General features: G+C 70.9%; 112 protein-coding genes, 2 tRNA genes, 1 other RNA gene and 1 pseudogene (1 of these 116 only partly in view). 56 read left to right on the forward strand and 60 right to left on the reverse strand.

Annotated elements, in window-relative coordinates:
- The 3 genes in view from ABD331_RS41990 to ABD331_RS42000 are tightly spaced (each overlapping or abutting the next) and all read left to right on the forward strand, a layout consistent with a single transcriptional unit that may run on beyond the window.
- Positions 1-186, forward strand: the 3' portion of a protein-coding gene (locus ABD331_RS41990; protein ID WP_344488052.1) for an ABC transporter substrate-binding protein. 549 nt of this gene lie to the left of the window's left edge; only the last 186 of its 735 coding nucleotides appear in the window; the start codon falls outside the window, past its left edge; it ends in the stop codon at positions 184-186.
- The gene (locus tag ABD331_RS41995; RefSeq protein ID WP_344488054.1) at positions 183-1,022 is read left to right on the forward strand and encodes an amino acid ABC transporter permease; all 840 of its coding nucleotides are present in this window, start codon (positions 183-185) and stop codon (positions 1,020-1,022) included. The genes ABD331_RS41990 and ABD331_RS41995 overlap by 4 nt, the downstream gene beginning before the upstream one ends.
- Positions 1,019-1,762, forward strand: coding sequence for an amino acid ABC transporter ATP-binding protein (locus ABD331_RS42000; protein WP_344488055.1), 744 nt, complete (start codon positions 1,019-1,021; stop codon positions 1,760-1,762). The genes ABD331_RS41995 and ABD331_RS42000 overlap by 4 nt, the downstream gene beginning before the upstream one ends.
- Here ABD331_RS42000 and ABD331_RS42005 read toward each other — a convergent pair.
- Together ABD331_RS42005 and ABD331_RS42010 are read right to left on the reverse strand one after the other, a co-directional pair.
- The gene (locus tag ABD331_RS42005) at positions 1,759-3,231 is read right to left on the reverse strand and encodes an APC family permease (protein ID WP_344488057.1); all 1,473 of its coding nucleotides are present in this window, start codon (positions 3,229-3,231) and stop codon (positions 1,759-1,761) included. The two genes, ABD331_RS42000 and ABD331_RS42005, sit on opposite strands and share 4 nt — an antisense overlap.
- 67 nt (positions 3,232-3,298) lie before the next feature.
- Positions 3,299-4,600, reverse strand: a complete 1,302-nt coding sequence (locus tag ABD331_RS42010) for an MATE family efflux transporter (RefSeq protein WP_344488059.1) — start codon at positions 4,598-4,600, stop codon at positions 3,299-3,301.
- A gap of 296 nt (positions 4,601-4,896) precedes the next feature.
- On the opposite strand from ABD331_RS42010, the gene dnaB reads away from it, so the two are divergent.
- The gene (gene dnaB / locus ABD331_RS42015; protein ID WP_344488061.1) at positions 4,897-6,264 is read left to right on the forward strand and encodes a replicative DNA helicase; all 1,368 of its coding nucleotides are present in this window, start codon (positions 4,897-4,899) and stop codon (positions 6,262-6,264) included.
- Here dnaB and ABD331_RS42020 read toward each other — a convergent pair.
- Positions 6,261-6,737, reverse strand: coding sequence for a GtrA family protein (locus ABD331_RS42020; protein ID WP_344488063.1), 477 nt, complete (start codon positions 6,735-6,737; stop codon positions 6,261-6,263). The two genes, dnaB and ABD331_RS42020, sit on opposite strands and share 4 nt — an antisense overlap.
- Before the next feature lie 176 nt (positions 6,738-6,913).
- Between ABD331_RS42020 and ABD331_RS42025 the strand changes: the two genes are divergently transcribed.
- Entirely contained in the window at positions 6,914-7,369 is a 456-nt protein-coding gene (locus ABD331_RS42025) for a universal stress protein (RefSeq protein WP_344488065.1), read from the forward strand.
- Here the strand turns inward: ABD331_RS42025 and soxR are convergent.
- A complete protein-coding gene (gene soxR, locus ABD331_RS42030) occupies positions 7,366-7,863 on the reverse strand; it encodes a redox-sensitive transcriptional activator SoxR (protein WP_344488067.1) in 498 nt (165 codons plus the stop codon). The two genes, ABD331_RS42025 and soxR, sit on opposite strands and share 4 nt — an antisense overlap.
- A 9-nt stretch (positions 7,864-7,872) precedes the next feature.
- Entirely contained in the window at positions 7,873-8,304 is a 432-nt protein-coding gene (locus ABD331_RS42035) for an Lrp/AsnC family transcriptional regulator (protein WP_344488069.1), read from the reverse strand.
- Positions 8,305-8,360: 56 nt separating this feature from the next.
- Here ABD331_RS42035 and ABD331_RS42040 point away from each other — a divergent pair, with 56 nt between their 5' ends.
- Positions 8,361-9,275 (forward strand): SMP-30/gluconolactonase/LRE family protein, encoded by a 915-nt coding sequence (locus ABD331_RS42040; RefSeq protein ID WP_344488071.1) that lies wholly within the window; start codon positions 8,361-8,363, stop codon positions 9,273-9,275.
- Positions 9,276-9,310: 35 nt separating this feature from the next.
- Here the strand turns inward: ABD331_RS42040 and ABD331_RS42045 are convergent, their stop codons facing one another.
- Positions 9,311-10,039 (reverse strand): ABC transporter permease, encoded by a 729-nt coding sequence (locus ABD331_RS42045; protein ID WP_344488073.1) that lies wholly within the window; start codon positions 10,037-10,039, stop codon positions 9,311-9,313.
- Positions 10,036-10,941: an ABC transporter ATP-binding protein gene (locus tag ABD331_RS42050; protein ID WP_344488075.1), complete on the reverse strand. Its 906-nt coding sequence runs from the start codon at positions 10,939-10,941 to the stop codon at positions 10,036-10,038. Before ABD331_RS42050 ends, ABD331_RS42045 begins: the two co-directional genes overlap by 4 nt.
- 109 nt (positions 10,942-11,050) lie before the next feature.
- On the opposite strand from ABD331_RS42050, the gene ABD331_RS42055 reads away from it, so the two are divergent.
- From ABD331_RS42055 to dnaN, 3 genes are all read left to right on the forward strand, one after another.
- Positions 11,051-12,478, forward strand: coding sequence for a sensor histidine kinase (locus tag ABD331_RS42055; protein ID WP_344488077.1), 1,428 nt, complete (start codon positions 11,051-11,053; stop codon positions 12,476-12,478).
- Positions 12,478-13,128 (forward strand): response regulator transcription factor, encoded by a 651-nt coding sequence (locus ABD331_RS42060; protein ID WP_344488079.1) that lies wholly within the window; start codon positions 12,478-12,480, stop codon positions 13,126-13,128. Before ABD331_RS42055 ends, ABD331_RS42060 begins: the two co-directional genes overlap by 1 nt.
- 81 nt (positions 13,129-13,209) lie before the next feature.
- Positions 13,210-14,307 carry a DNA polymerase III subunit beta gene (gene dnaN / locus ABD331_RS42065; protein ID WP_344488081.1) on the forward strand — a complete coding sequence of 366 codons (1,098 nt, stop codon included), beginning with the start codon at positions 13,210-13,212 and terminating at the stop codon, positions 14,305-14,307.
- Between the two features lie 5 nt (positions 14,308-14,312).
- On the opposite strand, the gene ABD331_RS42070 is transcribed toward dnaN, so the two are convergent.
- Positions 14,313-14,762, reverse strand: coding sequence for a MarR family winged helix-turn-helix transcriptional regulator (locus tag ABD331_RS42070; protein WP_344488083.1), 450 nt, complete (start codon positions 14,760-14,762; stop codon positions 14,313-14,315).
- 63 nt (positions 14,763-14,825) lie between these two features.
- On the opposite strand from ABD331_RS42070, the gene ABD331_RS42075 reads away from it, so the two are divergent.
- Both ABD331_RS42075 and ABD331_RS42080 read left to right on the forward strand, forming a co-directional pair.
- Complete coding sequence (locus tag ABD331_RS42075; protein WP_344488085.1) at positions 14,826-15,110, forward strand: antibiotic biosynthesis monooxygenase; 285 nt, start codon at positions 14,826-14,828, stop codon at positions 15,108-15,110.
- Positions 15,107-15,952 carry an SDR family oxidoreductase gene (locus ABD331_RS42080; protein WP_344488087.1) on the forward strand — a complete coding sequence of 282 codons (846 nt, stop codon included), beginning with the start codon at positions 15,107-15,109 and terminating at the stop codon, positions 15,950-15,952. Before ABD331_RS42075 ends, ABD331_RS42080 begins: the two co-directional genes overlap by 4 nt.
- Here ABD331_RS42080 and ABD331_RS42085 read toward each other — a convergent pair.
- The 5 genes from ABD331_RS42085 to upp all read right to left on the reverse strand — a co-directional run bounded on the left by ABD331_RS42085 (position 15,939) and on the right by upp (position 19,925).
- Entirely contained in the window at positions 15,939-16,613 is a 675-nt protein-coding gene (locus ABD331_RS42085) for a FadR/GntR family transcriptional regulator (protein ID WP_080044209.1), read from the reverse strand. The two genes, ABD331_RS42080 and ABD331_RS42085, sit on opposite strands and share 14 nt — an antisense overlap.
- A gap of 100 nt (positions 16,614-16,713) precedes the next feature.
- On the reverse strand, positions 16,714-18,057 hold the full coding sequence (locus ABD331_RS42090; RefSeq protein ID WP_344488090.1) for a helix-turn-helix domain-containing protein: 1,344 nt from the start codon (positions 18,055-18,057) through the stop codon (positions 16,714-16,716).
- 96 nt (positions 18,058-18,153) lie between these two features.
- Entirely contained in the window at positions 18,154-18,687 is a 534-nt protein-coding gene (locus tag ABD331_RS42095) for a PH domain-containing protein (RefSeq protein WP_344488092.1), read from the reverse strand.
- Between the two features lie 252 nt (positions 18,688-18,939).
- A complete protein-coding gene (locus tag ABD331_RS42100; RefSeq protein ID WP_225270470.1) occupies positions 18,940-19,164 on the reverse strand; it encodes a hypothetical protein in 225 nt (74 codons plus the stop codon).
- 122 nt (positions 19,165-19,286) lie between these two features.
- Positions 19,287-19,925, reverse strand: a complete 639-nt coding sequence (upp, locus tag ABD331_RS42105) for a uracil phosphoribosyltransferase (RefSeq protein ID WP_344488095.1) — start codon at positions 19,923-19,925, stop codon at positions 19,287-19,289.
- Positions 19,926-20,118: 193 nt separating this feature from the next.
- Between upp and ABD331_RS42110 the strand changes: the two genes are divergently transcribed.
- From ABD331_RS42110 to ABD331_RS42125, 4 genes are all read left to right on the forward strand, one after another.
- Positions 20,119-20,634: a tRNA adenosine deaminase-associated protein gene (locus ABD331_RS42110; RefSeq protein ID WP_425566193.1), complete on the forward strand. Its 516-nt coding sequence runs from the start codon at positions 20,119-20,121 to the stop codon at positions 20,632-20,634.
- Positions 20,635-20,653: 19 nt separating this feature from the next.
- Entirely contained in the window at positions 20,654-21,130 is a 477-nt protein-coding gene (locus tag ABD331_RS42115; RefSeq protein ID WP_344488099.1) for a tRNA adenosine deaminase-associated protein, read from the forward strand.
- Between the two features lie 154 nt (positions 21,131-21,284).
- On the forward strand, positions 21,285-21,740 hold the full coding sequence (tadA, locus tag ABD331_RS42120) for a tRNA adenosine(34) deaminase TadA (protein WP_344488101.1): 456 nt from the start codon (positions 21,285-21,287) through the stop codon (positions 21,738-21,740).
- A gap of 10 nt (positions 21,741-21,750) precedes the next feature.
- Positions 21,751-21,840 (forward strand) — tRNA-Ser (locus tag ABD331_RS42125).
- 193 nt (positions 21,841-22,033) lie between these two features.
- Here the strand turns inward: ABD331_RS42125 and ABD331_RS42130 are convergent.
- The 3 genes from ABD331_RS42130 to ypfJ (ABD331_RS42140) form a co-directional block, all read right to left on the reverse strand.
- The gene (locus ABD331_RS42130; protein WP_043615040.1) at positions 22,034-22,330 is read right to left on the reverse strand and encodes a type II toxin-antitoxin system VapB family antitoxin; all 297 of its coding nucleotides are present in this window, start codon (positions 22,328-22,330) and stop codon (positions 22,034-22,036) included.
- Between the two features lie 10 nt (positions 22,331-22,340).
- Positions 22,341-23,222 (reverse strand): KPN_02809 family neutral zinc metallopeptidase, encoded by an 882-nt coding sequence (ypfJ, locus tag ABD331_RS42135; RefSeq protein ID WP_344488104.1) that lies wholly within the window; start codon positions 23,220-23,222, stop codon positions 22,341-22,343.
- 64 nt (positions 23,223-23,286) lie between these two features.
- Positions 23,287-24,261 (reverse strand): KPN_02809 family neutral zinc metallopeptidase, encoded by a 975-nt coding sequence (gene ypfJ / locus ABD331_RS42140; protein WP_344488106.1) that lies wholly within the window; start codon positions 24,259-24,261, stop codon positions 23,287-23,289.
- Positions 24,262-24,363: 102 nt separating this feature from the next.
- Between ypfJ (ABD331_RS42140) and ABD331_RS42145 the strand changes: the two genes are divergently transcribed.
- On the forward strand, positions 24,364-25,005 hold the full coding sequence (locus ABD331_RS42145; protein ID WP_344488108.1) for a LysE family translocator: 642 nt from the start codon (positions 24,364-24,366) through the stop codon (positions 25,003-25,005).
- Between the two features lie 154 nt (positions 25,006-25,159).
- Here ABD331_RS42145 and ABD331_RS42150 read toward each other — a convergent pair whose 3' ends face one another.
- Together ABD331_RS42150 and ABD331_RS42155 are read right to left on the reverse strand one after the other, a co-directional pair.
- Positions 25,160-25,729, reverse strand: coding sequence for a hypothetical protein (locus tag ABD331_RS42150; protein WP_344488110.1), 570 nt, complete (start codon positions 25,727-25,729; stop codon positions 25,160-25,162).
- A 28-nt stretch (positions 25,730-25,757) separates the two neighbouring features.
- On the reverse strand, positions 25,758-25,934 hold the full coding sequence (locus tag ABD331_RS42155; RefSeq protein WP_344488112.1) for a hypothetical protein: 177 nt from the start codon (positions 25,932-25,934) through the stop codon (positions 25,758-25,760).
- Positions 25,935-26,116: 182 nt separating this feature from the next.
- Here ABD331_RS42155 and ABD331_RS42160 point away from each other — a divergent pair, with 182 nt between their 5' ends.
- The gene (locus ABD331_RS42160; protein ID WP_344488114.1) at positions 26,117-29,002 is read left to right on the forward strand and encodes an AfsR/SARP family transcriptional regulator; all 2,886 of its coding nucleotides are present in this window, start codon (positions 26,117-26,119) and stop codon (positions 29,000-29,002) included.
- 15 nt (positions 29,003-29,017) lie between these two features.
- Complete coding sequence (locus ABD331_RS42165; protein WP_344488116.1) at positions 29,018-29,320, forward strand: hypothetical protein; 303 nt, start codon at positions 29,018-29,020, stop codon at positions 29,318-29,320.
- Here ABD331_RS42165 and ABD331_RS42170 read toward each other — a convergent pair.
- The 4 genes from ABD331_RS42170 to ABD331_RS42185 form a co-directional block, all read right to left on the reverse strand.
- The gene (locus ABD331_RS42170; RefSeq protein ID WP_344488118.1) at positions 29,268-29,873 is read right to left on the reverse strand and encodes a DUF6461 domain-containing protein; all 606 of its coding nucleotides are present in this window, start codon (positions 29,871-29,873) and stop codon (positions 29,268-29,270) included. The genes ABD331_RS42165 and ABD331_RS42170 overlap by 53 nt on opposite strands.
- 87 nt (positions 29,874-29,960) lie before the next feature.
- The gene (locus tag ABD331_RS42175; protein WP_344488120.1) at positions 29,961-30,428 is read right to left on the reverse strand and encodes a hypothetical protein; all 468 of its coding nucleotides are present in this window, start codon (positions 30,426-30,428) and stop codon (positions 29,961-29,963) included.
- A gap of 283 nt (positions 30,429-30,711) precedes the next feature.
- Entirely contained in the window at positions 30,712-30,915 is a 204-nt protein-coding gene (locus ABD331_RS42180; protein ID WP_344488121.1) for a hypothetical protein, read from the reverse strand.
- Between the two features lie 185 nt (positions 30,916-31,100).
- A tRNA-Ser gene (locus ABD331_RS42185) sits at positions 31,101-31,185 on the reverse strand.
- Positions 31,186-31,286: 101 nt separating this feature from the next.
- On the opposite strand from ABD331_RS42185, the gene ffs reads away from it, so the two are divergent.
- Together ffs and ABD331_RS42195 are read left to right on the forward strand one after the other, a co-directional pair.
- Positions 31,287-31,382: signal recognition particle sRNA small type (ffs, locus tag ABD331_RS42190), an RNA gene on the forward strand.
- A gap of 31 nt (positions 31,383-31,413) precedes the next feature.
- Complete coding sequence (locus ABD331_RS42195) at positions 31,414-33,909, forward strand: DNA polymerase III subunit gamma and tau (protein WP_344488122.1); 2,496 nt, start codon at positions 31,414-31,416, stop codon at positions 33,907-33,909.
- A gap of 190 nt (positions 33,910-34,099) precedes the next feature.
- Here ABD331_RS42195 and ABD331_RS42200 read toward each other — a convergent pair whose 3' ends face one another.
- Positions 34,100-35,563, reverse strand: a complete 1,464-nt coding sequence (locus tag ABD331_RS42200) for a GAF domain-containing protein (protein ID WP_344488123.1) — start codon at positions 35,561-35,563, stop codon at positions 34,100-34,102.
- Positions 35,564-36,015: 452 nt separating this feature from the next.
- Here ABD331_RS42200 and ABD331_RS42205 point away from each other — a divergent pair, with 452 nt between their 5' ends.
- The 5 genes from ABD331_RS42205 (at position 36,016) to ABD331_RS42225 (ending at position 39,908) form a co-directional block, all read left to right on the forward strand.
- Positions 36,016-36,366, forward strand: coding sequence for a YbaB/EbfC family nucleoid-associated protein (locus tag ABD331_RS42205; RefSeq protein WP_139629532.1), 351 nt, complete (start codon positions 36,016-36,018; stop codon positions 36,364-36,366).
- A gap of 2 nt (positions 36,367-36,368) precedes the next feature.
- Positions 36,369-36,968 carry a recombination mediator RecR gene (gene recR / locus ABD331_RS42210; RefSeq protein WP_344488129.1) on the forward strand — a complete coding sequence of 200 codons (600 nt, stop codon included), beginning with the start codon at positions 36,369-36,371 and terminating at the stop codon, positions 36,966-36,968.
- Positions 36,961-37,491 carry a DUF5063 domain-containing protein gene (locus ABD331_RS42215; RefSeq protein ID WP_225270453.1) on the forward strand — a complete coding sequence of 177 codons (531 nt, stop codon included), beginning with the start codon at positions 36,961-36,963 and terminating at the stop codon, positions 37,489-37,491. The genes recR and ABD331_RS42215 overlap by 8 nt, the downstream gene beginning before the upstream one ends.
- Positions 37,492-37,575: 84 nt before the next feature.
- A complete protein-coding gene (locus ABD331_RS42220; protein ID WP_148440715.1) occupies positions 37,576-38,850 on the forward strand; it encodes an aspartate kinase in 1,275 nt (424 codons plus the stop codon).
- Entirely contained in the window at positions 38,847-39,908 is a 1,062-nt protein-coding gene (locus tag ABD331_RS42225; RefSeq protein WP_344488133.1) for an aspartate-semialdehyde dehydrogenase, read from the forward strand. The genes ABD331_RS42220 and ABD331_RS42225 overlap by 4 nt, the downstream gene beginning before the upstream one ends.
- A gap of 72 nt (positions 39,909-39,980) precedes the next feature.
- Here the strand turns inward: ABD331_RS42225 and ABD331_RS42230 are convergent, their stop codons facing one another.
- Positions 39,981-40,949 carry a hypothetical protein gene (locus tag ABD331_RS42230; protein ID WP_344488135.1) on the reverse strand — a complete coding sequence of 323 codons (969 nt, stop codon included), beginning with the start codon at positions 40,947-40,949 and terminating at the stop codon, positions 39,981-39,983.
- Between the two features lie 174 nt (positions 40,950-41,123).
- Here ABD331_RS42230 and ABD331_RS42235 point away from each other — a divergent pair, with 174 nt between their 5' ends.
- From ABD331_RS42235 to ABD331_RS42250, 4 genes are all read left to right on the forward strand, one after another.
- Positions 41,124-41,792 carry a TetR/AcrR family transcriptional regulator gene (locus ABD331_RS42235; RefSeq protein ID WP_344488137.1) on the forward strand — a complete coding sequence of 223 codons (669 nt, stop codon included), beginning with the start codon at positions 41,124-41,126 and terminating at the stop codon, positions 41,790-41,792.
- 66 nt (positions 41,793-41,858) lie between these two features.
- A complete protein-coding gene (locus ABD331_RS42240; RefSeq protein ID WP_344488138.1) occupies positions 41,859-42,800 on the forward strand; it encodes an LLM class F420-dependent oxidoreductase in 942 nt (313 codons plus the stop codon).
- Positions 42,801-42,805: 5 nt separating this feature from the next.
- Positions 42,806-44,224, forward strand: coding sequence for an amidase (locus tag ABD331_RS42245; RefSeq protein ID WP_344488140.1), 1,419 nt, complete (start codon positions 42,806-42,808; stop codon positions 44,222-44,224).
- Positions 44,225-44,291: 67 nt separating this feature from the next.
- Positions 44,292-44,636, forward strand: coding sequence for a YkvA family protein (locus ABD331_RS42250; RefSeq protein ID WP_148440788.1), 345 nt, complete (start codon positions 44,292-44,294; stop codon positions 44,634-44,636).
- Here the strand turns inward: ABD331_RS42250 and ABD331_RS42255 are convergent.
- The 4 genes from ABD331_RS42255 to ABD331_RS42270 form a co-directional block, all read right to left on the reverse strand.
- Complete coding sequence (locus tag ABD331_RS42255; RefSeq protein ID WP_344488142.1) at positions 44,633-45,829, reverse strand: amidohydrolase family protein; 1,197 nt, start codon at positions 45,827-45,829, stop codon at positions 44,633-44,635. The genes ABD331_RS42250 and ABD331_RS42255 overlap by 4 nt on opposite strands.
- A 172-nt stretch (positions 45,830-46,001) precedes the next feature.
- Positions 46,002-46,730: a tyrosine-protein phosphatase gene (locus tag ABD331_RS42260; protein ID WP_344488144.1), complete on the reverse strand. Its 729-nt coding sequence runs from the start codon at positions 46,728-46,730 to the stop codon at positions 46,002-46,004.
- Positions 46,731-46,740: 10 nt separating this feature from the next.
- Positions 46,741-47,541, reverse strand: a complete 801-nt coding sequence (locus ABD331_RS42265) for an SURF1 family cytochrome oxidase biogenesis protein (RefSeq protein WP_344488146.1) — start codon at positions 47,539-47,541, stop codon at positions 46,741-46,743.
- 38 nt (positions 47,542-47,579) lie between these two features.
- The gene (locus ABD331_RS42270) at positions 47,580-48,047 is read right to left on the reverse strand and encodes a winged helix-turn-helix transcriptional regulator (RefSeq protein ID WP_344488148.1); all 468 of its coding nucleotides are present in this window, start codon (positions 48,045-48,047) and stop codon (positions 47,580-47,582) included.
- 59 nt (positions 48,048-48,106) lie between these two features.
- Here ABD331_RS42270 and ABD331_RS42275 point away from each other — a divergent pair, with 59 nt between their 5' ends.
- The 3 genes from ABD331_RS42275 to ABD331_RS42285 are packed head-to-tail and all read left to right on the forward strand — an operon-like array spanning position 48,107 to position 50,237.
- On the forward strand, positions 48,107-48,622 hold the full coding sequence (locus tag ABD331_RS42275; protein ID WP_344488150.1) for a GNAT family N-acetyltransferase: 516 nt from the start codon (positions 48,107-48,109) through the stop codon (positions 48,620-48,622).
- Complete coding sequence (locus tag ABD331_RS42280) at positions 48,619-49,215, forward strand: TetR/AcrR family transcriptional regulator (protein WP_344488152.1); 597 nt, start codon at positions 48,619-48,621, stop codon at positions 49,213-49,215. Before ABD331_RS42275 ends, ABD331_RS42280 begins: the two co-directional genes overlap by 4 nt.
- A gap of 53 nt (positions 49,216-49,268) precedes the next feature.
- Positions 49,269-50,237: an NAD(P)-dependent oxidoreductase gene (locus ABD331_RS42285; RefSeq protein ID WP_344488154.1), complete on the forward strand. Its 969-nt coding sequence runs from the start codon at positions 49,269-49,271 to the stop codon at positions 50,235-50,237.
- Between the two features lie 7 nt (positions 50,238-50,244).
- Here ABD331_RS42285 and ABD331_RS42290 read toward each other — a convergent pair whose 3' ends face one another.
- Positions 50,245-50,547, reverse strand: coding sequence for a hypothetical protein (locus tag ABD331_RS42290; RefSeq protein ID WP_344488156.1), 303 nt, complete (start codon positions 50,545-50,547; stop codon positions 50,245-50,247).
- A 152-nt stretch (positions 50,548-50,699) separates the two neighbouring features.
- Here ABD331_RS42290 and ABD331_RS42295 point away from each other — a divergent pair, with 152 nt between their 5' ends.
- Positions 50,700-52,103 (forward strand): DUF7059 domain-containing protein, encoded by a 1,404-nt coding sequence (locus tag ABD331_RS42295; protein WP_344488158.1) that lies wholly within the window; start codon positions 50,700-50,702, stop codon positions 52,101-52,103.
- 258 nt (positions 52,104-52,361) lie between these two features.
- Here the strand turns inward: ABD331_RS42295 and ABD331_RS42300 are convergent, their stop codons facing one another.
- The 3 genes from ABD331_RS42300 to ABD331_RS42310 form a co-directional block, all read right to left on the reverse strand.
- On the reverse strand, positions 52,362-55,370 hold the full coding sequence (locus ABD331_RS42300; RefSeq protein WP_344488160.1) for an AfsR/SARP family transcriptional regulator: 3,009 nt from the start codon (positions 55,368-55,370) through the stop codon (positions 52,362-52,364).
- Positions 55,371-55,630: 260 nt separating this feature from the next.
- A complete protein-coding gene (locus tag ABD331_RS42305) occupies positions 55,631-56,275 on the reverse strand; it encodes a GNAT family N-acetyltransferase (protein ID WP_344488162.1) in 645 nt (214 codons plus the stop codon).
- 153 nt (positions 56,276-56,428) lie between these two features.
- The gene (locus ABD331_RS42310) at positions 56,429-57,715 is read right to left on the reverse strand and encodes a pyridoxal phosphate-dependent aminotransferase (RefSeq protein ID WP_344488164.1); all 1,287 of its coding nucleotides are present in this window, start codon (positions 57,713-57,715) and stop codon (positions 56,429-56,431) included.
- 79 nt (positions 57,716-57,794) lie between these two features.
- Here ABD331_RS42310 and ABD331_RS42315 point away from each other — a divergent pair, with 79 nt between their 5' ends.
- From ABD331_RS42315 to ABD331_RS42325, 3 genes are read left to right on the forward strand one after another with little or no spacing between them, the layout of a single operon-like run.
- Positions 57,795-58,817, forward strand: coding sequence for a LysR family transcriptional regulator (locus tag ABD331_RS42315; protein WP_344488166.1), 1,023 nt, complete (start codon positions 57,795-57,797; stop codon positions 58,815-58,817).
- A gap of 23 nt (positions 58,818-58,840) precedes the next feature.
- Positions 58,841-59,512: a ribonuclease HII gene (locus ABD331_RS42320; RefSeq protein ID WP_344488169.1), complete on the forward strand. Its 672-nt coding sequence runs from the start codon at positions 58,841-58,843 to the stop codon at positions 59,510-59,512.
- 51 nt (positions 59,513-59,563) lie between these two features.
- Positions 59,564-60,535, forward strand: a complete 972-nt coding sequence (locus tag ABD331_RS42325; RefSeq protein WP_344488171.1) for an LLM class flavin-dependent oxidoreductase — start codon at positions 59,564-59,566, stop codon at positions 60,533-60,535.
- Positions 60,536-60,568: 33 nt separating this feature from the next.
- Here the strand turns inward: ABD331_RS42325 and ABD331_RS42330 are convergent, their stop codons facing one another.
- From ABD331_RS42330 to ABD331_RS42340, 3 genes are all read right to left on the reverse strand, one after another.
- Complete coding sequence (locus tag ABD331_RS42330; RefSeq protein ID WP_344488173.1) at positions 60,569-60,955, reverse strand: SCO5389 family protein; 387 nt, start codon at positions 60,953-60,955, stop codon at positions 60,569-60,571.
- Positions 60,956-61,055: 100 nt separating this feature from the next.
- Entirely contained in the window at positions 61,056-61,985 is a 930-nt protein-coding gene (locus ABD331_RS42335; RefSeq protein ID WP_344488175.1) for an ATP-binding protein, read from the reverse strand.
- A gap of 291 nt (positions 61,986-62,276) precedes the next feature.
- On the reverse strand, positions 62,277-63,650 hold the full coding sequence (locus ABD331_RS42340) for an LCP family protein (RefSeq protein ID WP_344488177.1): 1,374 nt from the start codon (positions 63,648-63,650) through the stop codon (positions 62,277-62,279).
- Between the two features lie 130 nt (positions 63,651-63,780).
- Here ABD331_RS42340 and ABD331_RS42345 point away from each other — a divergent pair, with 130 nt between their 5' ends.
- Positions 63,781-64,509 carry a class I SAM-dependent methyltransferase gene (locus tag ABD331_RS42345; RefSeq protein WP_344488179.1) on the forward strand — a complete coding sequence of 243 codons (729 nt, stop codon included), beginning with the start codon at positions 63,781-63,783 and terminating at the stop codon, positions 64,507-64,509.
- Positions 64,510-64,550: 41 nt separating this feature from the next.
- Positions 64,551-65,978: an MFS transporter gene (locus tag ABD331_RS42350; protein WP_344488181.1), complete on the forward strand. Its 1,428-nt coding sequence runs from the start codon at positions 64,551-64,553 to the stop codon at positions 65,976-65,978.
- Here ABD331_RS42350 and ABD331_RS42355 read toward each other — a convergent pair.
- The 4 genes from ABD331_RS42355 to ABD331_RS42370 form a co-directional block, all read right to left on the reverse strand.
- Positions 65,973-66,530: a thymidylate synthase family protein gene (locus tag ABD331_RS42355; RefSeq protein ID WP_344488183.1), complete on the reverse strand. Its 558-nt coding sequence runs from the start codon at positions 66,528-66,530 to the stop codon at positions 65,973-65,975. The two genes, ABD331_RS42350 and ABD331_RS42355, sit on opposite strands and share 6 nt — an antisense overlap.
- 51 nt (positions 66,531-66,581) lie before the next feature.
- Positions 66,582-67,259: a hypothetical protein gene (locus ABD331_RS42360; protein WP_344488185.1), complete on the reverse strand. Its 678-nt coding sequence runs from the start codon at positions 67,257-67,259 to the stop codon at positions 66,582-66,584.
- Positions 67,260-67,359: 100 nt separating this feature from the next.
- Entirely contained in the window at positions 67,360-67,644 is a 285-nt protein-coding gene (locus tag ABD331_RS42365) for a hypothetical protein (protein ID WP_344488187.1), read from the reverse strand.
- Positions 67,637-68,335 (reverse strand): RNA polymerase sigma factor, encoded by a 699-nt coding sequence (locus tag ABD331_RS42370; RefSeq protein WP_344488190.1) that lies wholly within the window; start codon positions 68,333-68,335, stop codon positions 67,637-67,639. Before ABD331_RS42370 ends, ABD331_RS42365 begins: the two co-directional genes overlap by 8 nt.
- A gap of 202 nt (positions 68,336-68,537) precedes the next feature.
- On the opposite strand from ABD331_RS42370, the gene ABD331_RS42375 reads away from it, so the two are divergent.
- Positions 68,538-69,041, forward strand: coding sequence for a flavoprotein (locus ABD331_RS42375; RefSeq protein WP_344488192.1), 504 nt, complete (start codon positions 68,538-68,540; stop codon positions 69,039-69,041).
- Between the two features lie 41 nt (positions 69,042-69,082).
- The gene (locus tag ABD331_RS42380) at positions 69,083-70,033 is read left to right on the forward strand and encodes a serine hydrolase domain-containing protein (protein ID WP_344488270.1); all 951 of its coding nucleotides are present in this window, start codon (positions 69,083-69,085) and stop codon (positions 70,031-70,033) included.
- A gap of 143 nt (positions 70,034-70,176) precedes the next feature.
- On the opposite strand, the gene ABD331_RS42385 is transcribed toward ABD331_RS42380, so the two are convergent.
- Positions 70,177-71,133 carry a quinone oxidoreductase family protein gene (locus tag ABD331_RS42385; RefSeq protein ID WP_344488194.1) on the reverse strand — a complete coding sequence of 319 codons (957 nt, stop codon included), beginning with the start codon at positions 71,131-71,133 and terminating at the stop codon, positions 70,177-70,179.
- An 82-nt stretch (positions 71,134-71,215) separates the two neighbouring features.
- Here ABD331_RS42385 and ABD331_RS42390 point away from each other — a divergent pair, with 82 nt between their 5' ends.
- Entirely contained in the window at positions 71,216-71,818 is a 603-nt protein-coding gene (locus ABD331_RS42390) for a TetR/AcrR family transcriptional regulator (protein ID WP_344488196.1), read from the forward strand.
- A gap of 31 nt (positions 71,819-71,849) precedes the next feature.
- Here the strand turns inward: ABD331_RS42390 and ABD331_RS42395 are convergent, their stop codons facing one another.
- Entirely contained in the window at positions 71,850-72,797 is a 948-nt protein-coding gene (locus tag ABD331_RS42395) for a LysR family transcriptional regulator (protein WP_344488198.1), read from the reverse strand.
- A gap of 71 nt (positions 72,798-72,868) precedes the next feature.
- Between ABD331_RS42395 and ABD331_RS42400 the strand changes: the two genes are divergently transcribed.
- Together ABD331_RS42400 and ABD331_RS42405 are read left to right on the forward strand one after the other, a co-directional pair.
- On the forward strand, positions 72,869-73,732 hold the full coding sequence (locus ABD331_RS42400; protein WP_344488200.1) for a 4-hydroxy-tetrahydrodipicolinate synthase family protein: 864 nt from the start codon (positions 72,869-72,871) through the stop codon (positions 73,730-73,732).
- A gap of 154 nt (positions 73,733-73,886) precedes the next feature.
- On the forward strand, positions 73,887-75,809 hold the full coding sequence (locus tag ABD331_RS42405; protein WP_344488202.1) for an ABC-F family ATP-binding cassette domain-containing protein: 1,923 nt from the start codon (positions 73,887-73,889) through the stop codon (positions 75,807-75,809).
- A gap of 40 nt (positions 75,810-75,849) precedes the next feature.
- Here ABD331_RS42405 and ABD331_RS42410 read toward each other — a convergent pair whose 3' ends face one another.
- The 3 genes from ABD331_RS42410 to ABD331_RS42420 are packed head-to-tail and all read right to left on the reverse strand — an operon-like array spanning position 75,850 to position 83,233.
- Complete coding sequence (locus tag ABD331_RS42410) at positions 75,850-80,655, reverse strand: DNA repair ATPase (protein ID WP_344488204.1); 4,806 nt, start codon at positions 80,653-80,655, stop codon at positions 75,850-75,852.
- Positions 80,652-82,745 (reverse strand): flotillin family protein, encoded by a 2,094-nt coding sequence (locus tag ABD331_RS42415; RefSeq protein ID WP_344488206.1) that lies wholly within the window; start codon positions 82,743-82,745, stop codon positions 80,652-80,654. The genes ABD331_RS42410 and ABD331_RS42415 overlap by 4 nt, the downstream gene beginning before the upstream one ends.
- On the reverse strand, positions 82,745-83,233 hold the full coding sequence (locus tag ABD331_RS42420; protein ID WP_344488208.1) for a hypothetical protein: 489 nt from the start codon (positions 83,231-83,233) through the stop codon (positions 82,745-82,747). Before ABD331_RS42420 ends, ABD331_RS42415 begins: the two co-directional genes overlap by 1 nt.
- 207 nt (positions 83,234-83,440) lie before the next feature.
- Here ABD331_RS42420 and ABD331_RS42425 point away from each other — a divergent pair, with 207 nt between their 5' ends.
- Positions 83,441-84,352: an NADP-dependent oxidoreductase gene (locus ABD331_RS42425; RefSeq protein WP_425566196.1), complete on the forward strand. Its 912-nt coding sequence runs from the start codon at positions 83,441-83,443 to the stop codon at positions 84,350-84,352.
- Here ABD331_RS42425 and ABD331_RS42430 read toward each other — a convergent pair.
- On the reverse strand, positions 84,342-85,256 hold the full coding sequence (locus ABD331_RS42430) for an aminoglycoside phosphotransferase family protein (RefSeq protein ID WP_344488212.1): 915 nt from the start codon (positions 85,254-85,256) through the stop codon (positions 84,342-84,344). The two genes, ABD331_RS42425 and ABD331_RS42430, sit on opposite strands and share 11 nt — an antisense overlap.
- A gap of 111 nt (positions 85,257-85,367) precedes the next feature.
- Here ABD331_RS42430 and ABD331_RS42435 point away from each other — a divergent pair, with 111 nt between their 5' ends.
- Positions 85,368-86,210: a hypothetical protein gene (locus ABD331_RS42435; RefSeq protein WP_344488214.1), complete on the forward strand. Its 843-nt coding sequence runs from the start codon at positions 85,368-85,370 to the stop codon at positions 86,208-86,210.
- A 19-nt stretch (positions 86,211-86,229) separates the two neighbouring features.
- Here the strand turns inward: ABD331_RS42435 and ABD331_RS42440 are convergent, their stop codons facing one another.
- Both ABD331_RS42440 and ABD331_RS42445 read right to left on the reverse strand, forming a co-directional pair.
- Complete coding sequence (locus ABD331_RS42440) at positions 86,230-87,108, reverse strand: 1,4-dihydroxy-2-naphthoyl-CoA synthase (RefSeq protein WP_344488216.1); 879 nt, start codon at positions 87,106-87,108, stop codon at positions 86,230-86,232.
- A 9-nt stretch (positions 87,109-87,117) separates the two neighbouring features.
- Complete coding sequence (locus ABD331_RS42445) at positions 87,118-87,630, reverse strand: PadR family transcriptional regulator (RefSeq protein ID WP_344488218.1); 513 nt, start codon at positions 87,628-87,630, stop codon at positions 87,118-87,120.
- A 74-nt stretch (positions 87,631-87,704) separates the two neighbouring features.
- Here ABD331_RS42445 and ABD331_RS42450 point away from each other — a divergent pair, with 74 nt between their 5' ends.
- Positions 87,705-88,103 carry a hypothetical protein gene (locus ABD331_RS42450; protein WP_344488220.1) on the forward strand — a complete coding sequence of 133 codons (399 nt, stop codon included), beginning with the start codon at positions 87,705-87,707 and terminating at the stop codon, positions 88,101-88,103.
- A 19-nt stretch (positions 88,104-88,122) separates the two neighbouring features.
- Here ABD331_RS42450 and ABD331_RS42455 read toward each other — a convergent pair whose 3' ends face one another.
- Positions 88,123-88,455, reverse strand: coding sequence for an ArsR/SmtB family transcription factor (locus ABD331_RS42455; protein WP_043615149.1), 333 nt, complete (start codon positions 88,453-88,455; stop codon positions 88,123-88,125).
- Positions 88,456-88,541: 86 nt separating this feature from the next.
- On the opposite strand from ABD331_RS42455, the gene ABD331_RS61130 reads away from it, so the two are divergent.
- Complete coding sequence (locus tag ABD331_RS61130; protein ID WP_148440757.1) at positions 88,542-88,712, forward strand: DUF3073 domain-containing protein; 171 nt, start codon at positions 88,542-88,544, stop codon at positions 88,710-88,712.
- Here ABD331_RS61130 and ABD331_RS42465 read toward each other — a convergent pair.
- Complete coding sequence (locus tag ABD331_RS42465) at positions 88,675-89,958, reverse strand: cytochrome P450 (RefSeq protein WP_344488225.1); 1,284 nt, start codon at positions 89,956-89,958, stop codon at positions 88,675-88,677. The genes ABD331_RS61130 and ABD331_RS42465 overlap by 38 nt on opposite strands.
- Before the next feature lie 64 nt (positions 89,959-90,022).
- Here ABD331_RS42465 and ABD331_RS42470 point away from each other — a divergent pair, with 64 nt between their 5' ends.
- Complete coding sequence (locus ABD331_RS42470) at positions 90,023-90,619, forward strand: TetR/AcrR family transcriptional regulator (RefSeq protein WP_344488227.1); 597 nt, start codon at positions 90,023-90,025, stop codon at positions 90,617-90,619.
- Between the two features lie 79 nt (positions 90,620-90,698).
- A complete protein-coding gene (locus ABD331_RS42475; RefSeq protein WP_344488229.1) occupies positions 90,699-91,265 on the forward strand; it encodes an NADPH-dependent F420 reductase in 567 nt (188 codons plus the stop codon).
- A gap of 10 nt (positions 91,266-91,275) precedes the next feature.
- Here ABD331_RS42475 and ABD331_RS42480 read toward each other — a convergent pair whose 3' ends face one another.
- The 5 genes from ABD331_RS42480 to ABD331_RS42500 all read right to left on the reverse strand — a co-directional run bounded on the left by ABD331_RS42480 (position 91,276) and on the right by ABD331_RS42500 (position 94,723).
- Positions 91,276-92,679 (reverse strand): LCP family protein, encoded by a 1,404-nt coding sequence (locus ABD331_RS42480; protein WP_344488231.1) that lies wholly within the window; start codon positions 92,677-92,679, stop codon positions 91,276-91,278.
- Positions 92,680-92,850: 171 nt separating this feature from the next.
- Positions 92,851-93,114, reverse strand: coding sequence for a DUF6510 family protein (locus tag ABD331_RS42485; protein ID WP_344488233.1), 264 nt, complete (start codon positions 93,112-93,114; stop codon positions 92,851-92,853).
- 1 nt (position 93,115) lies between these two features.
- Positions 93,116-93,841 (reverse strand): ferredoxin reductase, encoded by a 726-nt coding sequence (locus ABD331_RS42490; RefSeq protein ID WP_344488235.1) that lies wholly within the window; start codon positions 93,839-93,841, stop codon positions 93,116-93,118.
- A gap of 1 nt (position 93,842) precedes the next feature.
- Positions 93,843-94,442 (reverse strand): sulfite oxidase-like oxidoreductase, encoded by a 600-nt coding sequence (locus ABD331_RS42495; protein ID WP_344488237.1) that lies wholly within the window; start codon positions 94,440-94,442, stop codon positions 93,843-93,845.
- Positions 94,443-94,522: 80 nt separating this feature from the next.
- Positions 94,523-94,723, reverse strand: a complete 201-nt coding sequence (locus ABD331_RS42500; RefSeq protein WP_344488239.1) for a hypothetical protein — start codon at positions 94,721-94,723, stop codon at positions 94,523-94,525.
- Positions 94,724-94,750: 27 nt separating this feature from the next.
- Here ABD331_RS42500 and ABD331_RS42505 point away from each other — a divergent pair, with 27 nt between their 5' ends.
- Positions 94,751-95,149 (forward strand): hypothetical protein, encoded by a 399-nt coding sequence (locus ABD331_RS42505; RefSeq protein ID WP_344488241.1) that lies wholly within the window; start codon positions 94,751-94,753, stop codon positions 95,147-95,149.
- A gap of 46 nt (positions 95,150-95,195) precedes the next feature.
- Positions 95,196-96,680, forward strand: coding sequence for a multicopper oxidase family protein (locus ABD331_RS42510; RefSeq protein WP_344488243.1), 1,485 nt, complete (start codon positions 95,196-95,198; stop codon positions 96,678-96,680).
- Between the two features lie 10 nt (positions 96,681-96,690).
- On the opposite strand, the gene ABD331_RS42515 is transcribed toward ABD331_RS42510, so the two are convergent.
- Complete coding sequence (locus ABD331_RS42515; RefSeq protein ID WP_344488245.1) at positions 96,691-97,164, reverse strand: MSMEG_6728 family protein; 474 nt, start codon at positions 97,162-97,164, stop codon at positions 96,691-96,693.
- 75 nt (positions 97,165-97,239) lie between these two features.
- Between ABD331_RS42515 and ABD331_RS42520 the strand changes: the two genes are divergently transcribed.
- Complete coding sequence (locus ABD331_RS42520; protein WP_344488248.1) at positions 97,240-99,525, forward strand: xanthine dehydrogenase family protein molybdopterin-binding subunit; 2,286 nt, start codon at positions 97,240-97,242, stop codon at positions 99,523-99,525.
- A gap of 5 nt (positions 99,526-99,530) precedes the next feature.
- Here ABD331_RS42520 and ABD331_RS42525 read toward each other — a convergent pair whose 3' ends face one another.
- On the reverse strand, positions 99,531-99,836 hold the full coding sequence (locus ABD331_RS42525) for a DUF2795 domain-containing protein (RefSeq protein ID WP_344488250.1): 306 nt from the start codon (positions 99,834-99,836) through the stop codon (positions 99,531-99,533).
- 184 nt (positions 99,837-100,020) lie between these two features.
- Here ABD331_RS42525 and ABD331_RS42530 point away from each other — a divergent pair, with 184 nt between their 5' ends.
- Both ABD331_RS42530 and ABD331_RS42535 read left to right on the forward strand, forming a co-directional pair.
- Positions 100,021-100,488, forward strand: coding sequence for an ATP-binding protein (locus ABD331_RS42530; protein ID WP_344488252.1), 468 nt, complete (start codon positions 100,021-100,023; stop codon positions 100,486-100,488).
- Between the two features lie 68 nt (positions 100,489-100,556).
- Positions 100,557-101,969 carry a WGR domain-containing protein gene (locus ABD331_RS42535; protein WP_344488253.1) on the forward strand — a complete coding sequence of 471 codons (1,413 nt, stop codon included), beginning with the start codon at positions 100,557-100,559 and terminating at the stop codon, positions 101,967-101,969.
- A gap of 6 nt (positions 101,970-101,975) precedes the next feature.
- On the opposite strand, the gene ABD331_RS42540 is transcribed toward ABD331_RS42535, so the two are convergent.
- Positions 101,976-103,346, reverse strand: a complete 1,371-nt coding sequence (locus ABD331_RS42540) for a DHA2 family efflux MFS transporter permease subunit (RefSeq protein WP_344488254.1) — start codon at positions 103,344-103,346, stop codon at positions 101,976-101,978.
- Between the two features lie 82 nt (positions 103,347-103,428).
- On the opposite strand from ABD331_RS42540, the gene ABD331_RS42545 reads away from it, so the two are divergent.
- Both ABD331_RS42545 and ABD331_RS42550 read left to right on the forward strand, forming a co-directional pair.
- The gene (locus ABD331_RS42545) at positions 103,429-104,409 is read left to right on the forward strand and encodes an Lrp/AsnC family transcriptional regulator (protein WP_344488255.1); all 981 of its coding nucleotides are present in this window, start codon (positions 103,429-103,431) and stop codon (positions 104,407-104,409) included.
- 51 nt (positions 104,410-104,460) lie between these two features.
- Entirely contained in the window at positions 104,461-106,674 is a 2,214-nt protein-coding gene (locus ABD331_RS42550; RefSeq protein WP_344488257.1) for a polysaccharide lyase 8 family protein, read from the forward strand.
- A 3-nt stretch (positions 106,675-106,677) separates the two neighbouring features.
- Here ABD331_RS42550 and ABD331_RS42555 read toward each other — a convergent pair whose 3' ends face one another.
- The 3 genes and pseudogenes from ABD331_RS42555 to ABD331_RS42565 all read right to left on the reverse strand — a co-directional run.
- Positions 106,678-107,439 (reverse strand): ATP-binding cassette domain-containing protein, encoded by a 762-nt coding sequence (locus ABD331_RS42555; protein WP_344488259.1) that lies wholly within the window; start codon positions 107,437-107,439, stop codon positions 106,678-106,680.
- On the reverse strand, positions 107,436-108,404 hold the full coding sequence (locus tag ABD331_RS42560; protein WP_344488261.1) for an ABC transporter permease: 969 nt from the start codon (positions 108,402-108,404) through the stop codon (positions 107,436-107,438). The genes ABD331_RS42555 and ABD331_RS42560 overlap by 4 nt, the downstream gene beginning before the upstream one ends.
- Positions 108,397-108,728: pseudogene (locus tag ABD331_RS42565) on the reverse strand (hypothetical protein); the annotation flags it as partial. The pseudogene ABD331_RS42565 and the gene ABD331_RS42560, both read right to left, overlap by 8 nt.

Consider the following 108,728-nt stretch of genomic DNA (forward strand, 5'->3'; position numbering starts at 1 on the left):
AAGATCGTCGGCCAGTTCAGCTCGACGGGCGGCACGCCGGAGGAGTTCGGCCTGGTGATGGAGAAGGGCAGCGCGCTCAAGCCCTGCGTGGACAAGGCCGTGGACGCGCTGAGGACCAAGGGCGAGCTGACCAGGATCGAGGAGCAGTGGCTGGGCTCGGCGGCGGGCGCGCCCGAGCTGCGATGAGCGAGTGGGTCAAGTCCGAGCGCCAGCGCGAGCGTGAGCGGGTCCGCCGCTCACGCGCCCGCCGGTCGGCCTCGATCGCGACGGCCTCGACGGTGGTCTTCATCGTCCTGGTCGTCTGGGGAGTGACCGGTTCGCCGGGCTGGCCGCGGGTGCGGGAGACGTTCTTCAACGGCGAGCAGTTCGTCAAGGCGCTGCCCGACGTGCTGAGCGGCTTCGTGCTCAACATCAAGATCTTCCTCATCGCGGAGGTCCTGATCCTCGTCGTCGGCCTGCTGGTGGCGCTGGCCAGAGGCATCAAGACGCCCGCCTTCTTCCCGATCCGCGCCCTGGCGACGCTCTACACGGACGTCTTCCGCGGCGTGCCGACGATCCTGGTGATCTACCTCATCGGGTTCGGGCTGCCGGCGCTCAGGCTGCAGGGCATCCCCTCCGACCTGGCGACGCTGGGCATCATCGCCCTCACGCTCTCCTACGGCGCGTACGTGGCCGAGGTGTTCCGCTCGGGCATCGAGTCGGTGCACCCCAGCCAGGTCGCGGCGGCGCGCTCGCTGGGGCTCGGCCATGTCAAGACCATGCGTTTCGTGGTGCTGCCGCAGGCCACCCGCAGGGTCGTGCCGCCGCTGCTCAACGACTTCGTCTCGCTGCAGAAGGACACGGCGCTGGTGGCCACCATCGGGCCGCTGGAGGCGTTGAGACAGGCTCAGATCCACGCGGCGAGCACGTTCAACTACACGCCCTACCTGGCGGCGGCGCTGCTGTTCATCCTGCTCACCATCCCGATGGCCAGGCTCACCGACCACTTGGCGGACCGGACGCGCAGGAGGCGCGGCGCATGAACGTGCTGACCATCGAAGGGGTGTGGAAGCACTTCCACGGCCACAGCGTGCTGCGCGGCATCGATCTGGAGGTGCGTCCGCACGAGGTGGTGAGCCTCATCGGGGCCTCAGGCTCGGGCAAGTCCACGCTGCTGCGCTGCGTCAACCTGCTGGAGACGGTCGACGACGGCGCGATCCACCTCGACGGCGAGGAGCTCACCGATCCCCGGGTGAACGTCGACCAGGTGCGCAGGCGGCTCGGCATCGTCTTCCAGGCGTTCAACCTGTTCCCGCACATGACGGTGCTGGACAACATCACCCTGGCCCCCAGGCAGGTGCACGGCGTGGCCAGGGCGGAGGCGGAGGAGCAGGCCCATGGGCTGCTGGCCAGGTTCGGGCTGGCGGCCAAGTCGAAGGCCTACCCCGACCAGCTCTCCGGCGGCCAGCAGCAGCGGGTGGCGATCATCCGGGCGATGGCCACGCAGCCCCGGCTGATGCTGCTCGACGAGGTGACCTCGGCGCTCGACCCCGAGCTGGTGGTGGAGGTGCTGGGGATCATCAGGGAGCTCAAGGAGTCGGGCATGACGATGGTCCTGACGACGCACGAGATGGGCTTCTGCCGCGACATCTCGGACGTGGTGTGCTTCCTCGACGGCGGGGTGCTCCTGGAGAAGGGGCCGCCCGAGCAGCTCTTCTCCGCGCCCGAGCATCCGCGCACCAGGGAGTTCCTGCGCAGCGTGGTGGAGTCGGGGCGGTTCTAGCGACGGTGGCGGCCGTGGGGGTGCCTGGAGGGGGCGCTCGGGCGGGCCAGGAGGCTGTGGCGGCGGCCGTACACGAGGTAGACGAGCAGGCCGAAGGCCATCCACAGGGCGAACCAGGCCCAGGTGAGCACCCGAAGGTTCACCATCAGCCAGAGGGTGGCCAGCAGCGACAGCGCGGGCAGCAGCGGTGAGAGCGGCACGCTGAAGCCGCGTTCGAGGTGCGGCATGCGCCGCCGCATCACGATCACCCCGGCGGCCACGAACGCGAACGCGAACAGCGTCCCGATCACCACGAGCTGCTGCATCGTCAGCACCGGCACGAACTCGGCCAGCACGATCGCCACCAGCCCGATCACCAGCGTGACCCGCGTGGGAGTGTGGTAGCGGCGGCTCACCGTGGCCAGGCGGCGGGGGATGAGCCCGTCGCGGGCCATCGAGAACAGCACCCGCGTCTGCCCCACGATCAGCACCAGGATCACCGTGGTCAGCCCGAGCACCGCGCCCGCGTCGATGACGTGCACCATCCAGTCCACGCCGACCGCGCGGAAGGCGCTGGCCAGCGGTTTCTCGACGGAGATCTGCGTGTACGACACCATGCCGACCATGACCAGCGCCACGGCGAGGTAGAGGACGGTGGCGACCACCAGGCTGCGGATCATGCCCTTCGGCACGGCCCTGGGCGCGTTCGCGGTCTCCTCGGCCGAGGTGGCCACGATGTCGAACCCGATGTAGGCGAACGCGATCGCCGAGGCCGCCGAGAAGACGCCGAACCAGCCGAACGCCTGGCTCTCGCCGACGAAGATCTCCAGCACGGTCGCCGGAGCGGTGTCGAGGGTCTTCGGCGGCACGTAGAAGTCGCCGAAGTTGGCCACGTCGAGGTGGGTCAGGCCGACGACGATGACCGCGCCGATGGCCAGCAGCTTGGCCGACACCATGACCCACAGGGCGCGCAGCCCGACCCGCGCGCCGAGCGCCACGATGCCCGTGAGCAGCACCAGGATCACGAACACGAGGACGTCCTGGACCAGGCCGGCGGCGGGCACCTGGACGCCGAAGTTGGCGATCGCGCCGACCGTGATCGCGGCCCACGCCCTGGCCACCACCGCGGCGGCGAACTGCAGCTCCAGGATCAGCGCCCAGCCGATGATCCACGCCCAGACCTCGCCGAAGATGACGTAGGTGAAGGTGTACGCGCTGCCGGAGGTCGGCATCGTGGAGGACAGCTCGGCGTAGCACAGGCAGGCCAGCAGGCACGCGATGCCCGCGATCATGAACGACAGGATCACGCCTGGGCCGGCCGTGGTGGCGGCCTGCTCCCCGGCGATGCTGAAGATGCCCGCGCCGATCATCACGCCGAGCCCGAGCACGACCAGGTCGGCCGGCCGGTAGACCTCGGCCAGGCTGTGCCGGGCGCCGGTGCGCAGCCCGGTCGCCTCCGAAGGCGGCAGTCGTCGCAGAATTGTGGACAAGGAACACCCCGCTCAGGGAACTCGCCCACAATGTCTCACTACTTGGACAACAACAAGCACGAATCCATCACGTGCCGGTTACCAGCCAGGCGGTTCCGTTGGCGCGGCGGACCAGGGTGAGCAGGCGGGCCAGCATCCACACCCCCAGCGCGCACCACAGGGCCACCACGCCCAGCCCGGCGGCGACCAGGGCGGCGGGCAGGTAGGCGAGCGTCGTCCACACCCCGGCCCAGGCCAGGTAACGCTGGTCGCCTGCGCCGATGAGCACGCCGTCCAGCACGAACACCACCCCGCAGAGCGGCTGGAGCAGCGCCACCGGCCACAGCAGGTCCAGCAGCAGCCCGGCGACCCGCGGATCGGCGTCGAACAGGCCGGGCAGCAGCGGCCTGGCCGCCAGCACCAGCAGGCCGAGCACGACCCCCGACCAGACGCCCCACCACACCATCCGCTTCGTGGCGGCCTGGGTGGCCTCGACGTCGCCGGCGCCGAGCGAGCGCCCGGTGATGGCCTGCCCGGCGATGGCGATCGCGTCCAGGGCCAGGGCCAGCAGCGTCCACACCTGGGTGGCCAGCGCGTACGCGGCCAGCTCCGCCTCGCCCATCCTGGTGGCGATGACGGTGGCGGCCAGGATCACGACGCGCATGCACAACGTCCGGATGAACAGGGCGAACCCCACCGTCCCCGCCTGCTTGACCCCCGCCACGGACGGCGTCAGCGGCGCCCCCAGCCGCGCCGCCGCGCGGGCCACCACCACGAGGTAGACGGCCGCGCCGAGCGTCTGCGCCAGCACCGTCCCCCACGCCGACCCGGCGATGCCCCAGCCCAGCCCCAGCACGAACCAGGCGTTCAGCGCCGCGTTCAGCGCGAACGAGCCGACGGCCACCGCCAGCGGCGTCACCGTGTCCTGCAGCCCGCGCAGCACGCCGGTGCCCGCCAGCACGACCAGCATGGCGGGCGCGCCGATCAGGCTGATCCGCAGGTACGTCACGGCCTGCGCCGCCTGCGACCCCACCGCCCCGAACAGCTCCACGATCGCCGGAGCCAGCGGCCAGCACGCCACGATCACGGCCACGCCGAGTGCCAGCGCCAGCCAGATGCCGTCCACGCCGCTGCGCATGGCCCGCAGGTGATCGCCCGCCCCCGACTGGCGCGCCACGGACGCCGTCGTCCCGTACGCGAGGAACACGCACAGGTTCACCAGAGTCGTCAGAACCGTCCCCGCGACACCCAGAGCGCCGACCGCCGTGGTGCCGAGGCCGTGCCCCACGATGGCGTAGTCGGCGAGCAGGAAGAGCGGCTCGGCCACGAGCGCGCCGAAGGCGGGCACGGCCAGCCGGAGAATCTCCCGATCTCTGGATGTAATGGGCATTCGTCCATTATGAGCCTTACCCGGCGTGTCGGGCCAACTTTCTTTCCTCCACAGCCGGTGGACACTGTTCGCCCTGGTCAGAGTGGCTTCGGTGGATATCCGCAAGAGTTATCCCCAGGCTCCGTCCACAGGCCGTTCACACCTTGAGGGCGTTCATCCACAGGTCATCCACAGGTCGGCCACAGGGTTGTCCACAGGTCACGTTGCCGACGGCGCGTTACTCCGAGAAACTGTCACACCGGTCGACTACAAGTGGGGGTGGTGCGACCGCCTGCAAGTTGTTCGAGGGGGCGCGGGTGAGCATTGACGAAGAGGCCGGCGGAGGCTCCGGCGGAGGCCCGGGTTTCGAGCGCACACCGCCCAGCAACATCGAGGCGGAGCAGTCCGTCCTCGGCGGCATGCTGCTGTCCAAGGACGCCATCGCCGACGTCGTGGAGATCCTCCGCTCCGACGACTTCTACCGGCCCGCCCACCAGATGGTCTACGACGTCATCACCGACCTGTACGGCAGGGGCGAGCCCGCCGACGCCGTCACCGTCTTCGACGAACTGCAGAAGCGCGGCGAGATGGCCAGGGTGGGCGGCGCGGCCTACCTGCACACCCTGACGGCCGTCGTCCCCACGGCGGCCAACGCCGGCTACTACGCCAAGATCGTCCGCGAGCAGGCCATCCTGCGCCGCCTCATCGAGGCCGGCACCCGCATCGTCTCCTTCGGCTACGGCGGCCAGAACGAAGAGGTCGACGAGCTCGTCGACCGCGCCCAGGCCGAGATCTACCAGGTCACCGAGCGCCGCACCTCGGAAGACTACGCGCCGCTGGCCGACATCATGCCGGGCGCCCTCGACGAGCTGGAGGCCATCGGCAGCCGCGGCGGCCAGATGGTCGGCGTCCCCACCGGCTTCGCCGACCTCGACCAGCTCACCAACGGCCTGCACCCGGGCCAGATGATCGTCGTCGCGGCTCGTCCCGCCATCGGCAAGTCGACCTTGGGGCTCGACTTCGCCCGTTCGGCCGCGATCAAGAACGGCATGACCACGGTCATCTTCTCCCTGGAGATGTCCCGCAACGAGATCACCATGCGTCTGCTGTCCGCCGAGGCGCGCGTGGCGCTGCACCACATGCGCTCCGGCATGATGGGCGACGACGACTGGACCCGCCTGGCCCGCCGGATGAGCGAGGTCGCCGAGGCCCCGCTGTTCATCGACGACTCGCCCAACATGTCGATGATGGAGATCAGGGCCAAGTGCCGGCGGCTCAAGCAGCGCAACGACCTGCGGTTCGTGGTCATCGACTACCTCCAGCTGATGAGCTCGCCGAAGAAGACCGAGAGCCGCCAGAACGAGGTCTCCGAGATCTCCCGTGCCATCAAGCTGCTGGCCAAGGAGCTGGAGGTGCCGGTCATCGCGATCTCGCAGCTCAACCGTGGTCCCGAGCAGCGTACGGACAAGCGGCCCGCGGTCAGCGACCTCCGTGAGTCGGGCTCGATCGAGCAGGACGCGGACATGGTCATCCTGCTGCACCGGGAGGACGCGTACGAGCCGGAGTCGCCCAGAGCGGGCGAGGCCGACCTGATCGTGGCCAAGCACCGTAACGGCCCCACCGCCACCGTGACGGTGGCCTTCCAGGGTCACTACAGCCGATTCGTCGACATGGCCCAGCACTAACGGCGGCTCGCGGGGGCGGGGATCGGGCGGGTGCTGTCAGGCGTGGGCTTCTCGTCGGGGAAGACCCACTTGCGCAGCGCCCAGTAGCGGAAGACCATGGCGACGAGCGTGCCGATGACCTGGGCGCTGACGAAGTCGGCGATCTCCTGGGTCACCAGGCCCACCTCGGGGGTCTCCAGGCCGAACACGTAACGGGAGATCCACAGGGGCGCGGAGCTGAGCACCAGGCCGACGCCGCTGACCAGGAAGAACAGGGCGGCCTCGTGACGGCGTTCGCGGCCGCCCCTGGCCCGGAACGACCACTCGCGGTTGAGCACGTAGGACACGATCGTCGCCACGAGCACCGCGATGATCTTCGCGGTCACCGGCTTGGGTTCCAGGAAGGTCAGCTTCAGCCCGTAGAAGACCGCGTTGTCCACCAGGAACGTCGTTCCGCCCACCACCGCGAACTTCAGCAGCTCACGGTGCCGCATGACCAGTGCGTGCAGCGGTTGCGGCAATCGTGCGAGTACCGCCCTTGCTATTCGGAGCACCCCAGATCTTCTCACGCGTCTCACCCGCACATGTGACCGACCAGACAGTTGACCGAGGAATGGCAGGTGATCGTCCCGGTGCTCTAACGAATGACTGAAGCGAAGGGAAGTACGCCATGACCATCCTCGTCGCCTACGACGGCTCAGCCGACGCGCGCACCGCGATCGAGTTCGCCGCCAAGCACCTCACGGCCGAGCCCACGGTGATCGTCACGGTGTGGGAGCCGCTGCTCGTGCAGCTCAAGAAGTACCCGCTGGCCGCGGGCGCGATCGACCCCGGCACGGAGAGCGAGGCCAAGGCGCAGGCCGAGCAGCACGCTCAGGAGGGCGCGGAGCTGGCGGTGGCCGCCGGGCTGAGCGACGTGTCCTACCGGGCCGTGGCCGACAACGAGTCGATCTGGAAGACGATCGTGGACGTGGCCGACGAGATCGACGCCTCGGTGATCGTGACGGGCTCGCGCGGGCTGGCCGGGGTGCGGTCGGTGCTGCTGGGCAGCGTCTCCAACCACGTGCTGCACCACGCCCACCGGCCCACCTTGATCGTCCCGCCCCCGGCCAAGCCCGCCCGTTAAGAGGGTGCAGGGACGCAGCAGGCCTGCTGCGGCGGGCAGAGCCGGGTGTCGATGCGCCGCGCGCCCGGCCCCTCGTCGCCCAGCCGGTCGTGCGGGTTGGCGACCGGGCACCGGTCCAGCGACAGGCAGCCGCACCCGATGCACTCGGTCAGATCGTCACGCAGCCGCTGGAGCTGCTCGATCCGGTCGTCCAGCTCCCCGCGCCAGGCGGCCGACAGCCGGGCCCAGTCGTCGCGGGTGGGCGTGCGCTCGTCGGGCAGCTCGGCCAGCGCGTCCTTGATGACCTTCAGCGGGATGCCGATGCGCTGCGCGAGCCGGATGAAGGCGACCCTGCGCAGGCTGTCGCGGCTGTAGCGGCGCTGGTTGCCGGCGGTGCGGCGGCTGCTGATGAGGCCCTTGGCCTCGTAGAAGTGCAGGGCGGAGACCGCCACGCCGCTGCGCTCCGCGAGCTGGCCGACCGTCAGCTCCTTGGTGTTCCAGGCGACCTTCGTCATACCTGGAGATTACTTGAGGGTTCGCTCGAACAGCGTCTCCAGGACGACGACGGTCTGCGTCCCTGTCACGCCGTCCACCTGGAAGATGCGGCGCAGCACGTCCTGAAGCTCGCGGGTGCCGGTCGTGCGGACCTTCAGCAGCAGCGAGGCGGGGCCCGCGATGACGTGCGCCTCCTCGACCTCGGGCACGGCCGCCAGCGCCTGTCCGGCGCCGCCCATCCACGACCCGCCGTTCACCAGCACGTACGCCGTCACCGCCCGCCCGAGCGCCTCCTGATCCACCTCGACGGTGGTCCGCCTGATCACGCCGCGCTCGCGCAGCTTGCGCACCCGCTCGTGCGCGGCCCCGCTGGACAGCCCCACGGCTTTGCCGAGCACCGCGTACGACCGCGTCGCGTCCTCCTGAAGCAAGCCGACCAGCATCCTGTCGATGTCATCCACAACCGAATGCTATCCGGTCATACCGCCGCACTACTGAACCCCGTATGGTGTGCGGTATGACGGACACGATCCCCACAGAGTTCGAGGTGCTGGACGAGCGGTTCGGCGCGATCGGCGGCGACGACAAGGTCGAGATCCTGCACACCGGCACCCGGTGGGCGGAGGGCCCGGTGTACTTCCCCGCCGGGCGTTTCCTGGTCTGGAGCGACATCCCCAACGAGCGCATGCTGCGCTGGGACGAGATGACCGGCGCGGTGGGCCCGTTCAGGCAGCCGTCCGGCTACGTCAACGGCAACACGCTCGACCGCGAGGGCCGGCTCGTCTCGTGCGAGCAGGGCGAGCGCCGGGTGACCCGCACCGAGCACGACGGCTCGATCACCGTGATCGCCGACCGGTGGCAGGGCAGGCGCCTCAACAGCCCCAACGACGTGGTGGTGCGCTCCGACGGCTCCATCTGGTTCACCGACCCGCCGTACGGGATCCTCAGCAACTACGAGGGCGTGGCCGCCGAGCAGGAGATCGACGGTTGCCACGTCTACCGGGCCGACCCGGTGACGGGCGAGGTGCGGATCGTGGCCGACGACTTCGTCCGGCCCAACGGCCTGGCCTTCTCCCTCGACGAGCGGCGGCTGTACGTGGCCGACACGAGGGCCAGGCACCTGCGGGTCTTCGAGGCAGGCGACGACGGCACGCTCGGCGGCGGGAAGGTCTTCGCCGAGGGCGGGGAGCAGGACAACTACGACGGCATGCGGCTCGACGACACCGGCCGCGTGTGGGTCGCGGCCGGCAAGGCGGTGCTCTGCTACGACCCGGACGGGACGCTGATCGGCAGGCTCAGGCTGCCCGAGTTCACGGCCAACCTGGTGTTCGGCGGGCTCAAGCGCAACCGCCTGTTCATCACGGCCTCGTCCTCGCTGTACTCGCTGATGACCAACGTCACAGGAGCGCGCCCGGTGTGGGCCGGGCGCTGACGCCTCCCTCCGCGCCCCCGCGGCGGTGGGCGCGGCTACTCCCATCGGAACCAGCGCACGGCCAGCCCGCCGAAGACGGCCAGCCCCGCGGCCACCACGACCAGGTGCAGGAGCTGCGGCGGCTGTCCCGCCCAGGTGTCCTTGAGCGCCTGGGCGAACGGCCCGGCCACGGAGAAGTCGCTGATCACGCGCAGCGCGTCCGGCATGACCTCGCGCGGCACCCAGACGCCGCCGAGGAACATCAGCGGGAACATCACCATCGACCCGATGCCGGGCGCGGACTTGGCGCTCGGCGCGAGCGCGGCGATGACCAGCCCGATCGCCAGCAGCGCGGCGGTGCCGAGCAGGAACACCAGGACGAACCAGGCCCACTGCCGCGGCGGCGCGGCGCCGAACGCCAGCCGGCCGGCCACGATCAGCACGATCGTGGACACGGTGCCGACCGCCAGGTTGATCAGGAGCTGCGCCCCCAGCACCCGCGCGGGATGCACGGGCGTGGTGGACATCCGCCTGAGCACCCCCTGCTGCCGGTACGTGGCCAGCACCGCGGGCAGCACACTGCACGACAGCGTCAGCAGCGAGAGCAGCGCCATCGTGCTCGGCATGTGCGTGTCGACGATCCGCTGCCCGCCCTCCTGCTGCTCGGTGAAGCCGGGGATGCTGAACCCCAGCACGATCAGCAGCCCGACCGGCAGCCCGATCGTGAACAGCAGCGTCGGCCAGTCCCGCAGGTGCAGCTTGGTCTCCATCACGAGCAGCTTCATGACAGCTTCCTTCCGGTGAGCGCGAGGAACGCGTCGTCGAGGGTGGCCCGCTCGATGCGCAGGTTCCCGGGGACGACCTGGTGGTGTGCCAGGGCGAGGGTGACGGCGGGGGCCAGGTTCCCCGAGCCGCTCACCGTGACGTTCTGGCCGTTCCTGGTGACCTCCCGCACCTCGGGCAGGGCCAGGAGCACGGAGTCGTCGAACGCGGCCGACGGGCGGAAGCTCACCCGCTGCCCGCCGCCCGCCTGCTCGATGAACCCGGCGGGCGTGTCGGTGGCGACCACCTTGCCGGCGTCGATGAGCGCGAGCCGGTCGCAGAGCCGCTCGGCCTCCTCCATGAAGTGGGTGACCAGCACGATCGTCACGCCCGTGTCGCGCACCTGCTCGATCAGCTCCCAGGTGTCCCTGCGGGCCTGCGGGTCGAGGCCGGTGGTCAGCTCGTCGAGCACCGCCACGCGCGGCCGTCCCACCAGGGCGAGCGCGACGGACAGCCGCTGGCGCTGCCCGCCGGACAGGTCCTTGAACAGCGTGTCCCGCTTGGCGGACAGGCCCACCCGCTCCAGCAGCTCCGGCCAGTCGGCGGGGTCGGGGTAGAAGGAGGCGTACAGGTCCATCGCCTCCCAGACCTTGATCTTGTCGGGCAGCGCGGAGCTCTGGAGCTGCATGCCCAGCACGCGGCGCAGCTCCTCCCTGTCGTCGCGCGGGTCCAGCCCGGCCACGCGGACGTGCCCGCCGTCCCGCTCGCGCAGGCCGGCCACGCACTCGACCGTGGTGGTCTTGCCCGCCCCGTTCGGCCCGAGGATGCCGAAGATCTCGCTCTCGGCCACCTCGAACGAGACATCCTCGACCGCCAGGTGCTTCGGGTACTGCTTGCGCAGGTTCCTGACCTCGATGATTTTCATGGTCACGACGCTAGGAGCGCGCCGCCTGCCGGGTAATCCGGCTGGATGCCCTCCAAGGGTGTATCTAGGTGCAGTGTCAGCGGATGCCCGGTTGACGCAGACTGGGGGCATGCTGCGAAGGTACGGTCACGTCACGACGCTGCTCGCGCTCGTCGTCGTGCAGGTCCCCATGACGCTCCTGACAGGGGTCATGCTGCTGCTGTCCTTCGCGCTCGGCATGGTCTTCCTGTTCCCGCCGCAGACGATGATGGTCAGGGAGCTGGCCGAGCTCAACCGCCGGCTGGTCCGCAACTGGACGGGCATCAAGATCGAAGCTCCGTACCTGCCGCCGCCCCCGCCGCCGGTCCCGCAGGCCGACGGCATGTACCGCTCGGACCGCACCCTCTACAAGACGCCCCGCGTGCCCGCCTGGAACAACCGCTGGAAGTGGCTGGTCAGCGACCCGGCGACGTGGCGCGACGAGGTCTGGCTGCTGGTCGACCCGCTGGTGAAGGTGGGACTGGCGCCGCTGCTGCTCCTGCTCCCGGCTCGGGGCCTGCGCGTGTACGGGCTGTGGAGCAAGAAGCTGCTGGACGCGACCGCCGCCAGCCGCCTGGCCGGCCAGGTCAGCCACCTCACGCGCACCCGCGACCTGGCCGCCGGCTCCCAGGCGGCCGAGATGCGCAGGATCGAGCGCGACCTGCACGACGGCACGCAGGCCAGGCTCGTGGCGATCGGCATGACGCTCGGCGCCGTCGAGCAGCTCGTCGAGAGTGACCCCAAGGCGGCCAAGGCCCTGCTAGCCAAGGCGAGGGACGCCTCCTCTGAGACGCTCACGGAGCTGCGCAGGGTCATCCGCGGCATCCACCCGCCGGTCCTGGCCGAGCGCGGCCTGGCCGACGCCGTGCGCGCGCTGGCCATGGACAGCCCCCTCGACGTCACCGTGGACGTCAGCCTGCCGCACCGGCCGGAGCCGCCGGTGGAGGCGGCGGTCTACTTCGCGGTCAGCGAGCTGCTGTCGAACGCCGCCAGGCACGGCGACGCCCGCACCGCGACGGTGGACATCAGCGCCAGCGGGGCCGGCCTGCTCGTCAGCGTGAGCGACGACGGCATGGGCGGCGCCGACCCGGGCAAGGGCAGCGGCCTGGCCGGCATCGAGCGGCGCCTGGCCGCCTTCGACGGCGTGCTCGCCCTGCACAGCCCGCCGGGCGGCCCCACGACCGTCAGCATGGAGCTGCCCAAGGTGCTGCCCGTGCCGTGGGCGCAGGACCTGTCCAAGCTGCCGCGCTGGAAGTCGGTCACCGTCATGGTGCTGTGGGCCACGGCCTGGTGCCCGACGTTCCCGCAAGGGCTGGTGGCGGGCATCTTCAAGATCTTCGGGGTGGAGGAGAAGACCTGGTTCCTGGCCCTGCACCTGCCGGGCCCCTGGCAGTGGCCGGTGATCCTGGGCATGATCGCGCTGGGTGTCATCATGCATGTCATGGCCATCCGCATCCCCGCCTCGCACAACCGCGAGAAGTTCATGGCGGAGGCCACCCCGACGAAACCCTGGTGCTGATGAACCGCGTACTGATCGCCGAAGACCTCTACCTGCTCAGAGACGGCCTGGTGCACCTGCTCCAGGCCCACGGCTTCACGGTGGTCGCGGCCGTGGAGAGCGGCCCCGAGCTGCTGAAGGGCCTGCTGGAGCTGCGCCCCGACGTGTCCGTCGTGGACGTGCGGCTGCCGCCCACGCACACCGACGAGGGGCTGCAGGCCGCGCTGGCGGCCAGGAAGCAGCTTCCCGGGCTGCCCGTGCTCGTGCTGTCCCAGCACGTCGAGCAGCTCTACGCGCGCGAGCTGCTGGCCGACGGCTCGGGCGGGATCGGCTACCTGCTCAAGGACCGCGTCTTCAACGCCGAGCAGTTCGTGGACGCCGTGCGCAGGGTCGCCGAGGGCGGCACCGCCATGGACCCAGAGGTGATCGCCAAGCTGCTGGCCAGCAACGCCAGGAACGAGCCGCTGGCCGCGCTGACGCCGCGCGAGCGCGAGGTGCTGGAGGCGATGGCCGAGGGACGCTCGAACGCGGCCATCTCGCAGCGGCTCTACCTGAGCGAGAGCGCCGTGGCCAAGCACACCGCCTCCATCTTCGCCAAACTCGGCCTGGCCCCGTCGGACGACGACAACAGACGCGTGCTGGCCGTGCTCGCCTACCTCAACAGCCGCTGATCGGCTGCCGGAACCGCCCGGAGTTGTCAGTCGCAGCGGCTATTTTCATAGAGGCACGGTGCGACGAAGAGGTGGTTTCAGGTGAAAATCCGGGTTAACCGTGATGTTCTCGCGGAAGCGGTGGCGTGGGCTGCCCGAATCCTGCCCAGCCGTCCCGTGGTGCCTGTCCTTTCCGGGCTGCTGCTGGAGGCGGGTGAGGAGCTGACGCTGTCGGCGTTCGACTACGACGTGTCCGCGCGGGCCGCGATCGACGCCGACATCGCCGAGGAGGGGCGGGTGCTGATCCCCGGGCGGCTGCTGGCCGAGATCAGCCGCAGCCTGCCCGCCGACGACGTGGAGATCGTCACCGAGGGGCCGGAGGCGGTGCTGACCTGCGGGAGCGCCGAGTTCGGCCTGATCACGATGCCGGTCGAGGACTTCCCGACCCTGCCGTCCATGCCCGCGAGCATCGGCGCCATCGGCGGCGGCGTGTTCGCCTCGGCGGTCGGCCAGGTGGCGCCGGCCGCGAGCCGCGACGACACGCTGCCGATGCTCACCGGCATCAGGGTCGACATCGAGGGCGAGTCGGTGGCGATGGCGGCCACCGACCGTTACCGCATCGCCGCCCGCGACTTCGCCTGGCGTCCGGCCGGCCCCGACGTCGCCGTCTCGGCCATGGTCCCGGCGCGGGTGCTGGTCGAGGTGGCCAAGTCGCTGCGCGGCGGCGAGGTGTCCATCGCGATGGGCGACGGGGTGGCCGGGTTCGAGAGCGTCGGGCGCAGCACGACCGTGCGGCTGCTCGACGAGCAGTTCATCGACTACCGCGCCCGGCTGACCTCCGACTGGTCGATCAGGGCCGACGTGGCGGTCGCGCCGTTCGTCGGGGCGATCAAGCGGGTGGCCCTGGTGGCCGAGCGCAACACCGCGATCCGGCTGTCGTTCAGCCAGGGGCAGGTGCTGATCCAGGCGGGCGGGGGAGACATCGGGCGCGGCGCCGAGGTGGTCCCGTGCGAGCTGCGCGGCGACGACATCCAGATCGCCTTCCAGTCGCAGTTCCTGCTCGACGGGCTGACGGGCATCGAGAGCGACCTGGCCCGCATCAACATGGAGTCGCCCACCAGGCCCGCCCTCATCCAGGACGTGCCGGGCGACGCCGAGCCGTCCTTCCGCTACCTGGTCATGTCACTGCGCCAGACCTGATCGCCTCATGAGCCGGTCTGACGCCGCACGACCAGCGTGAAGACGCGCTTGAACGCCGCGTACGCCTCCTCGCCCACGGCCTTGGCGTGCGCGGCCTCCATCTCGGCGAGGACGGCGTCCGACTTGGCCATGTGATCGAGCCCCTTCGCGGTCGGCACGATCAGCTTGGCCCGCCGGTCGGCAGGGTCGGGCTGCCGCTCCACGTAGCCGAGCGCCACCAGCTCGTCCACCAGCGTGCCGATCACCTGCTTGTGCTGTCCCGACTGCGCGGCCAGGTCGGTGGCCCGGCTGCCCTCCTCGTCCAGGTAGGCCAGGACGGCTCCGTGCCGGGGCCGCACCTCGGGATGCCCCTGCTCGCTCAGCTTCGTGAACAGCTCCCGCTGAAGGCTGAAGAGCGTCCGGCTGGACAGGACGCCGAGGTCCGGCTCCTCCTGCTTGCGTTGGCTCCTGCGCACCACACACTCCCGATTTAGTCACTAATCTTGATAGTCACTGATTCTTACTATAGTCTCTGAGGCATGACGACGGTGGAACTCACCCGATTCCGGGTGTCTCCGGAGCGTGCCGGCGAGCTGCTCGCGGCACGACCCGAAATGATCGCTGATTTCCAGGCGGACCGGGACGGATTCCTGGGCGCCAAGCTCGTTCGCGTGTCCGCGGAGGAGTGGCTGGACATCGTGGAGTGGCGGTCGAGCGCCGACTACGCCGCATCGCGGGCGAAGGGCGCCAACCGGCCCGGCATCCAGGCCTTCTTCGCCCTGATCGACGAGCTCGTCTCCGCCGAGGAAGGGACCCTGTCATGACCATCCTGATCACCGGTGCGGGCGGCACCGTCTCGCGCGCCGTGCTGCGCTCCCTCGAAGGCACGGCCGACGTGCGGGTGCTGGTGCGCGACCCGGCCAAGGCGCCGTCAGGCGTGCAGGTCGCGGTCGGCGACCTCGACGAGCCCGCCACGCTGACGGAGGCGTTCCGCGGGGTGCGCGCGTTGTGGCTGCTGACCGCCATGGGGCCGCTCGCGCCGCACCGCAGCATGAACGCCGTCTGGGCGGCGCGGCAGGCGGGCGTGCAGCACGTGGTGCGCATGTCGGCCATCGGCGCCGCGCACGACGCGCCCACGCGCAACGGCCGCCTGCACGCCCTCTCGGACGTCGAACTCGCAGCCTCCGGCCTCGACTGGACCATCGTGCGCCCGGCCTTCTTCATGCAGAACCTTTTCGGCTCGGTCAACGGCGACACCCTGTACGGCGCGCTGGGCGAGGGCAGGATCGGCATGGTCGACGTGCGCGACATCGGCGACTTCGCGGCCGAGGTCCTGCGCGCACCCGCGCGGCACCGGGGCGCCACCTACACTCTCACGGGCCCGGCCAGCATCTCGCTGGGCACGGTGGCCGCTGACCTGTCGCAGGTGTACGGCACGCCGATCACCTACCAGCCGGTGCCCGTGGCGGCCGCCGTGGGTTCGATGCTGGACGCGGGCCTGCCCGAATGGGACGCCAAGGTCACAGGGGAGTACCTGACGGCGTACGCGAAGGGCTGGGGCGACTACACGACCCAGGACTTCGAGAAGGTGACGGGCCGCCCGGCGAGGTCGTTCGGCGCCTTCGCGCGCGACCACGCCGAGCAGGTGCGGCCTACGACTCGGTGAGCGCGATGAGGATGTGCTCCATGCACGCGTGCCCGGCCCGCTCCGCCGCCGCCGCGTCACCGGCGGCGATGGCCCTGGCGATCGCGTCGTGCGGGATGTAGCTCTTGTTCAGCGACGTCCCCGCGGCGGTGATGCTGGCCCGCAGCGCCGCGGAGAAGTCCTCGTACAGGTCGATGAGGACGAGGTTGTGCGTGGCGTGCGCGACGGCCATGTGGAAGGCCAGGTCGGCCTCGACGAAGAAGTCGGGGTCGTCGAGCTCCCAGGCCCGCTCGCGCTCGGCCAGCGCGGCCTCGATGCGCCTGATGTCCTCGTCGTTGCGCCGGGTGGCGGCCAGGCGGGCCGACTCCACCTCCAGCGCGCGGCGGACTTCGAGGATCTCGAGCTGCTCGGCCTGGCGCAGCCGCCGGAGCATCGCTCCGGACAGCTCGCTGGTGGCGCGGACGTAAGTGCCGTCCCCCTGACGGCACTCGAGCAGCCCGGCGTGCGTGAGCGCGCGTACGGCCTCACGAACGGTGTTGCGACCCACCCCGAGTTGCTCGGCGAGCACGGTCTCGGTCGGAATCTTGCCGTTCATCGGCCACGACCCTGATGTGATCTGCTCCTTGAGCTGATCGATCACCTGGTCGACGAGCGAAGCCCGCTGCGCCGTACGCAGACTCACAGTCCGCCTCCTCCGGGGAAACCAGTCATCCTATGAGTCAATGACTGGTAGACCCTAATTATTCCAGACTCAAAACACCAAATCTGGAGCTCCCGGAGGTTCAGCGGGACACTGTGGCGTCTACCGTCACCCCCGCCATCGCCGAGCGAACTCCGGCAGCTTCGAGGGCCTTACGATATGCGGCCGTCTGCGGTGCTCTGGCCTCCGCCCTGCCGTACAGGTCGCCCAGCTCGCGCCAGCAGCGCGCGGCCTGCCGGTCGGAGCCGAACACCGGACGGTCGAGCGTGACCAGCAGCTCGTGCGCGTGACGCAGGTGCGCCGAGGCGTCGTCGCCGGAGTCGAGCGCGATGGTCGCCAGCACGAGGTGGGCCTCGGCGGGCGTCGTGCCCGAGCGGTCGTGGGAGAGCCCCAGCGCCGTGGCCGCCAGCTCGCCCGCGCCGGTCGCGTCACCGGCCCGCAGCTTGACCCGCGCGTGCACGATCAGGCTCTCGCCGTGCTCGCGCAGGGTGCCGGGGAACACCGCGAACGCCCTGACCGCGCTCGCGACGAGCCGCTCCGCCTCCTCGATCGGCGCCGCGGGCATCCTGGACCAGTGCATGGCGGTCCTGGCGAGCTGCAGCGCGAGCCTGGCCTGGCGGCCGGCCCCGATCGCGTCGTCGGCCAGGCGCACGGCCAGCGCCGAGTCCTCGCCCGCCGCCGCCGCCGCGCTCGCGTGCCACAGCGCCTGGATCTCACCGGAACGGTCCACAACTTCAGGTACGCCTGACAGGTCCAATACCCGCCGGACGTAGCCGAGCTCGGGGGAGTCGCTCTCGCTCTCGCTGCGCGCCTCGATCAGCGCGGCGGCCAGGTCGGTGGCGAGCTCGCCCCGCGTGATGGACAGCCGCTCGGCCTGGGCCAGCGCACTGGCGGCCAGGTCGCGGGCCCGCAGGCGGTCGCCCGCCCGCTGGTAGCAGCGGCTCAGCGCGATCGTGAGCGGCAGGTCGGCCAGCCGCTCGGGGTGCGCGGCCGCCTCCCTCCTGAGGCGCTCGAACGCCTCCACGGCCTGACCCAGCCTGCCCTGGGCCTCCAGCGCACGCGCCCTGCCGAACCGCGCCTGCGCGGTCAGCATGGCGTTCTCCTCGTCGGCGGCCTTCACGATCTCCGTGAAGCGGTCGGCGGCGATGGACGGGTCTCCGTGCTGCAACTCCAGCTCGGCGTGACGCAGGCCCAGCTCGGTGTCGATGCGCTGCCGAGGCTCGATCCCGTGAAGGAGGAACTCGGTCGTGCACCCCAGCCGCTCGGCCAGGAGCCGGGCCACCACAGGAGTCGGCGTGCGCTTACCCGACTCAATGAGCGAGACATAACTGTCCGACAGGTCGGGTCCGGCCAGCTGGGCCTGAGACATCCGCCTGTTCAGCCGCAATCCTCGGACGCGGTCACCGATGGTTCCCTGACTCGGCATCTCATCTCTCAAGGCGGGGAAGGGTCAACAACACGCAATGATTGCATGAAGTAGCCGAATCTGGTATCCCCGCGTGAAGAATTTGCCACGCTGAGATTAATCGTCGCTGTCGTCCTTGCTGGGAAAAAGCATCTGACAGACCTCGAGGTAGAGCGTTTCCGGATACGGAATGTACTCGACCGTTGACAGAGCCTGATCCTGGCCGGCCGACTCGAGGATGAACTCACCGTAACCGAGCATGCGCCCAAGCAGAGATCTTTGGAAGCTCATGTCGGTGACCTTGCCCAGTGGCATCATCGCGACCTTGCGGGTGATGAGACCCGTGGTCAGCAACATCCGCTTCGATGTCACCACAAAGTAATCGACCGACCACTCCGCGACTTTCCATACGAAACGGATCAGCAGCAGGAGCCAGAGCCACCAGACGACGACGAGTGCCGTGCCGCCCGCCTCGCCGCCGCCGAAGAACTTGCTGAGAAGCGCGGCGACGATGAGGCCGCCGAGGACCTCGGCGACCGGGCGCAGCAGGATGGCAGGATGCCGCCGCACCATGATGACCTGTTGTTCGTGGGGGAGGAGGTAGCGGTTGACCGACGATGGAGCTGAGTCCCCGTGGGTCACAAGTCTCATGAGAGGCTGTTCACAAATTGTGCCAGCGAGTCGGCCGCGTTGAACACCGTGTCGAACGCTCCTCTCACCGCGTCCGCGGCGTCAGCTGGTCGCGCGAACAGGTAGTACGCAACAAATGCGATACCACCGTATGTGAGGACCTTTTTGACCTGCACCGTCGCCTCCGTGCCACTTACCCACTCCACCCGCCAACTACATTACCCACCCGAGTGCCCGGGTAAAGGTGACTTGGCGGGTTAGTTTGGATCTTGCTTAGCCACGCTCACTGGCCACCAGAGCCAGCACGTGAAGGTGCTTGCGCGCGATGCGCTCGACAAGGCTCGGGTGGGCATAGCCGGTGACCTCCAGCGCGCCGTAGTGCGCCGCCTCCACGCAGCGCGTTACGGTGGTCGCGGAGTGGATGCCGGCGAACTCGTCGCACAGCACCGTCTCCACGTCCGCGTACGGAGTCGGATCCGTGTCGGTGTGATCGGTCATCGTGCTCCCCCACGCGCATGCGGAAGTTGCCTTCCCGCCTCTTCGTACCCACCCAACCACAGTATGTAACGAAGCGATGACCGCGTGTGACGGAAAAAGGACTTCCCTGCGTGAACGGGCGCTCAGACCACGCCGTACAGGCGGTCCCCGGCGTCGCCGAGGCCGGGAACGATGTAGCCGTTCTCGTTCAGCCGCTCGTCGAGCGCCGCGGTGACCACGCGGATCGGCTTGCCGGAGTTGGCGAACACCTTGTCCATGTGCGCCAGCCCTTCCGGCGCCGCCAGCAGGCACAGCGCGGTGACGTCCACCGCGCCCCGGTCGAAGAGGAACTGCACGGCCGCCGCCAGCGTGCCGCCGGTGGCCAGCATCGGGTCGACCACGTAGCACTGCCGGCCGGACAGGTCGTCGGGCAGGCGCGTGGCGTACGTCTCCGCCTGCAGCGTCGACTCGTTGCGGATCATGCCCAGGAAGCCGACCTCGGCCGTGGGCAGCAGCCTCGTCATGCCGTCGAGCATGCCGAGACCGGCCCGCAGAATGGGCACCACCAGCGGGTACGGCTTGGCCAGGCGCACACCCCTGGCCGGCGAGACCGGCGTCTCCACGGTGACGTCGGTGACCCGCACGTCACGCGTGGCCTCGTACGCGAGCAGCGTCACCAGCTCGTCCGCGAGCCTGCGGAACGTCGGCGAGTCGGTGCGGACATCGCGCAGCGTGGTGAGCTTGTGCGCCACGAGCGGATGATCGACGACGAGGGTCTCCATGGGTCACCACGCTATCTCCTGACACACCGTGCTGAGGACCCCCTCACCTGCGGCCTTGGAGCGTTACACAGGGTTGCGGCCACCTCACATCTTTGGTTTTGATCACAATTTGGTCCGAGAGGCACACGCCTGGTGGTCAGGTCTGGAACGATTGGGTGCTGGTGATATCTGTCGTGTCAGAATTCGGGTGGGGATGGCGATGACAGACGAGGACGCTCTTGACTTCGCCATCGTGGTTTATCGCGAGGACGGGTGCTGGCAGGCCGAGCTGCTGCCGGTCACGCTCACGTCCGATCTTGAAGGGCTGATCCATGCCCTGAAGCAGCAGCCCAGCGAGAGCGGCACGATCGGCCTGATCGCCGTCGGCGACGAGTTCTTCGTTGCGCTGCGCGTCCTGGCCGACCGGGTCGACGTGTTCCTGTCCGACATCGCCGCCTCGTGGGACTTCCCGCTGGCGGAGCAGGTTCTGGAGTACCTCGACGTCCCCGTGCCGGACGAGGAGGAGCTCGACGAGATCCTCCAGGACGAGGAGACCGTGCTGCCCGCGGGAGATCTGTCGATCTTCGCCGATCTCGGGTTGGACGAGATGGAGCTGGGCATCCTCTCCGGCGACATCGATCTGCTGCCCGAAGATGTGCTGTCCAGCATCGCCGCGCGGCTCGGCTTCTCCGAGCCGTTCGAGCGTGCCATCGAATCGGTCTTCGGCTGACCCCCCCAGGAGCGCGGACATGGCGTCCAACACCTTTTCTGCGGCCTTCGTCAGAACCTCCGGCGGCTGGAGCGGGGCCGAGGTCGATCTCGGGGGCGCCGAGATCGTCGACGACTTCGGTGACGCGGTCACGGAGGCGCTGGGCCTCGCGGGCGACGAACTGGCCCTGCTGTGCGTCGAGGTCGAGGACGAGTGGTTCGCCATCGCCCGCTACCGGGGCGAGGACGAGCCGCGCGTGTTCCTCTCCGACGTGCACGCCATCGTCTCCGACACCCTGGGAGAGCTGTTCGCCGAGTTCGCCGGGGTCGCGCCCGACAAGGACGGCAACGGGCTCGGGGTGCGGCCTGCGGGGGACTTCGAGTTGCTGAGCGATCTGGGTGTGAGCTCGGAGGAGTTGCTGGAGCTGAGCATGGAAGAGGGCATGCTGCCCGCCGACATCCTGTCGGTGATCGCCGAGCGGCTGTCGTTCGCCGACGAGCTCGACCGCCTGCGGTGACCGGGCGTCCGGGCACGCGGCGTCCCACCTCCTCGCGTCCCACCTCCTCGCGCCCCACCACCTCGCGCCCCACCACCTCGCGCCCCACCACCTCGCGCCTCGCCTCGCCGTGCGCCACCTCAGCGCGACTGACCTCAGCGCGACTCGCCTCGCCGTGACGCACGAGGAGGCCATGCGATTGGCCCTGGCGCAGGCCGTCGCGGCCGGCGACCGGGGTGAGATCCCGGTGGGCGCCGTCGTGCTCGACCCGGCCGGCGAGGTGCTGTCCGCCGCGGGCAACGACCGCGAGTCCGCCGCCGACCCCACCGCCCACGCCGAGGTGCTCGCGCTGCGCAGCGCCGCCGCACTGCGCAGCGAATGGCGGCTGACCGGCTGCACGCTCGTCGTCACGCTGGAGCCCTGCACGATGTGCGCGGGCGCCGCCGTGCTGGCCAGGGTGGAACGCATCGTGTACGGGGCCACCGACGAGAAGGGCGGGGCCGTGGGGTCGCTCTGGGACGTCGTACGGGACCGCCGCCTCAACCATCGGCCGGAGGTCGTCATGGGCGTGATGGCCGAGGAGTGCGGTGCGACCCTTAAGCGGTTCTTCGCACCTCGCCGGATCCGGTAAGCTCGTGCGCGGTGGTGTCGCCTAGTGGCCGAGGGCGCACGCCTCGAAAGCGTGTGATGGGGCAACTCATCCGTGGGTTCAAATCCCACCACCACCGCCACCAGAAGGGGCTTCCGACCAGCACGTCGGAGGCCCTTTCCGCTGTCCGGCCCCCTCACGCCCAGCCTCCGCCCCTCGCGCCGGGCCCTCGCCCCCTCGCGCCGGGCCACGCGCGCCTCGCCCATTCGCGCCCGGTCCGTTCATCGTCGGGCACAAAAAAGGAGCCGCGATTAGCGGCTCCCTTTTCTTCTTTCTCAGTTGGGCAGTTCAAGAACCCTGGCATGCAGGATGGACCGCTGATGCAACGCCGCCCGCAGCGCCCGGTGCAGCCCGTCCTCCAGATAGAGCTCGCCCTGCCACTGCACCACGTGCGGGAAGAGATCCCCGTAGAACGTGGAGTCGGCGGCGAGCAGCGAGTGCAGGTCCAGCATGGCCTTCGTGGTGATCAGAGAGTCGAGCCGGACCTGCCGGGGAGGGATCTGAGCCCACTCGCGGTTCGTCAGACCGTGGTCGGGATAAGGGCGTCCGTCGCCGACTAGCTTGAAGATCACCCCCCTGATTTTAGGAGAGAATCCGATTCCTCGCGCTATCCGCCCGTGTCAGGGCAAGCCCGTTGAGATCGCAGTCGGCCGGGGCGCCCTTTTCGTAACCGCGCTGGAAGGCCTTGACACGTTGCTCGGAGCTGCCGTGGGTGAACGATTCAGGGTCGATTCTGCCCGTGGTGCGCTGCTGGATTCTGTCGTCGCCCACCGCCGCGGCGGCGTCGATCGCCTCGGAGATCTCCGCCTGGGTGAAGGGGCGTTCGTAGAAGCCGGTGTCGATCGCGTTGCGGGCCCACACGCCGGCGTAGCAGTCGGCCTGCAGCTCGACGGGGACGGAGCTGCCCTCGTTGAGCACGCCGAGGAGGTTCTGGACGTGGTGGCCGTACTCGTGGGCGATCACGTACGCCTGGGCGAAGGGGCCGCCCTTGGCGCCGAACTGGCTGTGGAGCTGGTCGAAGAAGCTGAGGTCGAGGTAGACGCGCTGGTCGCCGGGGCAGTAGAAGGGGCCCACGGCCGAGCTGGCCGAGCCGCATCCCGTGTTTAACCGGCCCGAGTACAGGACCGTCTTCGCCAGCCGATATTGGGAAATTTCCTGCTTCCAGTAGTCCTGGATGCTGTTGACGACGCCCACCACCTGGCACTTCTCCGACTGGTCGGCGTCCTTGCCCGTCTTGCACTGCTCCGACAGGTTGGCCGGAGGCTGCTGCTGCTGCGCAGGCTCGTCGCCCCCGCCGACGTTGTTCAGCACGAACACCAGCACGAGCACGATCAGGCTGACGATCCCGCCCCCGCCGATGACCATGCCCCCGGGGAACCCGGACAGGCCGCTGCCTCCGCCGCCGCTGCCTCCGCGGTCCTCCACCTGCGAGGAATCCAGGTCGACCTGGTCCCGGAAATCCATGGTGACGTCCTTTCCCGCCGTTGCGCCTGGCGGGACAACTGCCCCGAGGAAGGCCCGCCTATCGTCAGATGCCGCCGCTGAAGGTGTCGCACCGCTCGGGATCGCCGCTCTCGTACCCGGTGGTGAACCACTTCTCGCGCTGCTGGGAGGTGCCGTGCGTGAAGGCGTCCGGGGTCACCCGGCCCTGCGTGCGCCGCTGGATGCTGTCGTCGCCGACCGCCGCGGCGGCGCTGAGCGCCTGGTCGATGTCGCTCTGGGAGAACGGCTCCCGGTAGAAGCCCGTCTTGACGGCGTTCTGCGCCCAGACGCCGGCGTAGCAGTCGGCCTGGAGTTCGAGGCGCACGGACGGGCTGTCGGCGCCTGGACGGTTGCCGCGGCCGACCCTGTTCATGGTGCCGAGGAGGTTCTGGACGTGGTGGCCGTACTCGTGGGCGATCACGTACGCCTGCGCGAACGGCCCGCCCTCGGCCCCGAAGTCGCGCTGGAGCGTGTCGAAGAACGTCAGGTCCAGGTAGACCTTGCGGTCGGCCGGGCAGTAGAACGGTCCCACGGCGGAGTCGGCCGCGCCGCAGCCGGTGTCGACCGCCTGCGAGAACAGCACGGTCTTGGCGGGCGTGTACTGTTTGCGCCCGCGCTCCTGGAACGCCTGGCGCCAGTACGACTGGATGCTGTTCACCGTTCCGACGACGCGGCAGTCCTCCGACTGGTCGGCGTCGGCGCCGGTCTTGCAGCGCTCGGCCAGGTTGCCGCTGGGCGAGGCCACGGGAGGCGCGCTGGGCTGCTGCCCGCCGCCCTGCCCGCCCTGCTGGCCGCCCTCGTCGCCGGTGAAGGGCGAGGGCACGATCCCGAACAGGAACATCGCCCCCACCGCCAGGAGCAGCAGCAGGCAGCCGCCGCCGCCCCGGCCGCCGATGGGCAGCATGCAGCCGCCCGGCATCCCGCCGAACCCGCCGCCGCGACCGCCGCCGGGCCGCGGGCCTGAGGCGCGTACGTCCTCGACCTGGGACGGGTCGAGTGGCTTGTCATCGTCGAACTGCATCGCGCGCTCCCTCCGACGCAGTTCTCCCCCGTAGCCATCCGATTACGCACGGCGACGATAATCGGCATGATATTTCGTGATTGGCCCGATAATGTGGCGACCATGACGGCAGGTTTGATGGGGATTGCCCTGATCTCGCTGGGCATGGTGCTCACGCCAGGGCCCAACATGATCTATCTGATCTCGCGCTCGCTCACCCAGGGGCGCCGATCGGGGCTGATCTCGCTGGGGGGCGTCTTCCTCGGGTTCACCACGTACCTGACCGCCACCTGCCTCGGGCTGACGGCCGTCTTCGCGTACGTGCCGGCCGCGTACACCGCACTCAAGCTCGCGGGCGCCGCCTACCTGCTGTGGCTGGCCTGGAACGCGGTCAGGCCGGGCGGCGTGTCCGCCTTCGAGCCGCGCGAGCTGCCCGTGGAGCGGCCGGGCAAGCTCTTCTCGATGGGCCTGCTGACCTGCCTGCTCAACCCCAAGATCGCAATCCTCTACCTGTCGCTGCTCCCGCAGTTCATCGACCCGGCGATGGGCCACGTGCTGCTGCAGAGCCTGGCGCTCGGCTCGGTCCAGGTGTTCGTCGGCACCCTGGTCAACGGCCTCATCGTGATCTCGGCGGGCTCGCTGGCCGCGTTCCTGGCCCGCCGTCCCGTGTGGCTGCGCGTCCAGCGCTACCTCACCGGCACGGTCCTCGGCGCCTTCGCCGTCACCATGGCGACCGACCGCTCCAAGGTCGTGGTGAGCGCCTGACGGTCGAACCAGGTGGCGAACGGCGCCCTGTACAACTGCGCGGCCCAGCGGTACGCCGAGCACGTGCCCGAAACTGACGGCGCACCGGCCCAGCACGACGAGCAGCAGCTCCACGACGATGCCGGCCACGCGCCCGCGATTGACGCGGCCGAGCCTAGGGCGGCCCCACCTGGTCATGGGGCAGCCCCCAGGCCCGCCGGGCGTCCGCCTCGATCGCCCGGTGCAGGTACGCCCCCTCGGCCTGCAGATCCAACGCCCGAGGGGCGCCGCCGGGGGAGAACATCGCCCGTACCGTCGGCCAGTTCATGTCCCCGTCCAGAGGCTCCTCCACCTCCCGCACCGCGAAGCCCGCTCCGACCGGCTCCACGGTGAGCAGGAGCGGGGAGCGGAAGCCGCTGCCCGTGACGAGCACGCCGCCGCGACGGGCGTACTCCTGGCACGCGGCCACGATCCCCAGCAACAGCAGCCGCGGGTCCTTCCTGCGCACCTCGATGAACTCCTCGCGGCAGAACGTCCGCGGGCCCAGCTCCGGCATCTCCTTGGCCAGCACGTTGTACGCGTTCCGCCGCGGATCCGTCTCGAGGAAGCGATCGGCCGCCGCCATCAACGCCGCCCGCTTCGCGGAGCCGACCTCCAGGACCTCCTCCGTCGCCTTGCCGGTCGCGTCGGGCCCGTGGTGGGACAGGGCGACGGCCGCGACCGCGACCGTCAGGGCGATGCCCACCCAGACGGCTCGCCGCCGCGCCGCGGGATCACTGCTGAGGCTTGTCCGAGATCTCACCGGAGGGCTTGGGGTAGAGGATGACCGGCCCGTTGAAGATCGGCTGGGTGGAGCCGTCGGCGGAGGCGGAGGAGGCGGTCACGACGCCGAGGCCGAGCGCGAAGAGACCGGCCGTGGCCACCAGGGCGAGCTTCTTGACGTGACTCATGAGACCTCCGTGCGATAGTGAGAATGGAGGGGGATGATAGGGGACGCGGAGATCGTGACACAATCCGAATCCCCGCGTCCGAGCCCGAGCACGCGCCGCCCACTCGCACCGCGCGGCGCCGATCCGCAGGCTGGTGATCGATCACCCATGCCGACTCCCTTATGAGGAGGGCAGCGCTCCTAGTGACGCTGGAGATCAGATATCTCGGCCCGTGGCAGGTCCTGGCCGGTGACGAGCCGGTCCGGCTCGCCGGCCGCCGCCGTATCGGCCTGCTGGCCAGGCTCGCCCTGGACGCGGGGAGGGTGGTGCACGCCGAGCGGCTCCTCACCGACATCTGGGGTGACAACTCCGCGGCGACCGCGACGAAACAGCTCCACATCGTGGTCTCCAAACTCCGCCAGACCTTCGCACCCCACATCACCGAAGAGATCATCCAGACCACGTCGAACGGCTACCGGCTGGCGCTCGACCCCGACCGCATCGACGCCCACCTGTTCGCCCGCCTCGCCAGAAGCGCCCGCACCAGCCAGACCCCGGCAACAGCGGACGCCCTGTACCGCGAGGCGCTGGGGCTGTGGCGGGGTGAGCCGCTGGCCGAGCTGACCGAGCCGTGGGCGCGCATCGAGGCCGCCCGCCTGGAGGAAGAGCACCGCACCGTCTGGGAGGACCACGCCGACCTCCGCCTCGCCGCCGGCGACCATCACGCGCTGGCCGCCGACCTGGCCGCGCACGTGCGCGCCCACCCGCTGCGGGAACGCCCGGCCGCCCAGCTCATGCTGGCCCTGCACCGCGCCGGCCGTCCCTCCGAGGCGCTCGCCGTCTACCAGGACACCCGGCGGATCACGATCACCGAGCTGGGTCTCGAACCGGGCGCCGAGCTGCGCCGCCTGCACCAGGCCGTACTGGCCAAGGACCCCGCCCTCGACCTGCCCACCCCGGCCCAGCAGACCGCCCTCGGCCTGCCTGCCTCAGCCCAGCAGACCGCCCTCGGCCTACGCGCCCCGGCTCGGCAGACCACCCCCGCCCGGCAGACCGTTCTGGGTGAGCAGCGCCCGATGGCCGACCTGCCCGCCGACACGCACGCCTTCACCGCCCGCACCACCGAGATCGACGCCCTTCGCACCGCCCTCGGCCCCGCCGACGGCCCCGCCATCACGGTGATCGACGGGCCGGGCGGCATCGGCAAGTCCGCCCTCACCATCCACGTCGCCCACGCCATGGCCGGCCGCTTCACCGACGGCGTCCTCTACCTCAACCTGCACGGCTCCACCCCCGGCCTGGACCCGCTGACCCCCGCCCAGGCACTGCGCCACCTGCTGCGCTCGCTCGGCCTGGACGGCGCCGCCGTGCCCGCCGACGCCGGCGAGGCCGCCGCCCGCTACCGCTCCCTGACCGCCTCCGGCGACCTGCTGGTCATCCTGGACAACGCCCGCGACGTCCGCCAGATCCGCCCGCTCATCCCGGCCGGCCCCCGCTGCCGCGTCCTGATCACCTCCCGCGACCCGCTGGTCACCCTGGACAACGCCCACCACCTGCACCTGGGCACCCTCACCCCCACCGAGGCCGTCGCCCTGCTGTCCCGCCTGGCCGGCCCCGACCGGGTCCGCGCCGCCCCGCAGGCCGCCGCCCGCGTCGCCCACCTGTGCGGCGGCTTCCCCCTCGCGCTGCGCATCGTCGGCGCCCGGCTGGCCGCCCGCCCCGACTGGACGCTGCCCGACCTGGAGACCCGGCTGGCCGACGCCACCCGCCGCCTGGACGTCCTGCAATACGCCGACCAGGCGGTCCGCGCCAGCATCGCGGTCAGCCACCACCACCTGCGCGAAGAACCCGCCGGCCGGGACGCCGCCCACCTGCTGCCGCTGCTCGGCCTGCTCGGCCTGCCCACCCACACCCCGGCCGCCACCGCCGCCCTGACCGGCTGGCCCGCCCACCGCGCCGAAGCCGCCCTGGAACGCCTCCAGGACGCCCGCCTCCTCGAACCCGCCGGCCCCGACCGCTACCGCTTCCACGACCTGGTCGGCCTCTACGCCCGCGAACGCGCCCACGACTTGTCGTCACCAGAACGGACGGCCGCCGTCCGCCAGGCCCTCCACCACTACCTGACCACCCTCTGGCTGGCCGGCACCAAACTCAACGACGACCCCGTCCTGCGCTGCCCCGTCGAACTGCCCGCCAATCCCTTCGAGAGCACGGCGGAGGCGGAACGCTGGATCCACGACGAACGCGACAACCTGCTCGCCGTCGCACAACAGGCGCTGTCCGGCCCCGACCCGGCCACCGCCGTCGGCCTGGCCATCGGCCTCCACTGGCCCTTCTGCTTCCAGGGCTGGCACACCCAACTCGCCGACCTCTACGCGCACGCCATCGACCTGGCCGACCAGACCGCCGCCTGGGAGGACAAGGCCCAGCTCCGCAGCTTCCTCGGCTGGGTCCACCGCGACCAGGGCCACCACGACGCCGCGATCGCCGAACTCCAGACGGCCCTCGACGACTGGGACCGCGCCGGCCTGCCTCGCCGCAAGGTCGGCGTGCTCAACAACCTCGGCGTCATCAGCACGCTGGCCGGCCGTTTCGACGAGGCGATCGGCTACCTGGAGTCCGGGCTGGACCTCAACGACGATGTCGCCCGACCAGGGGCCACGGCCACCATCCGCAACAACCGCGTCCACGTCTACTACCGTCAGGGCCGCTTCGACGAGGCGATCGAGGAGGCCCGCCGGCTCACGGAGCCGGGCCCTGCGGTGGGCCCGCTCGCCGACGCGGGCATCGCCCACGGCTCGCTGGGCGACGCCTACCGACACGCCGGCCGGCTCGCCGAGGCGGTGGACAGCTATACGACGGCCGTACGGCTGCTGCACGACTCGGGATACCGGCTGAAGGAGGCCATCTCACGCTGGTGGCTCGGCACCAGCCTGCACGACCTCGGACGGCACGCCGAAGCGCGGACGCAGTGGGAAGACTCCGTCCGCCTCCTGCGTGACGCGCGCCTTCTCACGCCGGGAGAGGCCAACGAGATCCTCTCCCAGGACGTGCCGGACACCCCCCAGCCCATCAAGCACATGCTCTGACATCAGACTTGCTCTGTGACCAGCATCAGCCCCGGCGAAATCTACGAAGACTGCTCTTTCCACCCGGTGCTCTGCACCTCCAACGACGGCGACGAGATCCAGGGGATCTCCCTGATCGACGCCTCCATGCCGCGCGCCTGCTCCATCGGCTTCTGCGCGGTGGTGAAACTGTCCATCGACGACGTCATCGCCGCGCGTACCGACTGGCCCGCCTACCTCGTACGGCGCAAGGCCGAATTCGAGCGGCACTGCTCGGAGCCGCCGCTCACTCCTCAAGAGGCTCCGCACCGAGAAACCGCAGACCCCGCAGGTCCGTAGACAGCGGGAGCCCGGTGATGCCGCTCGCCAAGGCGAACGAACCCTCCATCGGCTGGTCGATCCCCGGCCCGTCGATGTCGTGCTCGGGGTCCAGCCCGATCTCGCGCATCTTCACGACGAAACGGTCCGCGTCACTGCCCGATCGCTCCTCCGGGAACATCGGGTCGAACTGGACGACCGGCGTGCCGTCGGCGATGTAGGCGAAGGTGTTCTGGGCGTAGTCGTGGCGGCAGACCGACACGACCTCGGTTCCCCGCGACAACCGGGTGTAGATGTCCTCTACGACGGCGATCTCCCAGCCTCCCGGTTCGACGACCACGGTCCAGTCGCCGACTCGGGCGGCGCCGATGAAACCGGCCGCGTCGTCCCTCATGCTCTCCCCGGCGCGGAGGTCCAGTTCGTCGAACGCCACCTCTTCCATGGTGTCCTCGTCCACACCGAACCGGCGGAGGGCCTCCTCAGGGGAGAGATCGCGGACGAAGGACACGCAGTAGATCTCGCCCAAGGTCTCGTAACCCGGGAAACAGGGGAGTTCTTCGAAGGTCTCTGTCATGGTCGCTCCTCGGTCGTTTGAGCGGCATGATCGCAGCAATCGCCGACAAACGGCTAAGGGCCCCGTCGGACCAGAGTTCCTCTGAGCTCAGCGGACGTGCCACTCGTCGGCTGGCATGAGGTCGTACATGGTGCCGGCCCAGTCGTTGGGTTTGCCGAAGACCAGCCGGGTGAGCAGAACGTCGCCGGCTCGCTGCGCACGCGGGTACATTCCCAGCTCATCCGAACCGACGTCTCCCTCAGGGGTGAACCTGACCTCTCTGCCGGTCTTCTCCAGGTAGGTGATGAGCTCAGCGGAGAGTTCTGAAGGCGGCCGTCCTATCAGTCGGATCCCGTCCAGTGAAACCTGCGGCCCGGACAACGCGTCGATGGTGACGCAGATCAGCCCCATGGAGCCGACGTAGTAGGTCACAACGCTCACCCGGTAGGCCGGAGCGCCCATGGCGCGAAACTCCATGCGCGACTGCTCGAACGGGCCGAACTCGTCAACTTTCGGGACGTCGTCGAAGGTGTATCCCTGCGTCTCCATCGCGACGGTCGCTTCCTGCAGACGCATGCCGAAGCGCAGTGGGCCGACACTCTCAAGTGGCACATAATCCCACCGTGCTCGATCAGAGTCCTCGACAACCGCCCACGGGTCAGCACACATGATCAATGCCCTTGTTTGGTCCCATTCGGCCTACGGCAGGATCTCACTGATCATGAGGTATTCACTCCGATGCCTCAGATCCGTGAGATGGCCCGGCCTCTTGTCAACGGCCAGGTCCGAGCCGAGCAGGGTGGCCCGTCACGTCAGATGCCCATGGAACCTCTGCTTCCTTCGCGCTCCGGCCGGGAGGTCATCGGCTGTGGCGGATCGCCGCTCGTACGGCGGTGTAGATGATGACCCAGAGAGCCGCCAAGGGGAGGAGGAGCATAAAGATGATCTCGACTAAACCGACGTTGGGCATGCCCGCAACATAAGGCGCCGCGGTTGGAAAACGCTTGACGATCACTTGCCTGGAGTCGGCGCGACCTGCGTCGGCCAGCGGCTCCGCGCGCATGCTGGTGACGATGAGGTCCGCTCCCGCGTCTCCAAGCCGCTCGACCTTCCCAGGACGATTGGCGTACCCCACAGCGGCCACGGTGGGCTCGCCGATGCCGGCACGTGACGGACAGACTGGGACTGGACACGACGAAGGGGCCGACTGGGTATGGTCGGCCCCTTCGTCTCTGCCTCAACCAGGCGCGGAGGATAGGGGATTTGAACCCCTGATAGGTTGCCCTATACACGCTTTCCAAGCGTGCGCCCTCGGCCACTAGGCGAATCCTCCGCCGACGAGCTTACCGGACTTCTCAGGGTGCGCAGACCATGTTTTCCGCGCGGGCTTTTCGCGGGGTGGAGCGAGCACTGCGGCGTGCGGCTAGACTGTCCAGGGACCCCTCGCGCGGCGTCATCCTGTGAACCTCCCCAGGGCCGGAAGGCAGCAAGGATAAGCGGGCTCTGGCGGGTGTGCGGGGGGTCTCTTCGTTGAGAGCCCCCTCGCAGGCGGGATGGTCGTATGAGCCTTGCGCTTTACCGCAAGTACCGACCCGGGACCTTCGCCGAGGTCAAGGGTCAGGAACACGTCACCGATCCGCTGAGACAAGCGTTGCGAACGGGCCGTATCAACCACGCCTACCTGTTCAGCGGCCCCCGCGGATGTGGCAAGACCTCCAGTGCTCGCATCCTGGCGCGTTCTCTCAACTGTGAGCAGGGGCCCACGCCCGACCCGTGCGGTGAGTGCGAGTCGTGTGTCGCGCTGGCGCCCACCGGGCCCGGCCACCTCGATGTGATCGAGATCGACGCCGCGTCCCACGGTGGTGTGGACGACGCGCGTGACCTGCGTGAGCGGGCCTTCTTCGCGCCCGTGTCGGCGCGCTACAAGATCTACATCATCGACGAGGCGCACATGGTGACCCGCGAGGGTTTCAACGCGCTGCTCAAGCTCGTCGAGGAGCCCCCGCCGCACCTGAAGTTCATCTTCGCGACGACGGAGCCGGAAAAGGTCATCGGCACCATCAAGTCGCGTACGCACCACTACCCGTTCCGGCTGATGCCGCCCGCGACGCTCAAGGCGCTGCTGGAGGAGATCCTCACCTCCGAGAGCGTGCCTTTCGAGCCGGCCGCGCTGCCCCTGGTCGTACGCGCCGGGGCCGGGTCCGCGCGTGACTCGCTGTCGATCCTCGACCAGCTCCTCGCCGGGGCAGAAGAGGACGGCATCACCTACGCCAAGGCCGTCTCCCTGCTCGGCTACACCGACGGCGACCTGCTCGACGAGGTCGTAAACGCGTTCGCGGCCAAGGACGGCGCGCAGGTGTTCCACACGGTCAACCGGGTGATCGAGGGAGGTCACGACCCGCGCCGGTTCGCGTCCGACCTGCTCGAACGCTTCCGTGACCTGGTGATTCTGGCGAACGTGCCCGAGGCGGCGTCGAGCGGTCTGCTCGATCGGCCCGCCGATGAGCTGGAGCGGCTGGTTCAGCAGGCCGCCTCGATGGGGCCCGCCGAGCTGACGCGGGCCGCCGAGGTGTTCAACGCCGGGCTCACCGAGATGCGCGGTGCCACGTCGCCGCGGCTGTTGCTGGAGCTGATGTGTGCGCGCGTCCTGCTGCCTGGTGCGGCGCAGGGGGAGGCGGCGCTGCTGGCTCGGCTTGAACGTCTTGAGCGGGGTGGTGCTGTCGCGCAGATGGCCGCCCGTGCTTCTGTTCCGTCCGTGGGTTCCAGTGCGTCCGTTCCCTCCTCCGGTGGTGCGCCGGTGGGGCTTGGGACGGTGAGCGGGGTGGGAGCGCAGGTCGCCGCCGGTGGGCATGGTGCCTCGGCGGCGGCTTCAGTCGCCGGTCCTGCTGCCAGCCCTGCCGCTGGTTCCGTCGTTGCGGGGGCGGGGCAGGCGGGGGCGGTTGATGACGTCGCGGCTGCTGCCACGGGTGGAGGCAAGGACGACTGGCCGGAGCCTGTGCGGCCTGGTGCCGTGGCTGCTGCGCCGGCTCCGACTGCTGTGCCTGCTCCGGCTGCTCCGGCGCAGGCTGCCGCTCCCGTCGGTGGTGGCGGGGCTCCGGTGGCTGGGGGAGCGGGGGCCGTTCAGTCGCAGTGGGCCGCCGTGCTGGCCGCGCTCAAGCAGCGCAGCATCGTCGTGTGGGCGAACGTGAGCACCAACGCCCAGGTGGTGGGCGTCGAAGGCAACCTGGTCACGCTCGGGTTCAGCCAGGTCGGCGCGATGAAGAACTTCACCGGTGGCGGCAAGGACGTCGTGGTGGCCGGTGTGCTGGGTGAGGTGCTCGGCGGGAACTGGCGTGTCGAGGCGGTCGTCGGTGGCTCTCCGGCTCCTCGTGGTCCGGTCCGCTCACCGTCACAAGGTCCTCCCGCAGCATCGTCCCAGGGTGCGGCATCCTCCCATGGGGGTGCGCCGTCTCATGGGGGTGCGGGTGGCTCTCAGGGGCCCGGCGGTGCGCCGGGTTCTCAGGGGGTGCCGGGGCCGCAGGGCGTGTCCGGGCCGCAGGTGGCGGGTCAGGGTGTGCCGGGTCCTCAGGGCGGTCAGGCCGCGGGGGGCTCTCAGGGGCGTACGGCCTCGCACGGGGCTTCTCACGAGGACCAGGGCGGCCAGGAGGCCGACCACCCTCCGGCCGGCGCGCCGGGACGTCAGACCACCGACGAGTCCTGGCCCGACGCTCCCGACGACTTCGGGCCTGGCTCCCCGCCCAGCCCCGACCCCACCCGGACGGTGGCCGTGGCTCAGCAGGCGGGCGGCGCTCCGGTGGGTGGCGTGCAGACCGGGACGGGTCTGGCGGCAGCGCGGTCGGCGGCCAAGGCGGCGGCGCAGTCCGGGCCGCGGGTTCCTGCCGCTCGTAGCGGGGCGCCTGCCTGGCCGGACGCCATCCCCGGACGGGACAAGGGTCCTGAGACGGACGAGGTGGACCCGCTGAACGACGCCGACGCCGATGTGGACGCCGTCTCGGGCATGGCGCTGCTGGAACGGGAGCTCGGCGCCAAGGTGATCGGCGAGATCGACCACACCTGATCGGCGAGATCGACCACGCCCGATCGGTCGGGGCTCGAAAGAGTCGCGCAGATGGTGGCACCCGAAGAGCCGCACAGAGGCGGCGTGCAAAGGAACCGCGCAGAGGCAGGCGCCCGAAGAGCGCGCAGAGGCGGCGTCCGAAAAAGCCGGGCGGAGGGCGGCGTCCAGAAGGAGCCGCGCGGAGGCGGGGTCAGAGGAGCAGGCGGGAGCGGGCGGCGACCGAGCGGAGGTCGCCGGCCGGAAGGGCGGCCAGCCGCTCCAGCACCTCGTAGTCGTCCCGCCCGTTGCAGGTCTGCGCATACACCCACAACTCATCAGGCCCCCCGCGCCGCAGCAGGAACGCCCGCACCTGAGCCTCCAGTTCGTCCCGTTCCCGCCGGATCTCGGGCGACTCCGACCGGGACAGGAGCGGCCCCGGGTAAGCCCGGGCCAGCCCGGCGGGGTCGTCGGAGGTCAGGAGGCGGCGCACCGTCATGAAGTCCGCCTCCACGGGGCAGGCGAGCCGGTAGGGCTTGGCGGCGATGGCCTCCCCGAGCTGCCCGCGCAGGCGGTGGATCTCGGCGCGGATGGTGACGGGGTTGCCGGCGTCCCCGTACAGGTGGAAGGAGAGTTGTTCGGCGGTGAGGCCGTGCGGGTGGAGGGTGAGGAGGGCGAGTATCTCGGCGTGGCGCAGCGACAGGGGGCGTTCGTCGTCGCCGATGGCGGCGGTGGGGTTGCGTTCGCCGAGGAGCGACAGGGTGAGGGTGGGCGGGGCAGCCGATGGGGTGGGGCGCAGGAGGTAGCCGTCGGAGAAGGGTTCGAGGAGGGCGGCGGTGCCGTCCCTGAGTGACAGGCGCCGACCGGCGCGCTCGGTGACGGGCGGGAACGGGCCGCCGAGGTGGACGCGGTCGCCGAGGCCGCCCGCCGGGTCGCCGGAGATGACGCGGCCGGTGGACGACAGCAGGATGCCGGGCCTGCCGCGCAGGGACTCGAAGCGGCGGCGGAGCCGTTCGTCGCGCTCGTGCATGCGCAGGGCGAGCTGGGTCTCGGCGAGTTTGGCGGTGGCGGCGACCAGGGCGACGGTGGCGGGGTGCAGGGTGCGGGCGGTGCCGCTGACGTCGACGCAGCCGATGACGCGCCCGGAGTCGGGGTCGGTGATGGGGGCGGCGCTGCACGACCAGATGTGCAGCACCCGCATCAGGTGCTCCTCCGAGTAGACGTGTACGGGCCGGCCGGTGGCCAGGGCGGTGCCGATGCCGTTGGTGCCGACGTTCTGCTCGCCCCACTGGTGTCCGGCGGCCAGGCCGATGTGGTCGGCGCTGGACAGGACCGCGTGGTTGCCTTCGCGCCACAAGACCCGTCCGTCACCGTCTGTCACGATCATGATGTGGCCGGTCTCGTCGGCCAGTCCTGAGAGGGTCTGGGCGAGCAGGGGCAGCAGGGGCTGGAGGGGGTGGGCGGCGCGGATGTCCCTGATGGAGGCGGGGTCGCAGACGAGGGGGGCGCTCTTGCCCTCCGGGTCGATCCCGGCGTCCAGCGAACGCCGCCACGATGCCTTGATCAGGTGGCGGGGCGACTCCGGCCAGGCCCGACCTGTCGCTACGGCACTTGTCGCTACGGTTTCGTGTGCTCCGCGCAGAAGACGGGAGTACGCATCGAGGTGGGCGTAACTCATCGGTCACTCCAAGTAGTCAACTAGAGCATCCGTCGTGTACCCCGCTCAGCGCAACCCGTTCAGGGGGATTGCAGAGGGTGATTGAATGAACGCAACGTGTGTGCAACCCTCCTCCACGTACGTTCTTGACCAACGCGTCGGCGTGGTGCGGCCGCTCCGCCGGCGTGATGGCCGGGTCTCGGACACTGGAGGGGGGCCGAGACCCGGCCAAAACGCGCCGACACTCGATAAACCATGACAAAGGGATGTCGAGACGCGCGTTCGGTGTGAACACGTACACGAGGCCAGGTCAGGGTGGCGCTTCCCGGCCGGAAACGCCCGCCTGGAAGCGAGATGAATGTCGCGTACGAAGATCTGGGGAGAAACGGGGAAGCTCCCCCAGTACAGGACTTCCGCCAAACCCCGTAGGCTCGTGGCAGTCAAGAACGCGGAGCCACGAGGAGCGCACGACGGTGAACCCAGGGGATGTCAACCTGCAGCAGCTGCTGGAGCAGGCACAGCTCATGCAGCAGCAGCTTGTGAGCGCCCAGCAGGAGCTCAACGACGCGCAGATCGAGGGCTCATCCGGTGGCGGCCTGGTCACGGCCGTCGTCAACGGCTCGGGCGAGCTGCTCGAGCTCAAGATCGACCCGAGCGTGATCGACGCGGGCGACGCGCAGGACACCGCCGACACGATCGCCGACCTGGTGATCGCGGCCGTCCGCGACGCCGTGCGTGCGGCCGCCGACCTGCAGCAGGAGAAGCTCGGCCCGCTGGCCCAGGGTCTGGGTGGCGGCGGCCTCGGACAGTTGCCAGGGTTCTAGGCATGTACGAGGGGGTCGTCCAGAACCTGATCGACGAGCTGGGCCTGCTGCCCGGCGTCGGTCCCAAGAGCGCGCAGCGGATCGCGTTCCACCTGCTGGCGGCCGATCCAGCCGACGTCAAACGGCTGGCGCACGCGCTGCTGGAGGTCAAGGAGAAGGTCCGCTTCTGCCGGGTCTGCGGAAATGTGGCCGCGGAGGAAGAGTGCCGCATCTGCCGCGACACCCGCCGCGACACCCACGTCATCTGCGTGGTCGAGGAGTCGAAGGACGTCGTGGCGATCGAGAAGACGCGCGAGTTCCGCGGCACCTATCACGTGCTCGGCGGCGCGATCAGCCCGATCGACGGCGTCGGCCCCGACGACCTGCGCATCCGCGAGCTGATGACGCGGCTGGCCGACGGCCGCGTCACCGAGCTGATCCTCGCCACCGACCCCAATCTCGAGGGCGAGGCGACGGCTACCTACCTCGCCCGTCTGGTCAAGCCGATGGGCATCAAAGTGACACGACTGGCCAGCGGTCTGCCTGTGGGCGGTGATCTCGAGTACGCCGACGAGGTCACCTTGGGCCGCGCGTTCGAAGGACGGAGGCTGCTGGATGTCTGACCAGTGGAGCGCGCTGGCGGAAGAGATCTCCGGGCACGCACAGAACTACGTGGACGGCCTGACCAGGGTCGCGGGCGGCGAGGGCGGCGACGCCATCTGGTCGATCCTGCTGGTGGAGGTCGCCCAGATGAGCCTGGCGGGCGCCAAGCTGGGCGCCAACCGCGACGTCATCCTCGCCGGCAACTACGAGCCGCCGATGAGCGAGGACCCTGACATCGACGGGGTCCGCACGGCGCTGGCGGAGCGGCTGGAGGCGGTGGACGACTACGCCGAGGTGTTCGACCCGTACAAGGACACCAGCGTGACGCCGTACCGGCTGTCCGACGACCTGACCGCGGTCGCCGCCGACCTCATCCACGGGCTGCGCCACTACCACGCGGGGCGTCCGCACGAGGCCCTGTGGTGGTGGCAGTTCTCCTACTTCAACACCTGGGGCAACCACGCGGGCGCGGCGATGCGCGCGCTCCAGGCGCTGGCAGCGCACTCGAGGCTCGACGTGGCCGAGGAAGCCACCACGGTCTGATCATCCACATAGTGGTACGAACCAACAGGCGCATGAAAGGCCCCCAGTAGACTGGCAGCTCACAGTCCTAACCGGGAGACTCTCGTGGCGCTCGTTGTGCAAAAGTACGGTGGTTCGTCCGTCGCCGACGCGTCCTGCATCAAGCGGGTCGCGCAGCGGATCGTCGCGACGAAAAAAGCCGGCAACGACGTGGTCGTGATCGTCTCCGCCATGGGCGACACGACCGACGAGCTGCTCGACCTGGCCGAGCAGGTGTCGCCGCTGCCTCCGGGCCGCGAGCTCGACATGCTGCTGACGTCGGGCGAGCGCATCTCGATGGCCCTGCTGGCGATGGCGATCGCCAACCTGGGCCACGAGGCCCGCTCGTTCACCGGCTCGCAGGCAGGTGTGATCACCGACTCCACGCACGGCAAGGCGCGCATCATCGACGTGACGCCCGGCCGCATCCAGGAGGCGATCGACCAGGGCCACATCGCGATCGTGGCCGGGTTCCAGGGTGTCTCGCAGGACACCAAGGACATCACCACGCTTGGCCGGGGTGGCTCCGACACCACGGCCGTCGCGCTGGCGGCGGCGCTCAACGCCGACGTCTGCGAGATCTACACCGACGTCGACGGCATCTTCACCGCCGACCCGCGCATCGTGCCCGCGGCGCAGCAGATCCCCAGGATCTCGTATGACGAGATGATGGAGATGGCCGCCTGCGGCGCGAAGATCCTGCACCTGCGTTGTGTCGAATACGCTCGGCGGTTCAACCTGCCGATCCACGTACGCAGCTCGTTCAGCACCAAGGAAGGCACGTGGGTCGTCTCCGACCCTTACACCGAAGGAACCGAGATGGAGCAGCCGATCATCTCCGGCGTCGCGCACGACCGGAGCGAGGCCAAGATCACTGTTGTCGGGGTGCCCGACAAGGTCGGCGAGGCTGCCACGATCTTCAAAACGCTGGCCGAAGCCGAGATCAACATTGACATGATCGTGCAGAACGTCTCGGCCGCCGCCACGGGTCGCACGGACATCTCGTTCACGCTGCCCACGGCCGACAGCCAGACGGCGCTGACGTCGCTGAAGAAGATCCAGCCCCGGATCGGTTTCGAGTCGCTGCTGTTCGACGACCAGATCGGGAAGGTGTCGCTGATCGGCGCGGGCATGCGCTCGCACCCCGGCGTCACGGCGACGTTCTTCGCGGCCCTCGCCGACGCGGGGGTCAACATCGAGATGATCTCCACCTCGGAGATCCGCATCTCAGTGATCGTCGAGCAGGACGGTGTCGACGCGGCTGTGGCCGCCGCGCACCGTGCCTTCGATCTCGACGCCGACCAGGTCGAAGCCGTGGTGTACGGAGGTTCAGGACGATGAGCAAGAGGCCCAGTCTGGCACTGATCGGCGCGACCGGCGCCGTCGGCACCGTCATGCGCGACATCGTGTCGTCGCGTGCGGACATCTGGGGCGAGATCCGTCTCGTCGCCTCCCCGCGCTCGGCGGGCAAGGTGCTCCAGGTGCGCGGCGAGGACGTCGTCGTGCAGGCCCTGGCGCCCGAGGTGTTCGACGGCATCGACATCGCCATCTTCGACGTGCCCGACGAGGTGTCGGCCGAGTGGGTGCCGATCGCGGCCGGGCGCGGCGCGATCGTGGTCGACAAGTCCGGCACGTTCCGCATGGAGCCCGACGTCCCGCTGGTCGTGCCCGAGGTCAACCCGCTCGACGCGCGTAACAGGCCGCGGGGCATCATCTCGACCCCCAACTGCACGACGCTGTCGATGATGGCGGCCATGGGGGCGCTGCACGCCGAGTTCACGCTCACCGAGCTGGTCGTCGCCTCCTACCAGGCGGTGTCCGGCGCCGGGGTGGCGGGTTCCGCGCGGCTGTACGACGAGGTCGAGGCGCTGGCCGGTGACCGCGCGATCGGTCAGAGCGCCGGTGACGTGCGCAAGGTGCTGGCCAACAAGCTGCCTGAGGAGTCGCCGTTCCCCGCGCCCATCGCGTTCAACGTGGTGCCGTGGGCGGGCTCGGTGAAGGCCGACGGCTGGGCCTCGGAGGAGCTCAAGCTCCGCAACGAGTCCCGCAAGATCCTCGGCATCCCGGACCTGAAGGTCTCCGCGACCTGCGTCCGCGTCCCGGTGGTCACGACGCACTCGCTGGCCGTGCACGCGCGTTTCGCGCGTGAGATCACGGTCGCCGACGCGCACCGCATCCTGGAAGCGGCTCCGACGGTGGTCCTCATGGACGACCCGGAGAACGGGATCTGGCCGACGCCTCTGGACGTGGTGGGCAACGACCCGACGTACGTGGGTCGCATCCGCCAGGCGATCGACTTCCCGAACACGCTCGATCTGTTCGTGTGCGGTGACAACCTGCGCAAGGGTGCGGCGCTCAACGCGGCGGAGATCGCCGAGCTGGTCGCAGCCGAGTTCTAGCAGTTCCACGGGTGTGGCGTCGTGCGTTCCGTGCGGCGTCACACCTTTTTCACGGGTGCGCGCCTGGCTCTGTCACCGGAAGAGGATGTCCCAGTGGTCGCTCTCGTCGAAGAACGTCGTGCCTGATTTCGATTTGTAGATCGTCGCCCCGTCGCTGCGCACCCCGGCCTTGTCATGATTTTTGGTGATGTGCCGGTCGATGCAGGCGTTGTGGGAGATGTCCAGCTTGTAGCCGTTGCCGTGGCTGAACTGGCCGGGCGCGTGGCCCCGCTCGGTGCCGCCGGTCACCATGATCGGGCAGCCGCTCTTCTGCTTCAGCTCGATGGCCCTGGCGATGGTCCCGGTCCGTACCCGGTCCAGTGACGTGCAGTGGTGCATGTGCTTGCTGACGCAGTTGCCGGTGGACTTCGTGCGCAGGCCCGCGCTCTTCAGCCATCCGTTGGCGGTCGCGTGGGACATCCGCATGGCGGCCTTGCGCGGCAGGGCCCGGGTCAGATCGACCTGAGCGCGCTTGTAAGCGACTCGGGGCCGTGCTTGCGGCATCTGGGCCACCCCGGTACGTACGGGGCTCTTCACCGCCTTCGTGGCGGCTTCCCGCGCGAACCGCTCGTTCCGCTTGACGGCCCGGTCGATGGCGCGGGCGGCCCGCGCGTCCCGCACGGCCTGGTCCACGCCCCGCGCGTCCCGCACGGCCTGCTCGGCTCGTTCCACGGCCCGCTCGGCCTGCTCGACCTTCGACTTGGCGGCGTCGTCGGCCCTGCGCTCGCGGATCACCTCGGCCCGCTCGACGGCGGCCAGCGGCCACCGGGTGTCGAGCGCCGGCCAGTCACCCATCTCCAGCAGCATGAGCTCCTCGTACGCCCAGGGGTGCGGCCCCATGTCGAAGGCGCCCGTCAGCAGCTCGGCCGCCGACGGCCCCGGGCCGTGCACGGGCCAGGCCTGCGCCGGCGCCCCTTCGGGGTGGGTGGCGGCGGAGGCGGCCGAGGCCAGCGCGATTATGGTGATCTCAATGCCGAGGAGCGCGACGATGATCAGCCGCACTGTTCCACGTATCCACATGTCGATGCCTTTTCGCGGATTTAGCCCTTCCGCCTGAAACGACAATCCCACCTTTCGCAGGAGATAACTCTTGTCGCGGGGGCAACTTTGCCTTGTGGCGGTGATCACCGTGAGGCTCCATGACCTAACCTCGCTCGACGACGTAAAGTGACGAACGTGTCCGAAGCCCGAAACCGAGGATCGGAGAGCACGCGAGAGGTCATCGTCGAGACGGCTTTGCGACTGTTCAGGGAGCGCGGCTTCGACGCGACCACGATGCGTGCCATCGCCGCCGAGGCGGGGGTGTCCGTGGGTAACGCCTACTACTACTTCGACAGCAAAGAGGCGTTGATCCAGGCGTATTACGACCGCGCCCAGGCTGAGCACGAGGAGGCGTGCAGGGAGTTCCTGGCCACCGAGGAGTCGTTCGCGGGCCGGCTGAGCGGGGTGCTGCGCGAATGGGTGCGGGTCTCCGAGCCGTACCACGAGTTCGCCGTGAAGTTCTTCAAGCACGCGGCCGAGCCGACCAACCCGCTGAGCCCGTTCAGCCAGCAGTCGTCCCCGGCGCGTGAGGCGTCGATCGCGATCTACCGGGAGGTCGTGGAGGGGTCGCGTGACCGGATGAACGCCGAGTTGCGTGAGGAGCTGCCCGAGCTGCTGTGGTTGCTGTCGATGGGCATGGTGCTGTTCTGGGTGCACGACACCTCGCCGGGGTGCGCTCGTACGTACCGGCTGATCGAGGTGACGGTGCCGCTGGTGGACCGGCTGGTCGGGCTGTCGCACCTGCCGGGTTTGCGGGGGATCACGAAGGACTTCATTGCGGCGGTCCACGAACTGCGGGCCTAGGGGAACATACCGGTCGGTTGGTAAGGTCGTACCCCGACGATCTGGAGGCCGTGCATGAACTGGGGCATGACCATTCCCTTCTACGACCGCTCGCTGGCCAAGTCGCAGGACCTCATCGCGGAGTTGCCCGGCCTCGGCTACACCGACCTGTGGTCGGCCGAGGTGAACGGCGTCGACGGCTTCACCCCGCTGGCCCTGGCCTCGCAGTGGGCGCCGGGGGCCAGGCTGGGCAGCGCCATCGTGCCCGTCTCCACGCGCGGCCCAGGGCTGCTCGCCATGTCCGCCGCCACGCTGGCCGACCTGGCGCCGGGCCGGTTCGTGCTGGGCATCGGCGCCTCGTCGCCGGCGATCGTCGAGCGGTGGAACGCGGGCACGTTCGACAAGCCGTACGCGCGCACCCGTGACACGCTGCGCTTCCTGAAGAAGGCGCTGGCGGGGGAGAAGGTCTCGGAGAAGTACGAGACGTTCGAGGTCAAGGGCTTCAAGCTGGAGCGCGCCCCGAAGACGCCGCCGAAGATCGTGCTGGCGGCGCTGCGTCCCCGGATGCTGCGGCTGGCCGCAGAGGAGGCCGACGGGGCCATCACCAACTGGCTCTCGCCCGGCGACGTGCGCAAGGTGCGCGCCGAGATCGGCCCCGGCACCGAGCTGATCGCCCGCCTGTTCGTCTGCGTGGACACCGACGCCGACCGCGTCCGCGAGACCGCCAGGTGGATGCTGGCCAGCTACCTCACCGTCCCGGTGTACGCGGCCTTCCACGACTGGCTGGGCCGCGGCGAGGTGCTGCGCCCGATGCACGAGGCCTGGGCGGCAGGCGACCGGCAGGCCGCGCTCAAGGCCATCCCCGACGAGGTGGTGGACTCCCTGATCGTGCACGGCGACGCCGCCACCTGCCGCGCCCGGATCAAGGAGTACATGGCCAACGGCCTCGACACCCCGGTCCTCGCCCCCATCCCCGGCGGGGACATCCCCATCGACCAGGCGGTACGCGACCTCGCCCCGGAGAGGTGACGGCCATGCGCGAGATCCTCGGCCTCGACGCCGTCGGCCAGGCGCAGGCGATCAGGGCAGGCCAGGTGTCGGCGCGGGAGCTGACCGAGGCCGCGATCGCCCGCATCGAGGCCGCCGACGGCGAGCTGAACGCGGTCATCCACCGGCGCTTCGACCGAGCGCTGGCCGAGCTGGACACGATCCCGGCCGGCGCGCCCTTCCGCGGGGTGCCGATCCTGCTGAAGGACCTGGGCTGGCGGGAGGGGGCGGAGCCGTACAGCGCGGGCTCCGCCGTGCGCGACGGGCTGGTGAACGCCGCGGACGGCCACGGCGTCGTACGGCTGCGCGAGGCGGGCTTCGTGCTGCTCGGCCGGACGAACACGCCGGAGTTCGGCAGCACGATCACCACGGAGCCGGCGGCGTTCGGGCCGACCAGGAACCCCTACGACCCGGCGTACTCGGCGGGCGGCTCCAGCGGCGGCTCGGCGGCGGCGGTGGCGGCCGGGATGGTCGCGCTGGCCACGGCGAGCGACGGCGGCGGCTCCATCCGCATCCCGGCGTCGCTGTGCGGCCTGGTGGGGCTGAAGCCGACGCGCGGGCGCGTCAGCCTGGGTCCCGCGCTGGGCGAGGGGTGGAGCGGGTTCTCCTGCCCGGGTTTCGTCACCAGGAGCGTGCGTGACACGGCCGCGGCGCTGGACGTCGTGGCGGGCGTGCACCCCGGCGACCCGTACGGCGCGCAGCCCCTGCCCGGCAGGCTCGCCGACGAGGCAGGCCGCGATCCTGGCAGGTTGCGGATCGGGTTCCTGACCGCGCACCCCAGGGGCGACGTGCCGGAGGTGCCCGAGGTGGCCGAGGCCGTCACGACGGCCGCCGCGCTGCTGGAGTCGCTCGGCCACGACGTCGCCCCCGGCGGCCCCGGCGCGCTCGCCGACACCGACTTCCCGCTGCACTTCGGCGCGATCGTGGCCGACAACCTGGCCGCGCTCGTCGCCGCGCTGAGCGAGGCGCGCGGCAAGCCGGTGGACCCGGAGGAGCTGGAGCCGCGCAACGCCGCGATGGTGCGGGCGGCGCGCGGGCGCAGCGCCCCCGACCACATCAGATCCGTGCAGTGGGTGGACGCCTTCCGCCGCCGCATGGCCGCCTGGTGGGCCGAGGGCCACGACCTGCTGCTCATGCCGTCGCTCGGGGTGGCGCCGTTCCCGCTGGGCTGGATCCCGCCTGACGACCTCAGCGTCGCCTTCGGCCGCACGGCGCACGCCGTCGCGTTCACCTCGCCGATCAACGCGACGGGCCAGCCCGCCGTGTCGCTGCCGCTGCACAGGAACGCGGCGGGGCTGCCGGTGGGCGTGCAGCTCGTCGCGGCGGCCGGCCGCGAAGATCTTCTGGTACGGGTGGCGGCGCAGATCGAGCAGGTCAGGCCGTTCGAGCACGCGGCCATGCCGTGACGTAGGGAACTCCTGCCCCCGGCGACGCGTTATGTCGTGAAAGGCCGGGGGTAGGGGGATCCACATGATGGCGAAGCCAGCACGGGCAGCGGCGGCGTGGCGCACCTACCGCGAGGTGACCAAGCCGGGCTCGCCCAAACTGACGACCAGGCTCAGGGCGATCCCGCGGATGGTCGGCGCGGTGATGCGCGGCCAGTACGCCGGCATGGGCAAGGGCAAGCTCGCCATGCTCGGCCTCGGCGTGGTCTACCTCATCTCCCCGATCGACGTCGTGCCCGACTTCCTCATGCTGATCGGCGTGGCCGACGACTTCGGCGTGTTCCTGTGGCTGATGGCCTCGCTGCTCGGCGAGAGCGGCCGTTACGTGGAGCACGAGCGGCACGTGATCCAGGCCCGGCTGGAGGAAGGTTAGATCTCCTCCATCCGCAGCCAGGCCCGCGACGGCAGCGGGTGCCCGAACAGCCGGGCCGCGTTGCCGTAGGCCACCCTGGCGATGTCGGCGGGCGGCAGGGTGCCGAGGTTGCGGGCCACCGACTTCTGCGTGTCGGGCCAGGTCGAGTCGGAGTGCGGGTAGCCGCTCTCCTGGAGCACGTGGTCGAGGCCGACGGCGAGCCGCACCCCTGACAGGGCGTGGTCGTCGAGCGTGCCGAAGAAGAAGTTGCGGCGCAGCACCTCGCTCGGCTTGATGCCGCCCTCCCACGACGCCTCGCCGGCGACGGGGTGGTCGAGGGCGTAGTCGGCGCGCTCGGCCAGCATCGGCAGCCAGCCCACGCCGCCCTCCACGATGAGGATGCGCAGCGACGGGAAGCGCAGCGGCACCCCCGACCACAGCCAGTCGGCGCAGGCGAACATGGCGCTGGTCGGCATCAGCGTGGTGATGGCCTCGATGGGCGTGTCGGGCGAAGGCACGGGCGACCAGGAGGAGTCGCCGGTGTGCAGGCAGACGACGGTGCCGGTCTCCTCGCAGGCGGCGAAGAACGGGTCCCAGTGGCCGGTGTGGATGGACGGCAGCCGCAGCCGGGTGGGGAACTCGGGGAAGACGACGGCCTTGAAGCCCCTGGCGGCGTTGGCGCGGATCTCCTTGGCCGCCACGTCGGGGTCGGGCAGCCACGGGAGCTGCAGGCCGATGATCCGCTCGGGGTAGGTGCCGGCCCAGACGTCGATGTGCCAGTCGTTCCACGCCTTGACCAGGGCCAGGCCCAGCTCCTGGTCGCGGGTCCTGGCGAACGGCATGCCGGCCTGCCCGGCCAGCATGCCGGGGAAGCAGAGCGCGGCCCAGATGCCGGCGACGTCCATGTCCTGGATGCGGGCCTCGATGTCGTGGCAGCCGGGGCGCATGTGCTCGAACCGGATCGGGTCGAGCGTGCGCTGCTCGCGGGGCAGCCCGGCGCCCACGTCGATGCCGGCGCACGGGTACGTCGCACCGCCGTAGCGCCACACCTGGTGACCCGCGTCCGTCTCCACTACCTTCGGCGCGACCTCGGCGTATTTCTCCGGCAGGCGATCCTCGAACAGGTCGGGAGGCTCGATCAGGTGATCGTCGGCTGAGATGATCACATAGTCGCGCCGCCTGGGGTCGGGGTCGGGGAGCAGCGGCGTAGTCACGCAGGTAACCGTACGACGGCGGGATAACGTCGAACAAGCTGCGACGTATCCGTTGGGTATCCGAGAGGGTATTTGACCCGGGACCGCCGGGAGGGGGATGGCTGGCGATCCCGGGAGTGGCGAACCCGCCTCGCGCAGGGACGGGTCCGCACGCCCTCTACCCGGGCGGGGTCTAATCAGTCAGCAAATGCCGGCGAAGTTCGGCGATGGCGGCGGGGGAGAGCCGGAGCACTCCCTTGACGTAGGCCTCGGCGGAGCCGTGCCTGGCCGTGAGGTCGGTGAGGAAGAGCCGCATGGCCTCGGCGGGCGCGAGCCCGAACCCCGGCCACAGGGGCGCGTCGGGATGCCTTCTCGTCCAGTCGGCGACGAAGCGCTCGGTGGCCAGGCCGGTGAGCGCGTAGTCCGCCACGATGTCGTCGTCGCCCACGCCCGTCAGCGAGAGCACCAGCGCGGTGAGCACCCCCGTGCGGTCCTTGCCGGCCGCGCAGTGGACGACGACGGGCGCGTTGCCCGCCTCCGCGATCGTCTCCAGCGCGATCCTGAGGTTCTCGACGCCGTCCTCGGTGACCTCCAGGTAGCGGTCGGCGAGGTAGCGGGCGACGCCGAGCTCGTCGCTGTAGGCGGCGGTGTCCCACCGGCGCCCTTCGATGGGCAGGTTCTGGTAGTGCTGTCCCTCGGACTCGGGCACGCGCCCGGCCTTCTCCACCTCGTACGGGTGGCGCAGGTCGATGACGCTGCGCACCCGCAGCTCACGGAAGGTCGTCAGGTCGTCGCCGGCCAGCCAGCCCAGGGAGTCGGCCCGGTAGAGCCGCTGCCACCTGACGGTGCGCCCGTCCTTGGCGGCATATCCACCTACGTCGCGGAAGTTGCAGAGATTCGTGAACTCAATGTGGCGGATCACGCTCAACACCTTAATTGGCGGGTGTCGCCGCCCCTTCGACCCCGGTGGCCTCCTTGGCCTCCTGAGCCTTCCGCTCCGCCACCTCGCGCCTGATCAGCAACACCCAGCCGGCGATCGCGATGCCGATGAACAGCCACCACTGGACGCCGTACGCCAGGTTGAGCCCGCCCCCCGCGCCGACGTCGGGCTCGGGCACCGGCGCGGGCGCGGCAGCGGGCGTGGGCTGCTGCTCGGTCAGCTCGACGTAGCCGCCCACGAGACGGTAGGGCAGGCCCTGCCCGATCTTGCCCGGGTTGATCAGGAGCACCTGGCCGGGCGGCAGCCCGGCGCGGTCGGTGATCCCGCTGTTCTCCTCGGTCTCGCTGGGGCGTAGCCGCCCCGTTACAGTTACCTGCCCGGTGGGGGCGGCGGGCACCTCGGGGTGGGCGTCGGCGGTGGCTCCGGCGGGCACCCAGCCCCTGTTCACGATCACGGCGGCGCCGCCGCCTGTGACCAGAGGGGTCAGCACGTAGTAGCCGTTGTGGCCCTCCTGGGGGCGGCGGCGGACGACGAGCTCGTGAGCGGTGTCGTAGGTGCCGGCGACCGTCACGCGCCGGAACCGGTCGTCCTCCTTGACCTGCTGCCCGGCGCTCGCGAGCCGTTCCAGGGGCACGGGCGCGGCCTCGATGTTGGCGGTCACCCGCTCGCTGTTGGCCGACCGTTCCTCGAACCGCCCGAACTGCCAGCGCCCGAGGAAGACGAAGGCGGGGATGACCAGGAGCACCACGACGTGGAGCGCGAGCCATCTGGGCGTGAGCAGGAACCGGTACACGCCTTCCAGGTTAGGCACCCGCACCGGTGGTCCCGCACTCAGGCGCTCCGGATGTCGGCCCCTTCGCCGGGAATCGGCGTGACCTCGCGCGGCCCGTTCACCTCGTGGCCGTCGGCGCAGCGGAAGTGCTGCTCGATGGGGGCGCCGCAGTCGCGGTGGGTGAGCAGCACGGGCGGGCCCTCGTCGCCCGTCAGGTACTTGTCGCCCCAGTGCATGAGCGCGACCAGCAGGGGATACAGGTCGCGGCCCTTCTCGGTGAGCCGGTACTCGTCGCGCTGCCGCTGGCCCGGCTCGCGGTACGGCTCCTTGCGCAGCAGCCCTTCGTCGACCAGCCGGGCCAGGCGCGCGCTGAGCACCTGGCGGGGAGCGCCGGTGATCGCCTGCATGTCGGCGAACCTGCGCACGCCGGTGAACGCCTCGCGCAGCACGAGAAAGGTCCACTTCTCCCCGACGATGTCCAGGGTGCGCTCGATCGAGCAGTTGTTCACCCGGAAGGGAAGGTTCATTTTTGCATTATACCTGAGTTCAGTTGACAGACTCAGCCGTGGAGGAGCACGCTGAGTCTATGCAGGGAACCCAGATCCGCCCGGTGCGCCAGGACGACGAGGATCGGATCAGACGCTTCCTGGCCGGCCTGTCGCTGCACACGCAGACACTCCGGTTCTTCACCGGCGTCTCCACGCCCGCCGCCGCCCTCGTCCGGGCGCTGCTGCGGGTGGACGAGCGCCGCGACGCGCTGGTCGCGACCACCGACTGCGGCGAGATCGTCGCGCACGCCATGAGCTTCAAGGGCGACTGCGCCGACGTGGAGATCGCCGTGGTCGTGGCGGACGACTGGCAGGGGCGCGGGCTGGGCCCGGAACTGGTGGACACCCTGCTGCTGCGGGCCTCCGTGCGCGGCGCCAGGACCGTGGGCATGGACGTGCTGGGCGAGAACCGGCGCGTGCTCAGGCTCATCCGGCGGCTCTGGCCGGAGGCCACCATGAAGGTCAGTTCAGGGACGGTCGAGGTGACCGCTATGATCGATCAGGCTGGCCTATTTGCGGAACAAGGTTCTGTTGCCACACCATTGACAGTGTGAAGAGTGTCAAGAACGGACGCGACGGCCGCACCCGCATCATCGAGGGCGCCCTCCGCCGTTTCAGCCAGGACGGCGTATCCGCCACCACCCTGGCCAGTCTGCGTGAGGAAAGCGGCGTCAGCGTCGGCAGCTTCTACCACCACTTCGCCAGCAAGGAGCACGTCTTCGGCGTGCTGTACGGCGAGATCCTCGACGCCTACCAGGCGGCCTTCCTGGCCGAGCTGGTCCGCCACGACGACGCCCGCGACGGCATCGAGGCCATCGTCGCCTTCCACATGCGGTGGGCGGGCGAGCATCCCGAGCGGGCCAGACTGCTGATCAGCGAGCGTCCGCCGCGCAAGCACGAGCCGGGCGGCGCGGAGGTGGCGGAGGCACGGCGCACGTTCTTCCGCCAGGTCTCCGACTGGTGGCGGCCGCACATGAAGAACGGCCACCTCCAGCCCGTCCACGCGACCATGTGTTACGTGTTGTGGCTGGGGCCGGCGCAGGAGATGTGCCGGTTGTGGTTCGCGGGAGCGCACACGCCGACGGAGGAGGAGATCGCGGGGCTGGGTGAGGCGGCCTGGCAGAGCCTGCGTCAGCGGGGAGAATGAGCCTGCGCGGGGAGCGATGATCTGAGCACCGTCTGTGGTGTTATTGTCCAAATGTGAGACGACCTCGGGCACTCGTGCTGCCCGCCTTGCCGGAGAGCGCGCTCTCCCGCCTGGGAGAGATCGCCGACCTGACCGAGGCTTCCGCACGACCGAGCCTCGGCTTCACCGACGAGCAACTGGCGGACCTGGTCATCGAGACCGGCGCCACCGTGCTCATCACCGACGGCGACCAGGTGCGCTCGTCGGTGCTCGCCCTGCACCTGGACGTCGTGGCCAGCATGGGCCCGCCCGCCAGCGTGGACCTGGCGCTGGCCGCCGAGCGCGGCGTGACCGTCCTGCACGCCACCGCGCGCGACCCCGAGGCGGTGGCGGAGCTGACGCTCGCGCTGCTGTTCGCGGTGAGCAGGAACATCGTCAGCGCCGACCGCGAGGTGAGGAGGGGGCGCGTCTACCACGGCCCCGTCCACCAGAACAGGGTGCCGCCGGCGCAGCGGCACCGGGGCCGCAGGCTGACCGGGCGCACGGTCGGCATCGTCGGCCTGGGCCAGATCGGCAGGGCGCTGCACTGGCGCTGCGAGGGCCTGGGCATGAAGGTGATCGTCTGCGACCCGTTCGTGCCCGAGGCCACCCACACGCTGCCCGAGCTGCTCGCCGAGGCCGACGTGGTCTCCCTGCACGTGCCGCTCACCGAGGAGACGCGCGGCTTCTTCGGCTACACCGAGTTCGGCTCGATGCGGCAGGGGTCCATCTATCTCAACACCTCGCGCGGGGCGCTGCACGACCTGCGTGCGCTGGTCGACGCGCTGCGCGAGGGCCGGGTGGGCGGCGCGGGGCTCGACCACTTCGAGGGCGAGTGGCTCGACCGGGCCCACCCGCTGACCCGGCTGCGGAACGTGGTGCTCACGCCCCGCCTCGGCGAGGCCACGGGGGAGAGCAGGGAGGAGCTGGCGGAGACACTGGTGGAGGACATCGCCCGGCTGCTGCGCGGTGAGCGGCCCGCGCACGCGTACGTGCCGGCCTGACGATCACTCAGGCGATCTGGCGGACGCGCGTCGGGACACGCCAGCTCGCCCGGTCGAGCGAGATGTCCAGCCGGAGGTCACCACGCTGCCTGCGCAACCCCGGCACCCGCACCCGGTCGTGCACGTCGAACCTGCCCCGATGCGGATAACCGAACCCCAGCTCACCCGGCAACACCCGCAGGTCATCACGATTGCCGCAACGCGGGCACGTCCACGAGACCAGATCCAGGCCGCGGTTGTAGTCGGAGCAGGCGCTGAAGTATTCGTCGGGCCGGAAGCGGGACTCGCAGGCCAAGCAAGGGATCAGCATGAGGTCCGCTCCTCGGGACGACGTTTCGGTACGCATAGAGATACCGCGCGTGACTTGTCCGCCGCTTGCAGAATGCTTGGGTGCTTAAGTAACAGTATGAGCACTGTCGGTATCAGATCATGCTCGTGAGCCGGCGGTGAAAGGATGCTCCTGTGGAACGACTGCGCCATCACCTCCTCGAAACCGGATACACGATCGACGGCGTACGTGAACGCCTGGGCAGCATGGCGGCCTCGGCCCTGGCCCGCGAGGAGCTGACACCGGCTCTGCGCGCGACAGCCGACGGCGATCCCCTGGGCACGCTGATCAGGCTGTGGTGGCTCGGCGTCCCCGTCCCCGCCAAGGCCGTGGCGCCGGAGGCGCTCGCGTCGGGGCTGGCCGAGGCCGACGGCGACCAGGTCGTGGCCACCGTGCACCTCCAGCCGTGGGAGACCGGCGGCTACCTCGTCTCCGACAGGAAGGTGCGGCCGGGCGACCCCGCGCTGCGGCCCGACCACGTGGTGGGGGCCGGCGGCGCCTCGGCCAACCTGGCCCAGCTCGTCACCCGCCGCCCGGTCGGGCGCGCGCTCGACCTCGGCACCGGCTGCGGGGTGCAGGTGCTGCACCTGGCCGGGCGGGCGGAGCACATCGTGGCCACCGACCTCAACCCGCGCGCCCTGGAGCTGGCCAGGCTGAGCTGGGAGCTGTCCGGGGTAGGCGACGTGGACGCGCGGGCGGGCTCGATGTTCGAGCCGGTCGAGGGCGAGCTGTTCGACCTGGTCGTGAGCAACCCGCCGTTCGTCATCGCGCCGGCCCGCGAGGGCAAGCTGACCTACCGCGAGTCGGGCCGCGAAGGCGACGACTTCTGCCGCGACCTCGTCCGCGCCACGCCCCGCCACCTCAACCCCGGCGGCCAGGCGCACTTCCTGGCCAACTGGCTGCACGTCGAGGGCGAAGACTGGCACGACAGGGTGGGCGGCTGGCTGGGCGAGACCGGCTGCGACGCCTGGGTGGTGCAGCGCGACGTGCAGGACCCTGCCGAGTACGTCGAGCTGTGGCTCAAGGACGCCGCCGAGCAGGGCACCGCCGCCTACACCGAGCACTACGACCGCTGGCTGGGCTGGTTCGACGAGCGGCGGATCGAGGGCATCGGGTTCGGCTGGATCACGATGCGCAACTCCGGCACGCTCGACCCGGTCGTCCGCGTCGAGCACCTGGCCCACCAGGTCTCGCTGCCGGTCGGCGACTACGTCGACTCGGTGGTCGACGCCATCGCCGCCGCGCACCGGGCGCAGGGGCTCGACGCGGCGCTGCTGCGTACCGCCGAGGGGCTGCTCGACGAGCGCATCGGCCTGCCGGGCGCGGAGGACCCGATCCGCATCGTGCTGCGCCAGACGCAGGGGTTGCGGCGCAGCAGGGAGGTCGGCACCGTGGAGGCCGCGCTGGCGGGCGTCTGCGACGGCGAACTGGCGCTCGGGCCGCTGCTCAACGTGATCGCCGAGCTGGTCGGCGACGGTGAGATTCCCGACTCCGACGCGGTCAGGCCCTTGATCGCGGAGGGTTACTTCCTCCTTTAATCGGGCGTTGATTCGACGTCAACCCCGGCAGTGGATGCTGTGAGCCAGGACACGGACCTGGGGGGTTCGAGGGCCGTGTCAGGTCCGGCCGGTCGTCCGAGTGTGAGGCGGCTAGCCGTTGCGCGGAGCATCCGGATAACCGGGCCCCCTAGCGACGCGCGACGGTCAGGGTGACCGGCCGGGCTGAACACATCCGATTTCCTAGGGACAGCCTTGATCAACCATGTGTGGATGACACGTCTGGACGATGAGCTGTACTCAGGACTCGACGACGGGCCCATCGCCGGCGGGTTCGGGAGTGGAGAGACTGTCGAGCAGGACCTTGAGATCTCCGGCCTCGGGAGCGCCGAGCCGGGAGAAGATGTCGAAAGCCTGCCGTAGACAGTCGAGGCTTCTCGTCGTGCTGCCGAGACCGCGCAGCGCCTTGCCCAGGACGGTGAGCGAGAGCGCCTCCCCGTACGGGTGGCCGATCTCGCGGGCGACCACCAGCGCCTGCTCGGCGTGGCGCACCGCGTCGGGATACCGCTCGGCGGCGATGAACGTCTCGGCCAGCCGGGAGCACACCCGCTGCTCCCAGACGCGCTGCCTGCTGGCGCGGAAGAAGGCCAGGCACTCGGCGTGATGGTGCACGGCCTCGGTGAGGCGGCCCACCCTGCTCAGGACGATGCCGAGGTGGTAGCGGGCCCGCGCGGTGCCCGCGCCGCTGCCGATCTCGGTGAAGATGGCCAGGCCCTTCTCCGCCGCCGCGATCGCGTCCTCCGGACGGCCCAGGCCCAGGTGGTCGCGGGCCGAGTAGCTGAGGACCAGCGCCTCGCCGGCCGGCACGCCGTTCTCGCGGTACCAGCGCATGGCGGCGTCGAACAGCGACAGCGCCTCGGTGTGGCGGCGCTGGCGGCCGACGACGACGGCCAGGGCGTTCAGCACCTCGCCGGTGACGATCTTCTCCTGGCGCGCCCGCGACAGCTCGTGCACGACCCTGAAGTGCTGCTCGGCGTCCTTGAGCCGGTTGTCCGCGAACAGCACCCGGCCCAGCACGTAGCGGGCGCGCAGCTCGCCCGCCTGGTCGCCGTTGCTCTGCGCGGTGGCCAGCACGGCTCGGGTGCTGTGGTCGAACTCGCGCGTGTGGGTGCCCGCCTCCAGCAGCGGCTCCATGGCCACCAGCAGGTCGGCGGCGGGCAGCAGGTGCTCGCTGGTACGCGCGGTCGCGGCGGCCTGGTCGATGGCCGCGAACAGCGAGTCGCCCTCGGCGATCAGCCAGGCCACGGCCGCGTCCACGCTGGTGAAGGTGAGCCCGCTGCCGACGACCACCAGGTTGGCGGGGATCATGCTGCCCTCGTAGGCGAGCGTGTGCGCCGACTGGGCGGAGGCCAGGTAGAAGCCGAGCAGCCGGCGCAGCGCCATCGTCCTGGCCTGGGGACGCTCGCCCCGCTCCAGCTCGCGGCGGGCGAACAGCTTGAGCAGGTCGTGGAAGCGGTAGCGGCCGGGCGCGGGCGCCTCCAGGAGGCTGGCGTCCACCAGAGACTCCAGCACCTCCTCCGCCTCGAACGCGCTCGCCGACAGCACGGCGGAGGCGGCGCCGACGGAGATGTCGGGCCCGTTGGGCAGCGACAGCAGGCGGAAGGCGCGGGCCTGGGTGGCGGTGAGCTGCCCGTACCCGAGCGCGAACGTGGCCTCCACGGCCAGGTTGCCCACCCGCAGCTCGTCGAGGCGGCGCTGCTCGTCGGCCAGCCTGGGCACCAGCGAGGCGACCGTCCAGGAGGGGCGGGCGGCGAGCCGGGAGGCCACGATCCGCACCGCCAGCGGCAGGAAGCCGCACGCGGCCACCACGTCCATGGCCGCGCCGTGCTCGGCGGCGACCCGCTCGGCGCCGGCGACAGAGGAGAACAGCGACAGCGCCTCGTCGGGCTCCATCACGTCGAGGTCCACGAGCTTGGCCGACGGAAGGTCGGCCAGCTTGCCCCGGCTGGTGACGATGGCGGCGCAGCCGGGCGTGCCCGGCAGCAGCGGGCTGACCTGCGCGGCGTCGCGGGCGTTGTCCAGCAGCACCAGGATGCGGCGCTCGGCCAGGATGGAGCGGTAGAGCGCGGAGCGCTCGGCGGGGGCTTCCGGGATGACGTCCGGCGGCACGCCGAGCGCGCGCAGGAAGCCGCCCAGCGCCGACTCGGGCGCGAGGGCCTGGTCGGTGTAGCCGCGCAGGTCGGCGTAGAGCTGGCCGTCGGGGAAGACCTCGTCCACCAGGTGCGCCACGTGCACGGCCAGCGTGGTCTTGCCGACGCCGCCGATGCCGGAGATGGCCGCGATGGGCACGCCCTCGGCCGACGACTGGGCCGACAGCAGGGAGCGCAGGCGGACCGCGACCTCCTTGCGGCCGGTGAAGTCGCTGACGGCGGCCGGGAGCTGGGCGGGCCGGGGCAGTTCCAGCGCGGGCTGCTGCTGCTCCTCCTCGGCCGGCGGCTCCTCCTCCTCGGGGACCTCGGCCGCGGCGAGCGTCGGGTCGGCGGCGAGGATGCGCTGGTGCAGCGCGGACAGCTCGGGGCCAGGCTCGATGCCCAGCTCGTCGATGAGCGCCTCGCGCGTCTCGGTGAAGACGTTGAGCGCGTCGCCCTGCCGGCCGCAGCGGTACAGGGCCAGCATGAGCTGGGCGCGCAGCCGCTCGCGCAGCGGGTGGTCGGCGGTGAGCGCGATCAGCTCGGAGACGATCTTGGCGTGGTTGCCGAGCTCCAGGTCCACGTCCATGAGCGTCTCGATGACGCTGATGCGCCGCTCGACCAGGCGGTCGCGCTGGTGCTCGGAGTAGGGGCCGACGGTGCCGGCCAGCGGCTCGCCCTCGAACAGGCTCAGCGCGGCGCGCAGGCCGCGTGCGCCCTCGGCCGGCTTGCCCGCCTTGCGGGCGGCCTCGGCCTGCTGGATGCCGCGCTCGAAGCGGGTCAGGTCGAGGGAGTCCTCCGGCAGGCGCAGCGCGTAGCCTCGGCCGATCGAGGTGAGCAGCTCGGGCCGGGAGCGGGCGGGCCGGTCGGGCTCCAGCACGGTGCGCAGCCTGGAGACGTACGTGCGCAGCGCGCCCAGGGCCCGCGGCGGAGCGTCCTCGCCCCACACGGCGTCGATCATCTCGTTCGGGGTGACCGCGTGACCCTCCCGAAGGAGCAGCATGCCGAGGATGGAGCGCTGTAGCGGGGTGCCCAGGTCGAGTTCCCGGCCGTCACGCCACGCGCGGACAGGACCGAGCACGGCGAACCGCAGCCCGCTCTCAACGCGTTGACCAGCCATGCCGTCTGTCTCCAAGCCAATGGAACGATTTGTTACCAAATAATAGATCCATTACTGCTCGTCACCTAGATGCGGACAGATCGTTCATCTGTGCGTTGATCCGCCTTTAATCCGGTGTTGAGCCCGTCCCTGGATGCTGATGCTCGGAGCCGTACGTGACACGCATCGCGGGGGCGCGTGTCATGTAAGAGGGCTTATGGGGCGGAAAAAATACCGGCCCCGCCCTGCAGAATTCGGGCGGGGCCGTCGGTGAACAGGTTTCAGGCCGCCTCGACCAGACCGAGCCTCATGAGCAGCCGCTCGCGGACGAGCGGCCACTCGGAGTTCAGGATCGAGTAGAACGCGGTATCTCGGACCGTGTTGTCGGCGCCTCGGCTGTCCGCTCGCCGCACCCCGTCGAAGTGTGCGCCGAGTGCCTCGATGGCGGCCCGGGATCTGGTGTTGCGTACGTCTGCCTTCAACGTGATGCGATGGACGTTCCAGGTCTCGAAGGCGTGCGAGAGCAGGAGGAACTTGCTCTCCCGGTTGACCCCCGTGCCTTGGGCGGAGGCGCCCAGCCAGGTGTAACCGATGTCCGCCACGGACGGAATGTCGCCCACCGCACCTCGTGTACCCGGAGGCCAGGGCATGGGGCCCTGCCAATACTCCAGGTGCATGAGACGGGTGGCACCGACCACGCGGTCGGTGTTCAGCCACCGGATGGCGAAGGGCATCGTGCGGCCCTCCGCCTGCTCAGCCATGGCCGCCTCCACGTAGGAGACCACCTCGTCCCGGCCGTTCGGGACGCGAGTGAAGGTGTAGGTGGAGCGGTCTTCACTCGCCGCGGCGACCAGGTCATCGACCGCCGCGAGGCTGAGAGGCTCCAGACGCACGGAGCGTCCGGACAGGGTGACAAGAGCGGGCATGAGCACATGATGGGGGTTGCCTGACGTGCACGTAACCAGGCCGTGCGACCCAACTTTCCGCCGGTTTTCTCCCTGCGGCGTTTTCCCAGGTCAGAGGCCCCTTTTGGGGGACGGTAAACCCGCTCTTGGGCAAAGATTCGCCTAACCGTGACCCTAGCCGCCGCACGGCGCGGGGACGAGCGCGGAACGCGGCTTCGGCGCGGTGGCGTGGCGGCGCGCCGACAGCTCTCGCAGACCCGCCGAGAGGAAGTCGAGGTTGTCCGCGATCCACGGCAGCCGGAGCGGATCCGGGCTGGTCAGGGCGGTCATGCGCTCTTCCGCGGTGTCGCCGTAGAGCAGGCTCACCGCGACGCGCACCCGGGCGGCCGAGGGGTCGTCGCCGAACGCGTGCCCCGGCAGGACGCCGATGCCGTGCTCCTCCAGCAGCAGCTTGGTGATCTCGGCCGAGCCGCCGAGCCGCAGATGGCCGAGGTCGGGATAGAGATAGAAGCCGCCCTGCGGCATCGGCACGTCGGCTCCGGCCGCCACGAACCTCTCGTGCACCGCCCGCGCGACCAGACCGTGCAGCCGGCGGCTGCGGGCGATGCGCTCGGTCAGCTCGGGCGGGTCGCTGAAGGCGTAGGTGGCCGCCTCCTGGACGGGCGCCGCCGGCGCGGACCAGATCTCGCTGGCCACGGCGAGCAGTTGCCTGCGCAACAGCGGGTCGTTCTCCGGCAGCCGCGCCACGCCGATCCGCCAGCCGCCCAGGGCCAGGCTCTTGCTCAGCCCGGTGGTGATGATCGTGCGCTCGGGCGCCAGATCGGCCGGAGAGACGTACGGCAGGGACGGGTCGTGCACGAGGTCGCGGTAGATCTCGTCGGAGATGATCGTCAGATCGAGCTCGCGCGCCACCTCGACCAGGCGGGCGACGGTCTCCGGCGAGGCCAGCCGCCCCGTCGGGTTGTCGGGCAGGGTCACCAGCACCGAGCTGACGGTGCGGCCCTGCGCCCTGGCCCTGACGACCTGCGCGGTCACCAGCTCCGGGTCGGGTACTCCGCCCTCTCCTGATGGTGCGGGCACCAGGATGGGACGGGAGCCGACCAGATCGGCCTGCGCGGCGTAGCTGACCCAGCTGGGCATGGGCAAGACGATGTCTCCGCCGATCGCCAGCAGCAGGCCGTACAGCAGCGACTTGCTGCCCGGTCCGCTGACGACCAGCTCGGGGTCGGTGGCGAGCCCCCGTCGTGTCCAGTAGCCCGCCGCCGCGGCCCGAAGCCCGGACGCCCCCGCGACCGGCCCGTAGCCGTTGCGCTCTGATGCGGCGGCCAGCTTGTCGCGCAGCGCCGGGTGGACGGGCAGACCGGCCTCACCGAAGGCCAGGTGCAACACGCGTTCCCCGGCGCGTCGTCTTCGTTCGATGTCCTCGTTGGCCGCCAGAGTGGCGGACAAGGTTACGGTCATGTTTGTCACGTTCCCAGGGTGGTTGGATGAAGGCATCGGCACAAGCGAGGCTTTTTGTGGGTAGGCATAAGGAAATCTGATGCTCGAATTGCGGCGTTTGGTCCTGATCTGCGAGTTCGCCAGGAAGGGAAGTATCTCCGCCACGGCCGAGTCGCTCGGCTACAGCCCGTCGGCCGTCTCCCAGCAACTGGCCGCGCTCGAACGCGAGACCGGCACGGCCCTGATCGACCGCACGGCGCGCAGCGCCGAGCTGACCGACGCCGGCAGGCGGCTGGTCCTGCATGCGGAGCGCATCCTTTCGATGGTGGAGGAGGCCGAGTCCGACCTGTCCGCGCACGCGGGCAAACCCGCGGGACGCGTCGTGGTCACCGCCTTCCCGACCGCGGCCGTGGCGTTCGCGCCCGCGCTCGCCCGGTCGCTGCGCCGCCACACCGAGCTGACGCTCCGGCTCGGCCAGAGCAGATCGGGACGCGGCATGCGCGAGGTGCAGTCGGGCGAGGTGGACATCGCGCTGGTGGACGACTGGTACGGCGGCGTGCGCGACAGCGAGACCCTGCGCGTCTTCCCGCTGCTGCGCGACCCCATGGTGCTGGTGGTGCCGCGCAAGCACCGCCTGGCCGACCCCGAGGTGCCGCTCGACCTGCGCGAGCTGCGCGACGAGCCGTGGATGGCCACGCCCGACGGCGAGCCTTCGCGGCTGGCGGTGGACCGCCTGCTCGTGGACGTGGGCGGCACCCGGCCGACGCCGTGGGAGTTCGAGGGGCTCGGGACCATCCTGTCGCTGGTCGCCAAGGGCATCGGCATCGCCGCCGTGCCCGCCCTCGCCCTCGCCGCCGGCGTGCGGGGCCTGGCCGTGAGGCAGTTCCCCGGCAACCCCGTCGGGCGGGACGTGCACGCCGTGGCGCGCGGGTCCAGCGTGCACCGGCCGTCGGTGTCGGTGACGCTGCGGGCCATCCACGTGGCCGCGCGATACCTCGCCGCCGACCTGGACCCGGTGCGTCCCGCCGAACGGCCGCGCGACAGCGGGCCGGCCGACGAGGAGCTGCTGCGCGATCCGGTGCGCTCGGCGAGCGACGTGGTGGGCCGCTCCTTCGGCGAGTGAACGACGCGATAACGTCTGCGGCTATGGCGCCGACGTACGAGATCGAGCAGCTCCTGCTCGCCCAGCCCAGCATCCGCACGGTCGCGGGCGTGGACGAGGTCGGCCGCGGCGCGTGGGCCGGGCCCGTCACCGTGTGCGCGGTCGTCACCGACCTGACCGAGCCGCCCGCCGGCCTCACCGACTCCAAGCAGGTCTCCGAGGCCAAGCGCGGGCCGCTGGCCGTCGAGCTGGCCGGCTGGGCGACCGGGTTCGCCTATGGCGAGGCCACCCACGAGGAGATCGACAGGCTCGGCATGACCGAGGCGCTGCACAGGGCCGCGCGCAGGGCGCTGGAATCGCTCCCCGTGCGCCCGGACGCGGTGATCCTCGACGGCAAGCACGACTACATCGGCGCGCCGTGGCCGGTGCGGCTGGAGGTCAAGGGTGACGGCGCGAGCATCTCGGTGGCCGCCGCCTCCGTGCTGGCCAAGGTGCGGCGCGATGCGTACATGGCGACGATCGGCTGCGTGGAGTACGGCTTCGCCGAGAACGCCGGCTACCCGTCGCCCGTGCATCAGGAGGCCCTCGCCCGGCTGGGACCGACCCCTCATCATCGTCTTTCCTGGTCATATCTAGACGAACTGCCCCAATGGCGACATCTCAAGCGTCACCGTGATCCGCTGGCGGGCGAAGGGCAGGAGAGCCTCTTCGCCTAGGTTCGCCCATGACGGCCGCACGCCTCACGGCGATCGGCCATCATTCGGGGAATGCGGATCGGGATCTTTGTCGTCGCCGGGCTGTTCCCTGGGCAGCGGCCGGGGCGGGTGCTCGCGGACGCCGTCGAGTGGATCGTCGCGGCCGAGGAGGCCGGGTTCGACGACGCGTGGATCGCCGAGCACCACTTCATGCCGTACGGGTCGTGCCCGTCGCCTGCGACGCTGGCCGCCGTCGCGATCGGAAAAACGGCGCGCATCGGGCTCGGCACCGCCGTGAGCGTGCTGTCCACGCAGCACCCCGTGGCGCTCGCCGAGCAGGCCGCCATGCTGCACCACCTGTCCGGCGGGCGGTTCACGCTCGGCGTGGGCAGGGGCGGGCCGTGGGTGGACCTGGAGGTGTTCGGCACCGGGCTCGAACGCTACGAGCGCGGCTTCGCCGAGTCGCTCGACGTGCTGGTCGAGGCGCTGTCGGGCGGGCCGGTGGCGGCCGACGGGGAGTTCTTCCGGTTCAGGGAGGTGGCGGTGGTGCCGCCGGCCCGGCTGCGGCCGGTGGTCGCGTGCACGTCCGAGTCGAGCGTGGAGCTGGCCGCCGCGCGCGGGCTGCCCATGCTGCTGGGGCTGCACATCGGGGACGAGGACAAGGCCGCCCTGGTCAAACGGTACGGGAGTGTGGGGGCCGGGCATGTGGCGGCGGGGGTGGCGTACGTGGCCGACTCGACCGCGGAGGCGGTGCGCGACCTCAGGGCGGCGATGCCCGCCTGGCTGGGGCCGGGGCTGGCCGGGTACGTGCCGGTGGACGACCGGCCGCGCCCGGCGCGCGATGCCGGCGAGTACGTGGACCTGCTCACACGCATCCACCCCGTGGGCTCGCCCGCGCACTGCGCCGAGACGCTGCTGCGCACCGCCGAGCGCACCGGCATCGAGCACTTCATCCTGCTCGTGGAGGGGCTCGGCGAGCACCAGCGGACGCTGGCGAACATCAGGAGGTTCGGCGCCGAGGTGCTGCCGCTGCTGCGCGGATGAGCCGGGCTCGCGCCCGGCCCACCGGGACGGGGCTCAGCAGTCGACGAGCTCCGGCTTCTGGTTGAGGATCTGCGCGCGCGGGGTGACGAAATCGGCCAGGGCCTCGGTCGCCGCCGGGTCGAAGACGGCCACCCGGTGGCAGTTCTGGAAGGCCAGGCGCACTCCGTAGTGGCGCTCCAGCGCGCCACGCATCGAGTCGCTCGCCAGGCAGCGCAGGAGCTGGCCGCGAGCCTCCTCGGACGGCGGCGCCACCTGGTTGTCGGCGAACTCGGCCCCGCTGTGCTCACGCTGCTTGACCAGCTCGCTGATCAGCGACCACGCGTACGGCAGCGAGTCGCGGACGCAGGCGAGGAACGCCGCGTCGTCCACCTCACCGGCCCTGGCCTGGTCGAGCAGATCGTTCGGAACGGTCAGCGACATGCTGTCTCCTCTCGAAGGGGGGTCACATTGACGCTAGGTCACCGGAGGGAAGCGCTCCAGATTCCTTGCGGGGACAGTCGTGTGGTCTTGACAGCCCTCATCAGGGGCCGTACACGAAGCCGGGATCGACCTGTTCGGCCAGGTCGGCGCCGGTGCGCTCGTTGGCCCACGCGCGGGCGTTGCGCAGGTGGAACTCCACGGTCTGGCGGCCGAAGCGGGCCCAGTCCTTCTCCTGCTCGTCCAGGGTCTTGCGGAGCAGCGCCAGCGCGTCGGAGTTGGCGGGCTCCAGGTCGTCGAGCGTGAAGTGGCGGCCCTGCTCCATGGCGCGGACCGCCGTGGAGTGCTCCATCCAGGTGAGCAGGTCGTCGCCCGCGTGCTCGCGCAGGAAGTCGACGTCGGCCTGGTCGTGCACCTTGTTGCCGATCACGGCGATGGCCACGTCGTACTTGGCGGCGTACTCGCGGTACTGCTTGTAGACGCTGACGCCCTGCCGGGTGGGCTCGGCCACCAGGAACGTCAGGTCGAAGCGGGTGAACAGGCCGGAGGCGAAGGAGTCGGCGCCGGCGGTCATGTCCACCACGACGTACTCGCCCGGGCCGTCGATCAGGTGGTTGAGCAGCAGCTCCACCGCGCCGACCTTGGAGTGGTAGCAGGCGACGCCCAGGTCGTCCTCACTGAACGGGCCGGTCGCCAGGAGCCGGATGCCGTCGGGGGTCGTCAGGCCCCAAGGGTCGGTGGCCAGGTCAGGGAACCGCAGGAGTGTCGAGCCGCGGCCGGGCGGGGTCGTCTTGACCATCGTGGCGGCCGAGGGGATGCGTGGGTTGGTGCCGCGCAGGCGGTCCTTGATCTCGGTGAGGTGGGCGCCCAGGGGCTCCGGCTGCCTGTCTGAGCCCAGCACCAGGGCCAGGTGCTGGTTGATGTCGGCGTCCATGGCCACCACGGGGGCGCCTTGGGCTGCCACGTGCCTGGCGAACAGGGCCGACATCGTCGTCTTGCCGCTGCCGCCCTTTCCGACGAACGCCACTCTCACTGTGTGCTCCAGTTGAGGATGAAAATCGTTTCCGTTTGGGACGGTCACCATCATGCCACAGCGGGCGGGCGGGGGCGGGCGCATTCGCAGGATGTACGGAACGCGCGCGCCTCACGCCTGCGTGCGCCCGAGGGCGGATGCGCGGAAAGGCGCGGTGGCGCTTGTCCGGCGGGTGGGGGCGGAGGCGCGGTGGCGCCTGTCGGGCGGGGGGTTCTGATGCCGACTCTGGCGCAGTTTCCGGGGCGTGGGCAGGGCTTGAGCGTTGTGGGTGTGCGTGTGACCGGGGGTGGATCAGGCGCAGGTGGCGTCCAGGTTCACCGGGGAGTCGGCACCGGGCGTGGCCGAGGGGCTGTGGGCAGGGGCGGTCTTGGTGGAGGAGTGCTCCTCCAGCGCGTCGGCGACCTTGCGGCGCATCAGGTACCAGTCGGGATCGGCCGTGCTGATCAGCGGCGGCACGAAGTTGAGGCTGCGGATCTTGGCGTTCTTCACCTTCTGCGACAGGTCCACGACGGCGGGCAGCAGGTCCTGGGGCAGGTCGGTGGAGATGGCCCGCTTGGTGGCGGCGGCCAGCCGCTCGAAGCTGTTCAGCACGGTCATCGGGTCGGCCTGCTTGGCCACGGCGTTGAGCAGGCACTTCTGCCGCCCCATGCGCACGTAGTCGTCGCTGTCGGTGCGTGAGCGGCCGTACCAGAGCGCTTCCTCGCCGGACAGCTTGCGGGTGCCCGCCGGGAGGAGGCCTTCGCGGCGGCGGCCGTACACGATGGGCTCCTTGATGGTGACCTGCACGCCGCCCATGGCGTCGATGATCTCGGCGAAGCCCTTCATGTCGACCATGGCGTAGTAGTTCACGGGGATGCCGAGCATGTCGGCGACGGTCTGCTTGAGCAGGGCGGGGCCGCGCCGGCCCTTGGCCACGCCGGGCACCAGGTCGGGGTTGTCCTCGGCGTACTGGAAGACCTCGTTGAGCAGGCCGGGGGTGTCGGGGCCGCTGCCGGTGAAGCCGAACGGGAAGCGGTCCCTGGCCGGGCCGTCCGGGAGCTGGACCCGCTGGAGGTTGCGCGGCAGGCCGAACAGGACGGTGGCGCCCGTCTCCACGTCCACGCTGGCCACGGTCATGCTGTCGGTGCGCACGCCCGGCCGGCTGGGGGCGGAGTCGCCGCCGAGGAGCAGGAAGTTGACCCGCTCGGCGCCGTTCCACGGGTCCTGGGCCATCACGGGGGTGGCGCTGTTGCTGGGCAGGAACAGGGTGTTGACGACGTCGCGCGACAGGTACGCCAGCCGCGTGGCGTACGCGGTGGGGGCCAGGACGAGGGCGCACAGGGCGATGGCCAGGGTGGTGGTCAAGAAACGGCCGACGGTGTCGGAGCGGGCGGGCCGTACCAGCAGGAACGACCAGATGATCACGCCCGTCCAGAGGAGCGCGATCACCACCAGCGCGACGGTGAGCCAGATGAGCCAGCGGGGCTGCACGGCCAGCGACAGGAGGTTGGTGCTGAAGGCGGTGAAGACGGTCAGTACGGCGGCCAGCATCAGGACGTAGACGGCCATGAGTGCGAGGCCGGTCCTGCGGCGCTCGGCGGCCAGGTGCGCGACCCCCCACAGCAAGGTCGAGGCGAGCGTGAGTGCGATGCTCGCGCCCAGGCCGAAACGTCGATCTTCTCCCATCATCCCTGGTCAAACCCCCATTGTGTGCCCATCCAAGTGACCCTAGTCAGGCGAAGTGCGTGATAGGCGGTGCGTAAGGGAATGGTTCGGTCAAATGCCCGTCAAGACCACATTGAGATCAAACGTGAATGTGAGCAAGAGACACGGTAGCTACGGGTTCGACGCGCCCTGGGCGCTGACCGGTCTGGTACTCGGCGCGATCGCGCTGGCGGGCCTGGCGGCGGCCTCGTTCGCCCTGGACGTCTTCGCCGCCGGCCTCGCGTTCCTGTTCGGCGCGCTCTACACGCTGGCCAGCGCGGCGAGCTACCTCTACACGACGCGGCGCGGCAAGTTCGCGGTCTGGGCCGAGGAACTGCGGCGGCTGCGTGGCGACGAGCGGCTGCTCGACCTCGGCTGCGGGAGAGGCGCGGTGCTGCTGCTGGCCGCCGAGCGGCTGGACAAGGGCCGGGCGACCGGCGTCGACCTGTGGCGGGCCAAGGACCAGTCGGGCAACGCCGAGGCGGTCACCCGGGCGAACGCCGAGGCGGAAGGCGTCGCGGAGCGGGTGGAGCTGGTCACGGGCGACATGCGGGACCTGCCGTTCGGGGACGACGCCTTCGACGCGGTGGTGTCGAGCCTGGCCATCCACAACATCCCGGCCGCTGAGGGGCGCGAGCAGGCCGTGCGGGAGGCGTACCGGGTGCTGCGGCCAGGAGGGCTGATGCTGATCGCCGACTTCCAGCACACCGCCGACTACGAGGAGACCCTGCGCGGGCTCGGCGTGGTGGACGTGCGGCGGCGGGAGGCGGGCTGGCGGTTCTGGTACGGCGGCCCGTGGTTCGGCACCTGCTTCCTTGAGGCCAGGAAGCCTGCCGGGTAGCAAGCGTTTACCAGTCGCTCGCCGGGTATCCGGAGGAGTCTATGAGCGACGTGGAAACCGGCACCATCACCACCAAGGTGCCCGCGCGGCTGGACCGGCTGCCGTGGTCCCGCTGGCACTGGATGATCGTCATCGGCCTCGGCACCGTCTGGATCCTCGACGGTCTCGAAGTCACCATCGTCGGGAACCTCTCCGCGCAGCTCGCCAAGCCGGGCAGCGGCCTGGACATCACGCAGACGCAGGTCGCGGGCACGGCCGCGGCGCTCTACGTCGCCGGAGCCTGCCTCGGGGCGCTGTTCTTCGGCTGGCTGACCGACCGGTTCGGCAGGAAGAAGCTGTTCATCATCACGCTGGTCGTCTACCTGGTGGCGACGCTGCTGACGGCGTTCTCGTTCAGCGCGTGGTGGTTCTTCCTGTTCAGGTTCATGACCGGGTTCGGCATCGGCGGCGAGTACGCGGCGATCAACTCCGCCATCGACGAGCTGATCCCGAGCCGGCACCGGGGACGCATCGACATCATCATCAACGGCAGCTACTGGCTCGGCGCGGCGGGCGGCGCGCTGCTGACCGTGCCGCTGCTGAACGACCTGCCGGTCAACATCGGCTGGCGGGTCGCGTTCGGGCTGGGCGTGGTGCTGGGCCTGGCCATCCTGCTGGTACGGCGGCACGTGCCGGAGAGCCCGCGCTGGCTGTTCATCCACGGCAGGGACCGCGAGGCGGAACAGCTCGTGGACGACATCGAGCACCAGATCGGCAGGGACGACCTGCCGGAGCCCGAGCAGTCGATCACCATTCACCAGCGCAAGTCGATCGGGTTCGTCCGGATCGCGCACACGATGGTGGCGCTCTATCCCAAGCGCACGGTGCTGGGCCTCTCGCTGTTCATCGGGCAGGCGTTCCTCTACAACGCGATCACCTTCGGGTACGCGCAGATCCTGTCGACCTTCTTCAAGATCGACACGCACACGGGCTACTACTTCGCGGTCATCGCGATCGGCAACTTCCTCGGCCCCCTGCTGCTCGGCCCGCTCTTCGACACCGTGGGCCGGGTGCCGATGATCTCCTCCACCTACATCGGGTCGGGGGTGCTCCTGCTGGGCACGGCCTGGCTGTTCAACGAGGGCATGCTCAACGCGGTCACGCTGACGGCGTGCTGGTCGGTGGTGCTGTTCGTGGCCTCGGCGGGGGCCAGCTCGGCCTATCTCACCGTCAGCGAGATCTTCCCGATGGAGACCAGGGCGATGGCCATCGCGTTCTTCTTCGCGGTCGGCACGGCGGCCGGCGGCATCGCGGGGCCGCTGGTGTTCTCCTCGCTGGTGGAGAGCGGGGTGCCGGGGGACACGGCGCTCGCGTTCAGCATCGGCGGGATCATCATGATCGCCGCTGGGCTGGTCGAGGTGTTCCTCGGGGTCAAGGCGGAACGCAGAGGGCTGGAGGACATCGCGGCCCCGCTCTCCACCGCGTCATGAGAGAGGTCGCCACATGACGGGGAACACGCGGGGGCTGTCGGACAGGTACAGGTGCGGCACGTCCACGAACACCCGCATCGGCCCCCGCTCCACCTCCAGCTTCGCGGCCATCGCCGCGTGCACGTCGGCGAGCGGCAGGTAGTTGAGGTAGCTGGTGTAGGCGTTCTGCGAGCGGAAGGTCGCGGTCATCAGCAGCGCGCCCTCCCTGATCCGGAACGCCAGCCCGATCAGGCACGGCACCGCGTCGTACGCCTCGCCGGGCGCGGTCAGCGAGATCCACGCGCTCTTGCTGTACGGCTTGACCCGCAGCAGGTCGGCCGCCCAGCCGAGCTGTCCGCCGATCCGCGCCGCGTAGCTGTACTTGAACGGCGGCACCACCGTCTGCTCGCTGAACTTCTTGCGGTAGAGCGCGAGCCGGTCCGCGTCGCCGTACCGCGTGATGATCGGATCGTCCCCGCTGACCCTCGCGATCTCGAACAGCACGGACGGTGCCTCGATGACGGGGCCTCGATCGTCGTCGGCGAGTGTCCCCGCCGACCAGACATGGCGCATCAACCTGATCCACGCCTCCCCACATGACGCCCAAAGTGCTGGGCCGGGCATTTATCCCTCCATAGTCGGAATCTGGTACGGGTCGCGAGGAAGCCGCCGCCGCCTGGTGACGTTGCAGCGGATGTAGTAGACGGCGTAGTGGATCAGCGCGACCAGCAGGATGCCGATCATGAGCAGGAGCAGGTTGGGCTCCTGCCCGCTGAGGCCGGTCACGCCGACGGTCAGGTACGTCGAGTTCACCGTGGCCAGCACCATGACGTTGATGCCCGGCCAGGCGAGTGGCGCGTAGGTCTCGGGGAAACGGGGATCGACCGGCAGGTTGGGGCTCCAGTCCAGGCCGTGCCTGAGTTTCGTGGAGTACAGCAGCCGGAAGTTGTTGATCGCTCGGGCCGTGCGGGCGTGCGCGTTCACGGCCTCGATGAGGCGCAGGAACGGCAGCACGCTCAGCACGCCGAACACGATGACCAGGGCGAACAGGTACCAGGGCACGCTCTGCCAGTTCGTCAGGCTCTGCGGATCGACCACCTTGGCGCTGGCCAGCGCGATGGCGGCGAAGAACGGCCCCGACAGCAGACTCAGCGAGAGCCTGGTCATCTTCAGCCGCTCCTCCTTGGCGGCGAGGTGGACCGCGTAGACGCCGTTGAAATCCACCGCGGCGAGCTGGAGGAACTGACTCGGCGTCAGGTCGTCCTCCTGGACCATGCGATGGGGGATCTTCCGCATGAGCATGAGCGCGCTCCTGGTTGCTGTAACTCCAGTATGAGCGCATTTTTCGGGAATGGGGCCGAGATTCCTACCAATTGTTCCAACAAATCTCGACTGATCGAAGTCAGGTAGGCGTTCCGTCGGTTCGGACGGTTTCCCGGGTCAGCTCGCAGCGGCCGTCCACACACCGCCGCCGCAACCGGCCCAGCGAGATCGTCTGCGCCAGGCCGATCAGCCAGCACGCCGGGCAGCCGCGCAGTGCGAGCAGGCCGAGCGGTGCGAGGGCCAGGCTCACCAGGCCGAACACCGGGATCAGCGCCACCGAGCCGGCCAGCGCCCCGAACCCGGCCGCGCCCCGCAGCAGATGCCGGGGCAGCGACGCGCTCGCGAAGCTCCGGTCGTCAATCATTCCCCTCGCCTCTCTCCAACGAACGCTGCACCGCCGCGCGGGCGCGATGCAGCCGCGACTTCATCGCCGGGACGCTGAGCCCCAGCAGCCCGGCCGTCATCCGGCCGCTCAACCCCTGGATGTCGCGCATGACCAGGACGGTGCGCTGGTCGGCGGGGAGCGCGGCGACGGCCGCCGCCACCCTGTCGGCCTCCAGCCGCCGGATGACCTCCTCCTCTGCCGACACCGCCCGCGCCTCACGGGCCGACACCGCCCGCGCCTCACGGGCCGACACCGCCCGCGCCTCACGGGCCGACCCCGCCCACGCCTCACGAGCTGACCCCGCCCACGCCTCCCCGGCCGACCCTGCCCACGCCTCCCCTGTCGGCGCCGTCCGCGTCTCAGCGGCCGGCTGTGGTTGCCGCAGTGCCAGGCGGGCGCGGCGCAGGCACTCGTTGCGCACGATGCGGAACATCCACGACGCCAGCGCGCCGGTGGCGCGCAGCGTGCCGATCTTCCGGTACAGGATGATGAGCGCCTCCTGGGCGGCGTCCTCCGCGTCCTCGGGGGAGGCGCACAACGTACGGGCGAAGCGCCGTACGTGCGGATGCGAGCCGGACACCAGCGCGGAGATCGACTCGACGTCACCGCGTTGCGCCCCGGCGATCAGCCGCTCGCCCGGCCACCCGCCCCTTCCCGCGCCCTCAGCCACGCGAACGGCCCCTCCTGCGCAGCACCACGACGCACGTGCAGACGAGCACGGCCGCGACGGCGACGGCGGCGACGATGATGGGAACTGACACGACAACCTCCCGGTCTCACTATTCGACACCTATGAGAGGCACCGGCCGTCGCGAAGGATTCGGGTGGGGGAATCCTTGACGTGAGTGAATCACCCCTGAGGAGTGCATCGCGTGACCGAATCATCCGGCAAGGTCCTCTACGTCGTCGTCAGCGCCGCCGAAACGGCCGGAGAGGTCGGCAGGCTCGTCACCCTGGCCCAGGACGCGGGCTGGATCGTGCAGATCGTGGCCACCCCCTCCGCGCTGGACTTCATCGACGCGGCCGACCTGGAACGCCGGACCGGGCGGCCCGTGCGCAGCCGCTACCGCAAGCCGCACGAGCCGAAACCGCCCAGGGCCGACGCCATGATCGTGGCGCCCGCGACGTTCAACACGATCAACAAGTTCGCCCAGGGCATCACCGACACCTACGCCCTCGGCGTGCTGGCGGAGGCGCCCGGCCTGGGCATCCCCGTGGTCGTGCTGCCGTTCGTCAACGACGCGCTGGCCGCCCGCACGCCGTACCGGCGCAGCGTCGAGGACCTGCGGGCCGACGGGGTGCGCGTCGTGCTCGACCCCGGCGACGACCCCTGGCGCCGGGCGCTGGAAGAACTGCTTGCCTCTGACACCGTATGAGGGCCTATGGCGTCATCAGGAAGAGGAGGAACATCGTGGGAATGGTGGAACGGGTCGACGCGGTGCTGGACAGGGGCGAGGCGCCGCACCTGCACGGCCTCGTGGTGCTGCGCGGCGGGCAGGTCATGCTCGAACGGTACGGCGCGGGCGAGGACCACGCGCTGAACGTGCCGCTCGGGCACGTGACGTTCGACCGGGACACCCTGCACGACCTCAGGTCCGTGTCGAAGAGCGTGGTGGGCCTGGTGTACGGGATCGCGCTGGCCGAGGGGCTGGTGCCTGAGCCGGGGGAGCCGCTGGTGCGCCAGTTCCCCGAGTACGGCGTCACGGGGCGCGACCATCTCACTGTCGAGCACGCCCTCACCATGACCCTCGGCATCGAGTGGGACGAGCAACTGCCCTACACCGACCCGGCCAACAGCGAGGTCGCGATGGAGCTCGCTCCCGACCGGCACCGGTACGTGCTGGAGCGGCCCGTCGTGGAGGAGGCGGGCAAGCGGTGGCACTACTGCGGCGGCGCCGCGGCCCTGATCGGCGAGATCATCACCCGGGGAGCGGGGCGGTCGCTGGCCGAGTACGCGGCGGTCCGGCTCTTCGAGCCACTGGGCGTCACCGCCTACGACTGGTCGATGGGCGATGACGGGGTGACCAGGGCCGCGTCCGGGCTGCGGCTGCGGCCGGTGGACCTGGCCGCCGTCGGGCAACTCGTCCTGGACGGCGGCCGGGGCATCGTGCCCGGTGCCTGGATCGCTGACATGTTGCGGCCCCGGGTCGTGCTGGAGGGTGGCGGCTGGTACGGCTACCAGTGGTACCTCAGCGGGGACGGGCGGGCCGAGGGGATCGGGAACGGGGGGCAGCGGCTCGTCGTGGTGCCCTCTGAGGGGCTGGTGGTGGCGGTGACGGCGGGGGAGTACGACCGTGGGCTCGGCAGCTCGCAGGCCGTCCTGGACGCCGTCCTGTCCGAAGGCGGGGAGGGCGACGCGGCCCGCTAGCCTGAGCGCGGCCCGTCAGGGGGATGCGGCCCTCAGCCGGCGCGCGGCCCTTCTCGCGGGGCGCGGCCGTGTGGAGTGGCCGTGTGCCGTGTGGCGTGGCGCGGTGTGAGGCGTGGCGAGGGCCTTGGCTGGGGTGTGGCTTGTCAGGGCGTCAGGAGGATGCGGCCTGTCAGCTGGCGGCTCTCCAGGAGGCGGTGGGCGTCGGCGGCACGCGACAGCGGGAGCGTGCGCCCGAGGTACGCCTCACTCCGCCCCTCCGCCAGCCTGGCCAGCATCTGCGGGTAGTGCGTGCCGAACACCTGCCCGGCCCAGGCGGGCCCGCTGCACGCGGTCACCGTCACGCCGCGCGTCATCAGGTCGGCGGCGGTGACGGCGGCGGGCTCGCCGGTGAGCAGGCCGTAGTAGAGCATGCGGCCGGTGCCCGGGGTGAGGTGGCCGAGCACCTGCCCGGCCGACGCGCCGCCGATGGACTCGAAGATCACGTCCACGTCACCAGGCAGCCCGTCGGGCCAGCCCAGAGTGGCGTGGTCGAGCACGGTGTCGGCGCCGAGTGCGGCGGCCCGCTCGCGCTTGGCCGCCGACCCGGCCGTGGCGATCACGTGGCCGGCGCCGAACTCCTTGGCGTGCCGGACGAGGTAGCTGCCGACCGAGCTGGTGCCCGCCTCCACCAGGACGGTCTCCGCCCCGGTCAGGGCAGCCTTGTGCAGCAGGGCGAGTGCCAGCGCGCCGGGGGCGGCTCCGGCCAGGGCGTGTTCGGGGGCCAGGCCGTCCGGCACCGGGCAGGCCATGGCGGCGGGGAGCGCCACGTACTCGGCGTAGGCGCCGAGCCCGCCGGTCACGCCCACCATCGTGCCGCCGATCAGCTTCTCGTCCACGCCCTCGCCGACCTCGACGACCTCGCCCGCCACCTCCGCGCCGATCACGGCGGGCAGGGGCAGCGGGAACGGGAGCGTGCCCGCGCGGATCTGGGTCTCGGCGTAGCTGACGCCGATGGCCTGGGCGCGCAGGAGGAGCTGGCCCGCTTCGGGACGGGGGCGGGGCAGGTCGGTGAGCCGCAGCTCGTCCGGCTCGCCCGTGCTGGTCAGAACGATGGCACGCATGACTGCTCCCTCAGGAAGTTGACCGATGGTCCATTTAATATATGGACCAGTGGTCAACTTGTCTATGGGAAAGAATTGCCGGATGGAACGTCGAGAGCGGGCCGACGCCGCCCGTAACAGGCAGGCCATCCTGCGGGCGGCCGAGGAGCTGCTGCGGCGCCACCCGCCCGAGCAGGTCTCCGTCGAGCGGGTCGCGGCCGCCGCCGGCGTGGGCAAGGGGACGGTCTTCCACCGGTTCGGCAGCCGGGCGGGGCTCATGGTGGAGCTCATGTCCGAGCGGGCCCGCGAGCTGGAGCAGGCGGTCACCGACGGGCCGCCGCCGCTCGGGCCCGGCGCGGAGCCGGAGGAGCGGCTGGTCGCGTTCCTCGCGTGCGTCGCCGAGCTGGGGGCGCGGAACGGGAACCTGATGGCGGCGCACGAGCACGCCATGGTGACCAGGAAGGGCGCCGCCGAGCAGCCCAGGGAGAGGCATCCGATCTACACGTTCTGGCATCGGCACGTGTCCGGGCTGATCGCCGAGGCTCGGCCCGACGTGGACGCCGAGGAGATCGCGCACATGCTGCTCGGCACCCTGCACATGGAGCCGATCGCGAGCCAGCTCCGTGCGGGCGGGCACGAGCGGCTGGCGGCGAGCTTCGAGGTGCTGGTGCGGGGGCTGATCAGAGGGGCTGATCACAGGGGCTGATCTTGAGGGGGCTGGATGAGAGGCGGGCTGATCAGAGGGGGAGGTGGGTGACCGCCGCGCGGAAGGCCGTCACGGCGGCGACGATCGCCGGGTGGGCGCCGTTCCCCTTCCTGAAGGCCGCCAGCGTGCGGCGGCTCAACGGCAGGCGCGTGAGCCGCACCCCGTGCGCCGGGCCGGCCGCTTGCGGGTGTGGCCCGAGCGGGACGTCTGGGCCGGCCGCTGGCGGGTGTGGCCCGTGCGCGACACGCTGGCCGGCCGCTGCCAGGTGTGGGACGAGTGCGACGCCGTGACCGGCGGCGGCGAAGGCCAGTACGGTGTCGAAGTCGTCGATGTGGTGTCGCACGAGAGGCTCGAACCCGGCCGCCTGGCACGCCCTGATCGCCATCGTGTGGCAGAGCGTGCCGGGCTTGTTGGTGATCCACCCGTCGCCCCTGGCGGCCGCGATCGAGGGTCGGTCCGTGAGGTACATGGGTTCGCTGAACAACGCCTCCGTCTCGATCGACGCGTCGGTGACCGGCGGGACGAAGTCGTACTCGTGCACGAGCGCCACATCCAGCTCCCCGGCCCGCAGCGCCGCCGAGACGTCCGCCGGGTCGATCTCGGCCACCATCGGCTCCAGCCCGGGATGGGCGCCGGTCAGGGCGGCGAGGGCGGGCGGCAGCAGCACGCGGGCCGCCGTGGGGAACGCGCCGATCCGCAGCGGCCCCGACGGCCCGCCCCGCGCGGCGGCGAGCGCCGCCGAGGCGCGTTCGAGCTGCTCCAGGACGGCCTGCGCGTGCTCCACGAGCAGGTGTCCTGCGGGGGTCAGCGTGACGGTGCGGCCTGTGCGTTCGAGCAGTGGCACGCCCGCCTCCCGCTCCAGCGCGCTGAGTTGCTGGGAGACGGCCGACGGCGTGAACGTGACCGCCTCGGCGACCGCCGCGATCGTGCCGCGCCTGGCGAGTTCGCGCAGGAGGTGCAGCTTGCGTGGGTCGAGCATAAGTTCAGCTTAAGCTCGAACGTAGAAATCCGTGCTGGTGCTAACGGGTTGCGGTCGGTCAAGCTCGAAGCATGCTGAGAGGAATTCACGTACCGCTGGTCACGCCGTTCGACGCGTCGGGTGAGGTGGCCGTGGACGCCATCGAGAAGCTCGCCAGGCAGGTGCTCGACGAGGGCGCCGCCGGTCTGGTCGCGCTGGGCACCACCGGCGAGGTGGCCGCGCTCGACCCCGAGGAGCGGGCGCGGGTGATCGAGGTGTGCGCGCGGGTCTGCGCCGAGAGGCAGGCTCTGCTCACTGTGGGGGTGACGGGCGCCGACACGCGCGCCACGGGCCGGGCGCTGCGCGAGCTGCCGTCGGAGGTGGGGGCCGCGCTGGTGACGATCCCGTCCTTCCTGCGGCCGGGCGAGCGCGGGGTCGTCGCGCACTTCGAGGCGCTGGCCGAGGAGACGCCGGTGCCGCTGGTGATCTACCACATCCCCTACCGCACCGGGCAGGCCGTCAGCGCCGCCACGCTGCGCCGGCTCGGCGCGCATCCGATGATCGCGGGCGCCAAGTACGCGGCCGGCGGCATCGACGCGGAGGCGGTCGAGCTGCTCGCCGATCCGCCCGAGGGCTTCGAGGTGCTGTGCGGCGACGACGTCTTCGTCTCGCCGCTGCTCGCGCTGGGGGCCGTGGGCGGCATCCTGGCCTCCGCGCACCTGGAGACCGCCGCTTTCGTGGAGCTGGCCGACGCCTGGCACGCGGGCGACGTCGTACGGGCCAGGGCGCTCGGGCACCGGCTGGCGCGGCTGTCGGCGGCGCTGTTCACCGAGCCCAACCCGACGGTGCTCAAGGGCGTGCTGCACGCGCGCGGCCTGATCCCCACGCCCGACGTACGGCTGCCGCTCGTGCCCGCGAGCGCCGAGGCGGTGTCGCGGGCCCTCGCCGCGAAATAGGGCTGGACAGGAAGTCGGGTTATGGGCTAGCTTCTCCCGCGATGGGTTCCCTGTGATTCTCGCGCCAGAGGCGCACACGCGTTGAGCTGCCGGCTCCGCCTGTGCCGCCTCATACCGGTCATTTTCCGAGGCGAGAAGAGGGGGTGGGCCCTTTATGCGTACTGCTGCTGCCCAACTGGCACTCAACGAGATCACCAAGCGTTACGACACCCGTGTCGTCCTGGACCGGGTGTCCTTCACCGTCAGGCCCGGCGAGCGGGTCGGCGTGATCGGGGACAACGGGGCGGGCAAGTCCACGCTGCTCCGGCTCATGGCGGGGGTCGAGCGGGCGGACAACGGCGAGATCACCGTCGTCGCGCCCGGCGGGATCGGGTACCTGCCGCAATCCCTGGAACTGCCGCCGCACGCCACGGTGGGGGACGTCATCGATCTGGCGCTGGCCGAGTTGCGCGAGCTGGAGGCCCGGATCCGCGCGGCCGAACTCGCGCTGTCGGCGTCGCACGGGAGTGTGGACGCCGACCGGGCACAGGTCCGGGGCGAGCGCCAGGCTGACGGCGCCGGGCATGCCGATGGCGGCACCGGGCCGGCTGAATGCGGTGCCGGACTGGCTGAGGGCGGTGCCTGGCAGGGCGGTGCCTGGCAGGGCGGTGCCTGGCAGGGCGGTGCCTGGCAGGGCGGTGCCGGGCTGGCTGAGGATGGCGTCGGGCAGGTCGGGGGCGGTGTCGGGCTGGCGGAGGTTTATGACCGGCTGGTGGCGGAGTTCGAGGCGCGCGGTGGGTACCAGGCCGACGTGCGGGTGGACGCCGCGTTGCACGGGCTCGGGTTGCCGGGGCTTGATCGGGCGCGCCCGGTCGGCACGCTTTCCGGTGGTGAACGATCCCGCCTCGCCCTGGCCGCCACGCTGGCCGCCGACCCTGAGCTGCTGCTGCTCGACGAGCCGACGAACGACCTGGACGACCGGGCCGTGGCCTGGCTCGAACAGCGGCTGCGCGCCCACCGGGGCACCGTGGTGGCGATCACGCACGATCGGGTGTTCCTGGAGCAGGTGACGTCCACCGTTCTGGAGGTCGAGGAAGGGCGGGTGCGCCGCTACGGGGACGGGTACTCCGGATACCTGGTGGCCAAGGCGGCCGAGCGGGCGGCGCGGTTGCGGGCGTACGAGGAGTGGAAGCAGGAGCTGGCCCGGCACTCGGGGCTGGTCGCCGCCAATGCCGGGCGGATGGCGGCCATCCCTCGCAAGATGGACAAGGCGGGCATGGGCACCGGGACGTGGCGCGCCCGGTCGCGTACGCACGGGGCGGCGGGGCGGGTGCGGCAGTCGCAGCAGCGCCTGCGGTGGCTCACGGACAACCCGGCCTCCCGGCCGCCTGACCCGCTCCGCTTCACGCCCACCTTCGAGCCGGACCGGGCGATGAGCGGCACGGCGGATCGTGCCGCAGATCGCCCGGTGGGCTCCGCGCTGAGCGGCGCGGTGGAGCGCGCGGTAAAGCACGCAGTGGCTGACGGTGTGGTGGCCGGGCTCGACGGGGTGCGGGTGGCGGGGCGGCTGCGGGTGGACGGGCTGACCGTGCACCGTGGTGAGCGGCTGCTCGTCACCGGTCCGAACGGGGCGGGCAAGACCACGCTCATGCGGGTGCTGGCCGGAGAGCTGCAGCCGGACGCGGGCGTCGTACGGTGCTCGGGCCGGGTCGGTCATCTCAGGCAGGACGGGCAGGCCGGGACGCCGGAGCGCACCGTGCTGGGGGCCTACGCCGCCGGCCGGGCCGGATCGCTGGAGGAGCACGCGGACGCGTTGCTGGCTCTGGGGCTGTTCCGGCCGTCGGAGCTGCGGTTGCGGCTGGGGGAGCTGTCGTACGGGCAGCGCCGCCGGGTCGAGCTGGCCCGTCTGGTCAGCGAGCCCGTGGACCTGCTGCTGCTCGACGAGCCGACGAACCACCTGTCGCCGCAACTCGTCGAGCAGTTGGAGGAGGCGCTGACGACGTACCGGGGTGCGCTGGTGATCGTCACGCACGACCGCCGCATGCGCGCCTCCTTCACCGGCTCCCACCTGGAGCTGCGCGCCGGCGCGGCCGTGTGACCGCGCCGGAGCGCCGACCGGCCGGGTGAGGGTGCTGGGTTCAGCGGTCCGATTCTCTGATGGCGGTGCCGACCTCGCTCACCCGGTCCGCCAGCAGCCCGATCGCGCCCACCGCCCGCACCACCGGATCGTCCTCGGCCCCGCCCAGGGCCTTGGCCTTGAGGTAGGCCGCCTTGACTGCCGCCCACCGCTCCGCCTGGGCGGGGGTGAGGCGGCCGCGCAGCTCGGCGAGCTTGAGCAGGTTGGCTTCCGCGTCGGCGGTCAGGGTCTGCGCCTCGCCGAGGTAGTGGTCGTCGATCACCGTTTCCAGCTCGTCGTCGTTCATGGCGGGCACGATGCGTTCGGCCAGCTTGTTCATGTTGCGGTAGGAGCCCTGGAGCCGGTACGGCGGTTCGGTGCGGGCGGCGTCCGACTGGGCGGCGGAGGCGATGTAGGCCTGGTTGTTGGCCAGCACCACCTCCTGCACGCGTACGAGCTTGGCCAGCACGCTGAGTATCTGGTCCAGCTCGGGCTTGGTGTAGGGGTGCGTGAGCTGGTCGGGCCGGACGGCCGGGTCGCCCTTGGCGAGGCGGACGAGCAGCTCGACGTCCGAGCGGTCGCGGCCGGACAGGGGCGCGAGGACAGGGTTGGAGGTGAGGGCGTTATCCACGTAGCTGAGCGCGAACAGCTCCTCCTTGCCCGACAGCACGTCGCCCAGGTTCCACACGTCGGCGCGGTTGGCCAGCATGTCGGGGATGCGGAAGCGGCGGCCCGACTCGGTGTACGGGTTGCCCGCCATGCACACGGCGAAGCGTTTGCCGCGCAGGTCGTACGTCCTGGTGCGCCCGTTCCACACGCCCTCGATGCGGCGCTGGGCGTCGCACAGCGAGATGAACTTCTGCAGCAGCTCCGGCGAGGTGTGCTGGATGTCGTCCAGGTAGAGCAGGGTGTTGTTGCCCGTCTCCAGCGCGAACGAGATCTTCTCCACCTCCTGCCTGGCCGTCGCGTCGGGCGCGTCCGCCGGGTCCAGGGAGGTGACCTCGTGGCCCAGCGCCGGGCCGTTGACCTTGACGAAGACCAGGCCGAGGCGGCTGGCCACGTACTCCATCAGCGTGGTCTTGCCGTAGCCGGGCGGTGAGATGAGCAGGAGCAGGCCCATCTGGTCGGTGCGCTTGCCCGCGCCCGCCGCGCCGAGCTGCTTGGCCAGGTTGTCGCCGATCAGCGGCAGGTACACCTCGTCGAGCAGGCGGTTGCGGACGAAGGCGCTCATCACCTTCGGCTTGTACTCCTCCAGGCGCAGCCGGCGGCGCTCGGCCTCGACCAGCTCGTTCCTGCGGCGCTGGTAGGCGCGGTAGGCGGGCACCCGTTCCCGGGCGAAGCGCCTGGTTCTGGGCAGCAGCTCGTCGAGGCGGATCTCCAGCTTGCGGTCCTGGATGCGCGGGTGCGCGCCGAGGAGGCCGTCCACGGTCTCGGCGGTGGTGGCGCTGGAGTCGTAGCGGGGCAGGTGGCCGCAGAGCTGGACGGCGATCGCCTCCGTCACCTCGGGCCCCTGGCGGTAGGCGGTGAGCCAGGCGTGGGCGAGCTGGACGCGCTCGGTGAGCGGCAGGGCCTTGAGGTCGTCCTCGAACTCGCGCGTCTTGACCGGCCCGAGCGCGTGGCGGAACCCGTCGAGCAGGTCGAGGGCCGGCTTGGCTGTGACGAAGCCGGCGGCCGCGGTGCCCAGTTCCTCGACGAGGTACTCGCCGGCGAGGTCCGCCTCAGGCAGGCCGAGGCCGGTCAGGAACGCGGCGATGGTCCGGTCCAGCTCGTCGGCGAGTGAGCCCAGGGCGGGCGTGACGCCGAAGATCGTGCGGGCTCTGACCAGGGACACGGCGCGGGCGGCCAATGTTTTACGTGAAACCTCGTCCGTCCCGAAGGCCCAGAAGAGTTGCGCCGCCGCCCTCGTCGCGGCGGGGTAGCGCAGCAGCCCGGCGCCTTCGCGCAGGCGGGTCAGGGTGTCCAGGATGAGTGCGGCGTCGTGGTCGTGGACGCCGCGCTCGTAGCCCTCGTCGTAGCGCTCCTCCGCGGCACGCCGCACCAGCTCCTGGAGCGAGTCGCCCGCCGTGACGGAGTCGAGGAGCGAGGCGGCCAGGTGCTCGGCCCGGTAGACGTCCGGGGTCTCGGAGACCAGCGTCTGGTCCCAGAAGGGCCGGGTGTCGCCGAACGAGTCGGGCACGGGCGCGCGGTAGTCGGTGCCGGTGATCGCGAAGTGCATAGACCCGTCGTGCGGGACGAGCGTCAGGTCGATCGGCTGCGTGTTCACGGCGAAGCGGTGGTGGCCCAGCCGCAGGGTCTCGCCGCCGTCCGAGAAGAGGTCGAGGCGGTCGCGCAGCGCCCGCCCCGCCTCCTGCTGCGCCGACTTGACCCGCCCGTCCAGCTCCTCGGCCCGTACGGCGTCGCCCAGCTCCCGCAGGCCGGCCGCGGCAGAGCGGACCTTGGCCACCATGGGGTCGGTCGCGAAGTAGGTGTTGACCTCGTCCAGCGACGACAGCGCCCCGAGCCGCCTGGTGACGCTGCCGAGGATGCGCTCGGCGGAGGAGAACAGGCGGTCGGCGCGGCGGGCGAGGTCGTCGAGCTGGGTCTGCTTGCGGGCGGAGAACGCCTCGTAGACGTCGTCCCGCTTGGCGGCGAGCTGCGCGGCGAAGTCGTCGAACTCGCCGAAGCGCGACTCCAGGTTCTCCACCTGCAGCATCAGCCGTCCGAGCTGCTCGTCGCACTTCTGCGGCGTGTCGGCCACGGCCAGCGCACCCGTGACGGCCTGCCCGAACAGCGCGAACTCGGCGGCGAACGCGGCCCGCCCCTCCGAGCCGAGCAGCTCGCGCCGCCGCCCGTCGAGGACGGCCCTGGCCCGGTTCACGCCGCCGAGCACCTCGGCGATGCGGCCCAGGATCGAGGTGCGGACGGTGGCGTCGGCGATGTCCAGCGAGCCGACGACCTCCGTGACCACCTCCAGCCCCTCGGCCTGCTCGGCCAGCCGGTCGGCGACGGGCGCGGCCTCGGCCACGGTGCCGATCGCGGCGGCGTCGGCGGCCAGCGCCTCGACGGCCGCGTGGTAGGCGGTGAACGCGTCCTGGCCCGACAGGAAGGCCACGGCGCGTCTGCCCGCCGAGCCCAGCTCCTCCGCCACGGAGTCCGACAGCGCGGACAGGGCGGACAGGTCGAGGTAGCGCACCTCGCGCAGCGTGACCAGGTGGCCCTGGGCGCGGCGGAGCGTGGCCAGCAGCGTGACCCAGGCGTCGGCGGTGGCCGGGGTCTCGGCCCTGGCGTGGCGGACGAGCTCGGTGGTCTCCTCGGTGGCCGTGGCGAGGGTCTGGGCGGCCTGGCGGGTGAGCTGCTCGACGTTCTCGTACTCGTCGAGCACCTGCTCGGCGGTGGCGCGCACGTCGGTGAGCGGCTCGCGCAGGCCGTGCTCGCCGAGCCAGTGGTAGGAGTCGAACGCGCGCGTGCAGGCGGCGATCAGCCCCTCGAACGTGCCGGCCGACGGCGCCATCTCCTCGACCATGCGCGCCACGGACAGGCAGTCGGAGATGCCCCGGACCAGCTCGGCGTTGCCGATGCGCTCCAGCGGTCCTGTGCCGGTGGGCTGGGCGGCGGCGTAGGTGTCCGACACGTACGGCGTCTGCCACACCTGCATCGGGTGCACCCGGGTCGGCTCGTCGGAGGTGGCGCGGAAGACCACCATCGTGCCGTCGTCGAACAGCGAGTACCCGTGGCAGACGATGGGGTTGGCCACCTCCTTCCTGATCACGTTGTAGGGCAGCAGCAGCGACCGCCCGTCGCCCCTGGCGTGGAAGACGTACAGGACGTCCTCGCCGTTGGGGGAGCGGACGACCCGCTCGAACTCCAGGTCGCTCACGTCCGTGTCGAACGTCTTGCTGACGCCCGTGGCCAGGTAGTAGCCGCCGGGGAAGATCAGCCCCTGGTCCTCGGGCAGCCGCTGGCAGGCCTGCCCGATGCCGTCGAGCCGGACGACCGCCTTGGTGCGGGTGTTGAAGACCAGGTGGCGGCGGTCGCTCTCCTTGTACGGCCGGATCCGCATGAGGATCAGCGGCCCCACGCGGGCGTACTCGACGTCGGCGTCCGCCAGGCTCTGCAGCGGCTCGGCGACCGGCTCGGCGTAGATGCCGGCGCCGCTCTCCGTGTTGTCCTCGATCTTGATGGTGAGGTCGCCGCCGACGGTCTCGACGAACACCTCGCCGCCGATGGAGATGTGCGGGTGGCGGCCGAGCACGTGGTCGTCGCGGGTGGTGGGGGTCCACTCGAAGTCGTGGGACGGGGGGAAGGTGTGGTCCCGCTCCCCACGGTTGTCCTGATATTTCGGGACACCGCCGTTGCTGACCGCCCAGCGCAGCACCCGCGTGTCCGCCGGACCCGTCTGGAACACGGCCAGCAGCTTGCCCTCGACCCGCCTGAGCTGGTGAAGCCTGGTCTCCTTGTAGTACCGGTAGAGCTCGGCGAAGTCCTTCCTGAACGCCGGGTCGTCCAGCGCCTCCAGCTTGTCCGCGTCGAACCGGAAGGCGTCGCCGTCCCTGGAGAAGCGGTGCACCGCGAACACGTCCGCCACCGTCGTCTCCGGCTTGAGGCCGATGAAGACGTTGTAGCCGAAGAGCATCACGCCGCCCAGGGAGACGATGTCCCTGGGGACGCAGTTGTTCTCGGTCCTGATCCGCTCGGTGCCCAGCAGGCGCAGCTCCGCCCCGCCGAAGACCTTCAGCCGCTCGTCGTTGAGCGTGCCGGCCGCCGCCGCCAGGGCCTTGGCCTGGGCCTGGAGGCGGTTGCGCAGGACCTCGTACGTCCCCGCCTCCAGGCCCGCTTCGAGCGTGCTCACTTGGCGCCGGCCAGGGCCGCCACCGGCGAGTCGGCCACGCCCAGCCGGCGGGCCGTCTCCAGCAGCTCGCCGAGGGCCGTGGTCTGCGGGCCGCCGTCCTGGATGAGCCGCATGAGCAGGGCGGACACGGTCAGGTTCTTCAGGTCCTCGGTGCTCACGCCGCCGACCACGCTCGCCAGGTCCGCGGCCAGGCTGGCGGAGCCGTTCACGTACGGCGACACGATCGCCCCGGCGACCTGGGAGTGGTCGACGAAGCCGTCCACCACCTTGCCCGCGGTGATCGAGCCGACCACCTTGTCGAAGAACATGGTGTCGCCGCCGACGATGTCGATGTTGGCCTTGGCCAGCCCGGCCGCCAGCACGCTGGCCTGCGACTCGGCGACCTGCCGGGTGACGTCGATGTGCTTGAGCCTGATCTCCTTGTCGGCCTCCAGGCGCAGGCGGTACTCCTCGTGCGCCCTGCTGGCCTCGTCCAGCGCGGCCATCGCGGCGGCCTTCTGGGTCAGGCCCTCGGCCTCGGCCTTGAGCTTCTCGCCGACGGCGGCGGCGCCGGCCAGCGCCATCGCCTGCTCGCCCTCGGCCTGCGCCTTGAGCCGGTCGCCCTCGACCAGCGCCATCGCCCTGGCCCCGTCGGCCTCGGCGGCCAGCTTCTCCTTCAGCACCAGCGCCTCGGCACGGCCCACCTTCTCGATGGCCTCGGCGTCGCGCTCCCTGACCTGCACCTGCGCCAGCCCGGAGGCGGCGGACTCGGCCTGGACGCCTTCGGCCAGCCGCATCTTGGCCCTGGCCTCCAGCTCGGCGGCCTGCTGGCGCGCCTCGGCCAGCACCAGCTCCTCGCGGGCCTTGAACTTGGAGGCGGCCTCCGCGGCCTCGGCGGCCTTGATGTCCTTGACCAGGTTCTCCTGGGCCTCGGCCTCGGCGGCGATGATCACCTGCTGACGGGTGCGCTCGGCCTCCTCGACCACGCGCAGCCGCTTGATCGACTCCTCCTGCTCGGCCACGGTCTTGTCGACCGCGATGCGCTCGCGGATCACCTCGGCGATCGACCGCTTCTCGGTCTCGACCTCCTTGTCCTTGGCGATGCGCGACAGCTCGGTCTCCCGCTCGCGGGCGATGACCTCCAGCATCCTGTCCTTCTCGATGCGCTCGCTCTCGATGGCGATGACGCGCTCGCGGTTCTTCTCGGCGACGGCGATCTCGCGGGCCCGGTTCTCGTTCTGGATGCCGAGCTGCTCGTCGGTCTTCATGTGCGCGGCCTGGGCGCGCAGCCGCTCCTCGGCCTGCACGCGGGCGATCTCGGCCTCCTCGCGCGCCTTGACGGTCTCGATCTCGCGGCGCTGCTTCAGCTCGGCGTCGGCCTGGCGGCGCTCCAGCTCCAGGATCGCCTCGCGGGCGTCCACGTTCTGCCGGGTGATCTCCTTCTCCTCGTTGCGCTGGAACTCGTTCGTGCGCACGTGCTCGATCGCCGTCAGCTCGGTGATCTTGCGGATGCCCTGCGCGTCGAGGATGTTGCTCTTGTCGAGCTGGCCCAGCGCGGTCTGCTCCAGGTAGTCGATGGCGGCGTCCTCCAGGCTGTAGCCGTTGAGGTCGGTGCCGATCAGCCGGACGATCTCGTCGCGGAACTCGTCGCGCTTGGTGTAGAGGTCGACGAAGTCGAGGTGCTTGCCCGCGGTCTTGAGCGCCTCGGAGAACTTCGCGTTGAACAGCTCCTGCAGCGTGGTCTCGTCGCTGGCGCGGGCGGTGCCGATGGCCTGGGCGACCTTGATGACGTCCTCGGCGGTCTTGTTCACCCGGACGAAGAACGTGATCTTGATGTCGGCCCTGATGTTGTCCCGGCAGATGAGCCCCTCGCGGCCGGTCCGTTCGATCTCGATGGTCTTGACCGAGATGTCCATGATCTCGGCCTTGTGCACCACCGGCAGCACCACGGCGCCGGTGAACGTCACGTCGACCTTGTTGACCTTCGAAACGATCAGCGCCTTGCCCTGCTCGACCTTGCGGAAAAGACGGCCGACGACGAAGAGAAGGCCGATCACGATGACCAGGACGACGGCCAGGAAAATGCCGAAGCCGGTGGAGATGACGTCCATCAGTGCTCACTTTCGTACGGCATGACCCAGAAGAATTCGCCGTCTTTGTCGTATTCGAAGATGAGTGCGTCGTCGCCGCGGACGAGACGGTCCTGGCCGGTCGTGCGGACCTGCACGACCGCGGACGAGCCGTCGGCGGCGGTGACCTCGGCCTGGCCGAAGTCCGGAGTGGCCGTGCCGGTGCGGATCACGCACATCTGGCCGACGAAGTCGCCGCGCGAGCGCGTGTCCCCCTGGGGGAACAGCCTGCGCAGCGGCGTCAGCAGGCCGCGCACGGCCAGCCAGGCCAGGGCCACCGCGACGACGGGCACGGCGATGAGCGCGCCGGTCGGCGCCAGTACGCTGCCGATGAGGCAGAGCAGCCAGGCCAGCGCGATGAGCAGCGACAGTGTGACCCCCGCTGGGGCTCCCCCGAGGCCCAGCCACGTGGCGTCGTCATCGGCCTCGAACAGGCCGGTGATGACGGTCAGCCAATACCCGGCGACCACCACGAGCAGGAAAGTGAAAATGACAGTCGGAAAGCTCAGTGCGATGTGAAAGAAGTCGGACATCCCGCCTCGTACTACCTATCCCCCTGTGTGTCCTGTCGGACTATATACAGATAAAGCGCGACTAAAGAAGAAAGTTCCCGAAACGGTTGGTGTCTTGACCTCAAGCGCGGTTGAGGTAGCAGGCTGGCCGGCATGAGCGAACTGATGAGAGCCGCCGCCTTCACCGAGCCCGGCGGCCCAGAAGTGCTGAAGGTGATGGAGCTCCCGGCGCCCCAGGCGGGCCCAGGTCAGGTGCGGGTGCGGGTGCGGGCGGCCGGGGTGCAGCCGTTCGACGCGGCCGTGCGGGGTGGATGGCTGCCGCCGTACCTGGACGAGGTGGGCTACCCGCGCATCCCGGGCAACGAGTTCGCGGGCGTGGTGGACCAGGTGGGTGAGGACGTGACAGGGGTGGCCGTGGGAGCCGAGGTGCTCGGCTTCTCCCGGCTGTTCGCCTACGCCGAGTACATCGTGGTGCCCGCGACCGACGTGACCGCCAAACCCGGCGGGGTGCCGTGGGAGGTGGCCGGCGGGCTGACCTCAGGCGTGCAGACGGCCGAGCTGGCCATCGACGGCATCGGCCTGGCGTCGGGCGAGACGCTGCTCGTGCACGGCGCGGCAGGCTCGGTGGGCACGGCGGCCGTGCAGATCGCCAGGCGGCGCGGAGCCACCGTGATCGGCACCGCCCGCGAGGTCAACCACGACCACCTGCGCGCCCTGGGCGCCGTCCCCGTCGCCTACGGCGAGGGCCTGGCCGACCGGGTGCGCGCGCTCGCGCCCGGCGGCGTCGACGCGGTGCTCGACGGGGCAGGCGGGCACGCACTGGAGGTCTCACTGGAGCTGGTACGCGACCGCGCCCGCATCGTCACGCTCGTCGAGCACGGCAGGGCCGCCGAGCTCGGCGTCCGGCTGGTGCAGGGGGAGCGCTCGGCCGAGCGGCTCGGACGTTACGCCGCCCTGTACGCCGAGGGCGCCTTCGCCTTCCCGGTGCGCAGGGCGTACCGGCTGGAGGAGGCCGCGGACGCGCACCGCGAGATCGAGACGGGACACGGCAGGGGCAAGGTCGTCCTCACCATCTAGCGCGGACGGCCTCCGCCACCCGCACCAGGATCTCGGCGAGCACCCGGTCGCCGTCGGCCACGTCCCACAGGAAGTTCTGCAGCACCCGGCCCAGCGTCCAGCCGGCCGCGCGGCGCGGGTCCAGGCCGAGGGCGTCCACCATGAAGTCGAAGCGCCGCAGCACCGCGCGCGGCACGTCGCCGCTCGCGATCACCTCCTCCCACCGGTTCCACAACGCGGGCAGCAGCTCGAAGCCCGGATCGCCGGCCAGCGGCTTGGGGTCGATGGCCAGCCACGGCTCCCGCTCGCCCGCCAGCACGTTGTCGTAGTGCAGGTCCCAGTGCAGCAGCCGGTCGCCGGGCTCGGAGGCGAGCTCGGAGACCGCGCCCGCGCACCAGCGCAGCCAGTAGCGGTCGCGCTCGCCGTAGACCCGGTCCACGGCGTCGTCCACCCGCGCCAGCATGCCGCGCGTGAGGTCGCCGAGGTCGCGCAGCCCGGCCGGGGCGGGATGGGCCGACAGACGGCGCAGCAGGCCCGTCAGCACCTCCAGGGACTCCATCACGTCGGGCACGTCCGACAGCGACCGGTCCGGTTGCAGCCGTTCGAGCAGCATGCTGCCGGTCTCCGGGTCGGCGTCGAGCAGTGACACCGCGCCGTCGCCCGCCCAGGCGCGCAGGGCCGCCGCCTCGTCCACGGTCTCGCTGGTCACCGGCTGCAGCTTCAGCGCGGCGGGGGTGCCGTCGGCGCGCAGCACCGGCAGCACCAGCGCGACGATCCCGTGGCTCGGCTCGCCGTCGAGCCGCAGCTCCCACTCCTCCAGAAAGCGTTCGGCCAGCGCGGGCAGCCCGGCGTTCCAGCCCGGCCCCGCGTCCCTCTCGTACTTCATGTGCGACTCGGTCAGCGCCTCCGGCACCTTGATCCTCATGACCCCAGTCTGCCAAGGGCCGCAGGTCTAGGGCTTCCCCTAAGGCACACCCTGAGGCGTCACCCGCGCGGCCGTGCCTACGCTGACAGCCCCGATGGAGGGAGGGCGGCCATGGCGGCGACGATCGTGTTCATCCACGGGCGGGGCCAGGAGGGCAAGGACCCGCAGGTGCTGCTGCGGGAGTGGTGCACCGCGCTGGCCGCCGGGCTGCACGTCCCCCGGCTGACCGCTCAGTGCGTGCTGCCCTACTACGGCAACGTCCTGCACCGCGTCACCGCCCAGGCGGCGCGCGAGGCCGCCGTCCTGGAGATGCCCGCCGACGGCGCCGAAGAGGTGCCTTTCCACCCCTTCATGCCGGAGGACGTCGGCGAGCTCGAGCGCCTCATGCTCGCCGACCTGGCGGCCGGCACCGGCGTGCCCACCGAGATGCTCGGCATCTCCGACGTTCTGTCCTGGACGCTGGCCCGGCGCCTGCTCACCTGGGTCTCCAAGAACACCAGCGTCGACAAGGAGATCATCAAGGTCTTCCTCCAGGACGTCGCCGTCTACCTCAGCCACGGCCGCAAGCCCGTCCTCGACGAGGTGCGCCGCCTGCTGCCGCCCACCGGCGACATCGTGCTCGTCTCCCACAGCCTGGGGACCGTGGTGTCCAGGGACCTGCTCGTCGAGGACGCCGTGCGGCGGCGGGTCGTGCTCTGGGTGACGGCCGGGTCGCCGCTCGGGCTGCCCACCATCCAGCGCAACCTGCTCGCCCGGGGGACGCGGCATCCGGGGGTGCGGTGGCTGACCACGTACGACGTGAACGACATCGTGGCCATCGGGCATCCGCTGGAGCGGGGGTGGGGGACGCCGCTCAGCCAGGTCGAGGTCGAGAACAGGGACACGCCGCACGCCATCGACCGCTACCTGAGGCACGGCAACGTCGCCTCACCCATCGGCCGCGCCTGCGCCTGAACGGCTGGGGCCCCGGCGCTCAGTAGTGCCAGGGGAACGGCGACCAGTCGGGCTCGCGCTTCTCCAGGAACGAGTCGCGCCCCTCGGCGGCCTCGTCCGTCATGTACGCCAGCCGCGTGGCCTCACCGGCGAACACCTGCTGCCCCACCAGCCCGTCGTCCACGGCGTTGAACGCGAACTTGAGCATCCGCTGCGCCGTGGGCGATTTCCCGTTGATCTTGCGCGCCCACTCCAGCGCCGTCGTCTCCAGCTCCTCGTGCGGCACCACGGCGTTGACCATGCCCATCCGGTGAGCGTCGGCCGCCGTGTACGTGTCGCCGAGGAAGAAGATCTCGCGGGCGAACTTCTGCCCGACCTGCCGCGCCAGGTACGCCGACCCGAAGCCGCCGTCGAAGCTGGCCACGTCGGCGTCCGTCTGCTTGAACCGGGCGTGCTCGGCGCTCGCGATGGTGAGGTCGGCGACGACGTGCAGGCTGTGCCCGCCGCCGGCGGCCCAGCCCGGGACGACGCAGATGACGACCTTGGGCATGAAGCGGATGAGCCGCTGCACCTCCAGGATGTGCAGGCGGCCGGTGGCGGGCGTGCCGTCGGCGTACTGGTAGCCGTCCTTGCCCCTGATGCGCTGGTCGCCGCCGGAGCAGAAGGCCCAGCCGCCGTCCTTGGGCGAGGGGCCGTTGCCGGTCAGCAGGACGCAGCCGACGTCGGTGGTCTGCCGGGCGTGGTCGAGCGCGCGGTAGAGCTCGTCGACCGTCTGCGGGCGGAAGGCGTTGCGGACCTCCGGGCGGTTGAAGGCCACGCGCACGGTGCCCTGGTCGACTGCCCGGTGGTAGGTGATGTCGGTGAAGTCGAATCCCTCGACCGGCTGCCACGCCTTGGGATCGAACAGCTCGGAGACCATGGCGAGAGCCTAATGGATGCGTTCGACGGCCCAGTCGGCCCACTCCTTCTGGGCCGCGGCCAGGCGCAGGCCGTACTCCATGGCGAGGCGGCCGTAGACGGACAGGTTGTCGGTGCCGCTCTCGACGAACTCGCGGATGCTCTTCAGGTGCTCCAGGCTCTCGACGGCCTCGTCGGCCTTCCTTCGCAGGTACTCGCGGGCCTGTTCGGGGGAGACCTGGGCGAGGAAGAAGACGCGCAGCAGCATGTCGCTGCGCATCACCTTGGTGGGCTCGACGTCGGTGACCCAGCGCCGCAGCTCGGCCAGGCCCTCCTCGGTGATGGCGTACTCCTTGCGGCCGCGCGGGCCTTCCGCGACCACGCTGACGAGCCCCGCTTCGGCGAGCTTGCCGAGCTCGGAGTAGAGCTGGCTCTGGGTGGCCGGCCAGACGTTGGCGAGGGAGACGTCGAACGTCTTCATCAGGTCGTATCCACTCGCGGGACCCTCGGAGAGCAGTCCCAGCACGGCGTGTCGAAGGCTCATATTCCTATATTGACATATCCCTACAGGAGGTTCCCTGTTCGACATGTCATTCTAGGAATATCGGCGGAACCTCCATGCGCGGCCTGCTCGGTTTTCTGCCCTGGATCGTCTACGCGTTCGTCGCGGCGCCGCATTCGCCGCTCACTCCGTACGGGCCCGCGCTGGTCAACGTCTGGCCGGCCGGGACGGCGTGGGGCTCGCTGGCCATCTGCAAGCCGTTCACGCTCGGCATCGCGCGCACCATGGCGCCGCGCGAGGTCTGGGAGAGCCCGCGGTTCTGTCGCGTCAACGCGGTCATCACCACGGTCTGGGCGTCGGCCTTCACCGTCGCCGCGCTCTCCCTGACGCTCGTGCCGGCCGCGGCGCCGCATGCGACCGCGCTGGTCATCGCCATCAAGGCGCTCTCGTTCGCTCTTCCCGCCGTGTTCACCGCCTGGTATCCGAAGCGGGTGCGGCGGGCCCTGATCAAGTAGGGCTGATCAAGTAAGTGAGTTATGTCACCTCGGCTCGCAACTCCGCGAGCAATTCCCCCTGGTCGGCCAGCATGTCGGTGAGTATGCGCCGGGCGGCGCCCAGCAGATCGGCCAGCTCGGGCGTGGCCAGCGTGTAGACCACGGTGCTGCCCTCGCGGATCGCACTCACGATCCCCGCCCTGCGCAGGACGGCGAGCTGCTGGGAGAGGCTCGAGGCCTCGATGTCGATCTGGGCCAGAAGATCCCTGACGGGCAGTGGCCCTTCCTGGAGTAGCTCCAACACTCGGATGCGAGCGGGGTGGCCGAGGGTTCGGAAGAAGTCGGCCTTGGCCTGGTAGACCTCCACGTGCATATTGTCAGAGTAATCCAGTGCAGTTGCATAATTCTTCAAGTCGCTAGGTTGTCGGATAGCATGACAGCGGGGACTAGGGAGTTGCCATGGGCCGAGGAAGAGCCAAGGCGAAGCAGACGAAGGTCGCTCGCCAGCTGAAGTACACCAACCACAACATCGACTACGACCGGCTTCGCGAAGAGCTGGGCGCAGACGAGCGACACGAGGAGATGTACCCTCCTACGCCGTCCGAGCAGGAGTCCGAGCGCGGGCGATGACGCGGGTCAGCTTCGCGGGGGCGAGGGTGACGTTCTTCAGCCGCCTGGCCTCCGGCGCCTGATCGGGCGCCGTGAGCTCCAGGCGGTGCAGCACCTCGCGGATGATGACGCGCATCTCGAGGAGCGCCAGTTGCGCTCCCACGCAGAAGCGCCGCCCGCCGCCGAACGGCATCCAGGCCTTGCCCTGGTGCCCTTCCAGGAAGCGCTCGGGACGGAACTCCCCGGGCGCGGGGAAGGCGGCGGGATCACGGTGCACGAGCGGGATGTACGGCCCGGCGTACCATCCGGCAGGGATCTCGTACCCGCCCAGCCGTAGCGGGGCGTCGAGCAGCCTCGGCGCCTCGATGACGACGGGCCGCACTCGCAGCACCTCCTTGACCACCGCGTCGAGGTAGGGCTCGTCGTCGGGGAGCCGCTCCAGCACCCCGGGCATGCGCAGGATCCGCTCGAAGGCCCAGGCCAGCCCGGTGGCGGTGGTCTCGTGGCCGGCGAACAGCATGGCGAGCAGCTCGTCGCGCAACTCCTGGTCGCCCAGCTCCGTCTCCAGCAGCCTGCCGAGCACGTCGCCGCCGCCCGGCGCCGTGCGGCGACGGCGGATCTCGTCGAGCAGGATGGCGTCCACCTCGGCCCGCAGCCGCACGAACCGCCTGTACCGGCCGAACGGCGCCCGCCCGGCGGGGCCGCGCAGCCGCTCCGGCAGCATCACCACCGACATGGCGCCGCCCACCTCGATCAGCTCGGGCAGCAGCACGTGCAGCCGCTGGACACGCCCGGCGTCCGTGATGCCGAAGATCAGCCGGATGATGATCTCCAGCGTGATCTCCTGGAAGTGGTCGCGCAGCCCGAACGGCCGGTCCAGCGGCCACGTCGCGATCTTCTCCGCCGCGATCGCGGCGATGTCGTCCTCGTAGCCGGCGACCTGTCTGGCGCGCAGCGGCGGGTTGAGCGTCTTGCGGTGCCGCCACCACGCGTCGCCGTCCTGCGTGAGCACCGACTGCGAGCCGACCAGGTGCTGCAGGAAGACGCGCCGGGCCTCGCCGGCGCGCCCGTGACCGCTGTGGTCGGTGCGGTAGACCTGCTCGGCCAGCTCGGCGGTGGTCACGAAGACCTCGGGCGGGAAGCCGGCGTTGCGGACCGTGAAGATCGGTCCGTACCTGCGGTGATAGCTCTCGAACGCGCCCGGGGCGTCCGCCATGAACCAGGCGGTCTGCGCTATCGCGGGCATTTTCGGGCCGGGAGGGATCATTGTCGTGCCTCCTAGTAAATGTACGTACGTCATAGACGCTCGTATACGTCAGTAGCATAGACCCGTGGCACGAACGAACGCCGGTGGTTACCGCGAACGCCTCCTGGCGGGAGCGGTGAGCTGCCTTCAGGAGAAGGGGTACGCGCACACGACCGCGCGCGACCTGGTCGCCGCCTCCGGCACCAACCTGGCCTCCATCGGTTACCACTTCGGCGGCAAGGACGCCCTGCTCAACGAGGCCATCGCGGCGGTGTTCGACGAGTGGACCGAGCGGGTCGAGCGCGCGCTGTTCGGCGCCGACCCCGGCTCCCCCCGCGAGATGCTGCAACGGGCCATGGCCGAGCTGGTGGACGTCTTCGACGAGCTGCGGCCGGTGATCGTCCTGTGCGTCGAGGGGTATCCGGCGGCGCTGCGCGCGCCTCTCCTGCGGGAGAAGCTGGCCGACGCGTACGCCAGGACACGGGTGGCGGGCGCCGACATGCTGCGCCGGGCGAGCCGGGAGCTGGGGGTCGAGCTGCCACTGGAGCCCGAGGTGCTGGTCTCCGTGGTGGTGGCCATCACCGACGGGCTCATGCTGCAGTGGCTGCTCGACCCCGACGCCACGCCCGACGCGCGCCAGGTCGTCGAGGCCATCGCGGCCCTCGGTGCGCTCATCGCCTGATCAACTGGCAAAGGTAGGCGAACGCACGCATGTCGGCGGCGGGTGTGGGCACATCCCCGGATGACGAGGAGATCAAGACATGCGCGTAGGAATCGTGGGTTCCGGAAGGCTGGGCACGCCGCTCGGCCGACTGCTCGCGGTGGCGGGCCATGACGTGTTCTTCAGTGACGCCGACCCCGGCCGCGCGGCAGCCGCCGCCCGGGCCGCCGACGGCCAGGCACAGGACGGGAAGCCGGGGGAGGCGGCGCGGTTCGGCGAGGTCGTGATCATGGCGGTCGGCTGGGAGGCGTTCCCGGCGGTGGTGGCGGAGCTGGACGGCACGCTCACCGGCAGGATCGTCGTCGATCCGAGCAACCCGATCGGCGAGCGCGACGGCGCGGCCGTCGTGGTGGCCGTGCCCGGCGGGCTCACCAGCCCCCAGTACCAGCAGCACGTGCTGGGCGACGGCGTGCGGCTGGTGCGCACGTTCAACACCAAGTACCCCAACGAGCTGCTGGAGCTCGGCATCGCGGGGCAGCGCGGCGGGGCGCGCGCCGACATGCCCTACTGGGGCGACGACGACGAGGCCAAGAAGGCCGTGGTGCCGCTGATCGAGGACGCCGGGTTCACGGCCATCGACGGAGGCGGCCTGTCGGAGGCGCTCTGATCTGTGATGATCAGGTCGCGCAGGAGTCGTGGGTGGCGTCGAAGCCCTTCATCGCCTCCGTGTCGTCCGTACGCAGCGGCTTGAGCCCCTTCCAGTCGTTCCCCAGCACCAGGATCAGCCGGTTCGTCCTGGCGGCGGGCATGGCGCGGGTGGCGGAGCCCTGGAGGTCGTTGGTGAGCGTCGGCACCCGCGTCTCGCCGTTCGGCCCGTAGACGATCGTGGTCTTCGCCTGCGGCTTCGTCGCCGTGTCGCCGATCTTGGCGATGTGGTAGCCGCGCTGTTCGAGGAAGGCCGCGACCTCCGTGGCCAGGCCGCTGCGCCAGGTGCCGTTGCGCAGCTCGACCTGGATCTTCGAGCGGCCCACCTTGGCCTGGCCGCCCTTGACGCCGTCCACGCTCTGGTCCCTGGCCACGATCTGGAACAGCCGCTTGGACTGGTCGGGCACCCACTCCACCCGGCCGGGCTGGGTGAGCGAGTAGTGCCACGGCGTGGTGATGAAGCGGATCTTGCTGATGTCCAGGCCCTGGAGGCTGACCGCGAGGTCCTTCATGACGCCGGTCGTCAGGCCCTGGTCGGTGGTGATCGCCTGGGTGGCGGCGTCGAGCGTGCCGAGGAGCTTGGCCGGGTCGGTGAGCGTCTCGCCGCTCATCACCTTCTTGACCATCGAGGCGATGAACATCTGCTGCCGCTGGATGCGCCCGATGTCCGAGCCGTCGCCCAGGCTGTAGCGGGCCCGCACGTAGCCGAGCGCCTGCTCGCCGGTGAGCGTCTGCCGCCCGGCGGGCAGGTGCAGCAGTGCCTTCTTGTCGTCGATCGCCTCGGGCAGGCAGACCTCGACGCCGCCGACGGCGTTCACGATGCCCTTGAAGCCCGTGAAGTCCACCTTCACGAAGTGGTCGATGTGGATGCCGGTGAGCGACTCGATCGTCTTCCAGGTGCAGGCGATGCCGCCGGAGTTGAACGACTCGTTGATCATGCCGACGTGCGCCTGCTGGCCGGGCAGGCCCTTGGTGGCGCGGCAGGCGGGAAGCTGGACGACCGAGTCGCGCGGGAAGCTGATCACCATCGCGTTGTCGCGCTTGGACGACAGATGCGCCAGCATGATCGTGTCGGTGCGCTCGCCCGCGACCTTGCCGTACTTGGCGTTCTTGCCGTTGCGCTGGTCGGAGCCGACGATCAGGACGTTCATCGCGGTGCCCGCCACCTTGGGCGGCCTGGTCGCGCCGAGGTCCTCGGCGGTGACGTCCTCGTGCTCGATGTTGCCGGTCAGGCGCGCGTACACGCCGACGGCCACCCCCGTGACGAGGAGGACGACGGTCACCGCAACCGCGATCACCCAGCGCAGCCAGCGGCGTCGCCGCCGCGGCGGCGCGCCAGGCTCGGAGGGCGGTGCGTCGACAAGCCCGCTGCTCACGTGACTCCCACAGGACGGGGCCGCGGGCAGCCGCCCATGGCCAAGAGCCTCGCCGTACAGATCTCGGCCGTTGATCGAGCCTGAGTGTACTCAGTCAGGCTGGGAGTCGCGCCCAGAGTCGTACGCGGGACCTTGGTTGTCAGCCGGGCAGCGCCGGCGCACCCCCATCCGTCAGTCGGGCAGGTCGACCCGCAGCGACACCGTGCCGCGCAGGTCGAGCCAGGCCGCGCCGGGGCCGCGCACCAGGCGCAGCACCACCTCCTCGCAGCCAGGGCAGCGGGCGACCAGGCCAGGGTCGGGCCCGTACACGCGCAGCGAGGCGACGGGCCCGGCCAGCCCGCAGCTCGCGCAGCGGCCGGTCGCGGAGGTCACGTCCACGGCGAAGATCTCGCCCAGCGGGCCCGCCAGCGCGTTGCCGTCCAGGTGTTCGGTCATGTCAGCCTCCGGTCGGACCGAAACGTTCGGTTCTGATGCGTTCTGGCGCGTGGCCGAGCGCGAGCAGCAGGTCGGCCGCCGTCTCCACGAACCCGGTCGGCCCGCAGACGAAACAGTCGGGCTCGAACGAGGCCGGCCAGCCGCCCTCGGCCAGGTCGTCCAGCATGATGCGGCGCGCGGGCCTGGACAGGCCCTCGGGCACCGACCTGGTGTAGAGGTAGGAGACGTCCAGCCCAGGGTCGGGGCGGCGCAGCTCCTCGGCGTAGTAGCGGCGATCGGGGTCGCGCAGCGAGTACAGCAGGCGGAACGGCACGCGGCTGCCCGCCTGCCTGCGCGCCCTGACCATGGACATCAGCGGCACGATGCCCGAGCCGCCGCCCACCAGCAGCACCGGCGCCCGGCTCTCCGGCCGCCACACGAACCAGCCGCCCACCGGGCCGCGGATCTCCACCTGGTCGCCGACCCGCATCTCCTCCGTCAGGTACGGCGACACCTCGCCGTCCGGCACCGTCTCCACGGTCAGCTCGATCAGGTCGCCGTCGGCGGGCCCGGCCACCGAGTAGCTGCGCTGCGCCGTGTAGCCGTCCTCGGCCGTCAGCCGCACGTCCACGTGCTGGCCCGCCAGGTGCCCCGGCCAGCCCGGCACCCGGAACCGCAGCGTGCGCGCGGTCGCGGTCTCGGCGGAGCCGTGCACCAGCTCGGCCGGCCGCCACGTCGCGCGGCGCACCCTAGTCGCCCTCGTAGCGCTGCTCACGCCACGGGTCGCCGTAGTTGTGGTAGCCGGCGGTCTCCCAGAAGCCCGGCCAGTCCTCGTTCAGCAGCCTGATGCCGCGCACCCACTTGGCCGACTTCCAGAAGTACAGGTGCGGCACGATCAGCCGGGCCGGCCCGCCGTGGTACGGCGCCAGCTCCTCGCCGTCGAAGGTGTGCACGATCCACGCCTTGCCGTCGAGGAGGTCCTCCAGGGGCAGGTTCGTGGTGTAGCCGCCGTAGGAGTAGACCAGCGCGTACTCGGCGGCGGTCTCCACGTCCTCGAAGAGCACGTCGAGCGAGACGCCCTCCCACGTGGTGTCCAGCTTCGACCACTTGGTGACGCAGTGGATGTCGACCGTGGGGGTCTCGGCGGGCAGCGCCTTGAACTCCTCCCACGACCAGCGGTGCGTCTGCTCCGCCTCGGTGTCGATGGCGAACTCCCACCGGTCGAGCGGGACCCGCGGCGTCGGCCCGGCCGACAGCACGGGGAAGTCGTCCACCAGGTACTGGCCGGGCGGCACCCGGCCGCCGTCGTCTCTGCGCTTTCCCCGGAAACCGCGCGAAATGATGCTCATGTACCCCTCCCGAGCCCATTCCACCACGGGCCCCTTTCCCGCCCGCCAACGACCCGCCCGCCTACGCGCCTGCCCGCCCGTCAACGACCCGTACGCGGCCCGGCCAGGCCCGGCTCGTAGGCGAACACCCCGATCCGGGCGGTGGTCGCCGGCGCTGGGGCGGACGCCGGTACTACTCCCGTCGTAGTCGGGCCGCCGCTGCTGCATCCGGTGTCGTAGCGGCAGGATTCGCCCGCCGCACGACGACCGGCGGGGGGTGTGCGGACCACGATGGCGGCCATGGAGAGAACCTGTCCCAGGAGCCGATCATGACCGCTACCCCTGCCACGGCCGCCCGTCCGGCGGCCTGGCCCATCCAGACCCTCAAGGCCGTGGCCGTGCTGCACGTGGTCGCGCTGCTGGTCCAGGCGATCACGGCCGGCATGCTGCTGTCGTCGCCCGGCGGGCGGGCGCTGCACGGGGCGTCGGCCATGGCGCTGGCCGTCATCGGGCTGCTGCACCTGGTCGCGGCGATCCTGGTCTGGCGGCCGGGTGGCGGGTCCGCGCGGTTCGTCGGGCCGGCCGCGGGGCTGCTGGTGTTCACGATCGTGGCGGCGGTGCTCGGCGTCGCGCACGTGAAGATCGTGCACCTGCCGCTCGGGGTGCTGCTGTTCGGCGGCGGCGTGGCCCAGATCATCCGCGTCATGGCCCGGCCGGGACGGCCATGACCCCGATCCGGCGCGCTGCCCGGCGTCGTGCCGTGGAGGGACGGGCATGACCCGGGGCGCTCAACCCCGTCATGCCGTGGGCCGGCGCGACGTGCTGCGGCTGTTCGGGCTCGGGGCCGTCGCCGCCGCCGGGGCACAGGGGTGCTCGCTGCTGACCGGCACCCCGCAGCCGCAGCTCCTGACCAGCGCGGCCCCGCTGCCCAGGCCGTACGCGGTGCCGCTGCCGATCCCCGAGGTGGCCAGGCCGGTCCGCAGCGCCGGCGAGGTGGACTTCTACGAGCTGACCGGGCGGGCCGCGGAGGCGGAGCTGCTGCCCGGCCTGCGCACCACCGTCTGGGGGTACGGCGGCACGTTCCCCGGCCCCACGATCAGGGCGCGCAGCGGGCGGCGCACCGTCGTCAAGCTGACCAACCGGCTCGGCGAGCCGACCGTCCTGCACCTGCACGGCGGGCACACCCCGCCGGAGTCGGACGGCTTCCCGACGGACCTGGTGGCGCCGGGCGCGTCACGCGAGTACGTCTTCCCGCTGGAGCAGCGGGCCGCCACGCTCTGGTACCACGACCACCGCATGGACTACACGGGGCCGCAGGTCTGGCGCGGGCTGGCCGGGATGTTCCTGGTCGGGGACGCGGAGGAGGAGGCGCTGCCGCTGCCGTCGGGCGAGCGGGACGTGCCGCTGCTGATCTGCGACCGGTCGTTCGCGGCCGACGGCACCCTGCTGTACCCGGCGCTGGAGGGGCGGCCGGGGGTGCGGGAGGCGTACATGGGCGGGGTGCTCGGGGACGTGATCCTGGTCAACGGGGCGCCGTGGCCGGAGCTGCGGGTGGCCAGGGCTCGGTACCGGCTGCGGTTGTGCAACGCGTCGAACGCGCGGGCGTACGAACTGTCCACCGGGGGTGCGATGGTGCAGATCGGCAGCGATGGGGGGCTGCTGGCCTCGCCCAAGCCGGTGCGGCAGATCAGGCTGGCGCCGGGGGAGCGGGCCGACGTGGTCGTGGACTTCTCGGCGTACCGGGTGGGGCAGCACGTGGAGCTGCGGAACCTGGCGGGGGAGGGCGCGCAGGCGCGGGTGATGCGCTTCGCGGTCGACCGGGATGAGTCGGACGACTCCGCGGTGCCGGCGCGGCTGTCCACGGTGGAGGCGCTGGATCCGGCCAGGGCGACGGTGACGCGGGACTTCGAGTTCAGCAGCGGGAGCATGCACGGGGGCACGGGGTGGCTGATCAACGGCCGGCCGTTCGACGCCGCCCGGATGGAGGCCAGGCCGAAGCTGGGCGACATCGAGATCTGGCGGCTGACCAGCGACGTGGCGCATCCGGTGCATCTGCATCTGGACCAGTTCCAGGTGTTGTCGGTCAACGGCGAGCGGCGGCAGGGGGCGCCGGAGTGGAAGGACACCGTGGAGCTGCGCGACGCCCAGACCGTCGAGATCGTCACCCGGTTCACCGACTACCGCGGCCGGTACGTGCTGCACTGCCACAACCTGGAGCACGAGGACATGGCCATGATGGCCGCCTTCGAGGTCGTCTGACCCCCGGCTCTCAGGCGGGCAGGCGGTCGGATCTGGGCCAGACGTAGTCGAGGTCGTCCGGCTCCTCGTCCCCGAAGACGGGCCGGTAGAAGGCCGGGTCCTTGCGCAGCAGGGCCGAGCGGTGGCTGAGGTGCAGGCGCTCGTCGCCGAGCCAAGGCGGCAGCTCGCCGGCCGCCGCCAGCTCGTCCTGCACCCGGATATCCGGTGTGCCGCGGAGCTGGGTCAGCTCGGTCGTCATCGTGCCGGCGCAGGTGTCGGCCCGCCCCAGGGAGCACCAGTGGCGGCACATCTCCAGCCCGTACCGCACGAGCGCCTCCTCGTACCCGCTCCACATCTTGACGACCGGGTGGTGCCGCCAGCCGTAGTTGGGGACGGTGAGGGCGCGCAGGACCTGGAGGGTCTCGACGCGCTGCTTGCCCAGGCGCAGCGGGTCGAGGACCCCCGCTGTCGCCACGAAGTCGGGATATGGCAGGAACGTTTGCATCTGTACCCCCGCTGACGTGCTCCTTCTCGCCGGATCGTATAGACCGCCCGGCAACCGAAGCTCACAATCGGGGCCATGGGAGATCCTTATGTCGGCGCACGGACGCCGCGCAGGGAAGACGCCAGGCTGCTGACCGGCAAGGGCAGGTACGTGGGCAACGTCCGCCTGCCCGGCACACTGCACGCCCACGTCGTCCGCAGCCCCATCGCCCACGGCCGGCTGCTCGGCTGTGACGCCAAGGCCGTCTGGGCCGTCGAAGGGGTGGTCGACGTCATCACCCCCGCCGACGCCGCCGGCCTCCGCCTGCCCTGCGTGAACGTGCTGCCGGGCCAGCGCCTCACCTCCTATCGGGTCCTGGACGACGTCATCAGGTACGCCGGCCAGCCCCTCGCCCTCATCGTGGCCCGCACGCCGGAGGCCGCCAGGGACGCCGCCGACCTCCTCGACCTGGACCTGAACGAGCTGCCCGCCACGGTCGGCGCCGAGCGGGCGCTGGAGGCGGAGCCGCTCCACCCGGAGCTGGGCACCAACGTGATCACGGACTTCGCGATGGGCGACGAGGACTGCCTGGCCGCCGTCGAGGGGGCCGAGCACGTGGTCGAGATGGTGTTCAGGATGGGCAGGGTCTCGCCGTACCCGCTGGAGACGCGCGGCGTGGTGGCCGCGTACGCCGACGACGAGCTGACCGTGCACATCTCCTCGCAGGCGCCGCACCACGTGCGCGAGCACCTGGCGAACGCGTTCGGGCTGCCCCACGACCGGGTACGCGTGATCAGCCGCGACACCGGCGGCGGGTTCGGCGCCAAGGAGCACCTCTACCCCGACGAGGCGCTCGTCTGCTGGGCCGCGATGCGCGCGGGCCGCCCGGTGACCTGGTCGGAGGCGCCGGGCGACCGGCTGTTCGCCACCCTGTCGGCGCGGCAGGCGGTGCACAGGGCGCGGCTGGCGCTGGACGGCGACGGGCGGTTCGTGGCCATGTACGTGGACGTCCTCGGCGACCTGGGCGCGCACCCGGGCAACACCGGCGGCTCCACGTTCGCGGTGACGGCCACGCTGCTGCCGGGGCCGTACCGGTTCGACCGGTTCGGGGTGCGGGTGCGCGGCGTCGTGACCACGACCGCGCCGTTCGGCTCCTACCGCGGCTTCGGCCAGCCGGAGGCGGCGCTGACCAGGGAGCGGCTGATCGACGAGGCGGCGCGCCGGCTCGGCATCGACCGGATCGAGCTGCGGCTGCGCAACATGCTGGGGCCGGAGGAGCTGCCGTTCACGACGGCCGTGGGCCAGACGTACGACTCGGGCGACTATCCGCGCGCCCTGCGCACGCTGTGCGACCTGGTACGGCCTCCCGATCGCCCGGATGACGGGCGCAGGCGCGGCGTTGGGTACTCCTGCCACGTCGAGACCACCGGCCTGGGCCCGTCGATGGACCTCAAGGCCATGGGGGCGGAGTCGGGCGGCTACGAGACGGTCGTGCTGCGCATGGAGCAGGACGGCGCCGTGGTGGTGTCGGCGGGGGTGGTCTCGATCGGGCAGGGCATCGAGACGGCGCTGGCCCAGCTCGCGGCGGACCGGATCGGGGTGCCGATCGAGCGGGTGCGGGTGGTGCTGGGTGACACGGCGACGACGCCGTACTCGTCGATCGGGTCGATCGCGAGCCGCTCGCTGCCGGTCGGCGGCGGGGCGCTCACCAGGGCCGCGACCAAGCTGCGCGACAAGCTGCTGGCCATCGCCGCGCACCGGCTGGAGGCGGCGCCGGAGGACCTGGAGGTGGCCGACGGCGCGGTGCGGGTGAAGGGCGACCCGCAGACGGCGGTGCCGCTGCGGGAGCTGGCGACGTCGGCGTGGCGCGGCTGGGACCTGCCCGAGGGGGTCGCGCCGGGCCTGGAGGAGCGCGACAGCTACGACCCGCCCGGCTACACCTTCTCGTACGGGGCGCACGCGGCGGCCGTGGCCGTCGATCCGGAGACGGGAGGGGTCGAGCTGGAGGGCTACTGGGTGGTCAACGACGCCGGGGTACTGGTCAACCCGGCCGTCGTGGAGGGGCAGATCATGGGCGGCGTGGCGCAGGGCATCGGCCAGGCGCTGACGGAGGAGATCGTCTTCACCGACGACGGTCAGCCGATCGTCGAGTACCTGCCGCCGACCACCAGGGAGGTGCCGGACATCCAGGTCGTGATGTTGCAGACGCCCTCGCCGGTCACGCCCGGCGGCATGAAGGGCGTCGGCGAGGCGGGCACGATCGGCCCGCCGGCCGCGATCGCCAACGCGGTGGCCGCCGCCCTGCCGGAGATCGCCGGCCGGATCACGGACGTGCCCCTCACCCCGGCCGCCGTGTGGACCCTGCTACAGGCGGCCGAGTAGGTACCTCACTCCTCGTCGATCGGTTTGGGGCGGGACGGCCGCATGCTCTCGGCCAGTCCCGCCTTCCTGCCCTGGCGGCGGTGCTGCTGCATGCGCTCGTCCTCGGTGCGGCCGGGCGCGGGATCGACGGGCACCGACCGGAGCACCTCGGCCATGCTGGCGTACTCGCCGAGCGGCAGCGACCGCAGGGCGCGCTCGGCGTCCTCGCCGGCGCCGTGCGCGTGGGCGTGCGCGACGATGCTCTCCTTGTCGGCCGGGAAGTCGAGACTGTTGAGCGCCTCACGCACCGGGCGGGTGTCATGCAGTTTCATGCAGCCCCACTACCCGAGTTACGGACACTGGCCTAAAAGAATTGGTGATATTTCACCGAAAATTCGACCCAAACAGCGCTCTCGTACGTACACGTTTCGACTGCGTTGTACGTCAACCCATAGGCAGGTCCTCTTGTTAAGCGAAAGGCGCATCCGCTGCCCCTCAGTACAGGAAAGAGACGCCATGACCAGGCTGCGATCGACTCGCCGGAGCCGGAAGCAGGTTGCGTGGCCGCTGTACGAGGACGCGCGCACGGTCGGTCAAGTTCGGGCCCTCGTGCGTACGGAATTGTCAGAACTCTCCCTTTCCTCCGATCTCGTTGACGACGCCGTGCTCATGGTGAGCGAATTGATCACCAATGCGTTCATGTACGGCGAAGGCCCCTACGAACTCGTCCTCCACGCGGACGAGAGAGACATCATGTTCGTGGTCCTGGACAGCAGCCCCATCCTGCCCTCCCCGGCGCCGCACGACCTCGGCGCCGAGCACGGGCGCGGGCTGCGCATCGTGGCCAGGCTCTCCGACGGCTTCTACGGCTGTCACCCCCAGCGTTACGTCACGCAGCCCGATCTGGTCGGCAAGGCCACCTGGTTCGCGCTGCCGCGCGCCCGCACGACGGGCAACGTGGTACCGATAAGGGCGGGCGTCTGACTTTTGTCGCCGCTGTCCTCTACGCTCCCCAGCAATTGATCACGGCCCAATTCTGGAGATGCGCGGACATGACCTATCTGGAGCTGTCTGAGGACGGCGGCGGGGCGCACAAGTTCTACGAAGTGATCGTGGCGGGCACCGACGTCACGATCACGTACGGCCGCATCGGCGAGTCAGGACAGGCCAAGGTCACCTCGTTCCCCACGGAGGCCAGGGCCCAGGCCGCGGCGGCCAAGAAGCTCGCCGAGAAGACCCGCAAGGGCTACGCCCCCGCCGTGCGCGGCGTGCGCCAGCGCCGGGCCATCACCCGCAGGGCCATCACCAGCACCCGCTCGACCGCCCAGCAGGCGCCCGTGCTGTGGCGCTTCGACAGCGGGGCCTCCGCGTTCGGCATCTTCGTGGACGGCGAGCGCTGCTGGGTCGGCAACCAGCGCGGCGACGTCTACACCGTCAGCCACTCCGGCACCGTGACCGGCCGCTTCCGGCTGCCCGACGGCGTGAAGTGCATCGTGGCCGACGACTTCTGGATCTACGCCGGCTGCGACGACGGCCGCGTGTACGACCTGAGCGGCAAGGTCCCCAGGTCCGCCTACGAGATCGCCGCCGACGTGGACATCTACTGGCTAGACATCCACGACGGCGTGCTCGGCGTCTCCGACCGGGCCGGCCGGGTCACCGCGATCGACTACGAGGACGAGTTCCAGTGGGCGCGCAACGGCGGCGGCGACTCGGCCTGGATGGTCAGGTGCGACGCCGACTCCGTCTACTTCGGCCACTCGCGCGGCGTCGCCCGCTACGACGTCTCCGACGGCACCCCCGTCTGGGAGACCAAGGTCGCCGACCAGGTGCTGTTCGGCTGGCAGGAGGAGCACTCGGTCTACGCCGGCACCGGCCGCCGCACCGTGCACCGCCTGGCCAAGGGCGACGGCCGGGTGGAGGCCGTCTACCAGTGCGACGGCGCCGTCTACTCCTGCGCCACCTCGCCCGGCGGCCGGCACGTCTTCGCCGGTGACAACCACTCCTCGGTCTACTGCTTCGACGCCTCCGGCGAGCGGCTGTGGAAGCTCGCCACCGGCTGCGGCTCCGCCTTCTCCATGCAGTACCTGGACGAGCGGCTCTACATCGTCACCACCGACGGCACCCTGGCCTGCGTCGACGCCGGCGAGGCCGCCATCGCCGCGGCCCGCACCGGCAGCGTGCCGCAGCCGGTGGACGTCAAGGCGGCGGCCACGCTGGAGGCCGTCGAGCCGTCGATCGTGCTGGAGACGGCGAGTGACGCGGGCGACGGCGTGGTGGTGGAGTGCGTCAGCGAGGGCGAGCGGCTGCGGGTGCGCGTGGTCACCCCCGGCTACGAGACGTGGAACGTGCAGTTCCCCAAGGAGATCCGCGAGGCGGGCGCCCGCTACCTGGTGGACGGGGTGCGGTCGGCCGGGCGTGGCGGGTTCTACCGGGCGTACGGGGAGATCCGGCGGCTCGTCTGACCGGCCTCATCCGCGGCGCGGCCCCCTGACGGCCACCAGCACCAGCAGGGCCGCCACGACGCCGGTGACCGCGCTGGCCAGGTAGACGTCGTTGAGCGCGGCGTACCCTCCGCCGTCCCGGTAGAGGAGGCCGAGCAGGGCGACGCCGAGCGCGTACCCGAGCTGCCTGACCGTGTTGACCGTGCCCGCCGCCATGCCGGCGCGCTGCGGCGGCGCGTACGTCATGGCGGCGGAGCTGAGCGAGGGGACGGCCAGCCCCACGCCCAGGCCGGTGACGGTCAGGCCGGGCGCCAGCGCGGCCCAGCCGGAGTGCTCGCCGAGCAGGCCCTGCAGCAGCGCGCCCGCGCCGATCAGCAGCAGCCCGCCGCCCAGGGCGACCCGCGGCGACAGGCCGGGGAACAGCCGGGAGACGACCACCGACGACACCAGCGACGTGGCCGCCATCGGCGACAGCGCCAGCCCCGCCATCACCGGGCCGAGCCGCAGGTCCTGCTGCAGCCAGAGCGAGGTGAAGGCCAGGCAGGCGAACGCGGCCGGCATCAGCAGCCCCGCCCCCGCCATGATCCCGCTGAACGACCGCCCGGCGAACAGCCGCAGGTCCAGCAGGGGATGCGCGCCGCGCGACTCGGCCACGAGGAAGGCGGCGAAGGCCGCCGCGGCCACGGCCAGCGGCACCAGCGCGCGGGCCGCCGCCCAGCCGTGCTCGCCCGCCTCGATCAGCCCGTACGTCAGCGCCCCCGCCGCCAGCGTGAACGTGGCCATGCCCGCCCAGTCGAGCCGGGCCCCGCCGGGCAGCCGCGACTCCTCCACGCCCCGCAGCGTCAGCCAGGCGGCGACCAGGCTGATCGGCAGGTTCACCAGGAAGATGGCCCGCCAGTGCAGGTGCTCGGTGAGCAGCCCGCCGAGCACGGGCGCGACCGCCGCGGCGGCCCCGTTCACGCCGCCCCACACGCCGAACGCCAGGCCGCGCTGCCTGCCGTGGTAGGTGGCGCTGATGAGGGCGAGCGTGGTGGCCATCATGGCCGCGGCGGCGACGCCCTGCACCACGCGGGCGGCCAGCAGCAGCCCGCCGCCCGGCGCCAGCCCGCAGGCGAGCGAGGCCAGCGCGAACAGGGCCAGCGCCCCCAGGTAGACCTTGCGGCGTCCGGTGTGGTCGGCGTAGGAGCCGGCGGCCAGCAGCAGCGCGGCCAGGGCCAGCGCGTAGCCGTCGAGCAGCCACTGCGCGTCGGTGAATGACATGCCCAGGTCGGCCGTGATGCCGGGCAGCGCGACCATGACGATGGTCACGTCCACCAGGAGCATGAAGGCGCCCAGGCAGGCGGCCACCAAGGGGGCCCAGGAGACGGTGGCCGTCTCCGGTGCTTGTGTTCTCGTCATGGCGACCACGGTGCGGCTCCGATGGGGGCAATCCCTACTCTATGCGACCCTTCTGGCGGTTTTCCGTGTCGGCTAGCTTGTGATGGTGGAAATCATCGAGCTGGACGAGGTGGATCGCGGCCTGCTGCACGCGTTGCAGGTGGACGGCAGAGTCTCCTTCAGCCGCGTCGGCGAGGTGCTCGGGGTGTCGGACCAGCGGGTGGCGCGCCGCTACCGGCGGCTGCGCTCCACCGGCCTGCTGCGGGTGGTCGGCGTCGTGGACGGGCGGCGCCTCGGCTACGAGTCGTGGGCCATCAGGCTGCGCTGCACGCCCGACGCGGCGGTGGCGATCGCGGAGGCGCTCGGGCGGCGGCAGGACACGTTCTGGGTGCACCTGCTGTCCGGCGGCACGGAGATCTCCGCGGGCACGTTGCAGCGCACGGCGCGCGAACGCGAGTCGCTGCTGCTCGGCAAGCTCGCCAGGACCAACCGCGTGCTCTCGGTCACCGCGCACAGGACGCTGTACACGTTCGTGGGCGGGCGGGTCGGCTGGCAGGGGCTGGCCGTGCTCTCCCCGCAGCAGGTCGCCCACCTGGCGGAGGGCCGCCTCTACCGCAGGCGGGAGAACGAGCAGATCACGCTCGGCCCCGGCGACCAGGCGCTGCTGGACGAGCTGTCCCGCGACGGCCGCACCGGCTACGCCGACCTGGCGGCGGCCACGGGCTGGTCGGAGTCGACCGTCAGGCGGCGGATGGAGCAGCTCTGCTCGGCTGGCGCGCTCTTCTTCGACATGGACGTGCTGCCCGCGCTGCTGGGCTACCAGGTCGAGGCGCAGTTGTGGATGTCGGTGCCGCCCGCCGAGCTGGACGCGACCGGCCGGGCGCTGGCCGGCCATCACGAGGTGGCGTTCGCGGGCGCGACCACCGGGCCGACCAACCTGACGGCCAGCATCGTCTGCCGCGACGGCGATGCGCTCTACCGCTACCTCACCGACAGCCTGGGCGCGCTGCCCGCGATCCGGCACATCGAGACCGCGCCGATCATCAGGACCGTCAAGCGGGCGGGAGCCGTGCTGCCCCTCTGACGGGTGGGCAGGCCCTACCGCCGGTTCTGCGGCGGGCGTGATAATCGAGGCGTGTGGCTACCGACCAGGCGATTAGTCCTCCGGTTCGGCGGCGTGGCCGCGGCCGGCACCCTGGGGGCGCTGGCGCCGGCGCGGGCGGCGCACACGCCCGACGACACGTTCGTCCTGCTGCGCCGCCGCTGGCGGGAGGTGACGGCGGGCCCCGGGCACGACTCCGAGCGCTACCGGGCCCGGCTGGCCGCACTCGGCCGGGCCGCCGCCCGCCACCGCGCGACGATGGCGCCGAAGCCCGGCTCGCTCTGGCCCGACCAGGCGTTCCCCTCGTTCGTGGCCACGCCCAGACGGCTGCGGGTGATGGCGCAGGCGTACGCGCTCGGCCTCGCCGGCGCGGACCTCGCCGGAGCCGTCGCCGAAGGCGTGGAGCACTACCTCCGGCACGTGTACCCGGCGGGCGGAAAGGCCACAGGCAACTGGTGGCACTGGCAGATCGGCGTGCCGAAGGCGCTGATGGACGCCTCCGTGCTGGCCGGGACGTGGAGCCCGGCGCTGGCCGAGGCCGTCGACCACTACGTCCCGCCGAGCCGCCTGCGCCGCTACTCCGGCAACAGCACCGCCGCGAACCGGGTGGACCTGTGCGTGGTGACGCTGCTGCGGGCCATGCTCGACGACGACCACGCCAGGGCGGCGCTGGCGGTGTCGGCGCTGTCGCCGGTGTTCGCGACGGTCTCGGAAGGGGACGGGTTCTACCGGGACGGGTCGTTCATCCAGCACTCGTGGGTGCCGTACCAGGGCGCGTACGGGGTGACGCTGCTGTCGGGGCTGGCCACGCTCCACGCGGTGCTGCGCGGCTCGCCGTGGCAGCTCGCCGACCGGCGGATCTTCGACACGGTCGAGCGCTCGTTCGCGCCGTTCGTGCACGACGGCGCCTGCATGGACCTGGTACGCGGGCGCAGCGTCGGCAGGCGGCCGTTCGGCGACCACGAGCGAGGCCGGGAGATCGCCGCCGCCGTGCTGCTGCTCGGCGAGAGCGCCACGGGCGAGCAGCGGGCGCGCTGGCAGGCCATGGTCAAGGGGTGGGCGGTGCGCGCCACGTACCAGCCGATGCTGGAGCACGCCGCCGAGCCCGCCTTCCACGCCCGCCTGGCGACGGTCATGGCCGACGACGCGATCCCGGCGGCGGCCGAGCCGGTCGGGCACCGGCTGCTGCCGATGAGCGCCAGGGCTGTGCACCGGCGGCCCGGCTGGTGCGCGGCGCTCAGCATGGCCTCGCACCGCGTCGGCCACTACGAGCACGGCAACGGCGAGAACCTGCGCGGCTGGCACACCGGCTCGGGGATGCTCTACTGGTGGGCCGAGGGGCACGGCGACCAGTACTCCGACTCCTTCTGGCCGACCGTGGACCCGTACCGGCTGCCCGGCACCACCGTGTCCACGCTGCGGCTGCCCGACGGGGCCGGTGCGGGGTGGGGCGACACGCGCACGCCGTGGCGGTGGGTCGGCGGGGCGAGCGACGGCGCGTACGCGGCCGTGGGGCAGCACCTGAGCGGCCTGGAGAGCACGATGGAGGCGTTCAAGTCGTGGTTCTTCCTCGATGACGCGGTCGTCTGCCTGGGCGCGGGGATCACCGGGGCGGACGGGGTGGCGGTCGAGACGATCGTCGACAACCGCAGGACCTCCGGGCGGCTCACGGTGGGGCGGGGGTGGGCGCATCTCGACGGGCACGGGGGTTACCTGGTGCCGGGTCAGGAGCTGCGGACGCTGCGGGAGCGCCGGGAGGGCCGCGAGTACGCGACGCTCTGGCTGGACCACGGCGTCGATCCGCGTGCGGGCTCCTACGCCTACCTGCTCCTGCCGGGTGCGGGGGAGGAGGAGACCCGGGCCCGCGTCTTGGCGCTGCCCGGCATGCCCGCTGGGCCTGCGCCCGCCGCGGGCCTGGTGCGGGTGCTGGCCAACTCGGCCCGGCTCCAGGCCGTGCACGTGCCGGGCCTCGGGCTCACGGCCGCCTGCTTCTGGAACGCCGGGACGACCGGCGGCCTCACCGCCTCCGCCCCCTGCGCCGTCCTCACGCGCGACCTCCCGGACGGCGTCACGGCCGTGACCGTCGCCGACCCCCGCTGCGACCTGGAAGAGCTGACCCTGACCTGGACCAGGCCGGTGACGGCGCTGCTCGGCGGCGACGCCCTCCTGACCGGCGGCGGGCTCAGGTTCGAGCGGCTGTCCGGCCGGGAGGGCGCCTCGACGACGGTCACCGTGCGGCTCGGCTGAGCCTCATCCCGGGTCGCCGCTGATCCGCGCCCGCCGGTACTCCTCGACCACCAGGTCCGTCAGCTCGGTCAGCGAGGTCTCCGCCGTCGGCCTGTCGAACGTGATCGTCCCGTGTTGCAGCAGGTTGACCCGGTCGCACACCTCCAGGATCTGCGCGTGGTTGTGCGCGATGATCACGATGGACATCTCGCCGCGCGCCTTCAGGTCGCTGACGAGATCGAGGATCATGGCGCCCTCCTTGGCGCCCATCGCGGCCAGCGGCTCGTCGAGCAGCAGGATGCGCGAGCGCGAGTAGACCGAGCGGGCCACGGCGATGGCCTGCCGCTGCCCGCCGGACAGCTTGGCCACCTCGACGTCCACCGACGGGATGCGCACGCCCATGGCCTGGAGGTGCTCGGTGGCCAGCTTGCGCATCCGCCGGTTGTCGAGCAGCCGGGCGAAGCCGATGTGCTCGCGGCCCAGGAACATGTTGTGGTAGACGCTCAGCTCGTTGATCAGCGCCAGGTCCTGGTAGACGATGTCGATGCCGAGCTCACGGGCCTGCCGCACGGATTTGAGCGTCACCTCCGCGCCGTCCAGCAGGATGCGGCCCGCGTCTGGCTGGTGGAACCCGCACAGCAGCTTGACCAGCGTGGACTTGCCCGCGCCGTTGTCGCCGATGAGCCCGAGCACCTCGCCGCGCCGCAGGGTCAGGCTGACGTCCCGCAGCGCCGTGACCGCGCCGAAGCGCTTGGCCAGCGATTCCGTACGCAGCACCTCGGTCATGTCCGCCCGGCCCTTCGCAGCCTGGTGAGGGTGACGTTCGCGATCATGGAGAGCAGGATCGCGCTCCCCAGGATGAGGAAGTAGGGGTTGGCGGAGATGCCGATGAGGTTCATCCCGTTCTGCAGGATGGCCAGGACGAGCGCGCCGAGCGCGCCGCCGACGATCGTGCCCGAGCCGCCGGCGAGCGCGGTGCCGCCGATGACGGCGGCGGACACGGCGGTGAACATGAGCCCGGTGCCGCCGCCGATGTTCGGGTCGATGGTGTGGATCCGGAACGCCTCCATCACCCCGGCGAACGCCCCCAGAGTCCCGCCAATCATGAAATTTCCGATTTTGATGCGGCTGGTGCGTACCCCTGCCTCCGAGGCACCCAGGAGGTTGCCCCCGGCCGCGATCGTGTGCAAACCCCACCTCGTCCGCGTCAGCACCACGTGCAGCACGGTCACGACGCCCAGCGCCCACCACAGGTGCGCCCACGGCGCGGCCCCCAGCCACGAGCCGATGGCTCCGTCCACAGCCTGTGGAATCTCGGCCGGGTACGCGTGCGACGTCGTCAGCACGATCCCCGTCACCACGTAGAACGTGCCCAGCGTGGTCACGAACGACGGCACCCGCAGCACCACGGTCACGAACCCGTTCCCGAGCCCGATGACCGTCCCGGTCAGCAGCGCCAGCAGGATCGCCGGAACGGCCGGGACGCCCCAGAAGTCGATCGCGTAGTGCATCATGAACGGCGCCAGCGCCGCCACCACCCCGACCGACAGGTCGATCTCCCCGCTGACCAGCAGCAGCACCGTCCCGCACGCCACGATCGCGGTGGGCGCGGCGGCCTGGGTGATGTTGACCAGGTTGTCGCGGGTCAGGAACACCTCGGTCACCGACGTGAAGTACAGCCCCAGAGCGACCGCGACCATCAGCACCCCGGCCTCGCGGTGCCGGAGGAACTGCTCGCGCAGGCTACGCATGGGGGATGGCCCCGGACCGTTCGACGACCTTCTGCGCCGTGTCCGAGCCCTCGAAGCGGGTCTTCGTCGTCTGGTACGGGTCCACGTTCTCCTTGGTCACGAACAGCAGACCCGTATTCGTCTCCGACGGGTACAGCAACCCGCCGGACAGCTTGTACAGATACAGGTAGAGCACCGGCAGGAAGCCCTGAAGGTAAGGCTGCTGGTCGATGGTGTAGTCGAGATCGCCCGACTTCACCGCCGCCAGCGTCTCCGGCACCAGATCGAACCCGCCGGCCACCTTCAGCCCCTTGGCCCGCATCGAGTACTTCTTCACGGTCTGCC

This window comes from Nonomuraea monospora, from assembly GCF_039531895.1.
GTDB lineage: Bacteria > Actinomycetota > Actinomycetes > Streptosporangiales > Streptosporangiaceae > Nonomuraea > Nonomuraea monospora.

What these genes read in the sequence shown, in the direction of transcription:
- ABD331_RS41995 (WP_344488054.1), top strand. Translation starts at nt 183, where the DNA reads ATGAGCGAGTGGGTCAAGTCCGAGCGCCAGCGCGAGCGTGAGCGGGTC.
- ABD331_RS42000 (WP_344488055.1), top strand. Translation starts at nt 1,019, where the DNA reads ATGAACGTGCTGACCATCGAAGGGGTGTGGAAGCACTTCCACGGCCAC.
- ABD331_RS42010 (WP_344488059.1), bottom strand. Translation starts at nt 4,600, where the DNA reads ATGCCCATTACATCCAGAGATCGGGAGATTCTCCGGCTGGCCGTGCCC.
- ABD331_RS42020 (WP_344488063.1), bottom strand. Translation starts at nt 6,737, where the DNA reads ATGCGGCACCGTGAGCTGCTGAAGTTCGCGGTGGTGGGCGGAACGACG.
- ABD331_RS42025 (WP_344488065.1), top strand. Translation starts at nt 6,914, where the DNA reads ATGACCATCCTCGTCGCCTACGACGGCTCAGCCGACGCGCGCACCGCG.
- soxR (WP_344488067.1), bottom strand. Translation starts at nt 7,863, where the DNA reads ATGACGAAGGTCGCCTGGAACACCAAGGAGCTGACGGTCGGCCAGCTC.
- ABD331_RS42040 (WP_344488071.1), top strand. Translation starts at nt 8,361, where the DNA reads ATGACGGACACGATCCCCACAGAGTTCGAGGTGCTGGACGAGCGGTTC.
- ABD331_RS42045 (WP_344488073.1), bottom strand. Translation starts at nt 10,039, where the DNA reads ATGAAGCTGCTCGTGATGGAGACCAAGCTGCACCTGCGGGACTGGCCG.
- ABD331_RS42050 (WP_344488075.1), bottom strand. Translation starts at nt 10,941, where the DNA reads ATGAAAATCATCGAGGTCAGGAACCTGCGCAAGCAGTACCCGAAGCAC.
- ABD331_RS42055 (WP_344488077.1), top strand. Translation starts at nt 11,051, where the DNA reads ATGCTGCGAAGGTACGGTCACGTCACGACGCTGCTCGCGCTCGTCGTC.
- ABD331_RS42060 (WP_344488079.1), top strand. Translation starts at nt 12,478, where the DNA reads ATGAACCGCGTACTGATCGCCGAAGACCTCTACCTGCTCAGAGACGGC.
- ABD331_RS42075 (WP_344488085.1), top strand. Translation starts at nt 14,826, where the DNA reads ATGACGACGGTGGAACTCACCCGATTCCGGGTGTCTCCGGAGCGTGCC.
- ABD331_RS42080 (WP_344488087.1), top strand. Translation starts at nt 15,107, where the DNA reads ATGACCATCCTGATCACCGGTGCGGGCGGCACCGTCTCGCGCGCCGTG.
- ABD331_RS42090 (WP_344488090.1), bottom strand. Translation starts at nt 18,057, where the DNA reads ATGCCGAGTCAGGGAACCATCGGTGACCGCGTCCGAGGATTGCGGCTG.
- ABD331_RS42095 (WP_344488092.1), bottom strand. Translation starts at nt 18,687, where the DNA reads ATGAGACTTGTGACCCACGGGGACTCAGCTCCATCGTCGGTCAACCGC.
- ABD331_RS42100 (WP_225270470.1), bottom strand. Translation starts at nt 19,164, where the DNA reads ATGACCGATCACACCGACACGGATCCGACTCCGTACGCGGACGTGGAG.
- upp (WP_344488095.1), bottom strand. Translation starts at nt 19,925, where the DNA reads ATGGAGACCCTCGTCGTCGATCATCCGCTCGTGGCGCACAAGCTCACC.
- ABD331_RS42110 (WP_425566193.1), top strand. Translation starts at nt 20,119, where the DNA reads ATGGCGATGACAGACGAGGACGCTCTTGACTTCGCCATCGTGGTTTAT.
- ABD331_RS42115 (WP_344488099.1), top strand. Translation starts at nt 20,654, where the DNA reads ATGGCGTCCAACACCTTTTCTGCGGCCTTCGTCAGAACCTCCGGCGGC.
- ypfJ (WP_344488104.1), bottom strand. Translation starts at nt 23,222, where the DNA reads ATGGATTTCCGGGACCAGGTCGACCTGGATTCCTCGCAGGTGGAGGAC.
- ypfJ (WP_344488106.1), bottom strand. Translation starts at nt 24,261, where the DNA reads ATGCAGTTCGACGATGACAAGCCACTCGACCCGTCCCAGGTCGAGGAC.
- ABD331_RS42145 (WP_344488108.1), top strand. Translation starts at nt 24,364, where the DNA reads ATGACGGCAGGTTTGATGGGGATTGCCCTGATCTCGCTGGGCATGGTG.
- ABD331_RS42155 (WP_344488112.1), bottom strand. Translation starts at nt 25,934, where the DNA reads ATGAGTCACGTCAAGAAGCTCGCCCTGGTGGCCACGGCCGGTCTCTTC.
- ABD331_RS42170 (WP_344488118.1), bottom strand. Translation starts at nt 29,873, where the DNA reads ATGACAGAGACCTTCGAAGAACTCCCCTGTTTCCCGGGTTACGAGACC.
- ABD331_RS42175 (WP_344488120.1), bottom strand. Translation starts at nt 30,428, where the DNA reads ATGCGTCTGCAGGAAGCGACCGTCGCGATGGAGACGCAGGGATACACC.
- ABD331_RS42180 (WP_344488121.1), bottom strand. Translation starts at nt 30,915, where the DNA reads ATGCGCGCGGAGCCGCTGGCCGACGCAGGTCGCGCCGACTCCAGGCAA.
- ABD331_RS42195 (WP_344488122.1), top strand. Translation starts at nt 31,414, where the DNA reads ATGAGCCTTGCGCTTTACCGCAAGTACCGACCCGGGACCTTCGCCGAG.
- ABD331_RS42200 (WP_344488123.1), bottom strand. Translation starts at nt 35,563, where the DNA reads ATGAGTTACGCCCACCTCGATGCGTACTCCCGTCTTCTGCGCGGAGCA.
- recR (WP_344488129.1), top strand. Translation starts at nt 36,369, where the DNA reads ATGTACGAGGGGGTCGTCCAGAACCTGATCGACGAGCTGGGCCTGCTG.
- ABD331_RS42215 (WP_225270453.1), top strand. Translation starts at nt 36,961, where the DNA reads ATGTCTGACCAGTGGAGCGCGCTGGCGGAAGAGATCTCCGGGCACGCA.
- ABD331_RS42225 (WP_344488133.1), top strand. Translation starts at nt 38,847, where the DNA reads ATGAGCAAGAGGCCCAGTCTGGCACTGATCGGCGCGACCGGCGCCGTC.
- ABD331_RS42240 (WP_344488138.1), top strand. Translation starts at nt 41,859, where the DNA reads ATGACCATTCCCTTCTACGACCGCTCGCTGGCCAAGTCGCAGGACCTC.
- ABD331_RS42245 (WP_344488140.1), top strand. Translation starts at nt 42,806, where the DNA reads ATGCGCGAGATCCTCGGCCTCGACGCCGTCGGCCAGGCGCAGGCGATC.
- ABD331_RS42250 (WP_148440788.1), top strand. Translation starts at nt 44,292, where the DNA reads ATGGCGAAGCCAGCACGGGCAGCGGCGGCGTGGCGCACCTACCGCGAG.
- ABD331_RS42270 (WP_344488148.1), bottom strand. Translation starts at nt 48,047, where the DNA reads ATGAACCTTCCCTTCCGGGTGAACAACTGCTCGATCGAGCGCACCCTG.
- ABD331_RS42275 (WP_344488150.1), top strand. Translation starts at nt 48,107, where the DNA reads ATGCAGGGAACCCAGATCCGCCCGGTGCGCCAGGACGACGAGGATCGG.
- ABD331_RS42290 (WP_344488156.1), bottom strand. Translation starts at nt 50,547, where the DNA reads ATGCTGATCCCTTGCTTGGCCTGCGAGTCCCGCTTCCGGCCCGACGAA.
- ABD331_RS42300 (WP_344488160.1), bottom strand. Translation starts at nt 55,370, where the DNA reads ATGGCTGGTCAACGCGTTGAGAGCGGGCTGCGGTTCGCCGTGCTCGGT.
- ABD331_RS42305 (WP_344488162.1), bottom strand. Translation starts at nt 56,275, where the DNA reads ATGCCCGCTCTTGTCACCCTGTCCGGACGCTCCGTGCGTCTGGAGCCT.
- ABD331_RS42310 (WP_344488164.1), bottom strand. Translation starts at nt 57,715, where the DNA reads ATGACCGTAACCTTGTCCGCCACTCTGGCGGCCAACGAGGACATCGAA.
- ABD331_RS42315 (WP_344488166.1), top strand. Translation starts at nt 57,795, where the DNA reads ATGCTCGAATTGCGGCGTTTGGTCCTGATCTGCGAGTTCGCCAGGAAG.
- ABD331_RS42320 (WP_344488169.1), top strand. Translation starts at nt 58,841, where the DNA reads ATGGCGCCGACGTACGAGATCGAGCAGCTCCTGCTCGCCCAGCCCAGC.
- ABD331_RS42325 (WP_344488171.1), top strand. Translation starts at nt 59,564, where the DNA reads ATGCGGATCGGGATCTTTGTCGTCGCCGGGCTGTTCCCTGGGCAGCGG.
- ABD331_RS42330 (WP_344488173.1), bottom strand. Translation starts at nt 60,955, where the DNA reads ATGTCGCTGACCGTTCCGAACGATCTGCTCGACCAGGCCAGGGCCGGT.
- ABD331_RS42340 (WP_344488177.1), bottom strand. Translation starts at nt 63,650, where the DNA reads ATGGGAGAAGATCGACGTTTCGGCCTGGGCGCGAGCATCGCACTCACG.
- ABD331_RS42350 (WP_344488181.1), top strand. Translation starts at nt 64,551, where the DNA reads ATGAGCGACGTGGAAACCGGCACCATCACCACCAAGGTGCCCGCGCGG.
- ABD331_RS42355 (WP_344488183.1), bottom strand. Translation starts at nt 66,530, where the DNA reads ATGCGCCATGTCTGGTCGGCGGGGACACTCGCCGACGACGATCGAGGC.
- ABD331_RS42360 (WP_344488185.1), bottom strand. Translation starts at nt 67,259, where the DNA reads ATGCTCATGCGGAAGATCCCCCATCGCATGGTCCAGGAGGACGACCTG.
- ABD331_RS42365 (WP_344488187.1), bottom strand. Translation starts at nt 67,644, where the DNA reads ATGATTGACGACCGGAGCTTCGCGAGCGCGTCGCTGCCCCGGCATCTG.
- ABD331_RS42380 (WP_344488270.1), top strand. Translation starts at nt 69,083, where the DNA reads ATGGTGGAACGGGTCGACGCGGTGCTGGACAGGGGCGAGGCGCCGCAC.
- ABD331_RS42385 (WP_344488194.1), bottom strand. Translation starts at nt 71,133, where the DNA reads ATGCGTGCCATCGTTCTGACCAGCACGGGCGAGCCGGACGAGCTGCGG.
- ABD331_RS42390 (WP_344488196.1), top strand. Translation starts at nt 71,216, where the DNA reads ATGGAACGTCGAGAGCGGGCCGACGCCGCCCGTAACAGGCAGGCCATC.
- ABD331_RS42395 (WP_344488198.1), bottom strand. Translation starts at nt 72,797, where the DNA reads ATGCTCGACCCACGCAAGCTGCACCTCCTGCGCGAACTCGCCAGGCGC.
- ABD331_RS42400 (WP_344488200.1), top strand. Translation starts at nt 72,869, where the DNA reads ATGCTGAGAGGAATTCACGTACCGCTGGTCACGCCGTTCGACGCGTCG.
- ABD331_RS42405 (WP_344488202.1), top strand. Translation starts at nt 73,887, where the DNA reads ATGCGTACTGCTGCTGCCCAACTGGCACTCAACGAGATCACCAAGCGT.
- ABD331_RS42415 (WP_344488206.1), bottom strand. Translation starts at nt 82,745, where the DNA reads ATGGACGTCATCTCCACCGGCTTCGGCATTTTCCTGGCCGTCGTCCTG.
- ABD331_RS42425 (WP_425566196.1), top strand. Translation starts at nt 83,441, where the DNA reads ATGAGAGCCGCCGCCTTCACCGAGCCCGGCGGCCCAGAAGTGCTGAAG.
- ABD331_RS42430 (WP_344488212.1), bottom strand. Translation starts at nt 85,256, where the DNA reads ATGAGGATCAAGGTGCCGGAGGCGCTGACCGAGTCGCACATGAAGTAC.
- ABD331_RS42435 (WP_344488214.1), top strand. Translation starts at nt 85,368, where the DNA reads ATGGCGGCGACGATCGTGTTCATCCACGGGCGGGGCCAGGAGGGCAAG.
- ABD331_RS42440 (WP_344488216.1), bottom strand. Translation starts at nt 87,108, where the DNA reads ATGGTCTCCGAGCTGTTCGATCCCAAGGCGTGGCAGCCGGTCGAGGGA.
- ABD331_RS42445 (WP_344488218.1), bottom strand. Translation starts at nt 87,630, where the DNA reads ATGAGCCTTCGACACGCCGTGCTGGGACTGCTCTCCGAGGGTCCCGCG.
- ABD331_RS42450 (WP_344488220.1), top strand. Translation starts at nt 87,705, where the DNA reads ATGCGCGGCCTGCTCGGTTTTCTGCCCTGGATCGTCTACGCGTTCGTC.
- ABD331_RS42455 (WP_043615149.1), bottom strand. Translation starts at nt 88,455, where the DNA reads ATGCACGTGGAGGTCTACCAGGCCAAGGCCGACTTCTTCCGAACCCTC.
- ABD331_RS61130 (WP_148440757.1), top strand. Translation starts at nt 88,542, where the DNA reads ATGGGCCGAGGAAGAGCCAAGGCGAAGCAGACGAAGGTCGCTCGCCAG.
- ABD331_RS42465 (WP_344488225.1), bottom strand. Translation starts at nt 89,958, where the DNA reads ATGATCCCTCCCGGCCCGAAAATGCCCGCGATAGCGCAGACCGCCTGG.
- ABD331_RS42475 (WP_344488229.1), top strand. Translation starts at nt 90,699, where the DNA reads ATGCGCGTAGGAATCGTGGGTTCCGGAAGGCTGGGCACGCCGCTCGGC.
- ABD331_RS42485 (WP_344488233.1), bottom strand. Translation starts at nt 93,114, where the DNA reads ATGACCGAACACCTGGACGGCAACGCGCTGGCGGGCCCGCTGGGCGAG.
- ABD331_RS42495 (WP_344488237.1), bottom strand. Translation starts at nt 94,442, where the DNA reads ATGAGCATCATTTCGCGCGGTTTCCGGGGAAAGCGCAGAGACGACGGC.
- ABD331_RS42500 (WP_344488239.1), bottom strand. Translation starts at nt 94,723, where the DNA reads ATGGCCGCCATCGTGGTCCGCACACCCCCCGCCGGTCGTCGTGCGGCG.
- ABD331_RS42505 (WP_344488241.1), top strand. Translation starts at nt 94,751, where the DNA reads ATGACCGCTACCCCTGCCACGGCCGCCCGTCCGGCGGCCTGGCCCATC.
- ABD331_RS42510 (WP_344488243.1), top strand. Translation starts at nt 95,196, where the DNA reads ATGACCCGGGGCGCTCAACCCCGTCATGCCGTGGGCCGGCGCGACGTG.
- ABD331_RS42515 (WP_344488245.1), bottom strand. Translation starts at nt 97,164, where the DNA reads ATGCAAACGTTCCTGCCATATCCCGACTTCGTGGCGACAGCGGGGGTC.
- ABD331_RS42520 (WP_344488248.1), top strand. Translation starts at nt 97,240, where the DNA reads ATGGGAGATCCTTATGTCGGCGCACGGACGCCGCGCAGGGAAGACGCC.
- ABD331_RS42525 (WP_344488250.1), bottom strand. Translation starts at nt 99,836, where the DNA reads ATGAAACTGCATGACACCCGCCCGGTGCGTGAGGCGCTCAACAGTCTC.
- ABD331_RS42530 (WP_344488252.1), top strand. Translation starts at nt 100,021, where the DNA reads ATGACCAGGCTGCGATCGACTCGCCGGAGCCGGAAGCAGGTTGCGTGG.
- ABD331_RS42535 (WP_344488253.1), top strand. Translation starts at nt 100,557, where the DNA reads ATGACCTATCTGGAGCTGTCTGAGGACGGCGGCGGGGCGCACAAGTTC.
- ABD331_RS42540 (WP_344488254.1), bottom strand. Translation starts at nt 103,346, where the DNA reads ATGACGAGAACACAAGCACCGGAGACGGCCACCGTCTCCTGGGCCCCC.
- ABD331_RS42545 (WP_344488255.1), top strand. Translation starts at nt 103,429, where the DNA reads ATGGTGGAAATCATCGAGCTGGACGAGGTGGATCGCGGCCTGCTGCAC.
- ABD331_RS42555 (WP_344488259.1), bottom strand. Translation starts at nt 107,439, where the DNA reads ATGACCGAGGTGCTGCGTACGGAATCGCTGGCCAAGCGCTTCGGCGCG.
- ABD331_RS42560 (WP_344488261.1), bottom strand. Translation starts at nt 108,404, where the DNA reads ATGCGTAGCCTGCGCGAGCAGTTCCTCCGGCACCGCGAGGCCGGGGTG.